Below are 89,400 nucleotides of genomic sequence, written 5' to 3' on the forward strand. Positions count from 1 at the left end.
GAACGCTTCGGCTTTTCCGCTTAAAGCGCCGACAAGCCCAGATCTATCCGCTGGTGCCCTCCGTTGCGGAAGCATTGGCACGCTACGTGGACAGAGTCCGCCCGCCGTCGTCGTGCCGAGAGGTTTTCCTCCGGATGCAGGCGCCTCGACATCCCTTAGGGGCCTCCAGCATTTATAGCGTCGCCAATCGGCGATTTGTTGCGCTCAACTTTATGGACCGCCTCTTAAGGGCGGTGGAGCGTCGTGACCGGAAGAAGTTGACCGACGTGCAAGCCGTCAGCGGTTGCGCAAACGACGATGATATCCGTCTCCAGCGCAGTGTCTTGGCCCAATGCCTGATTTTATACAGCCGAGTTCAATAAGCGAAGTGGCGCACACTGTCATCAGAACTTTCCTGCCAACCGCCCGAGGTCTCCAAACGAACAAAACCGCCTTACAACGGGCCTTGCTTCAAGATATTACCGAAACGTGCTCCCTCATGAAAAGGTCGCGAATAGGTTGCGGCTATCATCGCTCTTGATCATGGCGCACCTCATAAGCGACCCAAGGCAAAGCACGATGTCGCCTTATGTGGGGTGGCAGGATATATTGTGGTGTAAACGAGCTAAGTACAAGAGCTTTGAAGCGATTTTTGAGCACGTTTTTGCTATATTACCAGATGGTGTCCGGGTATGTTTAAAAGTGATTAATACAGCCTATCTAATTACAATTTTTATTTAAGATATTAAAATAATAATAATATCCGCGCCTTTAAATAATAAAGGTGAAAATTTTATCGCCAATCGTCGTCGTGCAACAATACGTGAGCCTGCACTTATTTTCCAAATTATATAAATAGGAAATACAAGCAGATTGGAGCAATTAGAAAGGGCGCCAATAATATTCACTACTAACATTTTATAAAAAGAACAAATACATCTGTCGACTATGCCGTACGAGTTGGTCGGGCAAAGCGGAGACTCGCCACAAGTTGAAGTCGTGAGAGGCGATGGGCACATCGTCAGAGCTGAGTGCGGCATCGAGCTCGGAAAGATTGCGCCTGCCTATCTCTCCGAGAGCAGCGAGCAACGACGTTTCAGTGCATTCCTGTACTCGCTTTCCGAGATTGTACATGCCTCTGTGTTCGATGACTTGAAGAGGCAGAGTCTCTTCAAGACGTTCAAGGAGGTTCGGTACCGAGTGCCGGGCGAGACCTCATCCGCCGTGACACCATTTGGGAGATCCCATTCGAGCTTCCACTCGGGCCAACATGTGCCTTTCACGGGGAACGGTTTGCGCTGGCAAAGGATATCGTTTTCCATCGGTTTCGGAAGGCTGCCAGATAAATATGAGCTTTTCTAAAAAGGATTCTTGTAATAATTAATCCTTATCCGGCGGGAGTCTTAAGTACTTAATGATGTTGAAAGAATTTATATTAAAAATATTCTATTCTGAATTATTGATTAATTAAATAAAGTATATAAAATATAAATAATTTTCGGTGAAAAAGATTCCATAGTTATTTATTCAATAATGCAGTGGCTCATGGAGATATTATATTATTTCTGGCGTTGTGTATTGAAATAGTCGCCGGAGTGGCGGATCATAGACACTAAAATAGAAAAAACTAAGTAACAACTGAAGCAATTATGACTTCTTTCCCTTCCTACGGTGACTATGGATGTAATAGAACAGCGGCAGATCGGAGCGATCACTTGCTCAGATCGGGCAACAACACGCCGAGATCGCCAAGAATTGCAGAGAGAGCATCCTCATTCGGTATGGCGAAGACGTTGGTTCCAGTGGGCTTCGTCTCACGGGTACCGACCCAGAACGCGATACCATTCTCCTTGTTGCCAACAGCGGTCAGCATATCTTTATCGTTTTCGCCGTTGCCGCACGCTATATGTAGGCCGATCTCACGAGGGAGTAGATTGACATAAGCAAAATAGCCTTTGCGCTTGCCTGGCGTTTCCTCGGGCATAACGCAATGACCCTCGGGTACTGCGGTCGCCCGGAAAGTGCGTCCCCAGGAATGATCTACACGCGGAAGAAGCGATGAAAGCAGATCTCCGGCCGATTGGTAACGTGGATGAGAGTCCCACATCTGACAGCCATAGAAATGCTCCATCGGAATGTTGCGGATTTCTGGGTTGCCGCCAAATTCGCTCTCCATAACCGCATGAATGCGGCTCCAGTTGGGCAGGGGAACGGATTCAAAACGTTGACCTTTGAAGATTGTGACCGTTCCGTCATTCCCTTGAAAATCAATACCTGGAATGTCTTTGAAGGGCGAAGCAGCGATTTCGCCGCAGTGGCGAGCGGACGTCAGCAGTAGGTAATGTCCCTTCCGGGCGATCTTGGTCAAATTGTCGATGATATCGATGGCAGGATTAATTTCCCAGCACTGACGGTTTCGATCTTGCTTAAAGGCGGTGCCATCACCATCGAAGGCGAGCAGAACCCGGAGAGAGGGATCCGTAAGACCGCGTGCTACCCGTTCCGCGATATCCGGAATGACCTCAACAAGAGACATATTCAAAGCTGGTGTAAATACGATCTGAATGAAGCCTTAAATGTAACGCAGCGCGGCAAGCATTAGTTGACTTTTTGGTGAGAGAAATAACTCTTAGCAGGGATTAGTTGGCCAGCCATTATCAATGTGGGGCCAGGCTGACAATGTTTGCGTGCAAGGCCGGATTATGTCGATGTAGACCTGCAGACCCGTTGACTTCCTATAAACACCGCCAATCATCCACCTCTCCCTTTCCAAGGTCTTGCCTTTTTTGCCTTGCTACCATGCCAGCCAGCGACGCGATGTGCGCTGCCGCGGTCGCCTTCCCGGAGGGTAACTGGAAGAGAGAACTCGCTGCGCTGCAGATTTTGCATGATCCTGTAGATGTGATTACGGCCGCTGTCGCCAGAGGTCTTAGCGGCATATGTAATGTCGTTGCTGCAATGGATGCCGAAAAAGTGACAGGCCTCGGCGACGTCATTCGGCGGATGCCTGCTCTAAATCACCGAATTGCCGTCGCCGCCGGTGAAACTCCAGTGCGAGACCTCGGAATAGGGTACCAGTGCGCAATCTGCCACCCCGACATAGCAAGTGCTATGTTAGCCACTTCCGACGGGATCAGCCATGCTGTCCGTGAAAAGATCGAGAAAGAAGTTGCTCAGGATATTGGAGAAGGTGCCATCGTATACATCTTCATTCAGCCGAGGATGAGTTCCAGCAACTCTCCGGTTTCTGTCCATTTCACCCTCCAGTTTGCGAGTTCTGGAGCTCTCGTCGAAGCCAGAATGATAGAGAGTTACAATTTTATGAAAGGCGATGGCACAGTGACTGCAGAGAAATTGAAAAGTCATTGGAAGCAGCACGGTATTCGCAGACCAAGTCCACGTCCGCCCAGGTCCAAATTTGAACTTCTTTTCGCTCCGGTCCCCGACAACAGTAAACTTGCCGCCGCCGATTTCACCCATCTCGGCTTGGTCGAGCGGGATAGAGAATTGCTTGGCAGTACGGTCTTCGGAATTGCCGCCAATAAACCTGGGACGGTAGTTTATCAGTGTGACAAGGTTCTGTGTCTGGAAGTGGATGTCGAGTCACACCGCGCGTTGGAGGTGCTTCACCGCCTTGGGGAGCAGGTATATAGGGCTGGTTGGGGCACGAGTTTCGGTCTTCACACAGGCCCTTCATCTTGTCTTAATCTTTCCGCTGCTGCACTCGCCACCTTTTTCAAACGGACTGATCTTTGTTCCGTCCCGCTGAGTGATGTTTTTTGTCTCTTCTGCGACCATGCCAGCCGTTGCTACGCCGCCAAAGAAGACGGACTTCCACTCACCGCCTTCTCCCTCGAAAATGAAAGTCAGTTTGAACTCGTCGACCCCCAGGTTGTCAGAAAATACGTTCTCGGTCTTTTCGACGCCCCGACAATGGTTGAGCCCCGCGATATCAGCAGAGCGAGCTTCTGCAGCCAATATATAACTTTCCGGGAACCACATCCCTGTAAGGAGTTCAATGAAATTGGTGTTCTGATCCTCGATGCTGCTGCTAAAATGCTCGAAAGTTATGCCGAATTCCTGGAAGACGATGGAAGCGATGATAATGAAATTGCGAGCGTTAAAGATGTATTTGGCTTAATTGATAGGACATTATGAGCACGATACAAAACAGAAGCAGTAACGGAAGTTTCCAATGTGTTTGATATTTGTGTTGCCATTGTATGTTGAATTCCTTTTGTCAATCTTATTGCATGTTCGAAATTGCATAAATTTGGGCCGTAATTTTCCGACTTTTTTGAATTTTCGTTCATCTCTTTAATTGTTGATGTTGTCTAGGGAGACAGCTTTATTGAATTTCAATGACATGTCGCCATTTACGTGTACATCAGAATAAAAAGATAATTCCGGCAAATAGTTTCAATTTATATATATTACATCCAGATTTACATTAACAAAGCATGCCTTCTATAAACAAAAGGAAATTCTATATTCTCTCAATACTCCATATCTACATGATGGATCTTCCCTATAACCGCCCCCGTTTCCCCCCGTTTGCTATCACCGGTCTACCTAGTGCGGCCAAACTGAAACGAGCAATTTCTCGGGCCTTTGTCTGCTATGACCAGTTTTGCGATGAACTCCTACAATATCAGCAAAGGTGGACGGATTGGGTGTTCGACCACGGATTTGCAGAAGCCATAGAAGACATGGCTCTGGTGTTCCAGATTGAACCTTGCCTTCATGGTCCCCGAACAGGCACACTGGAAGTGCTGAGATCTTGTCGCACGAAGGTCTTCATTTATACGTCGTACCGCAGGTTGCGCCACTTTGTTGAGAACCAGTGCATTGCTCAACCTGGCGACGCCGTCCTTGCTTGCATGATCCCGCCCTACGTGAGTGACCTCTCACTGCAGGAAATGTCTCGAGCCCACAATAGTTTTTGTCCAGGCAGTCACACGAGCATTGCAGACGTGCAGTGCTTTATTGCCATCCAACTCAGCAGCCTATTTGTTGAGGAGGGTACATGTGATGTGCATGGGCGAAATGGATTAAAAACAACCTGCCGCTTCTTTCGTCGTCCCGCTGAGTGCTTCAGCCGTTACGACATAGTTGCAATAGGGTCTGTGCTCTTTCACAACGCATTGCATCAGCCAGCGAACTACAATGAGGATCTTTCTTGCTTCGATCTGCGGTACGACTATCAGGTTTTCCTCCATGAGCGCGATGCCAATGATGGTGTGGGGCATTATCCGGAAGGCACACCACTACCTAGTGTCGCCATCGTAGGTGGTGGGCTCTCTGGCCTTGTTGCTGCTGCAGAACTACTTGACGCTGGCGTCAGGGAAATAGCCCTTTTTACCCCAGTAGATGAGGTTCGGAGTTTGGGTGTATCGCCGATGTCAAACGGCGACGCTCGCCAGGTCTTGACGTCATTCGGTGTCATGCCCATCTCCGGCAACCAAGTTTGTCTGTCATACTATCTGGATAAGTTTAGAATTCCGTCCAGCCTTCGTTTTCCTTGTGCCGGCAACGATCACACAGCACTCTACTTCCGGAAAAAACGTTACGAATGGCCGGCTGGACAAGCTCCACCAGGTGAATTCCAGCGGATATCTGCAGGGTGGGAGAAACTACTATACCACGGGTGTGAACGGAACGGCAGGAGGCTGATCGCTCCGATGGATATCTTTTCCATGCTGAGAGGTCGGCGTTATGAAGAAGCCTCGGAAGCAAGGCGGGCTTGGCTCAGGGAGTTTGATAATTTCACTTTCCATGCCGCTCTGGTCGAGATCTTCAGCTGCGGTGTCGAGAGTCCTGGTGGGGCGGCATGGCAAACAACTGATTTTGCTGCTTTCGGGATGATGAGATTGGGCGGCGGCCGAGTTTCTTCCTGTTACACCCTACTGTTTTCGACAGTCCTGGACTGGATAATCAATGGGTACGAGGAGGACCAGTATATCTCTGTTGGAGGGGTTCATCTTTTGCAGGCTCTGATGCGCATTGAGATATTCAAGAGAAAAGTAGGATTCCATTTTGACCCCCTGCGTGGACTAGCCAAGGAGGGCGGGAAAGTGAAGGTATGCATGAAAGATGGCCGTTCGCGCGTTTTTGACCAGGTCATCATTGGCGGGCGAGGTGGGCCCGATGCAACTAATATCACTCCGGTTAGCCATGTGACCTGTGTCGGCTATGATATCGAAGCCCCCGCTGGAAACTCGTCTGCTACTGTTAACGCAGCACTTTTCATGATCACAAAGCAAAAATTCTGGCTTGATGACGATATCCCAGCTTTGATCTGGACGGATGGGCTCGTCCGTGAGCTCTGTTGTATTGACATCGAATCGCCATCGGGAGAGGGGCTTGTTATTTTTCATTATGAAATGAACGACTATCTATCCCGCCCGTTCCAGTCCGATGAGAAGAAGAGAAGGTGCTTGGATTTAGTCAGAGAACTTGCTGCTGTCTTTCCTGAATTGGCTTGTCATTTGGTTCCAGTCAACGAAGATTACGAAGAATATGTCTTCGACGGCCACTTGAAGGATGGTTTCAGGGCCTCTTTATGGAGGGAAAATTCTCTTAAAAAATGTCAGTACAGCCAAGATCCGCATATGTATGATTCTCCGTTAATGGAGCATGGGGCAGTTTGCCAGATTGACAGTAAGGACTGCGTAAACGGAGCTTTGTTCGAAGAGCAGGTTAAGACGGGCATCATAACGGCCTGCACCGTCATTCGCAGCACCGGCGGGACACTATCTTCACTCCATCCCCTGGATTGGAATAAAATATATTTTCCTGCTTAAGTATATTAATGTATTAGTGCGTATTAATCCCGTAAGCCTGTAAGCTGCAGTAGCGGCGCTCAACTTAGCTTTCCATGAATAATAATGTTTTTCCTTTATTTTTGATTGAATCCTGCTTAAAAAATATTCTTTGAGTGGGCTTAAAATGACATTAATCAGATTCCAAAAATTTCCATCTGTGACCATTAGCGCCTTGATCGATGACATTAAAGTCTTCACATCTCCAGAGAAATGCCTTCGTGATTGCTTGTCTCCACGTGCTTTCGCATCTTGACAGCTAATAGCGGGCCCCTTGACACACTAGCCGGCCACGCAATTCGAGATATTCCCACTAACCCCAATGAGGTCACTGCATTCGTCATTGGCAGCCGCCCCACTTGCATTCGCCACTGTGCCGTTTGGGGTCCACTAGCCGCTAATTAGGACTGCATATATTTTGGACGAGCTAAGGGGTCACTATCACCTTCGGTTTGAATTTCCTTTTCACAAGACTTTAATGTTGCCAATTGAGCAGGCTGAAAGAAAATCCGCAATCAACGGAGAAAGGTTAACAGCCAAACAAAAAAAGAATGCTTCATCATTGCATAGGGTCTACAACGACCATTACTTTCGGCGGTGGGCCTTCTACTATTTTTTTCTTAGTCTTCGGCCAGCCATTTGTTAACTTCCTATATAAATCGCTTCACCAGAAGAATGAATTATTTAGATCATGCTGTAATGCTTCAATGCTGTAAGTTCTAAATGTTTGTTTCGTTTTGCAAGAAATCTATTTTGCTAACAGCACTTCTTTTATTCTCAGGATGGAACTAGCCGGAATAAACGTTGTCGGAATGGCCCAGACCTTTGGAGAGGCCTCGCTCGTTGTCTCCGACCTATTTCGGCGGGCTAAGGTCAAGAAGAAGAAGGCCAAACGTGTGTCGCCGGGCGATTTCCTCCCTGACCAAATTGCAGAGCTTGATGATCTGAGCGTCACTCCTCTGGCTATAACTTCTCCTGGGCCTCCCGTGATGGTCAATGATCACGGAATTGCCACGAGGGGACGCTTTGTCGCTGGACCGGAATATTCAGACCTACGGGGTTAATACGCAGTTCTAAACAAACCTACGGGATTAATACGCACGTGGCTCTATAATTTCGATTCATCTCGCCGCCGGAGATGATGTCGGCTATTTTCTCGTTGGTACAATAAGTTGCGAGCCACCGTGCGATTGTTTTTAATTTTCTATATAGTACTTTAACGTCTCTCTATGGCGATTTGTAATGTTTGGAATATTATTGTCTGTTAAGGCGCCTTTGTAACAATATCAATGTAAAAGCATTATCAGTATTGTGTGAGATCTCTATAAATATCGAAATGATTTGCCTATTTTCTGAAAATTGGCGGCAGAAATAATGCTGTAATAATTTATTTCAACACAAGTAAAATACATCGTGGCGTACGCTACACAACTCCTAACAGGAGCATAGGGGCTACGCCGGAAAACATAGAAATCCTACCAAACTTATAGTTAAAGGTGGCCTGCAGGGGACCTCAAGTCGCCGAGGTTTCTTTCTTCAGATTTACTATAGCAGGCTTCATATCACCCTCTTCACGTTTCTGGTTGGGTCCCGAGAGCCGCAGGGTGAGGTCTGGCTCCGGTGACGGTACCGCCGGTCGTGGCATCACGCCAGCATTTTTGGTGAACTGTGTGATGCCGCAAGCAATGACGTCATAGGAGCGGTTTCCAGTGCCTTGCCGCACGAAGAAGGTGCAGGCTACCTCCCTGCCGTACACATTTGTCACTTTTAACTCCAGCAGGTGAATGAACAAGGTACTTGCAAAAATGGCGATAAAACCTTCCAGATCAGGTTCTTCCACGCGGCGGTGCGGCCAAGCAATGTTGTGAGCACGGACCATCTCCTGGAGGGCGAGGTCGCTACGATAGGGTTGCATCGTGGTCGCCAGCACGGCCTCTAATCCAAACGTGATGGATTTTTCCTCCAGTACTTTCTGCATCTTCTCGCGAGATAGATAGACAAATACATGTCGGTCGTTTTCTCTGGCCAAATCCGGTTGATCGACAAGCATGGGGGGATGATAACATACTTTGTTTTTTAGAAGATGGGCCAGTTGTTTAAGTATGACCACCGGCGGACGGTTTTCCTCCAAATCAAGCACGCCTTGGGCCCACCTTTTCTGGAAATCCATGAGAGTTTTGCTATAGACTTGGCTATAGATTAAAAATGCAAATTGGATCTCATTGAACAAGTTAAGCTGGTTCCAGGCTTTTGTGAGATCTCGTGGTTGAAAGCGTTGAAGGAATAGTAATCGAGGAGGCATTGTGATGTGAGGTTGGGGATAACTGTGGAATAACGGCAAGTTCAGTGCCATTTAAAGTACGCCGCCGGCAAGTGGCATCAATCAGCCACAGTTTCCGGTCGGGAAAGCCAGAGGCAATCTGGCAATAATCACCATCGCATCAAAATCGATGCTCGGACATGGCGGCCTTAAAACCTGGATCAAGCGAAAAATAATGCCTGCTTGATTGGTCACGAGGTCATAGTAGTGGGCTAGCATTTTTGTCTTTTTTGTTTGGCTTTAGTGAAAGTGTATCTAAAAGATACCTGAAATGGGGAGGGGTGGGGTAGAGCTTAAAGTTTGCCGAATATTGGGTTTCGTGAAAGCTGCACGGGCAACTTGTTGATGGTTGCACTCTCGATGCTATTTATAATTAAGATGTAATTATTGCCGCTACGTGTAGTTATTGCCGATAATATCATAAATTCTATTGATGTATGTGGTATATTTTGAAATTGCATATGTCTGCTCATACAAATAATTTATTTCAATTACGCAATTACTCTTATGCCAATAAAATGTGGATTATATAGCAAGTGTAATCTTAAATACAATTTGGACCTATACGACTTAATATTGCCACGCCAGGCAACCAGTCCATTCGGATCTTGCTATAAGTGCCATACTGATACAAGTTTTAGATTTGAAGCCCATCAATCGTTTTAGAGCCCAAAAATCAAAATGGGCCGAAATAGCATTTATCTAAAAGAAGGAATCGTGGCTAGTTAAGTGCTTTGAATGAGATCCCATGGAAAAGCGACACCTGTGTGGTGCAGACAGGCCTAACGTGGTGCACAGGTTGAAAAAGTAGTGCCTTTTCGCAGCATAAATAAAGGTAGGCGCGTGCGACCATAATTAAAGGAAAAAGAAAGATGCTATTGACGATGTGACACCATTATTGGACAGCAGAACCTATTCCCACTCGTGCTTTTGCAAAGATGCAAAACCCTTAAAGGCCATTTTAAGTACAGACACGTGCCGGTCTATAATTATTTTACAAATGTGAGACGTGGAACATCGATAGTCGTATAATTTATGAATATTGGGTTTTGCAGCTATACCTAACTGATATTCAACTCATATAAGCAAAAGCATCTATAAAGGGAATGGTGCTTCCAGTTCTGGGTGCACGCCACTATTGTTTCCTACTTTGCTAACATGGCGGAATTTGACCTATGTGCTCTCTTTTCCAGTCTTAAGGTAGGCGACGTATCGTCCAGCGATGAGCTAAAGAAACACATCCAGAGCGCCTCAAAGGAGCGGACCCCCCTGACGGAGCCGGGTGAGGGCCAGTCGATGGATGTTGACGAAGAGGGCGGTCGCCAAGACCCTGGGATACTGTACCTCTACGTCGATTGCCCGACGATGATGCGATGCTTTTATGGAGGGTCTTTGCCCTACAATTCCACGCACGGCGCGCTCATCACCAATCTTCCACCATACCAGAAAGATGTAAGTCTCGGTGAGGTGTGCAGGGGGCTTAGGCAGGCATCAGGATTCTTTGGATACGAGGATGTTATCCGGAGCGCCTACTTCGCCGCACTTTCTGTCCCCGGGTACTTCGTCAAGCTGGATGGGCAGATGGAACTAACTTCAACAAAGGGAAAGTCTCTGACCTTCGACCTTTATGCCAGCAACCAGCTCAGGCTCGAACCTGGTGCGTTGGTGAGGCATGGCGAATGCAAATTTGGAATGGAGTGATGGCAGTAGCTGTTCTGACGGTGCCCAGAGGCTGGAGGTGGTACCTGTTTCACGCTAGAAATATAAATGTAATAAACTCATGGATCTGGTTGATGTAACCTGCGCCATGGATGCACTTGTTCTTTTTTGGTTCCGATGGATGGGTTGTTTGCTTGAAATGAAACCTGCCTGTTCGAAATTTGGTTATCACTTTTTCCATTTATGTTTTTAATTATTTGTGTATTAAAGAAAATAGTTCACATAGCCGCAATATATGACCGAAGCTGGCCCGCAATGCCGCAATAGATGATTAATTTGTCAAACTTAGCTATCAATATCTCGATAGAAGTGCCCACATGTTTAAACTAGGCAAACTCGTTCTCCTTGAAAACTGATAATAAAGACAAGAAAATTAGCCCACTCTAAAAAGTCACATAGCAAATTCAACATAAAGAAACCAGAAGTCAGAGGAAAGACTTTTAATCCTTGATTATTTGAACGAAATAGCCGCAATACGCCAAAGTGTCGCCTTCATGATTGTTCAATAATTTCTGTAGCAAATGGAAAACGTTTTACAAACAATGTGGCCTTGGAGTAATAATCGGAAGAAAAGTTCATAAGTCAGATAATTTGCGTTGCTGACACTAGTGACCAAGCACCTTTAAATACCTCTGCTTCCCATGCATTTTTCCAAGTTAACCTAAAGTGGCAGTTGAATGGCTCGTTATTTCGGTGGTAGCTCTCAACGGCTTCATGTCGATGATTTTCGTTTGATCAAGGAGCCCACTCGACTGAAGGCTCAGCTTGTTAATGTGGTGGAAACCTACAAGGCTGCACAAACAGAGACGTTAAAGTACTATATACCATCTGCAACTGAGCGTGTGGCTCATATGGAGGCAGTCCATGTCAACAATGCAGAAATGGGGCTGCATCCGGCCGGGTTCAAGTATCCTCTGTCCTTCGTCTTTACCTCCCTGGCCGTGGCTAAAGCCTGCAAGGAGAACAAGCATCTCGTGTGCGAGGAGCATTTGGAGGGAGATCTGATATCGTGCGTCGTTCCTCCCTATCAGACAAATGTCTCACTCGCTGCTTTAAGGGAGATCCACAATTCCATTTCGGGAGGAGGGTACCGGAATCCAACAGACATGGATTATTTTGTGGCGATCTTGCCAGATGAAAATTTCGACTATCAGAGCTGTGAAATTGTCACCAAAAATGGCGGCGAAGGCCTTTGCAAGATTTATAGCAGACAACTGGAGGGGCCCTTAGCTTATGAGGCCATACTGGCAATTGGCAAGGTCCTGTTGGAATAGGCAGTGCACCGCTGATCCAACGGGAGTTTCGATTATATTTCGTATTATCTTACATGACTTAAGATCATGCATGTTTCGCTTGTTCTCCCGTGTGTCGGTTACGTTATTGTGTTAAAATAACGGGATGATGATATCAAGTGCTATTGTAAAATATGTTATATTTTGAATATCTATAATATAAGCGCTGTGTGCGCTCGATGGGTAGTTAAATGATCATGATATATATTTTTGGGTAATCAATCGCATTGCAGTGCCGTGTGCTTATTGAAGTAATATAGTGTTAAAATTATTTATTTAATATCTGATAACATATCAAAGGGTACAACGTGATAACAAAGACGGTGGATACAGCGTTTATTGGGATATCCGCTGGCCAGTTATACGTAAATAATACAGACAGAGTTTGAGAGAGCACGCAGATTGTAGCCAAGTTGAGTGACTTGCCGGTAGCACCGAAGCTAAGCTCAGGTGTTCCAAATTGACTGGCGTCGAGGTGACGAGCACGACGACCTTGCCGGACAATGCGGTCGCAGGGGGCTCAAGGCGGGTGGCTTGTAACGGACCTTGTGCTTCTTGTTGTAGCTTTCGTTGAGCATAACCATTGGGAAGGTTGCTGAACAACGGTAGCGCACCTTTTTCAAGCGAGGGTGGCAGAAGAACATATTTGCCCGTCGGCAGACGGCGGTGAGCATGACAGCTGCTAAGGGAGTTACTGGAATCGCGTGAGCGGTGAGCATGCCGTCCTGACTATCGGCGCCCAATCAACAGGACATCCTCAACATGTTTTCCAATTCCTTGAAACCTATCTTTATAGCATTGATCTCCAACCGATCTCGATTGAGGCCAAATTTAATATTCAAAAGAGAGTTTAGTGGAAATGGAATATAATCCCGTGGCGGAAGAAGAGCCTTCAAAAATGGCAGTCCACTAGGACAGTCAATAATATCCAAAAAGCATTGAAATTGGGTTGGGCACGAGAGGCTGACGCGGATGCCACTCGATTGCTAATGGAGTGGTTCCTTTTCTAGCATATCGAATCCATCGCTTCACTATATCCTTACCTGATTGGCTGAGCTGCGAGACCACCAATAACTTCCACTAATATCGAAAGTGTGGCTGCTTTGATTATGATGCTTTGTGAGAGGTTCTCTCCCCAATAAAGTCAAGTTGACAGATTCGGATACGCCCGGTTGAGATTTTATTTCATTTTTTATCTATTTCGCATCTCGAAAAGTTCACAGAAATCAACAAGGAGGAGGCCAGGTGTTTAAATAGGTTCCAGCTGCTCTAAAGTGATCAGAAGAGAATTTACAGCTGGAGGCACAAAGCACTAATCCTGCTAAAGCATGAGCATGGCAGATGAGTTGGAGCGTCAATTGGAAGGCATTTCTCTCGTTACAGTCCTGGGTCCGGATGTGAGGGCCGAGCTTGAGGCGGCGCTACGGGACTACCGCGATGATCTCGATGAACTGCCCCCACTTTCGACCGGACACTCAGCATAAGCAGGAAGGCTCAAGCACAGGCTTGAGGATAAGCTTATGTCTAACGAGTTTCGACAGGTTGATCTGATGATCGGTGACGTCCGGCGGCGACGCTGGACAACGGAGCGCAAACTGCAGATCATCGAGGAAAGCTATGCCGCCGGGGAGACCGTTTCCTCCGCGGCGCGGCGACATGGAGTTGCGCCAAATCTTCTGTATCGCTGGCGTAGGCTCCTTAGCGAGGGAGGTGCGGTGGCCGTGGATTCTGACGAGCCAGTGATCGGCAATTCCGAGGTGAAGAAGCTGGAAGATCGAGTGCGCGAGCTTGAGCGCATCCTCGGGCGCAAGACGTTGGAGAACGAGATTCTCCGCGAAGCTCTTTCCAAAGCCCACTCAAAAAAACCGATATCGCGGCCGATCTTGTTGCCGAAGGACGGTTCCCGATGAAGACCGTGGCTGACGTCCTTGGCGTATCGAGGTCCAATCTCGTGGAGCGTCTTAAAGGCAAGTCTAAGCCGCGTGGATCATATCTCAAAGCGGATGATGCCGAGCTGCTGCCTGCCATTCGTAAACTCGTGGATGCTCGGCCGACCTATGGCTATCGGCGGATCGCTGCCCTTCTCAACAGGCAGCGGCGAGCCGCCGATCTGCCCGTCGTCAATCGCAAGCGAGTGCATCGCATCATGGCCAATCACGCCATGATCCTTGAGAAACACACGGCGGTGCGAATTGGTCGTGTCCACGACGGCAAGGTCATGGTGATGCGGTCTAATCTCCGCTGGTGCTCGGACGGGCTTGAGTTCACTTGCTGGAATGGCGAGGTGGTTCGTCTCGCGTTCATTATCGATGCGTTTGACCGGGAAATTATCTCATGGGCAGCCGTCGCCAATGCCGGGATATCCGGCTCCGACATTCGAGACATGATGTTGGAGGCCGTCGAAAAGCGCTTCGGCGCAACCAGCGCCCCGCATGCAATAGAACATCTATCTGATAACGGCAGTGCATATACCGCGAGGGAGACCAGGCTGTTTGCCCAAGCCCTCAACCTGATCCCATGCTTCACGCCCGTGGCCAGCCCACAATCGAACGGCATGTCTGAAGCCTTCGTCAAAACCTTGAAGCGAGACTACATACGCATCTCATCCATTCCGGACGCCGACACAGCTCTCCGGAAGATCGACGGATGGATTGAAGACTATAATGAAATCCATCCACACTCAGCGCTCAAAATGGCCTCCCCAAGGGAGTTCATCAAAGCATTGTCTCAATAGCTGAGCTGTCCGGCGAAATGGGGGGCACTCCACTCGACTTCTGGAAAAGCAACGGTTACGCGGTGGCGGATCTCGATCAATCTGTGACGGTCGACAAGCTTCTTTTTATGTATATGGATGAACCAATAGCAGACTTGTGTGTAAAGAATCGCATCCTCGTTTGCAACAGCAATTCAGTCGCGAAAATTACTTCGCTTCCACCATACCTGCCTGGGGTTACAAGGGCCGAGGCGTTTGAGAAACTTAACTCCATTGTTTGTGGAGGTCCTGCATCTGGATCTCTTCAATCTGCTTGTTGCGACTATTTCGTGGCGTTCCTCCCCAGCAATTGTTTTGAGAAGACCGGTGAGATATCGGTGCGCACAGTGGACGGCGAGTGTGGCCCCTTCGATGTCTTTACCCGGCAGCGTCAGCCAGAGGATCAGAGCGATATGTTTTTTAAGTATGAAGAGATTGTATGTGCTGGAAAGAGTCTATTTTTTTGAAACTAGTGTGTTTTATCTGTGTAACATGTTATGGAGTCTGATCGTATGATGTAATAGCTAAATTTGGTATTAATAATGATTGATCGTTATATAAGAATTGTTATTAACATAATTAAGTTTAGAGTAAAGCAAGAGGGAAATAAATTAAAACACTTTATTCAGTTACAAACAATTATGAAAATACAAACATAATACAAACATAATACAAACGTCGCAGGAGAAAGATGACACCGTAGGATATTTATGAGCCAAGGATAGACTTGCCAGAAGGCGAGATCGTCCTCATAGCTTAGTCGCCTTGGGCGGGCCCTAACTGGTGGGCTCCATCTTGAGAAAAAACAGCTCCTTAGTCAGGAAGGTGGCTTCCAGAACAGCGCGACCAACCTTATAGATATCGTCGGCATACTCCGGCAGGATCTCACCGAGAACCGGTGTCGCAATATCTTCGGTGACTTCACCATACTGGACGATGACCTTGTTGCCGGTGCCCTGGGAATAGCGGATACGGCCGACCGGAGCATCGCACTGCCGTTCCTTGACGTTAACCTTTGCGGTGCTCACGACAGGCGCCCACGCGTACATGGATTCACCGCTGACAACGGCATGGTCCTGAACAACCGTGAAGGGCAGAGCTTGAATAAGGTCGTTGCAGAGTTCGGGGTTTTCCTTCGTCGCGAGATAGGCAATGACGCTGATGCCCAGCGGCTCCCAGGTAAGCCGTACCTTTTGACCGTCGCGGATCTGAACACGCCGAGAGGGATCGGCCAGGGCCGCGATGGAACCTTCCGGGGTCTCGTAAGTGAGATGTTTTCCGATGCTCCAAGGGAAGTAATGGAATGACCAGGCGGCCAAACGGTTGAGGTAACCCAGGAACGCCTTGACGGCCTCAACCGCCTCGTCGCGGCTACCAGCCGTCGGAAGATATTTGGTGATCGCTTCGGCAAAAGCGCCCATTTCCTGCAAGCCGCTGTAGCGCAGATAGTTGCTGTATGCGTAGTCAAAGCGGTGCACGAGTGCGCAGCACTGCTCGAGGGTAAATCGCTCATCCTGGAACGTCAGCAGCAACGGATACCACGTGTACATCGACTGGTCGCGCAGCATGCCGTTCACGAAGTCGAGGTTCGTGAAGTATTGGTTGTTTGTCCCGACCGCGAAGGTGCCGGTCCGGATATCATGAAGCTCCTTCGGCTCGATATGGAGGATTGCCTTTGTTGAAAGCGTGATCTCTGCAACGAGCTGTCGGAGGTCGGGAGCGACTTGCCTGCAGGCCATGTGTTATGAACAAGAAGGTGGAAGCAAATAGATGATGTTAGGAAAGGGTGGGATTGCAGGGTGGGCAGGCACGATACTTATAGTGGAAAAAGGTATGGAGCAATTTCGCCGAAATCTGGGTGGGCCTTCTAAATATTGGGCGGGCCGCCCACGTAACTATAATTGCAGGGGCCCACCAGGTTAATTGCGTGGCCGCGTTGATTGGGTGATATTATTACCTAACATGAGATTGTTATTTGACAGGATATATCCCCTTGTCTAGTTCGTCAGTTCGTCAGTTCGTCAGTTCGTCAGTTCGTCAGTTCGTCAGTTCGTCAGTTCGTCAGTTCATTAACATTGCTCCGCGCTTGCCTGATTTGAGAGGTTGTCTCTGCACGGGTCTGCAGCGACATATGGCTACGAGGACCTACCTTGCCGATGAGCCGTATCCATCCGGCGTAGGCCGCGGGGTTTATGATCTCGGCTCGTCTGCCATGATGCGTTCGATCCTTTCGGGATCACATTGCTCATCGACGCGGAATTGCCGGACACCGCCCTCGCAGGTGCGGATACCGGCGAGGAATTCCTTTAAGCTCTCGATGCCCCGGTCGGTGAAGGTCGTGACGCCCTCTTGGCTGCCGTCATGGGCATGGATCATCTCGCCGTAATCGATATTGTCTGAGTTGCTGGCGATTTCCTGGAGGAGTTCGAGGTTCTCGCCGATCAGCGAAGCAACATAATCGATCGTGTAGACATGCGTCGGGCGCGCTGACCTTGCCCCGTTGTGAGCCGCTAAGCGCATTGTCCTCACCACCAGCTCATGTGCTGTAACGCGCGAAGCTGTCGCAGGCTGTACCCTCTATAAGTTAAGGTACAACTCTGCCGTTGGATGAATTAGCCTCCTGAAACGCTTCCTTTACGTGGCTGATCAAAGCACGTTCAGTCTCGTTAAGCGGCGTGGAGGTGGAGAATATTGCCCATAGTCGCCGCGGCGGGACTAAATGGTCGAGAGAGAACGTGTCCACGATCCCTGCCTCGATCTCCTTGATCATCACCGACGCTGGCAAGATCGTGCCAAGAGGTGAACGACGCAAAACCGAGACGATCAGAGGTACCGAACCCAACCGCATTACCGGCTCGAGCTGCACAGTAGACTTCGCAAGTGCCGTCAGAAGAGTTTGATGCATTGTGAGCTGTGAAGGTGCCAGAAGGAGCGGGATGCTCCTCAGCTCGTCTGCCGAAACTCTCTCGGCCTGAGGCGCAAAATTCAGCTTCCTATTGACGATCAGGACGACGTCTTCGCTGCGGCCAATTAGTAGAGAGCCTACTTGCGGATCGATCCTACCAACGACAGCAATATTGAAACGGCCGGTTAGAACGCCATGATGCAGTACATGTCGAGGGCCCTCCACAACCTCGATTTGGCAGTTCGGAAATTCATTGTGAAATGCGCTAAGCGCCACGGCCATGCATTCGGACGTCAAGGAATCTGCGCTCCAACTCACCGGTAACGCAATCCGAATTGATTGTTCAAAGGCCGCAGCTATGTGGCTTCGTTCGCCCAGAGTGTCGTTGAAAGCCCTCTCAACGCCGACAAACAGCGAATGCAGCCTTTCAGCATCATCGGTCGGTTCAGAACCGGTCTTCTTCCGGTCGATAAGCCTTGTCCCGAGCGCATATTCGATCTGTTCAAGCTGGGCCGGTATCATCGGAGCAGTCCGTCCGGCGACGCGGGCAGCGCTCGCCATGCTGCCGGTCTGCACCACACGATTCACGGTAGAAATCTGCTTCAGGCTAACCTTGGGATGGAAATTCGTGGCTTCGGACCAGCCCGAAGGGGCCTCGACGCCTTTGCGGACATCATTTAGCAGATTTAACAGAAGTTCATGGTCGTTAGAGAGCTCTGCGGTCACGCAGCACGACGGACTGCGAATTACCGGAACCGCAGTGATGCCCTGGATGCGAAGACGCTGGGGTACAGTCAGTTGGGGCAGAAGTAGATCCGACTTGCGGATGTCGTCGATGAGCCCTCGGAGATCCTGCAGACTTCGATCGGTGGTGGAAATCCGTGATGTCGCGATACCGCTGGAGCGGTCGAATTTCGTGTCGCTTTGCAGTGTACCCGGCAGATCGGGAATTTCGGTTTTTGGAGCAATGTCACCACGCTCGGGTCGCTCCCCAACCGTATGGGTCAGCCTCGTCCAATGGTCTGGAGCAACGACAACAGAAGGTCCGGATACCCCAGTACCGATGGTATGTTGGATCTTGAGCTGCCCGAGTGGCACCGCGTCTGACAGAAGATGGCTGGGACCGTTCTGCATTCCGAAGGCGCCAGTACCCGTGAAGATCAAGTCTACATAAGGGTGGTCGGGTTTGGAATGGAAGCGGCGGATCGCCGTGATTACAGCGTAGGAAATTGCTGTCCAGGTATAGTCAACGTCTAATTTGAGGATGACGGGCGCCGAAGGCGCCGCGCTGCCGCCAAGTTTGGCATGACTCAAATATTCCTCGGCAAGGAGGAGACGAACACTGCGATTGTACAGCCAGACCGCCGAGCGTAGCGGAAAGGAGTTACGCCCTTTGCGACCAAAAAGCGTCACTCCAATCTGGGCTTCGAGCGTGCTGAGCTTGGCACTCAATGCCGATGGTGTGAGACCAAGCTTCGCGGCCGCATGCGCCATCGTTGGACTGTCGCAACTGACAACGAAAGCTGCCAGATGCGGAAAGTCGATCTTGGGCATACTAACCTCGGATGAATGTGCGCATCAGAACCTTGCGCGAGCTCTGGAGACCCTATGCTGAAAAGATATCGGACAACCGGGTTGCCTTGTCCAGATCACGGATCGCCCAAACATGCTTTCCGAAATCGGCCACCCTCGACTGCCTTGCGCGGGAAATGCCTCCCGCCAGTTTCCTGGTGATTTCCTCCCATCCGGCTGGATCGTCGGGCGCCCCTCGCGGCACACGCCGCCGCTCGGCCAGTCGCTTTCCGTCCAGGAAGACCACTTCGATGTCGGGGTTGTCCGAATCCTCACTCCGCGCGAACATCGCCACCTTGACCAATAGCTCGGAAACGTCCTCATGTGCGATGGCGTTCGTTTCAAAATCGTTCAGCGTTAACTCGCCTTGGAGCAGGGCGGTCGCCACCGTATAGTTCATGCTGAACTTCGCCTCGATTCCCGTTCTCGGCTTCGGAAAGCGCAGATAGCGGATGCACTCGTCGCGGACGAAACAGTTGATCCGTTCGATCGCTTTGATGTCGAAACCAGACAGCGCTCGGATCGTCAATGCGCCATCAATTGCAAGATGGGTGCAGCTGCAGCAAGGATAAAGCTTTACTGCAAGGCCGGGGGTAACAAGTTCCCAAGGGTTGCCGAGAGCTGGCAACGTTGCTGCTGATCCGCCTGTGAATGCATCCAGGAAACCGGATGGTGCCTCAAGGATGCCAGATCCGGCCGTGAAGTCGCTTTCTGCCAGCTTTGCAGCAAGGAAGCCAGCTTGAGCGGCCCGGCCGCAATGCAAACTCTTCGTCATCGTTCCGGTGTTGCCAAGGATGCCCCCGGCAAAGGAGCACGCGATCGCGAGTGCGTGCTCCGTTTGGCGCGCGTCGAGGCCACGCAAGTTGGCCGCAGCGCCGGCAGCTGCGAGAGTCCCGAGCGTCGACATCGTATGCCACCCTTGGCGCGTATGTGCGCTGCCCACTGCGATGCCAAGCTTGCAGGCGATCTCGATCCCGACTGCATAGGACCGCAGGAATGCCCGGCCGCTCGCTTGCGTTTCGAAGGCCGTCGGCAGCAGCGCACTGACGATCGGGGCACTCGGATGGCCATTCATCGAGAACTCGCTCGTATCATCAAAGTCGTCTGCATGCGCGCAGGTGCCGGTCAGAAGAGCCGCCAGTGCAGGATCGCTCCAGCAACCTAGACCAGGGACGGGAATGCCCTCCCGATCGTTCCCTGGTGCGCATACTGCAACGAGAATTTCTACAGGCCGAGACGCCGTGCCAGCATATATGCAAGCGAGTGTGTCGGCCACATGGATCTTTGCGCGCTCGGACACAGACTGAGGCACTTCCCGCACATGGGCGATGAAGTCGGAAAGCTCGGCTGTTATGGACATGACAATGTTCGGACTTGTGCGCCTTGGAAATGAAGAAAACAGGCCATGTCTTGGGCACCTAGCGGAGACGCCGGCCGTAATTCGCCAACTGTTTAGGAGATTCGCTCCAGGAATTCGGCCGTGCGAGCGTTTTGGGGGCGACCAAAAATCTGCTCTGGTGGCCCCTGTTCAATGATGGAGCCCTTATCCATCACAACGACTCGGTCGGCCACCTCTCGTGCGAAACCCATTTCGTGAGTGACGACGATCATGGTCATGCCCTTGCCGGCGAGTTCTTTCATGACAGAGAGAACTTCGCCGACCATTTCCGGATCAAGTGCGCTGGTCGGCTCGTCAAAAAGAACAATCTCGGGCTTCATCGCGAGAACGCGAGCAATTGCTACACGCTGCTGCTGGCCACCCGAGAGTTGCGCGGGATACTGATCTCGCTTATCGGCCAATCCGACGCGCTCCAGCAGGGCAATTCCTTCCTGGATCGCCTCTTGCCTCGGGCGCTTTAGAACATGAACGGGAGCCTCGATGATGTTCTGCAGAGCGGTCAGATGCGGAAATAGATTGAAGCGCTGGAAAACCATGCCAACATTCCTGCGGATTGCGGCCTTTTCCTTCTCGCTGAGTGGGACCTTTTTACCGCCTGCGAGCTTGTTGCTCACAAGTGCGCCATTCAGGTAGATCTCACCGCTCTGGATTTGCTCCAGATGATTGATACAACGGATAAGCGTCGTTTTGCCGGAGCCGGACGGACCGATGACGACAACGGTCTCCTTAGGTTGGACCGTCATTGAAACATTCTTGAACACGCTCAGGGTACCGAACGACTTGCTTACGCCGCGGAGTTCCACGGCAGGTGCCACGCTGGCTTTGGATTGATCGGCCATTTCAGGTTTCCATCTGTAACAGGTTGGGGGCGTTCGACTCGGGCTCGCGCGCAGCAGTGCGAGGACTCCAGGACAGCCGGTTCTCGATCCATTGTTGAAGGACGGTCCACACCCCGGTCAGCACGAGATAGTAGACGGAGATCGCCGCATAAACTTCGAAGGTCTTGAAGTTTTGCGATCGCAGGCTGTCGGCGACGTGTACGAGTTCTGGAACGGCGATGACGCTCAGGAACGCAGTGGTCTTGAACATCATGTTGCATTGGTTTCCGAGCGAGGGGAGGATGATGCGAAGCGCCTGGGGGAGGATGATCCGGCGCATCGCCAACGACGGCAACATGCCCAATGCCTGTGCGGCCTCGCTTTGTCCTTTCTCGACCGATCGGATGCCGGCCCGCGTGATCTCGCTCATATATGCTGCTTCGTGCAAGCTGAATGCGAATATGCCAGCGACAATCGCTCCGCTGATGGAAAACGCCGGCGTCGTGATTGTCGACGGGAAGATGTCAACACCGATCAGGTAGGGCAGCCCAAAATAGATTAGAAACAACTGCACGAGGATAGGAGTTCCTCGGAAGAACCAGACGTAAAGCCAGTTGAAACCTCTAAGCGCGCCATACAGGCTCAGTCCGAATAGTGCCAGGAACAGTCCCGCAATGATCCCGACCGCCATTGATGTGAGAGTGACGGAGACGGTGAGCCAGACAGCATATATAAGCTGCGGTGGTGGCGAGAAAACCAGCTCGAGGAAATAGTGCAGGTCAAAGTTCATGATTGAGCTCCCGGAGCAACTTCGCCGCCTTCATGAGACCGAGTGGCGTTCGAGCGACTACGCTCGCCGAATTGGGTGCGGACCAGGTCATATCGAAACGAAGCCCTTTGAATAACGCTTCTCCAATGCTTCTTGGAGAAAGCTCCAAGCGGTTGTGAGCGCGAGGTAGTAGATCGATACGCCGAGATAGACCTCGAAGGTTTTGTAGGTCACTGAATTCACTGCGTCGGTGATAAACAGCATCTCTGGAACCGCGATCAGGTACAGCAACGATGTCGCCTTGAACATGCCGTTCATCTGATTGCCAAGTGGAGGCAACATGATGCGAATTGCCTGTGGCAGAATGATCCGCTGCATGAGAAGCCCCGGCGTCATGCCGACGGCCCTGCCGGCATCCCACTGGCCATGGTCGACCGAAGCGATAGCGCCGCGAGAAATTTCGCTGAAGTATGCCGCCTCATGGAGCGCGAAGGCGGTCACCCCCGCGACAATCGCCCCGCTGATCGAAATGAAGCCGAACAGATGCACGTCCTGCGGAAAAAGATCGACATTCGTCAGATAGGGGAGGCCGAAATAGATCAGAATGACCTGCACAAGGAGCGGTGTGCCGCGAAACACGAAGATGTAGGCGCTGTTGAACCAGCGGAGCACGCGCCATCGTGATAGTCCGAACAGGGACAAGACAAGCCCCAACACCACACCGATGACCATGGACGCGAACGCGACCAGAACCGTCGTGAGCAGACCGCGCAGAAGGGCGGGCCGGGGATTGAAGACAAAATCCAGGAAAAAGGCGATATCGAACTGCATGTCGATAATGTCCCCGTTTCTTATTGTGTTCGAGTTCCGTTGCCGAGGACCTTACCTCTTGCGCGGAGGGCTGCCGCCGAAGCGGCAGGCCAGGAGTGTACACCTACTCGAACCTATCGAGCGTTGGGCATCTGCGGAAAATCATGGGCACTGCTTGTCGTTGCGGCAAAGCTCGACATGGCCGTCCATGCCCCAGGTCTTGGCGGCCTGCTCGACATAGCCGCTTTCGTAGAGAGAGACATAAGCCTTGCGTACGGCTTCTTGCAGCGCAGGGTCGTCCTTGCGAAGCACAATACCGATGGTGAGGGGGTCGATCGGTAGACCGCCGATCTCATATTTATCGCCGGTGAGCTTCTTGAAGTAGGAGAGTGTCATCGCGTCGCTCACGAAAGCGTCCACACGTTTCAGATCGAGCTGCCGGAACGTGACCGTATTCTGCGGATAGGACTGGATCTCGATCGGTGGCTTGCCTTCGGCGCTGACCTTGGTGTTGGCTTCCTTCAGTAGGCGTTCGTTGGTGCTCGAGACCAGAACCGCGACGCGGTGTCCTGAAAGATCCTCGTAAGTCTTGATATTGAGGGGGTTTCCTTTCGGGACAAGGAGGCCCATCCGCTCGCGCACGTACTCCACGAAATTGTATTTTGCGACGCGAGCTAGACTTTTCGAATTGTTCGACATGACTGCATCGCATTTACCCGTGTCCAAAGCAGCGAAGATACTGGCGAACGGATAGTGGACGACTTCGGTTTTGATACCCATCGCCGGGCCAATCGCCGACATTACGTCAACATTGAAGCCTTTCGGCGTGACGCCGTCTTCATCCAGGAAGCCGCCGGGGGGATTGCCGAGTTCGGTGCACATGACAATCTTGCCGGCCTTCGCCAGTTTTTCGGTTGGCTCGACGCTCTTCGTGATTCCCGAAGCCGCCTGGCTGTTTTCATATGCTTTGCCTTCGGATGGCTCCGCCGCCTTTGCTGCCGGTGCGATACAGACTCCGGCAAGAAGTAGATTCACGATCAATGCGTAAGAACGAATTCTCATTGTATTCCCCTTTCTTCTTCACGATGTTAGATCGTTTTCACTACGCGGGACGCATCTCCTGTGATCGAGAATTACGTCCAGGTGTTTTGGTTTCGGCAATGGGCGATGGTCGCTGGCTATTCTCCGCTGTTGTTGTCATGGACGCACCGCTAAGCTGTCATTGCTGCAAAAGCCGGTTTTCCTCCGCGAGTGCATTCGGGATTAAATCGAGCGTCGCTCTTTTGCTTTCCTTGATGAAGCGCGAAACCGTATTGCGTACGAGGGTTGCTCTGACCGAAGCGTCATAATCAAAAGAACGGACGGCCAGGGCAGCCCGGACGTCGATGGGCCAGATGGCGTCGAACGCCTGTCGCGTTTCACAATGCGAGAATCGGTTGTTGCCCTTGATCATGGCCGACCTGGCTGCCTCAGTGGCCTTCATATCGATCGTGAAGTCATCGCGAATTACCACCCCGTAGGCCGCGCGAGCTTTTTCAGCTGAGACGACGCCCCGCTTTACGTCCGCGAGCACAAGCTCGGGATCTCTCTCTGACGCTGGCCCAAACCCGCCCCCCGCCGGAGTGATCAGGCGGACGACGTCACCCCGCTTGAAGTGGAGAACGTCAATCTTGCCGATCTCACGTTCATCCTTCGTGTCGGGGTTGACGATGACGCGCGCGAGGGATCCGGCTTCGCCGCCCATGATACCCCATGGAGTGAATTTGAGCCGATCCATGCCGCGCACCGTCATGACGGCCTCAACGTCGGTGTTCTCCAGATCCAGGACCACCGAGGCGCCGCTGCGCCAACGACCCGGTGCCTGGCTGTCGATGACAAGGCCGTATCGTTGAACGCGCATGATAGTTTCGACTTCGATAGTCTCCGCCGGCACGGTCAAAAGTGAGCCCGACCGGTTGTCGACGCCATCGATACCGTCGTGTCCTATTTTACCGCCACCGCCGCCGCAAATTGGATTGATCACGCTCACACGCTTGCCGCCATGAAGACGGTCGCGTCCGGTGACCACGATGATCCCCGACATACCCGGGCCAGCTGCGGCCAGTCCTCCGGGGATTGCGGCGTTCAAGCAACCAAGCACAACGTCGTAGACGCGGGTCGACGCGGTGACGCGTGATCCGCCGGCGGCTGGGAAGTTCGCATTGATGATCGTTCCGCGGGGAGCGATGATCTTGACCGGCCGCAGAAGGCCACGGTTCCGGGGAGCGTCTGGCGCCTTTGTCAGGATATAGTAGATTAGCGATTGCAGGGTATAGGGATGTGTGGTCGAGCCAGTGACATAGTTGAAGGCTGCGAGGACCTGAGGATCCGTTCCGGTAAAATCAAACAGTAAATCGCTGCCGGTGACCGTCATCTTCGCATGGATATTGATGAATTCACCGGCCTTCATACCCTCAATGTAGTCGGCGAACTCGTAAATTCCGTCGGGAATTTCGGCGATAACCTCCCGGGCCCTCGCTTCTGATAGGGCGAGCGTTGCATCCATCCCGTCGATGACTTCCTGCGTCGAATACCGATCACAGAGTTGGCCGAGACGCACATCCATGCTCTTCATAGCAGAGAACATTGCTTGGATATCGCCCCACAGCTCCGATGAGATGCGGCTGTTATCGAGCAAAATGTTTCTGACGGCCTCGTTGAGAACTCCCTCGCGATACAGAAGCACGGGGCGGAGCCTCAGCCCCTCCTGAAATGTTTCCGTAAGTGTCGGCGCTATGCTTCCGGGAACCGCGCCGCCGATGTCTGAGGCATGCACGAAGGCCCATGCCAGCGCTATGAGCCGGCCGTCGCGGAAGATCGGATGCACCAGCGACACATCCATCATATGGGTGACCATGCCGTCGCTTGAGAATGGATCATTGGTTATGATGCAGTCTCCAGGCTTCAGGGAGGAAATTGGGATATCACCGAGACCGCCCTTGACCGACAGTCCGATGAAGGCGCTGACACCGGTATTTACGGGGTAGGCGAATGCTTCACCCTCAGCATTTGCCAATGCGCACTGGAAATCCTGAACGAGCTTCACGAAGGTTGTGTGAGCCGTACGCTGAAGGGTCGAGGATGCTTCTTCGACGATCGCGTTGAACCGGTTCGCCATGATTGCAGTTTGTACGGGATCCATTTTTACTGCCTCCGCGTCAGTGCGAGTGCGCCGGTTGCGAGGGCGCTCGCGTGAAATGCTGCTGGTACGAGGACGGTAGAATCGTCCTCCTCGATGACGCACGGCCCCTTGACCGTGCTGCCGACAGTCAGGTCCTTGCGCCGATAGGTGCTGGCGGAAGGATGGAGCTTTCCGGCAATGCGGATGTCGCGCTGCCCAACGGGCGCAATTTCAGCACGAGGCCCAAGTGGAGCGTGCTCGTCTGGAGGCATAGGCAGACTGCCCCGGACACGCACGCGCAGTTCAACGAACTCCACTGGCGCAGCCGTGTCGCAATGGCTGTAAAGCCGCAGATGCTCATCATGGAAACGATTGGCAATAGACGTAAGATCGGGAAATCTGCCATGACTGACAGGCACTGCGACCGCGACTTGGAATGACTGTCCCCTATATCTCAGCTCGGCCCAGAACTCGTGTTCCACCGAAACCAGTCGGGATCCGTCGATCTGGTTCGATAACCAGACCAGGGTCTCATCCTTGAGCTTTTCGAATTCCGCCGCCACGAGTTCGTCGGTGACGGTCGAACCCTGGATCACCGCAATGACATCGTGTGTAAGTGAAGTCACGACCCCGCCCCGAGCGCAGAAGACCGAGGGAGCGGGCGGCACGATGATCGAATTGATGCCGACCTCATCGGCCAGAAGCGGACCATGTAGCGCACCATTGCCGCCGAATAGCACGAGGGTGACGTTTTGCGGGTCGAGGCCATGGGCGGCAAGATAGGGCAGAATGCGGCTTACCATATTGGAGGTAGTCACCGACAAGCACGCGTCAGCCGCTTCGGCAGTCGAGACGCCGAGCTGCTGCGCCACGGAGGAGTAAGCAGAAGCGGCGCGATCGACATCGAGGCGCATCGCGCCCCCGAGGAAATTCTCGGCGTTCAGATAACCGCACAGGAGGTAGGCATCCGTAACCGTCGGCATGTCGCCGCCGCGGGCAAATGCAGCCGGTCCAGGAAAAGCGCCGGCACTCTCCGGACCGACTCGCAATGCAGGACCATTCAACCGCACCAGAGAACCGCCGCCGGCGCCGATCGCTTCAATTTCGGTAACGGGCAGGGTGATCGGGAAATCGCCGACCGCGCCTTGTGCCGTTACCGTTGGTTGGCCCTGGCGGACCAAAGAGACGTCCGTACTTGTGCCGCCCATGTCGAAGGTCAGCATATATTCATGCTTATTGGTGCTGGCGATGGTTTGGGCGGCGGTGATGCCGGAAGCAGGACCGGACAATAGGGTATGCACCGGAAAGTTCATGGCGTCGGCGAGGCCAAGCGCGCCGCCGTTTGACCGTGTCACGTAGAGGCGCGCCGAAGTCAGGCGCGAGTTCACATACTGCTCAATGTCGTGGAGATAGGACTTTACACGCGGCTTGACGTAGACGTTCAGGGTTGCGTTGACCGCACGCTCGTATTCGCCCATGCGAGGCCAGATGTCGCTCGATATGCAGACATCGATTTCAGGTGCCGCCGCCGTGATGATGTCGCGGACCTTTCGCTCATGTGTAGGATCGCGGAAGCTGTGCAGGAGGACTACTGCTATGGAGGACACACCTTCGGCGCGAACCGCGGCTACGGCCTTCCTGACTGCGCCTTCGTCTACCACGGTCAACACCTCGGCATCCGCGCTCAATCGTTCGGGAACCTCGAAGACCAGGTTTCTGGGCACCAGCGGCAGGGCGCGCGATGAAAAGAGATCGATCGGGTTCTTCAGACGCAGTCGCTGCAGCTCAAGGATGTCCCTGAAGCCTTCCGTTACGAATAGCGCTACCGGTTCAGCCGAGCGTTCGATCACAGTGTTCGTGCTGACCGTCGTTCCGTGCATGACGATGACTTCGTCGCCATCCTCAACCTCAAGCGCCTCCAGTAGCGGCTCGAAACCGTTTTGGAAACCCTGTGCGAAATTCGGTGGAGTAGAGGGCACCTTCAGGCGCTTGATCCCTTTTCCGGAATCCGCTCGCCATCCTACGAAGTCGGTGAAGGTGCCACCAATATCCACGCCAATCCTAACCAGTGCCATCGAATATTTCCCATTTCCTCACTTGTCTGAAGGCAAAACGATACCTGCATGGCCCGTGGGGCCACGTCGGCAAGTCATCTGCATTCAGCGTTTGATGAGCTATCTTGAGACAGAGCATCAGAGTTGCGTAGTGCAGTTTTATTAAATTGGGTGCATAGTTTTTTTGAAGTGGATGCCGCCTCGGATTCTTGGCGGCACTTCTTGTCACAAAAAACAGCGCCACAGGGCGCTGCTTGTTCCTTATCGTTCGAAGTCGCCGCTTATGGACCGACGGGAAGCGTATTCGGTTTGAAGCGGACGACGAACCGGTGACGGTCGCCAGGGTAGATCAGGCGCACGAATGTGATTAAGTCGCCCTCCAGCCAAGTCCGGCGCGCAATCGAAATGCAGGCCGTGCGCTCGACCACCTGTAGCCTCCTCGCCAGGATCGTATCAGCCGACACGGCGCGGATTGAATGCTCGCCTTCAGTAAAAGGGATGTTCTGAAGCAGCCAGCTTCCAGGCGGTTCGTCTTTGAACTGTTGGCGTTCGGCCTGTGGAACGGCGTCAAGATTGATCTGCCGCGTTTCCATTGTGAACGGAAGATTGTCGGCATAGTGCATAACTTCGAGGGTTAGGAGCCGTGTGCCAACCGGGACTCCTACATGCCGCGCATCGAGCGCGTCGGTGGCCTTTCGGATGCTGCGATCGGTAATCTCGAACGTATAGGTCCTGTCGATTGCCAGCACTTCTGCGCGGATATCCTGAATATGCATCAGCGGCTCTTCAATACGCGGCGGCGCGACGAAGGAGCCGGAGCGGCGCTTTCTCGAAATCATGCCCGAGGCTGCAAGGCTCGACAGGGCCTTGTTCACCGTCATGCGGGAACAATTGTAAATATCAACCAACTCGCGCTCAGGCGGGATGCGGAAGCCGGAGCCCCACTCGCCAGTGGCTATCTTGTTTTCGATGTCACGCTGAATCTCCAGATAACGCGACGACGCCTGTTTGTCTGTCGCGACTTCATCCATTGCTGGTCGATTCATTGTTAAGGAAGCGAGCATCAGTCACCAGTCGTACCTCTTTCACCTGTATTACAAACCTTTTATTGGTCTATAACATATGGTGCTTTGGCCGTATACCAACCGTGCTCATCGCAACAGCTCAATAAACTTTCTGAACGTCGGGAAGGGAACGCAGGGAGCCGCCCCTTCCCGGCTTATTCAGTCGAATATTAGAGCAACGGCAAAACATCCTTCGAAACGGGCGTTGCCAGGCGGCCGGTCGCAACGAGCTCCGTCGCGCGCTTGAGGTCTTCGGCCATGTATCGGTCGTCTTCGAGTTTCGGCACGGCGGTGCGAATAACCTTGCGAACTGCATCGAGCTCCGAACTGGAGGTGAGTGGCGTTCTCAAGTCAATACCCTGGGCTGCGCTCAGCGCCTCGATGCCCACAATCGAAAAGAGATTGTCGGTCATCTGCAGGAGACGCCGCGCGCCATGGCAGGCCATCGACACGTGGTCTTCCTGGTTAGCCGAGGTAGGGGTCGAGTCGACAGATGCCGGATGCGACATCTGCTTGTTCTCTGACATCAGCGCGGCCGAGGTTACCTCCGCGATCATGAAACCCGAGTTGAGGCCCGGCTTCGGCGTAAGAAACGCCGGCAGGCCATAGCTCAGGACCGGATCGACAAGCAGCGCAATGCGGCGCTGAGCGATCGCGCCGATCTCGCAGACGGCGATTGCAATCTGGTCCGCCGCAAATGCTACTGGCTCGGCGTGGAAGTTGCCACCGGATACGATCGTGCCGTCGGACAGGACGAGCGGGTTGTCCGTCGCGGCATTGGCTTCGATCATCAACGTGGCGGCGGCTTGACGTAGCAGATCGAGGCAGGCGCCGGCGACCTGAGGCTGGCAGCGAAGGCAATACGGATCTTGTACCCGCTCATCCCCCTCTTCATGGCTAGCGCGGATTTCGGAACCCGCCAACAGCCTGCTCAGCGCGCTGGCCACGTCGATCTGGCCCTGGTGGCCGCGCAGGGTGTGGATTTCTGGATGGAACGGCGCAGTGGAACCCATTGCGGCGTCCGTCGATAGCGCGCCGGAAATGAGGGATGAAATGAGAGCTCGGTGGGCGCGAAAGAGGCCGGCCAATGCCAGCGCCGTCGAGGTTTGGGTGCCATTGATCATGGCAAGACCTTCTTTGGCCTTCAAGACGATAGGGGTGAGGCCCGCCTTTGCCAATGCCTCTTTGGCTGGCATGACCTCACCGTCGAACTTCGCCTGACCTTCGCCGATCAGCGCCGCAGTCATATGGGCGAGCGGAGCAAGGTCACCGGAGGCTCCGACCGAACCTTTCTCCGGAATAATAGGGAGAACATTCTTTTCGAGCATCGCGGAGAGAACGTTTATGACCTGTGGTCGCACACCTGATGCACCCCTGCCGAGCGAGATCAACTTCAGCGTCATGATGAGGCGAACGATACCGTCCGGGAGTGGCGCTCCAACCCCACAGCAATGTGACAGGATCAGATTGCGCTGGAGGGTTTCAACGTCGTCGGCGGGAATGCGCACACTCGCCAGTTTGCCGAAACCGGTATTGATGCCGTAGTGAGCGATATCTCCCCCAGCGATCTCGGCGACCTTGTCGGCGGATATCTGCACTCTCTTCAGCGCCGCGGCATCGATCACGGGTGCGAGCGTGCCATCATAAACGGCAGCCAGGGTTTCCAATGAGACTTTTCCGGGAACGAGCGCGTGGGCCATGTTTAGAACCTTTTAGGGGGACAGGAGATCCAGAGGCATACATAATAGCCATGCGTCCTCTATTTTGTATATACCAATACGAAAATGGACCAAATGTAAAGCGCCGCGCAGCAAAAATACGAACAGCGGCTCTAAAGAGGTGCCGCTCTAATGCCGTCGTGGTGGCAACGGATTGATTATGTTCACTGAACCGGATTGAAACGACCGTGAAACTCTTGCCCGTTGACGGCTCGCCCGTAGAACATTCCTAGATACCACGGGAAGTAATGGTAGGACCACGCGCATAGGCGATTGCCATACATAATGAAGGTGCGGAGCAGTGTTTTGAGTTCTTCCTTGTCGTCCGTCTGCTTCATCGCCATACGAAGTTTGTTCGAGAAATCCAGCAGCGTGTTAAGACCGGAATAGCCGAGATACTCCGAATACGCGGGATCGAATGCTTCAACGGCGGCCACAAAGTCGTCGTGCGAGAGCGTATCGATAAGTTTGAGGAGCGGGTAGGCGGTGTACATGATATAGTCGCGGAGCATGCCGTTGGCGAAGTCCCAGGCAGTGAAAAACTGACCGTAGGTCCCGGTATCGCCGATCTGTCCCGTTCGGATCTTACGCAGATCCTCCGGCTCTACCGTCTGGATGCGCTTGGCTTCGGCGTAGAACTCGGCTGCGACGCCCTTGAGGTTTCCGAAGCGGCCCTGTCCATTGAAGGCTTCCGCGGGATCGTGTGGCCTTACCTCTACGAAGATCCTCTCCTTCGCGAAGAACAGATTGTTCCAGATGGCTTTGCCGACGATGGGAAGCAGATGGTGGTATTCCGGACGTACCTGTCCCAGCACCGGCTGCGCCAGGGGCTCAAGGCCCTTGCCATACTGAATGGAAAACTTATTGCCGGTCGCCTGGGAGTATCTCAGATCCCCAACGGCACAATCGACGATCCGCCGACGCAGCCGCACCGGCGCGGTGCTGATCGTCGGCGTCCAAGCATATAAGGACTCGCCGGAAACGACGGGATGAGCCTGCATCACCTTGAATGGCAGGTCCTGCCAAAATTCCTCGCACAATTCAGGGTTATCATCATCCGCCAATTCAGCCACGACCGTGATCTGAAGTTCCGGCCACGCGATATCGATCAATCTTCCCATTTTCAGCGCGCTCCGAAGAAAAATTCGAGCCAGTGAGACCGCGCCCCGAATAGGTATATACCATAGAGGTTGCTCGGCTGGTCGCAACGACGAAATCGCCTTAATCGGCGCTGAGCGAAAGAAAATTCCCATACAAAAAGGCGTATTTGTCTATTTTTGTGCAATTTTGGAATGATGTTAGAGGAATATTTCAGTTTCCGGATCGAGGCGCGGTCGTTTTCTGGCCCGTCAAGCCGTTAGTTTTTGGGCTAAACGTATATTTTCCTAAGCGGTATGCCGGACGAAAATATTAAATGGTCTATACAAAACGGAGTTTATGGCTATGCTAATCCGAGTGGAGGTCACCTGCCACGCACAAGATCAACCATAGGATTCTGAGAAATGTCGTTTAACAGCTTGAGTGACGTCGTTAAGGCGGTGAAGGAAAAGACGGCTGCTTATGAAAGCACCGAGCCGAAGGAGCTTCATGATATCCGGACCGGCACCTTCGCGGTCGGGACAAACAACCAATACTTCACGAACCTCGACTTCGTGAACGGCATGCTGCGCGACCAGTCGATGTACACGTGGTATCCGTTGCTGCTGACGTTCCAGGATGAGCGATTTACCCTCGAGCAGTGCTGCGCACTCGTGCACCGCTTTGACTACGCATACAGCAACTATCTGCGCTACAGCGGCTTGCAGGAAATGGGCGCTTTTGCCGAAGCGATCACCAAATATCTTCCGACGGCTGGTAGCCGCGACGAGGCGGTTGAGGCCGTCAAGGCGTTCCTGGGTTACCTCAACCGTTTGGCCGCCTGGTCATTCCATTACTTCCCTTGGAGCATCGGAAAACATCTCACTTACGAGACCCCGGAAGGTTCCATCGCGGCCCTGGCCGATCCCTCTCGGCGTGTTCAGATCCGCGACGGTCAAAAGGTACGGCTTACCTGGGAGCCGCTGGGCATCAGCGTCATTGCCTATCTCGCGACGAAGGAAAACCCCGAACTCTGCAACGACCTTATTCAAGCTCTGCCCTTCACGGTTGTTCAGGACCATGCCGTTGTCAGCGGTGAATCCATGTACGCGTGGGCGCCTGTCGTGAGCACCGCAAAGGTTAACGTCAAGGAACGGCAGTGCGATGCTCCGGTCGGCCGTATCCGCTATTCCCAGGGCACCGGCAACAAGGTCATCGTCCAGTATGGTGAAGTCACCGAAGATATTGCGACACCGGTTCTCGGTGAGATCCTGCCGGAGTATGCCGACGATATCTATAAGGTTGGTCGCGCTGTTCTGGAAAGCAACTTTGGCGACAAGAAGCCGATCATGCTCACGATCGAACTCGCATAACAAGCGTTCAGCCGGGGCGGTTTCTAACGCGAGCCGCCTCCCTTTGGCGACAAAAAATTGACTTGATTGGCTAAGCCTTTCTGTTAATATGTATAGACCAAACCGCAGGAAACATGCGGTAACAGGAGAACGGCGAAATGGCATTCTGGTTTGAATTCGACAAAATCAGTGACCTTCCGAACAATGCGGGACACAGCGTCCTGGATGACGGAAGTTCGTTCTGTTTCAGCCATGTAACCGACTTGACGACGCGTTTCTTTAGGGGCGGATTGGCGTGGCTATCTGGCATGCAACTGCCAAACATATCGCCCCGATGACGCTGAGCCTTAGCTCCTCCGAGGACAGATCCCAGCGGAAAAGAAGCGGCATTTGTATATGAGATGATGAGCCTCAAGCAACGGAGGCAAATCTCAAACCTGAAGTCAACTCAATGTTTGCGGTAGGGCACGGTGTCCGACGCAGAACGGTTTGTCTCGCGTTGCTGCGAGCCAAACCCCAACCAAGGGGAACTAACCATGAAATGGCAATTTGGGAAAGCCATCGTCGGTGGCGCAATGTTGGTCGCAGCTTGCGCGCTGAGTTCAGGAGCTCAGGCGCAACAAAAGGAGCTGATCGTCAGCGGTTTTGGCGGTGCCTATGACGAAGCAATGGCTGCGAGCGTGAAATCCTTCGAACAGGAAAACGACGTCAAGGTCACCATTGTTGCCGGGTCCGGCGCGAACAACATAGCCCGTGTCCGCAACAAGGAAGTCGACGTTATCGTTTCTGATCCGGTTTTCGCGCTTCGCATGGAAGCCGAGAAGGCGTTTGCGCCGCTCGATCCGAAGCTGGTTACCAACCTGAAGGACATTCACCCGAATGCGATCTACTCCGACGCGGTCGTCGCAGCGAATTTCGGCGCATATGTGCTCGCTTACAATCCTGCGGAGGTGAAGCCGCCGCAATCGTGGCATGATCTCGCGAAGCCGGAATACAAGGGCCGCATCGCGCTGCGCGGATTCCGGCCTGAAAATATCGATCTAATCACTCTCTTTGCGAAAGAGGCCGGCGGCGACGAGCGTCATCCCGACGCCGGCTTCGCCGAAATGGCCAAGATCGCTCAGAACATCGACGTCTGGGTGGACTCGCACGCCAACCATCTCGAACTGTATCGCAACGACCAGATCTCCATGAGCATGTGGACCGATGGCCGCATCGGCTGGGCGCGTGACACTGAAGGCGTAAAAATCCAGGGCGTCATTCCGAAGGAAGGATTTTTCCCGCTCGCCTCGACGCTTAGCGTCGTTGCCGGACGTCCGAACACCGAGTTGGCCGAGAAGCTGGTCAACCACTTACTGAGCCCCGCCTCGGGACTCAATATGGCCACTCGCCTTGGTTATTTCCCGACGAACCGCGAAGCTAAGCTGCCGCAGGAAGTCCAGGCAAAGATCATGATCACGCCAGACAACGTCAAGGATCTGAAAAGCGCCGACTGGAAGTACATCGTTTCGGTCTATGATCAATGGCAGCAGCGCTGGGAACGGGAAATTCAACGATAATGACCCAAAGTTTCGACATTGAACTGTCGCACTGCCGCAAGACGTACGGCGACATCAACGTTCTGGACGACGTCTCCCTTCAGGTCAAGAACGGTGAGTTCATCACCGTTCTCGGCCCAAGTGGTTGCGGCAAGACAACGACATTGCGTGTGATCGGGGGCTTCATCATTCCCGACAGCGGGCGTGTTTCGATCAGAGGCAGGGAGGTTACCAACCTGCCTCCCTACAAACGCAACATCGGCGTGGTCTTCCAAAACTACGCCCTGTGGCCCCACATGACTGTGGCAGAAATCCTCTCGTTCGGTCTTCGCATACGCAAGCTGCCCCGGGAAGAGATCGCGCGTCGTGTAGACCGTGCCCTCAGCATGGTGCAATTGACCGGCTTGAAGGATCGATATCCTCGTGAACTCAGTGGCGGGCAGCAGCAACGCGTCGCCATGGCACGAGCGCTTGCGATCGATCCTGAGGTGATCATTCTTGATGAGCCGCTGTCCAATCTGGATCGGCGCTTGCGGGAAGAACTCCGTATTGAATTGAAGCGACTGCAGCGGTCTCTTGGGGTGACGATGCTATTCGTCACGCACGATCAGGAGGAGGCGCTCTCCATGTCCGACCAAGTGGTGGTCATGCAATCCGGAAGGATTCAGCAAATCGCCGACCCGAGGACAGTCTATGAGCGCCCGGCGAACCGTTTTGTTGCCGGCTTTCTTGGTAGCGCAAATTTCCTGCCCGGAGAACTGGTGCAGAATTCCAAGGAGAGCAGGGCCGAAATCAAGCTCAGCAATGGCGCCGTCGTGACTGCGCATGCGCCGTCGGCCAGGGCGGTCGGAGAGAAGGTCACCGTTATTGTTCGGCCCGAGTGGCTGGTACTTGAACGGCAGGGCAGCAATCCGCCTGCAAATCAGCTCGAGGGCACGGTCGGCGATGTGATCTATGAAGGCTCTGCAATTCGATATGGGATCAAACTCACTCACGAACCTGAGGCGCCCGTTTTCCTGCAGGAACGGTCTAACGCCGATGTTTTGAAACCCGGAGACAAGGTCAGGATCAATGTCACTAACGCCGTCGTTGCCGCAGAGTGATGAACGCAGAGGACTTTGGGAGCGTGTGGTTGCGTGGTCTACCCAAGCGCCGCTGTTCCTGCCGTTCGCCTTCGTCATCTTGTTCTTTTTCGTTCCCATGTGCTGGCTCGTTGCGACGAGCATGTCCTCCCATGAGGTTGGCAGCGCGCCTGTATTTACAGGCACGCTAGAGCACTACGCGAGGTTCTGGACGGACCCCTTCTATCTCGAAACAGCGCTCTGGACGACCGTTAAGCTGTCGGTTTTGTCCACGGTGCTTGCTCTGATTATCGGGTATGTGCTGGCCTACTACATTGCCGAGCTCCCTGCTGACCGCAGAGGGTTTCTCACCAGCATGGTGGTTGTGTCCCTCTCTGTGAACATCGTTATCCGGATCTTTGGATTGAATGTTCTTCTAATGAGCGGCGGACTTATTGATAGCGCCCTGACCTTCATGGGGATGCCGAAGGTCCGCATCATGTATACCGAGCTTGGGGTTTTGATAGGGTTGGTTCAGATCGCCATCCCGTATGTCGTTTTGCCTCTTATCGGTGTCATAGCCGCGATCGACCCGGCCCTCAAAGAGGCGGCGGCAAGCGTGGGCGCCAACAAGTACAAGACCTTTTGGGCCGTAACCTTCCCGCTGTCGCTGCCCGGAGTCGTGGCGGGCACACTGATTGCGTTCACTTTGAACGCCGCAGCTTTTGCGATTCCGTCCCTCATGGGCGGCGGTCGGGTCAAAATGATGGGCATGATGGCCTACGAACAAGCCACCGTGCAGGGGAACTTCCCCTTCGCAGCGGCGATCGGCATAAGCCTGACGATTCTGAGCATCCTGATTACTGCAATCTATTTGTTTGCCATCAATCAAACATTCCGCACGGCGAGGAGAGCAGCATGAGCGCTACCACAACTGTCTCGACGGGGAAGGGCGTTTCGGCCAGGAAGGTGTGGTTGCCACTCCCCACAGGATTAGGTATTGCCGCTTTCTGCGCGTTCGTCACCGTCGTGGCGCCACTGTTTGTGGTCGCCGGCGCAGCTTTGAACGCGGAAGCCATGTTCTTTCCGCCCAAGCAATTGACGTTGCATTGGATGATTGCGGCTCTCACGGACAGAAGCTTCGTGAATGGCGCCCTCATCAGCTTTGCCGTCGCAGCAGTAGCAGCCACGGTCTCAACGATCTTCGCACTTCCGGTCGCGCTCCAATTGCGGAAAGCACCGCCCACGGTGGCGAAGGTCCTGACTTTGTCGTTCATGGGGCCGTTGCTCGTACCCTCGGTGATCTTTGCTCTGTCGTTGTATTCGGTGATGATCTACGCTTTCGGGGTGACGAACCTATTTGCGCTCGTCATCGGCCACGTGATGATCACCATGCCATACCCGGTACGAACGATCACAGCCGTTACCGAGAACCTCGACCCCGCGCTGGAGGATGCTGCAAGCAGTGTCGGCGCAAATCCGTGGCGTACGTTTGTGTCAGTAACGTTGCCGTTGATCAAACCTGGTGTGATCGCTGGCTTTCTCTTTGCTTTCATAACCTCGTGGAATGACTTCTCCATCTCGGTCTTCCTCACGCCGCGCGAACTGCAGCCACTGCCGATCAAAATCTATGAGTATCTCCTCTACCAATACAGGCCATTGATAGCCGCAGTTGCCACCTGGTCGGTGATTGGTTCGGCCATCGTCGTTCTCATAATCGACCGTCTGGTGGGGCTGAACGTCTTTACCGGTCGTCGCGGCTAGTACAGTAGATATGATCACATCTGAAATTTAATTTTAAGAAGGGGCGCTCGGCGCCCCTTTTTGCATGCCAGTTTATTCCCCGACGCCTCGAAATTACGCCAACGCAAAACAGGCGACCTTGCAAGGACAAGACCGCCAACTCGCCTCCGCGTGTCGATCAGCGGCGAACCAACTTCTGCATTGTGGTGAGGAAGCGTCGATTGATCTTGTCTCGGGCGACGTGGCGACCGGCTACCACTTGTCTGCGGCCTTGAACCCAAACGTTGTCGATCGCAACCCCATCTGCAAAGATCCAATGATCCAGGATCTCGTCATCTTCGAGATAGGGAACTTCTGTGAGATTGAGTGAAAGCATGTCGGCAGAATTGTGTACCTCAATGCCACTCTCCGCGTTCAGCGCCATGGCGCCGCCGCGGACGGCAGAGACGATAAGATTGCGACCCGTTGAGCCGCCCGGCGCTGCCAGGACGTTACGTGCTTGGAGTCGCAGTCGTTGTGAATATTCAAGTTGCCGCAGCTCTCCGTTCAGGGAAATGAGAACGTTCGAGTCGGAACCAATGCCGACACGGCCTCCTTGTTCGCAGAAAATTTGGCCTGGAAAAATACCGTCGCCAAGATTGGCCTCGGTAATCGGGCAAAGCCCAGCGATAGCGCCAGTCCGCGCCATTCTTGCCGTTTCGATTTCGGTCATATGAGTTGCGTGAATTAGGCACCAGCGCTGGTCCACAGGTGCATTGTCCAACAACCATTCAACAGGACGAGCAGAGGACCAGGCAATACAATCCGAAACTTCCTTCATCTGCTCGGCGATATGGATATGGATTGGCCCTCCGCCAGACATTGAGGTGACCGCAAGCAGTTCCTGCGGTATGACGGCTCTCAGGCTGTGTGGTGCGACACCAAGCTCGGCGCCGTCGATTTTCGCGACTAGAGATCGGCACGCAACCATTAGTCGTTCGAAGCTGTCGAGCGAATTGATAAATCGTCGTTGCCCCTCCACCGGTTCGAGTCCGCCGAAATCCGAGTGGGCGTAAAAGACAGGTAGCAGGGTCAAGTTTATTCCGGTGGCACTCGCGGCCGCTGCGACTCGTTCCGCCATTTCCGCAATGTTGGAGTAATGGTTTCCATCCGGGCTATGATGCAGGTAGTGAAACTCGCCGACACGGCTGAAACCTGCTTCAAGCATTTCCATGTAGAGCTGGGACGCAACAGCCTCGACATCGTCGGGGCTCATCGTCAAGGCGAACCGGTACATTACATTTCGCCAGCTCCAGAAGCTGTCATCTGACGGCCCGCGGGTCTCGGCCAGACCTGCCATTGCGCGCTGAAAGGCGTGGCTATGGAGATTGCCCATCGCAGGCAGAATGATTTGATGGTGTTCGTCGGATGGTGCAGGATCAGCATCGGTCGATACCGACGCGATGGTTCCGCTCTCGACCAACACCCTGACATTGTCGTGCCAGCCGCTCGGAAGAAGGGCCTTCCGTGCGAAAAGTGCTGAACTGTTCAATTCCTTCATAGCTTCCCTCTGATTTTTTGCGAAACGCAGGCAACTTTGGTGCTTGCAATTCCGTGTATTGGTATATACAAAATATCAGTAATGAAAGACAAATATAGAGCAACGGGGATCGAGATGTCAGTGGCAACGCCCGCATCCGATGAGGAAATCGTCGTTTGGAGGAACGCGCATCTGGCGACTGTCGCGGGAGATCGAGACGGCCTGGGTGTCGTAGAGGGTGGCGCGATAGTGGTCAGAGGTGACCGCATCGCATACGTCGGAACCGACGCAAATCTCCCGGCGTTGGCGAGAGGCGCGGTTCAAGTCGATTTGGAGGGCCGGTGGGTGACGCCGGCATTGATCGACTGCCATACGCACTTGGTATTCGGTGGCGACCGCGCACACGAATTCGAAATGCGACTCGCCGGTGCGTCGTGTGAGGAGATCGCACTGGCCGGTGGGGGAATTGCTTCTTCTGTAAACGCCACGAACAAATTTTCCGAGGATGAACTCGTTTTGCAAGATCTGCCTCGACTTGACGCCCTCATGGAAGAGAGACTGTCGACGGTCGAGATAAAGTCTGGCTACGGCCTCAACGTCGAAGCTGAATTGAAAATGCTGCGTGTGGCAAGGGGATTGGAGACGCTGAGACCGGTGCGCGTCGTGACCACTTATCTCGCCGCCCATGCGATCCCGTCAAGTTACAGAGGCAGGAATGGCGACTACATCAAGGATGTCGTCATCCCTGGACTCGAGCGGGGCAGGAGGGAAGGTCTCATCGATGCGGTGGATGGTTTTTGTGAAAATATCGCATTTTCGCCAGCGGAGATATCCAAGGTATTCGACAAGGCGACTGCGATAGGCCTTCCGGTAAAGTTGCACGCGGAGCAGCTATCCGATCTTGGAGGAGCAAAGCTAGCCGCGTCCTATCGAGCGCTCTCGGCAGATCATCTTGAGTGCCTCGATGAAGAAGGTGCCCAAGCGCTCGCTATGGCTGGTACGGTGGCTGTTCTTCTGCCAGGAGCATTCTATACACTCCGAGAAAAGCAGCTGCCGCCAGTGCAAGCGCTTCGCAATGCCGGCACGCCTATCGCTATCGCAACAGACTGCAATCCGGGCACTTCACCACGGACCTCGTTGCTGCTGACTATGAATATGGCAGCCACGTTGTTCGGCTTGACGGTCGACGAGTGCGTCGCTGGCGCGACAAGAGAGGCTGCACGTGCCCTTGGTCTCTTGCATGAAACTGGAACCCTCGAGGTCGGAAGGTCCGCTGATTTCGCGATCTGGAATATCGGACGGCCAGCTGAGCTGGTCTAGCGGATGGGCTTCAATCCCCTGCATGCGCGAATATTTAAGGGACGAGGACTGCGGCCGTGACTTTAAGTCATGTCCCTGGCGTTTCGAACCTGGCTGGTTCTTTCACCTCCATTCGCTAGTCGTAGAAGAGAAGAAATCATGAGTGTTTTTGAAGTTCGCCACGGCACCTCTCCGGTTATTCTAGCAATGCCCCATACCGGTACCGATGTTCCGAGCGAGATCTGGGAGCGGTTGAACGACAATGGCCGGCAGCTGATCGATACCGATTGGTATATACATAATCTGTACGATGGTCTTTTAGAGAAAGCCACAGTCGTTCGAGCGATGTTTCATCGCTACGTCATTGATGCCAACCGGGATCCGGAAGGGGCGAGTTTGTACCCTGGGCAGAACACCACTGGCCTTATCCCCAAAACGGACTTTGATGGTGAAGCCATCTGGAAATCCGGTGCGGAACCGACAGACGACGATATCGCTCAACGAGTCGCTACTTTCCACTCACCCTACCATACCGCCCTCCAATCAGAGATCGAGCGGGTGAAGGCAATTCACGGCTTGGCCATTGTCTATGACTGTCACTCAATCCGCTCGCACATTCCCTTCCTGTTCGAGGGAACGTTGCCCGACTTCAATATCGGGACCAATGACGGGCAGTCGTGTCATCCCGCAGTCGCGGCGGCCGTCGTTAACGTCGTTCGCAATGCTGATGGCTACACACGCACGTTGAACGGTCGGTTCAAGGGAGGGTGGACCACAAGGCATTACGGCACGCTCGAAAGCGGCGTCCACGCGATCCAAATGGAACTGGCGCAATCGACTCATCTTTCGGCAGAGGAACCGCCATTTTCCTATGACACCGCAAAAGCCGAGCGCATCCGCGCCCGTCTCAGGGACATTCTGACCAACCTCGAGCGCGCCGCATCCGAACTCAAGAAGTGAATATTGGGAGCCACTGACCATGACCAATCCTCGACACAATATCCGCGAAGTTCGCGCGCCACGCGGCTCGGAGCTCAACACCAAGAGCTGGATGACCGAAGCGCCGCTGCGCATGCTGATGAACAACCTCGATCCTGATGTGGCTGAAAACCCCCACGAGCTGGTGGTTTATGGCGGCATCGGCCGGGCGGCACGCACCTGGAACGACTTCGAAACGATTGCGGCGACGCTGAAGACGCTCAATGCGGATGAGACCCTGCTCGTTCAGTCGGGCAAGCCGGTCGGTGTCTTCCGGACCCACAAGGATGCGCCGCGCGTCCTGATCGCCAACTCGAACCTCGTGCCGCACTGGGCAACCTGGGACCATTTCAACGAGCTGGATAAGAAGGGCCTTGCCATGTACGGCCAGATGACGGCCGGCTCGTGGATCTATATCGGCACGCAGGGCATCGTGCAGGGCACCTACGAAACCTTCGTCGAGGCCGGCCGCCAGCATTACGGCGGCAATCTCAAAGGCAAATGGATCCTGACCGGCGGTCTCGGCGGCATGGGCGGCGCCCAGCCGCTCGCCGCCGTCATGGCAGGTGCCTGCTGCCTGGCCGTCGAAAGCGATGAGACCCGCATCGATTTCCGTCTTCGCACCCGCTATGTCGACGAGAAGGCAAGGACGCTCGACGAGGCCCTCGAGATGATCCAGCGCTGGACCAAAGCCGGCGAGGCAAAATCCGTCGGCCTGCTGGGCAATGCCGCGGAAATTTTCCCCGAGCTCGTGCGGCGTATGGAGGCCGGTGGTCCACGCCCCGACATCGTCACCGATCAGACCTCGGCCCATGATCCGCTCAACGGTTATCTGCCAATCGGCTGGACCGTTGCCCAGCACAAGGCCAAGCGCGAAAGCGACCCGAAGACCGTCGAGGCTGCCGCCCGCGCCTCGATGAAAGTCCATGTCGAAGCCATGGTTGCCTTCTGGGATGCCGGGGTGCCGACGCTCGACTACGGCAACAACATCCGCCAGGTCGCAAAGGAGGAAGGTCTTGAGAACGCCTTCGCCTTCCCGGGTTTCGTTCCGGCCTATATCCGCCCGCTCTTCTGCCGCGGCATCGGTCCGTTCCGCTGGGCCGCCCTTTCCGGCGATCCGGAGGACATCTACAAGACCGACGCCAAGGTCAAGGACCTGCTGCCCGACAACAGGCACCTGCACAACTGGCTTGACATGGCCCGCGAACGCATCGCCTTCCAGGGCCTGCCGGCTCGCATCTGCTGGGTCGGCCTCGCCGACCGTCATCGCCTGGCGCTGGCCTTCAATGAGATGGTCAAGAACGGCGAGCTTTCGGCACCCGTGGTCATCGGTCGCGACCATCTCGACTCCGGATCGGTCGCCTCGCCCAACCGCGAGACCGAAGCGATGAAGGACGGCTCTGACGCCGTCTCCGACTGGCCGCTGCTCAACGCACTGCTCAACACCGCATCGGGGGCTACCTGGGTGTCGCTACACCATGGCGGCGGCGTTGGCATGGGCTTTAGCCAGCATTCGGGCGTTGTCATCTGCGCCGACGGCTCCGACGATGCCGCCAAGCGGCTGGAGCGCGTTCTCTGGAACGACCCGGCGACCGGAGTCATGCGCCACGCCGATGCGGGCTACGAGATCGCCATCGACTGCGCCAAGGACAAAGGCCTGCGTCTGCCGGGCATTCTCGGGAACTGAAGCAAATGCGCGTTCTGCGTTCCGCGCAGTACAAGCGCACGATGTGGAAGAACGGCAAGGGAGAGACGGTGGAGATCGCCGTCTCCCCTCCGGATGCGTCGGTCGACGATTTCGACTGGCGCATCAGCACCGCGACGGTCGCTCTCGATGGGCCTTTCTCGACATTCGATGAAGTCGATCGGACGTTGAGCGTGCTGACGGGGGAGGGGATAGAACTCGCGATTGCCGGGGAGCCCGCCACCGTCTGCTCTCAGAATAGTCCGCCTTTTACCTTTCGAGCGGACGTCCCGACCACCGCTCGACTGGTGGATGGCCCTATCAGCGACCTCAATGTCATGAGCCGGAGGGGACGCTTCGGTCATCGCGTTGCGAGGTGCAGGCTTGATGGCGAATTGGAGGTCGGATCGGATGTCGCGGTGGTGTTCGTCATCGTGATGTCCGGCTGCGCGCTAAAGAATTCCGGGGAGCGACTGGAAAGCCTCGATGCCCTTCACCTGGATCGCGCCGAAAAAGTCGTTCTTCGGGCAAACGGCCCGACGACGGCGTTCGTCGTCGAGTTGCTGCCACTTTGAACGGGAAAATGAACACCCTGAGGATACCAAGTTGAACAGGCAAAATATCGAGAACAGGCAAGCCGAGGCGGTCAACCTGGTTGAGAACTACGGGCCGATTGGCATTCGTTCTGTCGCTGCCGCATGTGCAGCGAGGCCTCCTCAAAAAGAACTGGATGAGTCGTCGTCAATCGAGTTTCCAGCGGTGCGCGCCCGCTGGCTCGGTGACGGGGATGATTGAGTTTGAAGGTCGGCGATGTGGTCATGGAGTTTGTGTTGCCCGGTCCATTAGAACTAGCATGCCTTCGGTGGCTGTCTCGCGGCAAAACGCTCGCCGAAATCGCTCTGCTTCAAGGCAAAACCGTCTCTGAAATTGCGCATCATGTCGAACGCGCGCTTGCCGCGCTTAACGCAAAATCGGCACAGGAAGCACTCGCAAAAGCTCACCTTTCGAACGGCAACTGATCTGAAACAGAGGCTCGTTCGGTTGGCCTGCATCAGGAGTGTTTTCCCCTCGTAGGGCGAAACTACATGTCGACGGATTTCAATGCTGAGCTCCATGCCCGGCCGTCTATCTACTTCACCGGTCCGGCCTTCGTTGAGCATGTTGCGGTCATGCGCTCCGGTCCGATTACGCAGGATGGTGCGCGCGGCATATCCACCGACCCGTGTCACAGTGAGAATTTGCGCACGCAGGTGGAACATCATACGGAATTCGTCACCGTACGCGCGTGTCGAAAATCAGCGAGGAGGCGGCGTCCTGGCCCACTTCCAGTCTCAGCCTTTCCGAAATCGCGGCTTTAGTGGACATAAGCTCGCCGCAGCTTATCTGTCGGATCGGCATCCTGATACTGGGTACTGCCCCAAAGGAACTCGGGCCTGTGCTGTCGAGTCTCGGGTTTCGCGATACCGCAGCGTCGTCGATCGGCGGCGGTGCGGCGCAGGTGTGTTCGGATTTCCGCGTTCAGCCGGACCAAACGAGCCGCGTCCTTCTCTTCAACAAGGACCTGAACGCCTACAGAAAGGTGCGGTGGAAAATGCCAACAAGCGCATTCGCCGCTTCATGCCAGGTGATACCGATCTTGCAGCCGTCTCTCAGCGCGACCTGACCCACCTTGCCCGCCATCTCAAGGATCAACCGCGAAAATGCCTCGGATAAAAAACCCCAGCAGAAGTGTTCATGGCACATTTGCAGGAAGAGGGGTGATCCCCTACCCTAGACGCCGGCATGATGCACTTGGGTTAGCTTTTCCAAAACAATCCGTGATTTTGCATCTGGTTAAACTGGTCCAGGATGTTTAGTGACACCTGGCCCGGCCGTATACGAGCCTTCATCCGTGAGACATATCAACCACGACGTCCAAAGCTGGAAATATTAAAGGTCACCGGTGCTGAACCGCGGTATCGGAAAACGCTTGGGCGATGAGGAAAAGCGAGCGAACTCCGATTGTTTTATCCAGTGACCAAATCGGCGCGCTGGTACGAGGAAAGCATCGTTTGAACGATACGCATGCCATCGGACTTCAGGTCAAACCTCGAATCATCCTCCAGCCAGGTCTGAAACGTTCCTCGCATTGCAAACCAAAAGGTATATGCCGCAGTGTCGGAGGTCCAAGGAGCTAGTAATTCCTTTCTCGTCTCTGCGGATCCGAAAACGCTCCCTAACGTAGCCCGCACTTCCTGCTGAAACTTGCGGTCTTCATTATGGAAGGCCACTGTATCGGAGACTTTCTTATCATAGATCTGGAAAATCCGCCTGCAGTTTTCATTGTCAGCAAAGTGGTTAATGGCTGATGTGGCAAACTCGGCGACTGCCTTTAATGGCTCCTCAACCATCCCTGCGTCGTGAAGGCTGCCGAGCTTTCTTGCCTGCCAGCATAACTCATCGCGCAAGGCCAGTAGAATGTGCATTTTTTGTCCGAAATGCCACTGGATGGCGCCGGTTGTTACGGCCGCTTCGGCGGCAATTTCCTGCAAGGAGGCTTCATCGTATCCTTTTTCGATAAACACAGCCTCGGCAGAGCGTAAAATCCGCCTCCGGGTAGCTGCAGCCTCATCCGACGTCCTTCTCATGCATCGCCCCCCTGTGGCCTATCGCATCAGTCCTCTTGATGAACGTTTTTCAGCCCGACATTCCGCGAGAAACAAGAAATATGAAATCGGCTACGGTTTGCCACAGCAATTTCGTTACAAAATAAACAGAGCCAACACAGGGGGGACCAGCGCTCGTAGTGCCATCTCGCTTTTTGGACAACACGTTTCAGGTAACCTGCAAAGCGCGCAGTTAGCGTCGGAGTAGCCTAAAATCGCTCTCTTCTGAACGTAACTTTCAAGTGGCACTATCTTTTGCCATGGCAGAAATGAGCACCTCGGCGTCCTCTTCGACGAGGAGGATGTTGCGATGACTTGCTGTCAAGAATGCTTCGCCAACAATATGATCAAGAAAGGAATCTAGCCTTTTGTAAAAGCCCGCTACGTCCAGCAGTGCACAGGGCTTATTGTGGTAACCCAACTGAGCCCATGTCCATACTTCGAACAGCTCTTCGAGGGTTCCCAATCCTCCTGGTAAAGCGATAAAACCATCCGGCAGCGTCGTCATCAGCGCTTTGCGCTCGTGCATGGTCTCGACAACGCGTAGATCAGCAAGATCGGTGTGTGCGATCTCCTTCTCGGCCAGCGCGCGGGGAATGACGCCGATAACCTCTCCGCCATCGCTTCGGGCCGCGTCCGCAATAGCACCCATTAAACCAATCGAAGCGCCGCCGTACACCAATCCGATGCCCGATCTCGCCAGAGCTTTGCCAAGTTGGTTTGCTGCGCTCACATAGGCCGGATTTTGGCCGTTGCTTGAACCCGCAAAGACGCAATATCTCAAACGCTCCTCCAATTGAGAAAACGAACTTCTTGAAGGCCAGCTATTTCCCGAATTGAGAAACTCCCTACGAGCTCCACGCCCGGGAGCGGCTTAGCTAAGAAACCTTAAGTTGAACGTCAATCTTCGTTCTGGCAGCTTTTGGTAGCCGCCGCTCCTCCGCTACGGGCCATTGCGATGGGTTCGCACCAAGTGGTGCGAGCAGGTCGACTTGTGCACGACACCATGGTGACACCAACAAGCGCTCAGCCTGTACGCTTTCGAAAAACCATTGCCAATGCACCCATTCCCACGCTGACACCTCATTCAAATCGGGGTTGACGCCGGAGGTTTTGCAATGTGCAGCGAATACGGGGCACAACTCGTTTTCGGTGATCCCATTCGTCATTGAAGCGCGATAGGAAAATTCCGGCAGCACAAGACGAATGTCGTCTGCACGTATCCGCAATTCCTCGTGACCCCGGCGCTCGATAGCCTCGGTCAACGGTTCGCCAGGTTGCGGGTGTCCACAGCAACTGTTGGAAAGAACACCGGGCCAGGTGATCTTATCAGATGCCCGGCGCGTCACTAGCAGCTTGTTGTCACCGTTGAAAATGTAGACCGAAAAGGCCAAATGCAGTGGGGTATCGGAATGATGAATCTCGGATTTTGGAGCAGTGCCGGTGGCCTCCCCGAGTTCGTTGCACAATATGACCATTCAGGCGATTGATTGGCCGGTAGGGTCATCACAAATCTCTTCGTTTCGCGACGTTAACTTCCGACACTCAGTTAGCGTTTGATGCCACCCGAGGAGTGAGGCGAACGTTTCCGCCCTCCTGCCAATCAGGGAAGTCGCGCTCCTGCCACTGCGCATGATCAAAATATTCGTCGGCGATGGCCGAGATCAGCGCCTGCTGTCGCGTCAAATCGAGACGCAACAAATCGCGAATCCCGATATCATGTTCCTTGGCGAACCGGATTGCGCAGCGATACCCGTCGATGTCCTCCAGTATCGGCCGGAGCGCCTCCTGCTTCCAGAGATCCGTCAGTTCCTGCAGCAGAGATCGGCGCTCGTCCTTGACAGCAAACATTTCCGTCACCCGGCGTCTTGCTCGCGGCAGGAAAACATCTGGAGCCGCAAGACGAAGTCGCCTTACATGCCATCTAAAATCGGCTTCCCAATAAGTGTCCGTGGCCATACAGTTCAGAAGGGAAATCGAACCGCCTTCGAGGATGAGACCAGGAGAGGTCCGGCGATTCTCTACTTCTGAGATGAGCTGACGATGAGCCGCCTCTGCATCGATCACACCCTCAGCGAGTGGGCGCGAATCCAGGTAGATTCGCTCGGTGGATTGCAGTTCCGATTCCAAAGGACGTCCACTGCCGGTAGCGATTTGGGGGCAGCATTGTACCCGATCGAGCGCTATTACCGGCCAACCCGTTTCTCGGGCCACTTGTACTGCCAAGTCGGTTTTTCCGCTACAGGTGGGTCCATAGATAAGATAGATAAGCATGTGCATCTCGCTTCTTTCAAAACCAGCGGGGGTGACGCGACACGGTCTCATGATCAAGACGCTTCATTCGGCATTGGCTGCGCCGCGCGCATTGCAAAAAGAACAAACGTCGAAGTAAAAGTGCTAACGCTTTCGACGTATGATAGTATTGGTTCGTAGAATAACTTTATCAAACCGCATTCAGAATTTGCAATATGAGGGAAAACATTAAATTTGTGCTTTAATAATTTATGAGTACTGATATTTATGTCGAAATTCAAATTCCCGCCTTTGACAGTTTGGTTTCATTTGACATCAATTCGCGTGCTACGGCTCCTGGCGGCAGAGCCGCGCTTGATGAATAGGTACACGTGTGCTTTTTCCGGAATGACGGCAGCGCGGTTGTGATTGGCCAGGAGCTGGCGAATGAGCATGGAACCAGCACCGGCCTGAGTTCAGTTTAGCGTCAAGTTCAGGATTGACGGGGAGAGCTAAAAGCACATTGGCGGGCGATAGTCCGCTTTGAGGCGGCGCCAGGCAAACAGATGCAAATCGGCCGTCTGCGCGACGAACGGCCTACTGCTTTCGATGTTGACGGGATCGTTATAGCACTTTCTTTTAGAACTCCTGCTTTGCCGCCTTCGGCATAAGGGAGTTCGGATATTGACGAGTGCTTCGGCGACGACAGCAGCATCCCTGCCTGGTCGCTTTCCGTTTCGTGTCGCCGAGCGTGCGGATCGCGCGATGACATCGCCAGTGACGGCATGACCTCAAAGAACAGGCTGCCAAAGCCTAGTTTAGCCGGGCAACTCAGCAAAATACCGCCATGGTCGAGGAAAACAATGCCCCGAACCCGACGCTTGCCGGGGAAGTAGCTCGGCCTCGCAAGCTGATCAGCCGTTTCCACTTCGGCAGGCCATACGTCGGCCGGTCTCTGATGGAATTGGTCACCGAACCGGCACATCGCATCGCCGTCCGCCGGATCCCAGCAATCCTCGCCAATGCTTTCTCCGGCAACGGAACCTCAAGCAGATCTGGAAAGAGTTCCGAAAAGGTGATCGACGTTCTCGCGACAGAGAACGGATACAGGGACAGCGAGTGGAAGAGGGTGCGCGTTACGCACCCTCTTTTACTTAGAGTCCACGTCCATCCCCGCGGACGCGGATGCGCTCGTCAAAATCCCGTGTCAGCCGATCCACGTCATTTGCCGCCTTCGGCGAAGTCTGTTTTGGTGCTGCATTACTCTCTTGGACACTCTGCCTCAGACTACCTGTAGTTTCGTGCCCTTCTTTCGAGACTACATCAAGTTCTTGGGGCTTCTCGCGATTGGTTTTTATCCGATCGGGCAACCGAATGATCGAGGTCTCGCCAACGATAGTAGCTTGAACCTGGGGTATTTCGGGCGCTTCGGTGCGCTCAATCGGCTTGACCTCGCCACGTGCCGCGACAACTTCCTGGCGTTTTGCAATCCGATCGATGGCGGCTGTGTAGTCCGGCAAGGCTGGGAATTTGTCCTGGTAGAGCTCGCTGCCCGGCTTTCCCAGTTGCCTGGCCAAGATGTCCCTGTCGGCGGTGTCCTTGAGCGAAGTGAAAAGCTGCGTCCGCTCGTCGGCCTTGCTCAGCAAAGCGCTATTGGCGTTGATGCCATGGGCAGCGTCGTTCAAGAGATAGATTTGGTCAACACGTTTGCCGTCATCATGTCGCGTAAGTTCATAGGCGGAGCCGATGACCGTCATCGGGCCTTCGATTTTGTAGCCCTTGACGCCCCTGTCACCCGGCTCGCCGGTGCTGGCCTCGAAGGTCTTGCTCTGACTGCTGCCATCGGGTTTGAAGGTAACGGATTTGCCTTCGATCTTTTCGATCCGGCCGGCTTCACCGGCAATGAGATTCCTGTAGCTGCTGGTGACGCTGAGCCTGTCGCCGACCCTGAAACGGATATCCTTGTTGTTGAACGCCTTGAAGCTGACAGGGTCGCCACTCAGGCGACCGGATGCAAGGCCCTGTTTTTCGATCTCCTTGGCCAGCGCATCTACATCAACGCGCCGATTGGCATAGAGCATGCGGACCTTTTCGGGATCTGCCTTGATATCCCTTTCGTAAGCATCCGCCATTGCTTTCAGCGCCGACCCGGCGTCCGCTTTCTCGACAAGGGAGCCGGTTGCGGCGAGCGTTTCCACGAGCTTCTTGTGATCGCCAGCCTGCAGGGCTTCCACCACAGATTTTTGACTGTCAGGCGTCCAATGTCCCGCCTCGTAGGGCGTTTGGTTCACCGGCTCCATTTGAACAGTAGGACTTTCCTCGCCACGTCCGGCCCTAAGTTCCTCGCGTTTCGCGATCCGGTCGATCGCGGCTGCGTAGTCCGGCGAGACTGGGAATTTGTCCTGATAGAGCTCGCTGCCAGGCTTGCTGAGTTGGCTGGCCAAGATGTGTCTGTCAGCCGTGTCGCTTTGCACGGTGAAAACCTGGGTTCGTTCGTCGGCCTTGCTCAACAGGGCGCTCGCGGCATTTGAGCCGAAAATGGCACTGTGCAAGACATAAACCTGATCGACGCGCCTGCCATCGTCGTGATTTCTGATTTCGTAGGCGGAGCCGATGATTGTCGTGGGCCCCTCAATCTTATAGCCCTTGACACCCCTGTCACCCGGCTCGCCGGTGCTGGCCTCGAAGGTCTTGCTCTGACTGCTGCCATCGGGTTTGAAGGTAACGGATTTGCCTTCGATCTTTTCGATCCGGCCGGCTTCACCGGCAATGAGATTCCTATAGCTGCTAGTGACGCTGAGCCTGTCACCGACCCTGAAACGGATATCCTTGTTGTTAAACGCCTTGAAGCTGACAGGGTCGCCACTCAGGCGACCGGATGCAAGGCCCTGCTTTTCGATCTCTTCGGCAAGCAAATCTACATGATCACGTTTGTTGGCGTAGAGAGCGCGGACTTTCTCGGGGTCCGCACTAATGTCTCTTTCATAAGTCTGCGCTATCGCTTTCAACGTTGATACGAGATTTGTGTTCTCAACAAGGGAGCCGGTTGCGGCTAGCGTTTCCACAAGCTTCTTGTGGTCGCCTGCCTGCAAGGCCTCGACGATTCTTTTCTGGTTATTGACTGCCGCATCGGCAGCGTCGGGCGGCGTTTGGGGCGCCAGGTCTATCGGGGCGGAAGTTTTCTCCTCGCCACGTGCCGCGACAACTTCCTGGCGTTTTGCAATCCGATCGATGGCGGCTGTGTAGTCCGGCAAGGCTGGGAATTTGTCCTGGTAGAGCTCGCTGCCCGGCTTTCCCAGTTGCCTGGCCAAGATGTCCCTGTCGGCGGTGTCCTTGAGCGAAGTGAAAAGCTGCGTCCGCTCGTCGGCCTTGCTCAGCAAAGCGCTATTGGCGTTGATGCCATGGGCAGCGTCGTTCAAGAGATAGATTTGGTCAACACGTTTGCCGTCATCATGTCGCGTAAGTTCATAGGCGGAGCCGATGACCGTCATCGGGCCTTCGATTTTGTAGCCCTTGACGCCCCTGTCACCCGGCTCGCCGGTGCTGGCCTCGAAGGTCTTGCTCTGACTGCTGCCATCGGGTTTGAAGGTAACGGATTTGCCTTCGATCTTTTCGATCCGGCCGGCTTCACCGGCAATGAGATTCCTGTAGCTGCTGGTGACGCTGAGCCTGTCGCCGACCCTGAAACGGATATCCTTGTTGTTGAACGCCTTGAAGCTGACAGGGTCGCCACTCAGGCGACCGGATGCAAGGCCCTGTTTTTCGATCTCCTTGGCCAGCGCATCTACATCAACGCGCCGATTGGCATAGAGCATGCGGACCTTTTCGGGATCTGCCTTGATATCCCTTTCGTAAGCATCCGCCATTGCTTTCAGCGCCGACCCGGCGTCCGCTTTCTCGACAAGGGAGCCGGTTGCGGCGAGCGTTTCCACGAGCTTCTTGTGATCGCCAGCCTGCAGGGCTTCCACAATGGAAGTCTGCGAAAAATGACGCTCGCTGCCTGCAGAGTCAGCGCCTTGCATTTTCTGGTCATTCGAAGCCATATTTTTTTCTCCTGAGTCTTTGGTCGATCGTTTCTCTGAGACGTTTGAGGGGGCGTTCGTTGACGACAATTCCCAATTTGATCCCGGATCATCTTCCCGGTGCGGTATTGGACCCACTCGGCCATCAGTACCGATGATATGATCGACGTCCGCATACGTCGGTTGAACTGTGTTGGTGACCGAGGTTGCCAGTTTCAATCGTTCGAACAGGGAAGTGATATCTTCAACTTCCTCGGCAGAACTAACTGAGTGACGGGCCATTTTTTTGCGAGAATCGATTTCTTCCTTTGCCGCCGCTCGTTTCCGTTTCTCGATCGCTATCCCCAGGTTTGTTACCGTTGCGATCGTGACTTGGTGGCTTTCGTGGGCTGAGGTGTTAGCCGTCGATTCCGACCCGCAGAATTCCGGTTGCATTTGCTCTTCAGTCGTGATGACAGAAGACTGGAAAACTTCGAAGTCAATGGCGCTCGGGTAAAGGTCCGCGCTTTCCGGCATTTCCACATCCGATGTGGATGGTTCGTGCAGCTGGTTCTCCCCGAAGGAGCTTTCTTGTCTGCCTTGGAAGGAAAGCGGCGTCGTTGGAGAGATTTCCATCTGGTCGAGCGGCCTTAGCAAGTGCGCGTTCGAAACCGACGAGCGCTCTTGGAAGGCAGCAGGTTCGAGCGCTGGGAATTGAATGGAATTATTTGGCGCGCTTTGCTGAGTGAGCTTTGCACTGAGAGCCTCAACATTGTTTGCCACGAGGGGAGAAGCAATGACGTCGAGACGACTGCGATGCCTCGTCAGGCCGACATAGGTCAGCTTATCTGAAAGAGCACCATCACAGAGGAGAATGGCGTGATCAACTGTGGCCCCCTGACTCTTATAAATTGTAGCAGCATAGCCGTAGGTAAAACCCTTAAACTCGCTATCGGTCCAAGTGACGGTTCGTCCAGATCCGTCTAACCTTGCAGTAATGCGAACCCCAGCAGATGTGCCATTCTCAGCTCGGGAAGCTTCTGTGCTATTAAGTCCGACTACAGTTGCAAAAGTACCATTGCGGATGTCCGCTTGCAGACGGTTTTCGCTGAATATAATCCTGTCTCCCAAGACGAGATTAATCCTTTGCTGAACGCGTCTCGACGAACCCTCATCTATTCCAGATTCCGAACTTCCACTATCTATTACGCTTGACCACACACTCATTTGCTGGTCTTGCAATCCGGATTTGTCAACAAACCTCTGATGAAGAGCGATATTGGCGCGATTAACGCTCCTGTTGGAGTGTGCCATCACAAGACGATCATACACCGGATATCGGTCGCAAACTCTATTCATCTCCTCCAGCATGCGGTCAGTGATCTGGTCTGACGCCCTGACGTTTGAGCCGCTAGGAGGAGCATATACGAAATGGACGAGGCCCATTTGTTCGAGCGCTGTGAGATAGTGCCCGACGGCGCTCTTGGCATCGCGTCGTATGTCACGTCCGAGCTTTTCTGTTTCTATTCGCGACCGCGCGTCGAGCTGTCGAAGCGGCTGGACGAGTTCATAGCAGCCGGCTTGCTCCATAATAATCGGAAGCAGATCACCAGGTCCAACAGGGGGCAGTTGCCGATCGTCTCCCACACATATCAGTTTCGGCCTTTCGGTTGGGTGATAGGAAGTGGCATTTGCAACTGTCTCGATTAGTTGCGCGATCTCCTGCGTCTTGGCCATCGACATTTCGTCGATCACGACGATGGTATTTTTTCCGATGGTGCGGTCTTTCGCCTTGAAAGTCGTCGCGACGTCGCGAAGACCTTTCTCACGAAGCTCCTGGGCCGCCCGGTTGGTGGGTACGAAGGCAATCAACTTTATTTTCTCGGTCGGGAGCGCTTCCTCGTTGAACCTGTCCACCGCTTCGTTCAGGGCTCCAAGTACACTTGTTTTTGCGGAACCCGCTACGCCCACCATAGTGGAAGCTCGATTTCGCCTAGACAGATAATGTAATGCTCCTCTGAGCTCCGGTGTGAAAATGCCTCTATCGGCGACCATATCAACAATGGTTCCCGGAACGCCGAAGCTTTCTTCTGCGGAAAGATTGGTGACATGACGTACAGTATTCTGTTCCGCAGCTCTCAGCTCTGTAGAGGTGTAGAGAGGTTGGCCATCTGGAGAATCAAGCCGGGTCAGTTTGTCGCTTGCGACGACCTGTTGGAATAGCAGGTCGATTTCTTGTACCGGCCGTTTGTAGTGCGTGAGTGCCCGAGCCGCCGAAATCTTAAGTTGGTCTTGTCCGAAGCACGCATTGCGATTTGCGGCGTGGTTTACGACCCATTCCACAATATTGCTCTCGTCCAGCAGGTTACTGAACTGGCGAAGATCTGTCTGGAAGCGCGTAGGGACAGACGTGTCAACAGCAGCCATTCCGGGATCGGACATTACAATGTCGTCGGTTGGCATGCTTGCCACTCCTATTCCCCTCGCTTTCCAATCGTGTGTGATCAGCCAGCCAGGATGGAAAGTTCGGTAACGGTGCTGATTTCAAAACTCAATGAGCATCCGGTGCGGTCTCAAAGCCATTGAGGGGACATGGTGTTCATCAAAACCTAGAAGTCAGTTAGATGGCCCGCGTGGCTCCAAGTATATCTGAGGAAGAATTGAATTCCTTAAGCTCAGATGAGCAATCTTTCTATGGTGGATCGATTGCGAGGACTATAACTTGATATCAGGAACGCTTCTACACATGAAAAATTCAAAATCGCTACAAATGAAACTTTGGAAATGTTTACCTTTAAGGGTTACGGTTTGCAGTTTGTAATCATTAACGTTGGGTCGCTGGTTCGATCGAGCCTGTTCGTTGAAACGCGACTTTCATGCCTTTAGGCGAAGCGCGACAACAGTCCGCCGACGTCTGCGTGCTGAACCGTATGCTTCGAGATCTTCTCACCGCCACCTACCGACAATGATGTGACCAACCATGTCGCTCGGCTTAACTCAAGGAACACGAATATTGCACCTCTGTGCGGATTTCGGTCTTATTGTCGTAATGACTCTGGGAAGCTTCATGATCGTCTCCTGGAGCTTGATTGCACCCCGTGCGACCACACTCTCGCAGAGCGCTGGGCGCAGTTCACGCCTGCGGAAGTCCAGAGTGGCGTCAAGCTGGCGAGCGAAACCGGTCAGGTGCTGAAGACCATCGAAGGCTATATCGTCACGGTAAATCATGACGCGGACTCGAGCGCGACGTCGGCACGCGAACAGTCGGTCCGCCTTGCCGAGGTCAATACGGCAGTCAACCTGATAGACCAAATCATCAGCAGAATGCAGCGATGGCAAAGCGAGCAACGCGGCGAGCGCCTCGCGCGCGGGGTGAGGCCGCACGGCTTTGCGATCTCGTCGGCCGGTCGGACCTCTCGCCCGGTTTGCCTCCCCAGCACCGCGGATGGCGTCGGGTGTGACCAAGGCCATTGCCGACAAAGCTGCCGTCAAGCAGGTGGCTAGGCAAGAGTTCCGAGTTGCCCTCCCCGATCCGAACGGTGAACCTTTCGCACTCGGGGTGATTCCAAGAGGCTCGCCCACCGAACGAGAGGGGAGCGTCAGGACAGCCCTCGGTGATCGCGCCTCAGGCTTCATTCTTGCCCAGGGTTCGAAGAGATTTTTGCCGAACTCTCGGCACCCTCCTTAAGCGCCACACCGCTCAACTGCAAGCGCAGCGCCTCCCGGACGATCCAGGCGATCTTATCCGCGGCAATCTCGTAGCCGAGCCCGTCGGCGTGAATATTCGAAATGCAGTTACGCTCGCTGTCGCGCCGTCCTGCCTGGGGGCGGAAGGTGATGTAGGCACCCAGACTGTCAGGCACGCTTAACCCCGGTCTCTCGCCGATCAGGACGATTGCAACCTCCGCACCGAACGCCGCCGCCGCCTCGTCGCCGAATGCTACCCGCGCCTGTTCGCCCAAAATCACCGGGGCGACACTGAAGCCGCCAAGACGCTTCATGCATGCCTTGAAAAGCGGAACGGCATGACGCTCGACCGCCGAGGCGGAAAGCCCGTCCGCGATGACGAACGCGATGTCATGGCTATCCCCTGGCATTGGAAGATCGGCTGCAAGCGGCTGGCGACCCAGATCCGGGCGCGACAAGTAGATGGTACGATCCGTGGCGCAGGACCTGATCCGGATCGTTGATACCGGTGCAAGCTGCTTGGCGAGGGCGACAAAATCCACTTGACCGTGCACGGCGTCCCTGGCCTTCGCATGGGCCAGCTGGAAATCCAGAATTGCCGAGGTCGGCAACGCGTCGCCCGCTCTACCGAGTCCAATCCGGGCGCGTGTCGAATGGCGGAAGCGCTCAAACGGGTCTCGACCCCAACTCATGCGGACACCCCGTAGCTCAAGAGATTGCGAGAGAATTGGCCCGAGGCGCTGGCGGGCGCCAGCCGGCCCGAGTGATCAAGCATGCCCATGCGATTGAGCCAAGCCTCAAATTCGGGCGCCGGCGGACGATTGAACTGATGCCTGAGGCCGACAATATCGTGATAAGACAGGCTCTGGTAGTTAAGCATGACGTCATCAGCGCCGGGCACGGCAATCATGAAACTGACGCCCGCGACAGTCAATAGCACCATCAGATTGTCCATGTCGTCCTGGTCTGCCTCGGCATGGTTGGTATAGCAGACATCGACCCCCATCGGCACACCGAGCAGTTTTCCGCAGAAATGATCCTCTAGCCCGGCGCGAATGATCTGTTTGGCGTCGAACAGATATTCCGGTCCGATGAAACCGACCACGGTGTTGACGAGCAGCGGGCGGAGTTCACGTGCGACTGCGTAAGCCCGCACCTCGACCGTCTGTTCATCCACGCCGTGATGTGCATCTGCCGAAAGAGCGCTGCCCTGACCGGTCTCCAGATACATCACGTTGTTTCCGACGCTGCCGCGCTTCATCGACAGCGCGGCGTCATTGCCTTCCCTGAGAACGGCGAGATCGACGCCGAAACCATTGTTGGCAGCCTCAGTGCCGGCAATCGACTGGAACACAAGATCGAGCGGCGCCCCGGCCTCGATCGCCTTGATGGAAGTGGTGACATGAGTCAGCACGCAGGATTGGGTGGGAATCTCGAACCGCTCGCGCAGCCGGTCGAAAAGGACCATCAACCTGGTGCAGGCATCGAGGTTGTCGGTGGCGGGATTTATGCCGATCACCGCATCGCCGATTCCGTAGAGAAGGCCGTCGAGTGTCGAACCGGCGACGCCTTCTGGATCGTCGGTCGGGTGGTTGGGCTGGAGCCGGCTCGACAGCCTGCCCGGCAGGCCGATGGTGGAGCGGAAGGCAGTGACCACGTTACATTTACCGGCAACGGTGATCAGATCGTGATTGCGCATGATCTTGGAGACCGCCGCGACCATTTCCGGCGTGAGGCCCGTCGCAAGTGCTGCCAGCCTTTCGGTTGTCGCGTCGTAGGAGAGAAGCCAATTGCGAAACTCGCCGACCGTCATATGTGAAACTGGCGCGAAGGCAATTGGGTCGTGGCGATCGATGATCAACCGGCTGACCTCGTCGACTTCGTAGGGGATCAACAGATCCTCCAGGAATGTCTTGAGCGGCATGTCGGCAAGCAGGCAGCGGGCAGCGACCCGCCGCTCGTTGCTTGACGCTGCAACCCCCGCAAGCACATCGCCTGACTTGAGTGGCGAGGCACAGGCCATGACCGATTTCAGGTCGGCGAAGACATGGCGCTCGCGTCCAAGTATGATCGAATACATTTTATCTCCGCTCGTGGGTATCAGGCAGCCCATTTCTTGCGCAAGGGCGAAGCTACCTTCAAGATTGTAAGTCCAGCCCGAACTGGGCAGTGCGGGCGCCATGCCTCCTGAAAGCTATGCACGATCCATGCCACTCCTGGCTTGGGCGCGCGCGGTCCATTCATCGAAGGGCTTGTGCTCCTAAGGTGCCTCCGGACGATGCAAGCCGTGACCGAAGCATTTCGGATCCGCCATGGATCATGAGGCGTTCGGAACTCGATTGCCCGAGGCGGCTTCAACTGACCGTTTGCCCGGCCTTCACTGTCGAGGCTGCCTTTCCAATGAGCCTGGAGAGATAGCTGCCAACCGCAGCTTGGTCATCCGCGGCCACCAGGAGGTCATTTCTCACCTCTATCATGACATTTGGAATACCGTTCGCGATGCCGTGCTCGACGAGCGTGTGCGTGACCCCATCGGCTGGACCGTATGGCTGGTTGCGCATGACGACATACTTGCGATCGGCCCCTTCGAATTCCGCGAGAATTGCATCTGCGAGCGTCGTGTCGCTGTCGTGCAATATCCCGATCTCGACCTCGCGCTTCTTGCCGAAATAGACGGGGGTGAAACTATGGACTGTGACGAGCATCGTCCCGCGCCCCTGGGCCTTGCGAGAGGCGAGAATTTCGGACAGTCCATCACGAAAGGGTAGATAAATCTCGTTGATCCGCGTCAGGCGATCTGCTTCCGGCATGCTCTGATTTCCCGGAACGTCATAGATCTCGCTTTTGCCAACAATTGCAGACACTGCCTCCGGCGGGCGATTGCAGTCGTAAACGAGCCGCGAAAAGCGCTGGTAATAGAGGACCGCATCGAGAGATGACGAAAGATATCGTGCGAGTTCCAGGGCGCCCGGATCCCAGGCGATATGACTTGAACGCGCAGACGCATCAAGGCCGAGGTCGCCGAGTGAAGGCGGGATCAGGTGTGAAGCATGCTCGCATACGATTACAAACTTGCCGAGCGCGGCCTTGTTTTCGATCGCGATTGCAGACTCGCCAGGGGCGAGCAACGACAATTTACCCATAACAGTCTCCGTTGATATCCACACAATAACAACGAAAACAATAAAAGCAACATGATATCAACATTGCATAAAGTAGCCCTCTGTCGCGGTGGAGGTTTCGCCACGTCACGGCCCCTCGTTCGCTACGCCGATTTCTAACTGTTGCCGAAAACATGGGCAAAATGCCTGCAAAATATGCCTTTTTGTAAGGCAGATCCTCAGAGCATTTTATCCAATTCCCATCCTGTGCCGACGCTTGTGCTGTCAGCCGCGATCACTCTCATGGCGATTTTCTTAGCTACGGAAATTGAAAAACCCTCATCGGGTGTGTTGACAAACGCAAAATATCCACATAAATCCACATTCCAAGGAGATCGCAATCGTGGATTTTTCAGTTCTTTCGCTCAGCTCAGCAATTGTTTCCGGCAAGCTCACATCCGAAGCGCTCGTTCAGGAATGCCTGGCGCGCATTGCGCGGCTGAACCCCATCGTCAATGCCTTCAGCCAGGTGTTTGAAGAACAGGCCCTCAAAGAAGCGAGGGCCTGCGATCGCGAGGCAGCCGAAGGTCGGTTCCGTGGTCCTCTTCATGGTATCCCGATGGGCGTGAAGGACCTCTTCTTCGTGGAAGGGCAGCTATGCCAGCGCGGATCTCGTGCCTATAAGGATTTCGCTCCCAAGATGACGGCGCCGATCGTCCAGAGGATGATTGACGCCGGATCTATCATCATCGGCAAGACGACAACTACCGAAATGGGGTGGTCCGGTTCCGGCTTTTCCGAATTCTATGGCCCGACGCGCAATCCATGGGACCCCAAGCTCACAAGTGGTGGTTCGAGCTCGGGTTCGGGTGCTGCGCTCGCGGCCCGAATGGTTCCCTTCACATTGGGGTCCGATGGTGGCGGTTCCGTGCGCATCCCGGCAGCTTTCTGCGGTGTGTTTGCCATGAAGGGCTCGCTGGGGCGCGTTCCGGCTTGGCCCTGGAGCGCGACGGAGATGCTGTCCCACGCCGGTCCGATGAGCGTCACGGCAAAGGATAGCGCTTTCTTGTTCAATATTGCCAAGGGGCCCGATCCGCGAGACCATCAGGCGCTGCCGGACGACGGAGCAGATTACACTGAAACGCGATCGACAAAGTCCCTCCGGATTGGTTTTGCACCAAGCCTCTTCGGGTTCAAAGTCGCGCCGGAAATCGACCGGGTCGTGCGCGAAGCGGTCGATGCGCTCACCAAGGCGCTCACTATCGATGTTCGTTCGGTTTCCCCGGACTGGGAAGATCCGATCCGTATCTTCGAGACACTCTGGGTTGCCGGCCGGGGCGTCGCCTATGGGTCCCAGTCGGATCTTTCCGATTTTGGCAGCGGTTTCCGTGCGCTCGTCGAAGCGTCGGCACGCTACGATCTTAAGGATTATCTCTCGGCTGCGAAAGCGCGCGCGGAATTTGCTGGTCGCGTGCACGCACTCTTTGAGGACGTCGACCTGCTCCTCTTGCCAACCATCCCGGTCGAGCCGTTTGCGGCGGATCGGGAGGCGCCCGAAGGGTTCCAATCGCCCTCGGAAGTCCTCGCGTGGACGGGCTGGACGCCCTTTACATATCCCTTCAATCTTTCCGGCAACCCGGCAGCCTCGTTGCCTTGCGGCCTGACCGTCAACGGGTTGCCCGTTGGCCTGCAGGTCGTCGGCCGTCGCCACGCCGATGCGCTTGTCATGGCATTCTGCCAGCAGGCCGAGGACCATCTTTTCAAAAACAACAATCCTCCACTTGTCGTTGCTGGCGACAAGATGGGGTGGGGAACGCCCAGCAAATCAACTGTGGAGATGTCGTCATGGAGTTCAATAGAAGATCGCTCTTAAAGAGTTCGGCGCTTGCGGGCATCGCACTTGGCATGCCTATCCTCAATACTAAGTTCCTGGTCAACCCGGCCAATGCCGCGGAAAACAAGGTCCTTAAATTTCTCTCGGCCGAAACTCTGACCGGCAACTGGGATCCGTCTTCTCACACGACGCTGGCGCAGATCAACCTTGAGAGCTTTGTGTTCGGTTATCTAACCCGCGCACCGATGACGCCGGAAAAGCCTGACGAGCTCGTCATGGAACTGGCGACCGAGATGAAGCTGATCGACGAGCACACGCTCGAATTCAAGCTGCGCGAAGGCGTCACCTTCCACGACGGCAAGCCGTTCAGGGCCGAAGACGTCAAGGCGACATTCGAGTATGCAAGTCGCCCCGACCGACCGGCCGCCTGGTATCCCGGTCCCTGTGAAGTCGAAGTCGTCAGCGATTACGTCGCGCGCGTCAAGACCGACAAGGCCGGCTACCCCGCAAGCCTTTTCTGGTTCCTGTCCTCCTTCCTGCCGATCATGTCGGCAAAGGACGTCGCCGACCCGAAGACGCTCTCTGCCCGGCCGAACGGCACCGGTGGTTTCAAGTTCGTCAAGCAGGACGGCAACACGACCGTTCTCGAGGCCTTCGACAATTTCTACCTCGGCAAGCCGACGATTCCCGGACTGCATTTCAGCTTCGTCGGCGATGCGACGACCCGGACACTGGCGCTTCTGAATGGCGAGGCCGACCTTATCGAACGCCTTGAAGCCGAACAGGTCGAAACGATCGAAAAGACCGGCGGCTTCCAGCTTCACAAGGCGATCTCGGTCGAGAACAAGTATCTTTGGTTCCGTTGCTCGAAGCCGCCCTTCAACGACTGGAGACTGCGTCGCGCCGTGTGCCACGCGATCGACCGGTCGGTGATCGACGATATTCTCGGCGTTTCCGGTCACGCGTCGAACTGCTACGTGTCTCCGGTCAAGTTCGGCTATGTCGATATCCCGAACTATCCGAAGTTCGATCCGGACCAGTGCCAGAAGCTTTTGGCGGAAGCCGGCTTCCCGAAGGGCGAAGGTCTGCCCGAACTCGAATACATCACGTCGGTCGGCTTCTACCCGAAGACCAAGGAATATGCCGAGGCCATCACGGCGATGCTTCAGGAACAGGGCTTCCCCGTCAAGCTCAACGTCATGGAAGTCGCGGCCTGGGGTGACGCGCTCTACGATCGTCCCGGCGGCGGGCCCGGTCATATGATCGACTGCGGCTGGTCGACGGGTTCGCCGGAACCCGATCTGGTGCTGAGGACCCATTTCCACTCGACGACGCACCGCATCTGCGGCATCCAGGATCCGGAAATCGATGCTGCCCTCGACAAAGAGCGCAACGCCTCAAAGCCCGAGGAACGCAAGAAGGTCATTCAGACCGAGCTGATGCCGTTGCTGGCGGAGAAGACGCCATCATTTTCTCTCTTCACGTCCGTTTTCATCCACGGCATGCGTGATGGCCTGAGTGGTCTCTACATCTACCCGAATGGTATGATGGACGCCAACAAGGCGACATTGGCCTGATCCAGCGCTGCGGCCACTGCCTGGCAGTGGCCGCCTTGGCCCCGACAGACTAGGGTAAGTACATGTTCCTTCTATCATTCCTGATGAGACGGCTTCTGCAGGGGGGCCTGATCATCCTTCTCGTCATATTCATCATCTTCACGCTGTTGCGTGTGGTGCCGGGTGACCCCGCGCGCCTTATCGTCGGCGGCATGGCCCCTGATGCGGTCGTGGCGATGAAGGCAAAGGAACTTGGTCTCGATCGGGCCATCCCGCTGCAATTCGTCTCCTATCTTGGCCATTTGGCGACCGGCGATCTTGGCACGTCGTTCGTCAGGCCGAAGAGCGGGGCGAGCCTGGCCGGCTCGGCCTATAACGACCCGACACGCGAAGAGCGGGCGAAGGTCCTAGATCTCATTCTCGATACACTCCCGATGACCCTGCAGCTCGCAGCCGTCGCACTGGTCATCGCGTTGCTCGTTGCTGTTCCGCTCGGCCTTGCCGGCGGGCTCTATCAGGGTCGCTGGCCCGACAAACTCGCGCTCGCATTGGGGTCGATCTTCGTCTCGACCCCGAACTTCTGGCTGGGCATCGTGCTGACGCTCTTTCTGTCGGTGAAGCTCAGGCTTCTGCCCGCGATCGGCTACAACGGCTTCGAATACACCATTCTGCCCGCGATCGTGCTCGCGGTGGAGATTGCGCCGTTCATCCTGCGTACGTTGACCGTTTCTGTCGCTCAGGTGTTGCGCGAAGACTTCATTCAGCTTGCTGCTGTTAGAGGCCTGAGCCGCGGGCGCACGATCTTCTCGCATGTGCTGGGCAATTCCGCGGTCCCGTTGATCAACTTGCTGGGTGTGCAACTCGGCATGCTTCTGGGCGGCGTCCTCGTGGTCGAGTTCATCTTCGACTATCCGGGCCTTGGGCTCCTGACGATCAATGCCGTTCAACAGCGCGACTTTCCGCTCATCCAGGGCGTCGCGATCTTCATTTCCGTGATGTTCGTGGTGATCAACATCCTGGTCGATCTTATCGCGATGACCATCGATCCGAGACTGGAATACTGAGATGACCGATATCGTAGAATTGAGCGCCACCGAGCGCACCGTCGTCAAGCGCGGCACCACACCGACCAGACGCATGTTGCAAATTGCCGTGGGGCGCCTCGACTTTCGCATTGGCCTCATCGGCTTCGGATTGCTGCTTGGACTTGCGATTCTCCTGCCATTTGTCAGTTCGGTTGATCCGCTCAAGATGGCCTACAGCCACAAGTTTATTCCGCCATTCCCTTCCGAGGGCTGGCAATGGCCTTATGTGCTCGGTACCGATCAACTCGGCCGTGACGTTCTGATGCGCTGTCTCGTCGGACTGTGTTATTCGCTGTTCATCGGCGTGACGACCGTGGTTCTGATGTTCATCGTCGGCTGCAGTCTCGGTCTTCTTGCCGGTTTTCGTGGTGGTTGGCTCGATACGGTCATCATGCGGCTGACCGATGCTCAGCTGTCAATTCCGATGATCATTCTTGCCATCACCATTCTCGGCGTGTCACGCCCGACCGTGCCTGCGATCATCCTCGTGCTTGGCCTCTCCGGCTGGCCGCTCTATGCCCGCGTCGCGAGATCCGTGGCGCTCGGCGAACGCAATCGCGGCTATGTTCTCGGTGAGAGGGTTCTCGGTGCCTCGGACCTTCGCATCATGCTGTTGTTTGTGGCGCCTGTCGTTCTGCCTCCGATCGCCTTCGTCGCTGTGCTCGATATCGCCCGCATGATGATCTTCGAGTCGATCCTCGGCTTTCTCGGTCTCGGGGTTCAGCCGCCGACACCGACATTCGGCAACGTGATCGCGGATTCACGAAAGTATCTGCTGAACGCATGGTGGATCGCGACGATGCCCGGTCTGTTCCTGCTGATATCGCTGACCTGCCTCAATCTGATGGGTTCGGCGTTGGAGCGCGCGCGCAATGCGGTTCTGAGAGGGGATGCGTAAATGAGTGATCCAATCCTAGCTGTCTCCAATCTCTCGGTCGATCTCCTGCGGGATGGCGGCAAACGGCGCATCGTCGACAATGTGGACTTTGCGCTCCAGCCAGGCGAAGTTCTCGGCCTCGTCGGCGAAGCCGGATCGGGCAAGTCGGTGCTGGCGCGTGCCATGGTGAACGCCATTCAAGCACCGCTGGAAATCTCTTCCGGTCAGGTGATTTTTGAAGGAAAGGACGTCCTCTCCCTCGATGCGCGGGGTCTTCGGTCGATCAGAGGAAACCGCATTGGCTTCATCGGTGCAAACCCCATGGGTTCGCTTGATCCGAGGCTGCCGATCGGCCATCAGATCGTCGAGAAGCTTCGATCTGTCCGGCCTGATATCGGTAAGGCGGAAGCGAAGGAAAAAGTTCTCGATCTCCTTGGCCGGGTGCATATTCCCTCACCGCGCTCTCGCTTCCACGAGGCGCCCTTCCAATTCTCCGGCGGTATGATGCAGCGCGTGATGATTGTCGATGCGCTCGTTTCCGAGCCATCGCTTGTTATCGCCGACAATATTACGCAGCCGCTCGATGTAACGGTCGCAGCCCAGATTATCCGGCTTATCGACAGCCTCAGGCAAAGCCTCGACACGGCGTTCCTGTTTATCTCTTCGTCGTTACCGGTGGTGTCACAGATTGCCGAGCGAACGCTCGTCATGCAAGGCGGCCGCATCGTCGAACGGGGCAAGACTGCCGATATTGCTGCCAACCCGCAGCAAGCCTATACGCGCGCCCTCCTCTCGCGCATTCCATCGATCTGGAAGAACGTGTCGGCGCCGGAAGCAAAAGACGGTGAGGCTGTCCTGACCGTCGAAAATGCAACCCGAACCTATAGCGTGCGCCGGCGCGATGCGTTCAATGCCTTCAACGAAGTCAAGGCGGTTCGGGACGTGTCCTTTACCGTCAAGGCGGGTGAAAATTTTGGCATCGTCGGGGAAAGCGGTTGCGGCAAATCCACGCTTACGCGCCTGCTTGCCTGGCTCGAACAGCCAAATGCCGGTCGCATTGCGTTCCTCGGGAAGAACCTCTCGAGTCTCTCTGCTCGTTCGTTGACGGAGATGCGCAAATCGTTCCAGCTTCTGCTGCAGGACCCCTATGGATCGCTGCCGGCGGGCATGTCGATCATACGCATGATCGAGGAGCCGCTTCTGATCCACGGCGTCGGCCGGCGTGATGCCGAGCAGCGCGCGCAGGAGGCCATGCGCGAAGTCGGCCTTCATGCGGACCTCGCCGAACGATTGCCTGTGGGGCTTAGCGCCGGGCAGCGCCAGCGCATCAACATTGCTCGAGCCCTGGTGCTGAAGCCGCGCCTCTTGATCCTTGACGAGACCTTGTCGGCGCTCGACCAGGTCGAGCAGGCCGAGCTCCTCGATCTCTTCAAACGGCTCCAGGCGGCACACGGGTTTTCCTACATTTTCATATCTCACGACCTGGCGCTGGTCCGTCGTATCTGTCACCGCGTGGCGGTCATGTATCTAGGGCGCATCGTCGAACTGGCTGACAACACGACGCTTTTTGAACATCCGCACCACCCGTATACGCGGGCGCTGCTGAGCGCCATGCCGACGCTGGAGGAAAACCGTTTCCCGGGCGCGCAATATCTGCTCGATGGCGAGCCCCCGAGCCCCATTCATCTTCCGGTCGGCTGCTCGTTCCGTTCGCGCTGCCCGCGCGCGCAGAGCGACTGCGAAAAGACCGATCCGATGCTTGTGGGTTCTGATGGCGGGAATTACGCAGCCTGCCTGCATCGGCATGAGGACGAGGCGGTCCATGTCCAGTGAGATCCGCAAGGAGATCATCCTGGAGCGTCTCGGCCGTGATCAGCGCGTCAGCGTTGTCGAGCTTTCAGCAGAGTTCGGCGTTTCGGGCGAAACCATTCGCCGCGATCTGAAGAACCTCGAAGCAGAAGGTGCTGTGCGCCGCGTGCATGGCGGCGCAATTCCAGCCGGCCGCACAGCCGACACGCCGATTACCGAGCGCATCAAGCTCAACTCGACTGAGAAGGATGCGGTTGCCGGCGTGGCGCGCAACCTGATCAATGACGACTGTGTGATCTTCCTCGATACCGGCACGACGACGCTTGCGCTCGCGCGCCGGCTGATCGGCTTCAAGAAGCTTCGGCTCTACACGAATTCCCTGATGATTGCACAAGCCGCCTGCCAGCATTTCGGCGTCAGCGTGCACGTGACGCCTGGAAATCTGCGACCGGTCGAGCAGGACCTGGTCGGCTATGACACGCTATCCTACATCCAGCAGTTCCACTTCGACATGGTCTTCATGGGTGCCGCGGCAGTCAATGTCGAATATGGCTTCATGGACTATGAAGAAGACGAGGCGCGAATCCGTCAGATCCTCATAAAGCGGTCCTCGCGAAGCGTCATGCTGGCCGATCATTCGAAGTTTGGAAGGGTCGGCAATGTGATCACCGCTCCCTTCGGGCAAATCGGTGCGCTTGTGACCGACCGGCGTCCGCCGGAAGACATCCTCGGCGCCGTTCGGGCAGAAGAACTGGAGATCATCCATGCTTGACGCGGCGACGACACGGCGGACGGATTTCGATGCGATCTTCGACCGAATTTCTGCCATCGGTGCTCATCCCGGAGCGGGAGTGACGCGCCTCGCGGCGAGCGCCGAGGACGGCATGGCGCGAGGTGTTTTTGCCGTGTGGATGGAACAGGCAGCCGTCCAGATCGCGAATGATGCGATCGGCAATCAGTTTGCCTGCTTCGATTGGGCCGGTCAGGATGCGCCCTGGATTTTTGCGGGCTCGCATCTGGACACCCAACCCCGAGGCGGTCGTTTCGACGGCACCTTGGGTGTCCTGACTGCCGGACAGGCCGCGCTCGCTATTCACGCCGAGGTGCAACGCGGACTGTGCAAACCGCGCTACAACCTCGCGGTGGTCAACTGGACGAATGAGGAAGGCGCCCGCTACCAGCCGAGCCTGACCGGCAGCACGGTCTTCTCCGGCGCATTGGCGCTTGGCGATGCATTGGAACTACGCGACGGAGACGGCGTATCCCTCAAGCGCGCGCTCGAGGCCATAGGCGTCAGCGGCAGTTCGGGAATTGTTCCCCCTCCCCCGAAAGCCTATGTCGAGCTGCATGTCGAGCAGGGACGGAAACTTCTCGAAGCGGGCCGAAAGATCGGCGTCGTCGAAGGAACCTGGGCGGCGCGCAAGAAGACCGTCCGCTGGATCGGCCGGGCAGCGCATACGGGTCCGACGCCGATGGCCGATCGCCGAGATGCGCTTCTCGCCGCAGCAAGAGGAATTGCCGCCTTCGAAGCAGTCGTCGCGGCCAGCCATCCCCTCCTCCACCGCTCCGCTGCGCGCCTCGTGGTCGAGCCCAACTCGCCGAACGTTGTCGTCGACCGGGCGACTGTGTGGTTCGAGCTCAGGGGGCCTGACGTGGCCGAACTCGACATGGCAGGTGAGCTCGCCCTTGCCGCGCTCGAAAAGGCGGCAGCCGAAACCGGCACGCAGCTGGAAATCGTCGCCGATACTTTGCGCGATCCCGCCAGCATGGACAGGCGGTTAATGGCACTCGTCGATCGCACGGCACGTTCTTGCGGTTTCGAGCCATTGACCATGCGTTCGGTTGCAGGCCACGATGCTGTCGCCTTGCAAAACAGTGGTATCCCGTCGGCGCTGATCTTCATTCCGAGCGTCGATGGCATCGCCCATCATCCCGACGAACTGACCGAGCCACAGGACGTGCAGGCGGGGCTGGCGGTGCTGACCGCCACGCTTCGCAACATCATTGAGGGAGAGTTCCATGCAGGATGATGCTGCAGTTCAGGCTGCGCTCGACGCGGTCGGCCTTTCCGGCGCCACCCTCTCAGCTCCGATTGGCGGAGTGGTGTCGCCCATTCACCGCGGCGTCGAAAATCTCTGCTTTTTCGCAAGCAAGGCGGATCAGCCGCGGGTTTTCGTCAAACGTCTCCACGATGACATGTCTCGGTTTGTTGCCCTGAACCATGTGGCGGAGGCCAGCCGCAAGGCAGGCGAACTGGGCATTGCCCCGCGGCTCATCCATGCCGCTCCCGAGGGCGGCGTCCTGGTATTCGAAGCGCTTGGCGAGGAATGGGCGTGGGGGCATGCCGATGTCCTTCGCCGCCCGCGGGTTCTCGAAAATCTTCTGACGGCAAAACGCAGCTTCCATCAGGCTGAGAGGCTTGGCGAAACGCGCAGCGTTTTCGAGCTCGTTGCCGCCTACCGGCAGCTTGCCGAAGGAGCGGATGTGATCTTGCCAGCACCGGTATTCACCGTCTCTGCTGCCGTCGAGCGCATTGCCGGCGCCATCGGCGCCGCAGGTGTCGATACGGTCCCGTGCCACGCGGACGGCATCTCGTCGAACGTCATGGTCGGACCGGACGACGGAGTTCGGCTGGTCGATTTCGAGTGGGCGCGCCAGGCGGACCCCGCGTACGATATCGGAACCGTGCTGGCCGAACTCCTCCCATTCGATGGCGAGGCGCTGCTGGCCATTGAAATCGCAACCGGAAAGCCGGATGCGAGCGTGCTCGCGCGGGCACGCCTTTATGGAGCGGCCGACGATCTCATGTGGGCGCTTTGGGGCTTCATCAATGCCGCACGCTCGCCGCGCAAGCATGTTGAATTCTTCAAATACGCCGAATGGCGGCTTCTGAGAGCCCGCACGGTCATCGAAGGACCACGCTTTGAAACATGGCTGAAACAGGTCTGATGGAGAGAGCGATGAGACTGAGATTGGGTGAAGGCGCATCGCAGGCCGAGCAGGCGATCGAGCAGGCCATCATAGCCGTGGCGGACTGGCGAGGCCTCGAGGTTTCCTACGAACCAGTACCCGGGGGCATCAGCAATCCCAACTGGCGGGTTTACGTCGAAGGTGCGCCGCACAGCTTCTTCGTGAAGATACCCGGCGCTGGGACCGAAATGTTCATCGACCGGAGAACTGCCAACGAAGCCGGCCGCAGGGCGCACGAGGCGGGCGTCGGCGCCCGGATCATCGAGTTCTTCCCCGAAACGGGGGTCGAGGTGAGTGAATTCGTCGAGGGGCTCAGAACATCGACAAACGCCGATTTTCTTGATCCTGTCATCCGCCTCAACGGTCTTCGTGCGCTGAAGGCCTTCAACGACACCGCACCGCTTTCGCAGCGAAAGACCACCTTCGACATGATCGACGAACATTTCCAGCAGGTCCTGGAGCTTGGCGGCGATTTCCCGAGCGACTTCGGCTGGATGAATGCGCGCTATCGCGAGGCGCGAGCTGCGCTCGAGGCATCGGGTCTCGATCTCGCGCCCTGCATGAACGACACACTGGCCGGCAATTTCCTCCTTCATTCCGATCGCCGGGTCATGCTTGTCGATTTCGAATACGCCTCCACCAATGATCGGGCGGCGGAACTCGCGCTTTGGTTCTGCGAGATGTGCTTCTCGCCGGAGACCGAAAAGGAACTGATCGAGGAATATTATGGCCGGGCGGATCCGGGCGTTCTGGCGCGGATCGCTTTGTTCAAGGCTCTCGTCGACCTCAAATGGTCGACCTGGGCGATGGTGCAGAACGAAGTCTCGCGTCTTGACTTCGACTTCTTCAAATATGGGTTCTGGAAACATATGCGCGCGCGTTTCGCAATGAGCAATTCGCTGTGGCCGCAATGGCTGAAGGCGGTCTGACACATGCAAAGCACTGAAGAGGTGATCTCTCCCGATTTTCTTCGCCGCCTCGCGGCAGTTGCCGCCCGCGAGACATTGCCCCGGTTCCGGTTGCCGGGAGCCGTCGTCAACAAGATTGCCGGCGGGTTCGATCCGGTCACCGAAGCCGACCGCGAAACGGAGAAAGCGCTTCGAGCGCTTATCCGTTCGGAATATCCCGATCACGGCATCCTGGGCGAAGAGTTCGGCAATGAAGGCGCGGATGCGGGCCTGGTCTGGGTCATCGATCCGATCGACGGAACCAGGTCGTTCATATCAGGTATCCCGCTCTGGGGCACGCTTGTCGGGCTGACCAGGGATGGTGATGCGGTGGCCGGCATGATGGCGCAGCCTTTTATCGGGGAATTGTTTTATGCGACGGGCAACGGCGCATACTACGAGGGCCAGCACGGACAAACGCGGCTCGCAACCAGCGCGACGAAGAACCTTGCCGACGCGACGCTCTTCACAACGACGCCGGCGATCTTCGAAGCCGACCGGAGAGCAAGCTACGACCGGCTCGAAAAACAAGTGCGGCTCGCGCGTTACGGGACCGATTGCTATGCCTATTGCATGCTTGCGGCAGGGCAGATCGACTGCGTCGTGGAAGCGGGCCTCTATCCCTACGACATCGTTGCCCTCATTCCGATCATCGAGCAGGCCGGCGGCGTCGTGACGGACTGGGACGGGGGACCGGCAGAAAATGGCGGCGGTATCGTGGCGGCGGCAAATTCCTCCCTGCATGCGCAAATCATGGCTTTCCTGCACGGGGATTGACCACGGGGCTTCCTCAGACGGCGGACACCGGTCTGACGCTTTCGGTATGGTCAACCGTGGATGATTTCGAGGTCGCCCCTTTTGGCGGCCGCCAATATATTTGCCGGGGGACGTTGATCGGTGACCAATGTGTTAACGCTGGAAAATGCGGCGGTAATGACATTGCCCGTCTTGCCGCACTTGGAATGATCGGCCAGCATGATGCTTCTGGCCGTCTGCTTCAGCAGAGCCTGGCGAATTCGCGCTTCATCCTCTTCATAGTCCATGAAGCCATACTCCGCCGCGATTGCCGCCGCACCCATAAAGACCATGTCAAAGTGGAATTGCTGGATGTAGGACAGCGTATCATAGCCGACCAGATCCTGCTCAATCGGGCGGAGATTTCCCGGCGTCATTTGGACCCGGACGCCGAAATGCTGGCAGGCGGCTTGCGCGATCATCAGGGAATTGGTGTAGAGCCGCAGCTTCTTGAAGCCAGTCAGGTGGCGCGCAAGGGACAGGGTGGTGGTGCCTGTGTCGAGGAAAATGGCGCAGTCGTCGGTTATGAGGTTGCGCGCCATCTGCGCGACCGCGTCCTTTTCGAGCGCATTGAATCTGATGCGGTCGGTAATCGGCACATCCGCGGTTCGGCCGGCCGGTATAGCGCCTCCGTGAACGCGCCGAACGGCTCCCTCGGCCTCCAGATCCTTCAGGTCGCGCCGAATGGTTTCACCCGAAACACCGAACTCTGTCGAAAGCTCCAGAACGCTGACGCGTTGATCACGATCGAGTCGTTCGAGAATGACTTCTTTGCGAACTTCACTCGACATTGACAGCTTCGTCCTCGGGTCGGTGCGGGGGTCGACAGCAACGCTGATGCTGACAATCCCTTAAAGCGGCAGATCTATCTCGCAAGCCTTCGGAAAAGGTTGCGAGATGCTTGTAAGGATGACGGTGAACCGGGAAGTCGACGACGTTGTCCTTGGATTTGTGTATTTATGTGGTGTTTGCGGATCTTTCAAACAAATTACGCGATCTTCCACCGCGCAATGACCATCCCGCCCGCGCGAGAATCGCTGCCTATGTGATCAGCAACGCGCTTGCCTTCCATACAAAATGAACCCTTCGATCGAAATCCTGGTCCGGAGTGAATGCGATTCTGTCCCTGCTCCATGTGGGAATGTTGGAATATTGAGGGCATATCACCGGAGAATTGAGCTAAAATCCACAAAAGCAACATCTGAAAACCTCAAGGTTCTTGAGGGCGTGCCTAAGCAACATATTGAAAATAGAAAGAAAGTTATGACCCGTAACGGATTTTTCAGAACTGTCGTCGATGATGATTAGCAACTGTTTGACTCGAAATGGATTCAAAATGCAGATTTTCCACAATGCTTTGCAATTGTCCCACCGCATGCGATCCATTAAGGCCAAGTTTGCCGTGGTGATCATAGGGACAGCGATCGTCTCTTGCGCGTCTGTCGGAGCATTGAGCTACCAGATCGGAAAGAACGGTTTGATCGAGGCGAGCAAGATCCGCCTTGAAGCGATTGCAGCCAATCAATCGAAGGCGCTCCGGGCCTATGATGAACGGGTCGAGCAGACGCTGACCGAGATCGCGCAGAGCCAGTCGCTCGGAGAGATGACGGAGCAGGCCGGAAAGGCCATCGCAATGTCTGATGCCAAGATAAGGGAGGCGTTCCAGGACATGTCGAAGAGCCCCGCACAAAGAGCGGCTTTCGACGGATCGACCGTCAAGATGCTCTATGCCGTCAAGCATAGCTCGGTGCATGGGCCACTCTTCAGCGCCTGGAAGAATGCCGATCTCAGCGATATCTTCGTCATCGATAACAATGGCCAGGTGGTCTATACGGTCACCAAGGGACCCGAGTTCATGGCGGCCGTCCAGGATTCGCAGAATGCCGCCCTGAAGTCCCTGTTTGCCTCATCCATCGCCGGACCGGCCGACCAAGTGTATCGGACGGGGTTCGTTTCGTTCAAAAGCGAGGAAAGCGATGTTTCGGCTTTTCTTGCCAAACCCCTTGCCAACGTTGTCTGGGGCTCTGTCGTCAAGCGCGGCACCGTCGTGATCCGTATCGCGCCGGCAAAGCTTTTGGCGCTCATTTCGCCCGAGGGCTTGGGACGGAGCGTCGACGAGGCGTTTCTGATTGCCGCCGACGGCACCTTGAGAGCAGGCAACGTCGCAGCGGAAAATGGAGTGCCGCCGGAGCTGCTCAAGGCCGCGAACGAGCAGAAGAATGGCTCCGTCTTCGCTGATGGGGCCCATGGTTCAAATTTTTACTCCTACGTCCCTGTCACCCTCTTTGGTCAGCCGCACCTTCTCGTCATCGGCCAGAGCAAGGCTAATGTCGTCTCCTCGGCAAACGAGCTTGCAAAGTGGGCCGCGCTGACCGCTCTCGCCGTCCTTTTCGGAATGGGTATCGTCGGGTACATCTTCTCCTCCCGTCTTACGAAGCCGCTCGCGGACATCACAGGCCTGATGAACCGCCTGAACAATGGCGATCAGGCAATCGAGATCCGGTCCGTCTCGCGTTCTGACGAAATCGGCATCATGGCGCGGGCGCTCGAATCCTTCCGCCAGGGGGCAGTCGACAAGGTGCGAATGGAGGAGGAGGCGATCCAGCGTAACCGTCAGATCGAAGAGGAAAGGCAACTCCGCGAGACGGACAGGGAAAAAAGCGCGGCCGAGCTGGAACATGCGGTCTCGGCACTCGCCGCCGGCCTGAAGAACCTGGCCGACGGGCGGCTCGATCATCGCATTGCGACTCCTTTCGCGCCCTCCCTCGACCAACTGCGGAAGGATTTCAACGGCTCGATGATGCGGCTGCAGGCGACGATGCGCCAGATCCGCGACAATGTCGAAATGATCCAGGGCAATGGCAACCAGATGGCCGAGGCGGCCGAGGATCTTGCCAAACGGACTGAGCAGCAGGCTGCTTCGCTCGAAGAAACGGCAGCCGCCGTCGACGAGATCACCGTCACGGTTCGCTCGTCGGCGGAACGTGCCAAGGATGCCGACCAGATCGTCCGCCAGGCCAAGCAGAGCGCCGACGATTCAGCCATCGTCGTCAACAATGCGATCGATGCGATGGGCCGGATCGAAGAAGCCTCCCGCCAGATCGAGCAGATCACCGGCGTCATCGACGAGATCGCCTTCCAGACCAATCTGCTGGCGTTGAATGCCGGCGTCGAGGCGGCACGCGCCGGCGATGCGGGCAAAGGCTTTGCCGTCGTTGCCCAGGAGGTGCGTGAACTGGCGCAGCGCTCCGCCAAGGCGGCCAAGGAGATCAAGGTCCTCATCAACAAGTCGACGGCCGAGGTCAATACCGGCTCGCATCTGGTCCAGGAAACCGGTTCGGTCCTTGCGAAGATCAGCTCGCAGATCGTCACGATCAGTCAGCATGTCGAGACGATCGCCCGCGGCAGCCACGATCAGTCGAGTGCGCTGCAGGGGGTCAACTCGACCGTCAATCAGATGGACCAGATGACACAGCACAATGCGGCGATGGTCGAGGAGACGACGGCCGCGAGCCGCGAACTCGCCTCCCAGGCTGACGGCCTGTTGGCGCTGGTCCAGCACTTTCAAATCGGAGGCGAAGATGAAGCGGCGTTGGCCCACAGTCGGGCGGCGTGATTTGCCGCAGTTGACATCGATTGACGCGGCGTCCCGTTCTTTCAAGGCCTCTTCTACGGCCGGTCCCGCGCATGTCGGGCTGGGATGGTGGCGGTGAACCCAGCCGCCACCACGGTCTTCAACTTTCCACCATGAAACGGGAGATGAATGGCAGGCTTGCAGCACCGACGGCCTTCGGCGTGTTCAATATGCCGCTCGGCATCACGGTCACTTCGGGAACCAGCTTTTGCAGCGAGACGCAGATGTTCCGATAGACGACATTCGGCACGAATGAAGAAACGATCACCGCTTCGAGCTCGACAAATTGCGCGAGCGACTTGACGATGCCCTGCATCTTTTCCGCCAGTTTGCCTTCCCATTCGAGAACCAGACTGTTCTCCGGCCATGGTGCGAGCGGCTGCCACAGGTGATCCGTTGGCGCGCCCACGGCGGTCAATACGGATTCCAAAGATGCCACGCCGACATCGAAACTGACCACCGAATTGCCGTGGTGGATCTGGTGGTTCAAGACCAGGCGGCTGTGGAGGTTCGCGCCGATATAAAAGTAGAGATAATCGGAAAACGGCTTGGCGACACCGAACATGCTTTCGCCGCTGGCCGCAGCCGTAATGTCGTTCTGCACGAACACCGAGTAGCCGGTAAGCTCCTCGACTTCCTTCTGGAGCGAGTCGAAGTAGGCCTTTTCCTCACGCCCCTCCGAAGCGCTCGACGGAAGCGCAAGGCCAATGCCGGCTAGACGCTTTTGAGCATTCTTGGGGACGATGTTCACCGCCTGACGAATGGTCTCGATGAACATTGTCTGGTTGCTGTCGCGTTCGGGCTGCGGATTAGGCAATTGCATATGATAGCGAACGGCGCCGGCAAAATCGATCAGAACGACGTCGGTACGCTTCAGGCCGACACTGATGCCGATCGAAAAGGCCCCTTCCGGATTGAGGGCAACCGGAACGGTCGGAGGCCCGACCCGTCCCTTCTGGGCTTCCCCCTTCGCAACCAGTCCTTCCTGCTCCAGCGACCTGACCAGCACCGAAATAGTCTGGGCTGAAAGGCCCGTCCGTTCGCCGATCTCCAATCGGGTGATCTCGCTGTTCTGAAGCAACAGCGACAGCAGCAGGCGCTCATTGTAACTGCGCACGCTGACCGCATTCAGGCCGGTTGCCCGATCGGCAATACGCAAGGGATTGGGTGGTGCAAAACGCATATCAGGCATCAATGCAATCCTCTTGGAGTAAGGCATAAAGATGTACTGGCATCCATTCGTAACGTCGCTGCGGCAATATCATCATCTCCAACCGATCGCCTCGACTTCCCTGGCGAGCGCCGTTCCCAAGGCTTCATGCGCTTCCCGATTGATGTGAAAGCCATCGCGCGGATCGCAAGCCGCGACGGTGGCGGCGTCAAAAAAATGTACTTCGAGCGAATCGGCAATGATTTCGAATTCGAGGGCGAGACGCCGGGATTTCTCCTGGGCGCCGAAAAATATGGGTTCCCATTCCTTGATATCGTCCAGCATCGGCGGTGGAGCAACCACCATGATTTCGGGGGGCTTGCCGGCCGGACCGGGCGCCAGCTCCCGGATATCGTAGACCAGGCAGCCAATCCCCATCGCCACTTCGGAGGGAGGCTGGTGGAAACGGGCTTTCAGGTCGTTCGTCCCGAGCATGATGATGACGAGATCGAGGATTGCGTGGCTCATGAGGCATGGCCGGAGGTAGGTTCGGCCATTCTTCATCGGGCCTTCGATCGGATCGTCTCGAACCGTCGTACGGCCGCTCAAGCCCTCCTCGACCACATACCACTTGCTTCCAAGCTCCCGTCTCAAAACGCCTGGCCAGCGCTCGTCCGGCCCATATCGATCGAGCGGCGAGCCGCCCGGAATCTGGCCATGCGTATTCGAGTCGCCGTAACATAAGACTGACCGCATTTCCTCCCCACCTTTATGGCAAATCATAAAGACGCATGAACATTCAACGGCGATTATGGCCTTTGTCGATCCATGGTGCAAGTTTATTGATATTCATTCAGTCTGAATAATTATTGACAGCCGTTTATCCGTGTGGCATTTCTATGAATGGGAGAGCAAGATTTTCCAGGAACTGAACATAGCCAGCCCAGTCATCCAATGGCTTTGGCCCGCGATTAAAGCCGCTTCAGCGGCCTGGATAAATGTGTCTCCGTGGCAATGGAGATCCGACGTCGAGAGGACGACGGTGTTTGAGCAAGGGAGGAAATCTCGTGAACGGCTATGTGAAATCTATCCTCGGGGCTACGCTTTTGATGGCGTCGACCGCGGGCCCGCTATGGGCGGATGAAGTCAAGTTTATGGACGGCATCACGCCGAAGGCTGGCGACAATCCGCAGACGGAAGCCGGGAAGTACAAGAAGGACTGCGGCTGGGTTATCGGCATGAGCGATTTTGGCGTCAACGCCAACACTTGGACCGTTCAGGTTGCTCACGAATCGGAAGCGGCGGCCGCAGCCAACAAGTGCATCAAGAAGTTCATCCTGCTCGACGCCGGCTTTGACCAGAAGAAGCAGGTTGCCGACATCGAAGACCTGATCGCCCAGAAGGTCGACGCGATCATCGTGCAGCCGGTCACCTCCACCTCCGCAAACGCCTCCATGAAGAAGGCGATTGCCGCCGGCATCCCGGTCATCGTTCATACCGGTCGCGTCGAAACAGAAGACTACACGACCGAGATCCAGGGCGGCGCCGAGCACTTCGGCAAGGTCATGGGCGACTGGCTCGTCAAGACCGTCGGCGATAACGGCAAGATCTGGGTTCTGCGCGGTCTCGCCGGTCATCCGGAAGACACCAACCGCTATAATGGCCTTCTGGAATCCCTCAAGGGCACGAACGTGAAGATCGTCGCCGAAGAGCACGGTGACTGGCAGTACGACAAGGGCAAGAGCGTTTGCGAAACGCTTTACCTGAACAGCCCCGATGTCGATGGCATCTGGTCGTCGGGTGCCGACATGACGCGCGCCTGCGTCGACGTCTTCAAGCAGTTCGGCGCCAAGATCCCGCCGATCTCCGGAGAAGGCAACAACGGCTTCTTCGGCCAGTGGATCCATGACGGCTTCCAGTCGATCTCGGCTGAATATTCGCCGGCCCAGGGCGCCGAAGGCGTGCATGCCGCTGTCGCACTGCTGGAGGGCAAGCAGCTCTACAAGCACTACGACTACAATCCTCCGGGCTGGGACCTGGAGAAGGTCAAGAAGTATTACCGCGACGATCTCTCGGCGAACGTCTGGTGGCCTTCCCAGCTCTCCGAGGACGACCTGAAGAAGTATTATACCAAGAACTAAAATAGCCTCCCAAGGCGCATCCGCCGGTTTCATTCCGGAACCGGCGGATGGTGACCGAGCGGAGCTGCATGGATTGGGAGGAACGAATGGCCAACCTTATAGAAATGTCGAACATTTCAAAGTCGTTTGGCGGAAGTCTGGCACTGGATAGAGTGTCGCTGGAGCTCTTGCCGGGTTCCGTCCATGCCCTGATGGGCGAGAATGGCGCTGGCAAATCGACGCTCATGAAGATCCTCGCGGGCGTTCACCAGCCTGATAGCGGCGAGATCTTCAAGAACGGACACAAGATCGCCTTCCTCAATCCGAAAGAGGCGCTCGACTTCGGCATATCGACGGTCTTCCAGGAGATGACGCTTCTGGCGAACCTGACGATCGCCGAAAACATGTTTCTCGGGCGCGAGCCCGTAACGCGCTTCGGCACCGTCGACTACAAACGGATGAATGCCGAAACCGGAAAGGCGCTGAAAGAGCTGTCGCTCGATCTTGATCCGCGGACGCTGGTTTCGAACCTCACGATTGCCGAACGGCAATTCGTCGAAATCGCCCATGGCATCAAAGCCGATGCCTCGATCTTCATTCTCGACGAGCCGACCGCCGCACTCAACGCCGCTGACGTCGAGATCCTCAACAAGCATATCCGCCGACTGCGCGATGCGGGCAAGGCCCTCGTCTACATCTCGCACCGCATGGATGAAATTTTCCAGATATGCGACACGGTCACGGTTCTGAAAGACGGCAAGCTGATCGGCACGCGCCCGCTTTCGGAAATGACGCCGACATCGCTGATCGCAATGATGGTCGGCCGGGAATTGAAGGACCTTTTCCCGGCAAGGAACGCCTCGGCAGCCTGCGAACCGATGCTCGACATCAAGCACTTCAAGATCGGCGCTTCGTCAAAGCCGTTCTCACTGCATGTTTGCAAGGGTGAGATCGTCGCACTTGCCGGGCTCGAAGGACAGGGTCAGCAAAAACTCCTCCGCTCGCTGGTCGGCAAATTCCAGCCGTTTTCCGGCACGATCACACTGAACGGAAAATCGCTGGCCTTGCCCGTGCCGAACGAGAACGGTGTGCGCAAGCTGCAGCAGATGGGCGTGGGCTTCATTCCTGAGGACCGCAAGGAGGAAGGCTTGTTCCTCAACCTCCCGATCGCGCACAATATCGAGATCGCGCTCCATTCGGCACGAGCAGGATTTTCCCCCGCGAAGAACTATCGCAAGCTCGTTGCCGACACGATCAAGCGGCTCAACGTTCGCACGATCAATGCGTCCGCGCCCGTCGGCGCGCTCTCCGGCGGCAATCAGCAGAAGGTCCTGCTTGGCCGCTATATCGCCGCCAATCTCGACATCCTCCTGATCGAGGAGCCGACGCGCGGTGTCGATATCGGCGCCAAGTCTGAAATCTACAAGCTGCTTCGCGACTTCACGCAGAACGGTGGGGCCGTGCTGGTCCTGTCGAGAGAAACTGTCGAGCTCATCGGCCTTTGCGATCGCATCTATGTCGTCCATGGCGACACGGTCGTTGCCGACATGCCCGCCGCCAAGGCGACCGAGCACGACATCCTCGACGCCGCCTTGAGCGCGTGAACGCCAACAGAGAACCAATCCGATGACCAAGACCCTCACAAGACTATTCAAGGGAAATCAGAGCCGCCAAGGTCTCTGGATCGTTCCCCTGCTGATCACGATCGTTCTCAGCATCGCTCTGATCATTCAGACGGACCAGTTCCTGAACCGGGAAAATCTGTTCAACCTGGTCGCGCAGGCAATGCCGCTCGTCATCACCGCGGTCGGTCAGCTGTTCGTCATCCTCGTCGGCGGCCTCGACCTGTCCGTCGGCTCGCTGATCAGCTTCACGACGGCCATCCTCGCGCTGGACGCTCCGGGCTACATCACGATCCCGGCAGTCTTCCTGCTGGCGGCCCTGCTCGGCCTGACCAACGGCATCGTGATCACTCGTCTCAACGTCCATCCGATCATCGCGACACTGGCGATGCAGTACATCGTCCTCGGCGCTGCGCGCATCTTGCGTCCGGTCTCCGGCGGGACCATTCCGGATGTCGTCATCAGCTCGGTCTCGGGGTCGTTCCTCGGCATCCCCATGCCGATATTCTGGGGCATTTGTGTCGCCCTGGTCGCCTGGAAACTGCTCTACGGCTCGCGGTTCGGCCTGCATCTCTTCGCGATCGGCGGCGGTATTGCCAGCGGCGTCGAAGACGCGACGCGCAACTTCGGTGTTGCCGACAAGCGCAACGTCATCCTCGCCTATGTTGCCTGCTCGTGCTTCGCAGCCCTTGCTGGCGTGTTCCTGGCCGGCCGCATCGTTTCCGGCGATCCAAATGTCGGGCTTCTCTTCGAACTCGACGCGATCACCGCCGTCGCCATTGGCGGCACGCAACTCTCCGGCGGCGTCGGCAGCCTGCAGGGAACGATTATCGGAGCCCTGGTACTGGCGCTCCTCTCCAACGGCATGAACCTGGTCAACGTTTCGCCGTTCATTCAGACGGCGATCAAGGGCGGCATCCTGCTCCTTGTCGTCGGTTTCCAGACACGCAAGAAGATGGGGCTCTAAGATGTCAGCCTTCGCAAAAAATCCCGCAATTCAGCGAATGCTTAAGATTGCGCCCGCCTATTATGTCTTTGCATTGCTGCTGATCGTCCTGTGGGTCTCGCGCCCGCAGATGCTGAACGCAAATGTCATGGGCATCTTCATTCGCCAGGTCGCCCCGCTCGGCGTCCTCGTTCTCGGGCAGTTGCTCGTCATGCGGGTCAAAAGTATCGACCTCGCCGGCGGCGGCGTCATCCTGCTCGTCAACTACTTCATCTCGTCCGGCCAGTTTCCCGGAATGTCGGCGACCGGTTTCGTGCTGCTCGCGCTCTTCACGGGCACCGCGATCGGGCTGTTCAACGGTTTCATGGTGGGCAAGCGCCGCGTCTCGGCTGTTATCGTGACGCTTGCGGTCAGCATCATCCTCGTTGGTGCCGTGCAGTTCCTGTCGAGCGGCAAGCCGCCGGGTAACGTGCCGAGCTACTTCAACGATATCTATAACGTCAAACTCGGCCCGCTGCCCCTCCCGGTCCTGTTCTGGGTGGTGCTGACCACGCTGCTGTCCCTGCTTCTGTCGAGAACGGTGTTCGGCCGTTACGTGACCTCGGTCGGCGCAAACGCGGAAGCAGCGCATTTCTCAGGCGTACCCGTCGAACGCACCGTCGTCGTGGCGCATACGCTGGCAGGCCTGATCGCCGGCATCGCGGCTCTCGTTCAAACGGCTTCGATCGCAGTCGGAAGCGTTCGCGTCGGCCTGGATCTGCCGATCCTTTCTGTTGCCGCAACCATTCTCGGCGGCGTGGTCTTCGGCCGCGGCGAAGGCGGCGTCTGGGGACCGTTCTTTGGTGTCCTTTCGTTCGCGCTCCTCTTTGTCGTGATGACGTCGTTCGGCGTCAGCGACTCCGGGAAGCTCATCGCGCAAGGCCTCATCATTCTCCTTGCGGCCATTTTCTACGGCCTCAAGGCGCGTACCAACTAGTCGTCATCGGAGGAGTAATGACATGGCAGAAAGCCGCTCGATATTGTGTTTTGGGGACTCACTGACATGGGGATGGATTCCGGTACCCGAGTCGTCGCCGACACTCAGATACCCCTTTGAACAACGCTGGACCGGCGCAATGGCCGCAGCACTCGGTGACGGCTATACGATCATCGAGGAAGGCTTAAGCGCCCGCACCACGAGCGTCGAGGATCCGAACGATCCCAGGCTGAACGGCAGCGCCTATCTGCCGATGGCGCTCGCCAGCCACCTGCCGCTCGATCTCGTCATCATCCTGCTCGGCACCAACGACACCAAGTCGTATTTCCGCCGCACGCCTTACGAGATCGCCAACGGCATGGGCAAGCTTGCGGGACAGGTTCTGACTTCGGCCGGCGGCATCGGCACGCCCTATCCTGCCCCGAAGCTTCTGATCGTCTCGCCGCCGCCGCTCGCTCCCATGCCTGACCCATGGTTCGAAGGCATGTTCGGCGGTGGCTACGAAAAGTCCGTCGAACTTTCAAAGCAGTACAAGGCGCTCGCCAACTTCCTGAAGGTCGACTTTCTCGACGCCGGCGAGTTCGTCAAGACCGATGGCTGCGATGGCATCCATTTCTCGGCTGACACGAATATCACGCTCGGCCAGGCAATCGCAGAAAAGGTCAAGGCGATTTTCTCTCAAGAGGCGAAGAAAGCTGTGGCCTAGCAGCGTTCCGTCGCCGGCCGCCAGGCGCCATCCTCCCAGGCGGCTGGCGGTCCTTTTCCGCAAACAAGATTTGAGGCTCCCATGACCGGCTATGTTCTGGCGATCGACCAGGGGACGACGTCCTCCCGAGCCATCGTTTACGGCCCCGATGCCCAGCCGATCGCGATCGATCAAAAAGAGATATCACAGTCGTTTCCGAAGTCGGGTTGGGTCGAGCACGACGCCACCGAAATCTGGGATTCTGTTGTTGAGACCTCCCGTACCGCTCTCGCGCGAGCCGGCATCGAGGCGCGCGACGTTGCGGCGATCGGCATCACCAATCAGCGCGAAACCTGCCTCATCTGGGAGCGGTCGACGGGCAAGCCGATCCATCCGGCGATCGTCTGGCAGGATCGCCGCACCTTCGGCGCATGCGAGGTCCTTCGCGCAGACGGGTTTGGCCCGCTGATACAGGAAAAGACCGGCCTTCTGCTCGATCCCTATTTCTCCGCCACCAAGATCGCCTGGATCCTCGACAATGTCGACGGCGCGCGGCGTGCGGCCGAGAATGGCCAGCTGCTGTGCGGCACGATCGACACTTATCTCACCTGGATGCTCACCGGCGGCGCCGTGCACGCGACGGACGCCACCAACGCGTCGCGCACCTCGCTGTTCGATATTCGTCAGAATCGCTGGGACGACGAATTGCTGGGCGCCTTCAGAGTCCCGCGGGCTCTCTTGCCCGAGGTCAAGGATTGTGCCGACGATTTCGGCCAGACGGTTGCCGCCCATTTCGGCGCTCAAATTCCAATCCGGGCGCTCGCGGGCGACCAGCAGGCGGCTCTGCTTGGTCAGGCCTGCCTGAAGCCCGGAATGCTCAAATCGACCTATGGCACGGGCTGCTTCGTGGTCCTGAACACCGGCGATCAGATCGTCAGATCGTCCAATCGTCTGCTGTCGACCATTGGCTATCGCCTCAATGGCAAAACGACTTATGCACTTGAGGGTTCGATCTTCATGGCGGGTGCCGCGGTTCAATGGCTGCGCGACTCCCTGAAGCTCATCAAGGCGGCCGACGAGACGGGCCGTCTCGCGCATCTGGCCGACGAACAGGAAGACGTTTACCTGGTGCCGGCATTCACCGGGCTCGGCGCGCCGCACTGGAATTCGCAAGCCCGTGGCGCGATTTTCGGCCTAACGAGAGGCACGGGGATCGCCGAGCTTTCGCGGGCGACGCTGGAATCCGTCTGCTACCAGACGCGCGATCTCCTCGAGGCGATGGCCTCCGATTACCCGATGGACGTCAGGGGTGCGACCCTGCGCGTCGATGGCGGCCTGTCGGGCAGCGATTGGGCCATGCAGGCGCTGGCCGATTGCCTCGGAAGCGTCATCGAGCGGTCGCAAAGCCAGGAAGCGACAGCTTACGGAGTTGCGGCACTCGCCGGCGCGCAAGCGGGCGTCTGGCCCGATCTTCAGACCTTTGCCGCGAACTGGAAGGCAAAGCGCAGCTTCACCCCCAACCTCAACACTGACGAGCGGGCGCGACGCTATCGGAAATGGCGCGCCGCCGTTGCAAGCACGCTTTCCTATGCGGCAACGGCGTGACGTTACGGGAGACCGACATGGCAGATAAGATCCACGACCTGTTCGTAATCGGCGGCGGCATCAACGGTTGCGGGATCGCGCGCGACGCGGTCGGTCGCGGCTATTCGGTCGCGTTGGCGGAGATGAACGACTTTGCATCCGGCACATCATCGGGTGCCACCAAGCTCATCCATGGGGGCCTGCGTTATCTCGAACATTACGAGTTCCGGCTGGTGCGTGAATCGCTGATGGAGCGCGAAGTGCTCTGGGCGATGGCGCCGCACATCATCTGGCCGATGCGCTTCGTGCTGCCCTACCAGAAAGGCGGCATCCGCCCCGCGTGGCTGATCCGGCTCGGGCTCTTCCTTTACGACCATCTCGGCGGCCGCAAGCTGCTGCCGCCGACGGCGGTACTCGACATGCGCCGCGACGAGGCGGCCAAACCGCTGAAGGCGCTCTTCTCCAAGGCGTTTGAATATTCCGACGGCTGGGTCGACGATGCCCGCCTCGTGGTGCTCAATGCCCGCGACGCCAGCGACAAGGGCGCGCTGATCATGCCGCGCACCAAGGTTGTCTCGGCGCGGCGCGAGAACGGGCTCTGGACGATCGAGACGGTGGATACGGTCTCCGGGATCGCGGCGGTTCACCGCGCACGCATGCTCGTCAATGCGGCCGGTCCCTGGGTCGACCATGTGATCCGCGGCGCCTTCGGCAAGAATGAGGCGCGCAACGTCCGTCTCGTCCAAGGCAGCCATATCGTGGTCAAGAAGAAGTTCGAGGGGCCGCGGGCCTATTTCTTCCAGAACCCCGACAATCGCATCATCTTTGCCATTCCCTATGAGGACGAGTTCACGCTGATCGGCACCACCGATCGCGACTTCAGCGGCGATCCGAAGGACGTCAGGATCTCGCAGGAGGAGACGGAATACCTCTGCAAGGCGGCGAGCGAATATTTCAAGGAGCCGGTCAGGCAGGACGATATCGTCTGGACCTATGCAGGGATCCGCCCGCTTTTCGACGACGGCGCCACCAAGGCGCAGGAGGCAACCCGCGACTATGTGCTGAAGCTTGACGGCTTCGTCGGCAGCGAGGTCAACAGGGCTCCGCTCCTCAACGTCTTCGGCGGCAAGCTCACCACCTACCGGCGTCTGGCAGAGCACGCGTTGGAGAAGATCGGTGAGGCGATCGGCACCAAGGGGGCTCCCTGGACGGCCAAGAGCCATCTGCCGGGCGGCGACTTTCCGGTTCAAGGCTACGAGGCGGAGGTCACCAAGCTTCACAAGGCCTATCCATTCCTCGCCGCTTCGCATGCGCGCCGGCTTGTCCGCCGCTATGGCACAAGAGCATCCGTCCTTCTCGGCACTGCCGGGAAAATCGAGGATCTCGGCCGGTTGTTCGGGTCCGATCTCTACGAAGCCGAAGTGCTCTACCTGATGGCGCACGAATGGGCGCGCACGACGAATGACATTCTCTGGAGACGCTCGAAGAAGGGACTGCATCTCAGCCACAGCGAAGTGGCCCTTCTCGACCAATTCATTTCTGAGATCATCCAGCGGCAGGTTGCCGCGCAGTGAGATTTTTCGGCGGGCCGTAGCGCATCGATCATGCCGGCCGGCCGCCTGACATTTGAGGAGTTTTGATGTCGGACAAGATTTATCCGGTCACCAAACCGGTGGAGAGCCATGCGCTGATCAATAAGGCCGAGTACCAGGAATGGTACGAGGAGAGTGTCGCTAGCCCCGAGCAGTTCTGGGGCAAACACGGCAAGCGCATCGACTGGTTCAAGCCTTACACCCGCGTAAAGGACACCTCTTTTACCGGGGATGTCTCGATCAAATGGTTCGAGGACGGTGAGACCAATGTCTCCTACAACTGCATCGACCGGCACCTCGCAACAAACGGTGATCAGGTCGCCATCATATGGGAAGGTGACGATCCATCGCTCGACAGGAAGGTCACCTACCGCGAGCTTTACGAGCACGTCTGTCGTATGGCGAACGTCTTGAAGAAGCACGGGGTCAAGAAGGGCGATCGTGTCACTATCTACATGCCGATGGTGCCGGAAGCGGCCTATGCGATGCTCGCCTGCGCCCGCATCGGCGCAATCCATTCCGTGGTGTTTGGCGGCTTCAGTCCCGAGGCGCTGGGTGGCCGCATCGTCGATTGTGAATCGACCTTCGTCATCACCTGCGATGAGGGCCTGCGCGGCGGCAAGCCGGTTCCGTTGAAAGCCAATGTCGACAAGGCGATCGACATCGCCGCGCGCGGTCATGTCATGGTCAAGAACGTGCTCGTCATCCGCCGCACCGGCAGCCCGCTCAGTTGGGCGCCGGGCCGCGACCTCTGGCATCACGAGGAAGCAGCCACTGTTTCGGCCGACTGCCCGCCCGAGCCAATGAACGCCGAGGATCCACTGTTCATCCTCTATACTTCAGGCTCGACCGGCAAACCGAAGGGCGTTCTCCACACCACCGGCGGCTATCTCGTCTACGCCTCGATGACCCACGAATATGTCTTCGATTACCAGCACGGCGATATCTACTGGTGCACTGCCGACGTCGGCTGGGTCACGGGACACTCCTATATCGTCTACGGACCGCTCGCCAACTGCGCAACGACGCTGATGTTCGAGGGGATCCCGACATTCCCCGATGCCGGCCGGTTCTGGGATGTGATCGATAAGCACAAGGTCAACATCTTCTATACCGCCCCGACCGCAATCCGTTCGCTGATGGGCGCCGGCGATGATTTCGTCAAACGATCCAGCCGATCCAGCCTGTGGTTGCTTGGCTCGGTCGGCGAGCCGATCAACCCCGAAGCCTGGGAATGGTACTATCACACGGTCGGCGACGGGCGCTGCCCTGTTGTCGATACCTGGTGGCAGACGGAAACCGGCGGCATCATGATCACGCCGCTGCCGGGTGCGACCGACCTGAAGCCAGGCTCGGCCACTCGGCCCTTCTTCGGCATCAGGCCGGAGCTCGTCGATGCCGAAGGCAAGCTCATCGAAGGGGCCGCCGACGGCAATCTCTGCATCGCCGACAGCTGGCCAGGTCAGGCGCGTTCCGTCTATGGCGATCACAAGCGCTTCATCCAGACCTACTTCTCCACCTACGAGGGCAAGTATTTCACCGGCGACGGCTGTCGCCGTGATGCCGACGGCTATTATTGGATCACAGGTCGCGTCGACGACGTCCTCAATGTCTCCGGCCACCGGCTGGGGACGGCGGAAGTCGAGTCCGCCCTGGTTTCGCATCACCTCGTGTCCGAAGCCGCTGTCGTCGGCTATCCACACAACATCAAGGGCCAGGGCATCTATTGCTATGTCACGCTGATGGCGGGCAGCGAAGGGTCCGAGGAGTTGCGCCAGCAGCTGGTCAAGCATGTCCGCGCGGAAATCGGCCCGATCGCGTCGCCTGATAAGATCCAGTTCGCGCCGGGCCTGCCGAAGACCCGCTCGGGAAAGATCATGCGCCGCATTCTGCGCAAGATCGCCGAGGACGATTTCGGGTCGCTCGGCGACACCTCGACGCTTGCCGATCCCGCTGTCGTCGACGATCTGATCGTCAACCGCCAGAACAGGGCCGAGGCGGCCTAGACCGAAGGAAAGGACTATCCCATGAGACTGATCCTGATGGGCCCGCCCGGGTCCGGCAAGGGGACCCAAGCCAAGCGCATCTGCGAAAAGCTCGGCATCCCGCATCTATCGACCGGCGATATCCTCCGGGCCGAGGTCAAGGCGGGAACGCCCCTCGGTTTGGCGGTCGCGGCCACCATGGCAGCCGGCGGGCTCGTTTCCGACGATACCGTCTCGGCGATCGTCGCCAACCGGATTGCCAGTCCGGAAGCTCAGCGCGGATTCGTACTCGACGGGTTTCCGCGCACGATTTCGCAGGCGGCGTCGTTGGATCAATCGCTCGGGGAGCATTCCCTGACTGCTGTCATCGAGCTCGTCGTCCCGGAGGAAGAACTTTACGACCGCATCTGCCGAAGGGCGGCAGAGTCTGCCGGCGCACAACGCGCCGATGACAATGCGGCGACATTGGAACTGCGCCTCAAGGCGTATCGGGCCGAGACCCTTTCGGTGAGCGAGTTCTACAAGGGTCGGTCGCCCTACTTTCAGGTCGACGGCCTCGCCGTTCCCGAGGAAGTGACCGCCCGGATTCTGGAGATCCTGGAGTCGGCCGCGGCCGAATATTCCTGAGACATTACTAATTCGAGATCAATTTTACCGGATATTCATTCACTCAGAATAATTATTATGGGACCTCGTTATCTTGGGTGGAGAATCATGAGCATTCATTTTGACTTCCTGCTGTTGCGCGGACCGATCCGGACTAAAATCTTTTGTCTGCTGACGCCGATACTGATCGGCATCGCAGGCTTGAGCCTCGTCAACTATCTCTCAGGCAACATGCTGAATACCCAGCTCGCGAGCAGTTCGAGCGGGATGGTCACGCTGTCTGCGATCAAACAAGCCCAGGACGGGATGAACTCCTTCCTGCTCGAGGCGACCGAGGCCAAGCGCGATGCGCTGAAGGCGCTGCTCGCAGACCAGAGCGCTAAGATATCGACGAGCCTGTCCTTCGCTCAAGAGCAGGATGAACGGCAGAGCCTGGTTGCCGCCGGGACGATTGCCGAAGAGGTCTCCAGGACGATCGACGGCCTCTGGGACATGCACAGCGACGAGAGGAAACTGCGGGAAGGGATTTCCAGCGATCTCGCAACCCTGTCGGATGTGCAGTCCAAACTGCAGACCTATCTGAACATTCCCGCCGATCAGGCGGCAGCACAAGCGGCGACCGCCGAAACGCTGAACAAGATCAATTCCATGAACTACGAACTTCGGATCGCCGCTTCCGACTTTCTGGGTGGAATGAACGACGATACCCTCAAGAAGGTGAAGGGCCGTCTCAAGGGCCTGGGCTTCTATCTGGGCAAGGTCAAGGAACAGCATGCCGCCAACGGTCCTATCCAGGAACTGGCCAGCAAAGCCATCGACGTGATCGGCGGGACCTCGGAGAGGTTCGACCAGCTCCTCGTCAAGGTCGGAGAACGTGACGCCGCCTTCAAGGCTGCGAGCGCCAGCATGAATGACGCCTGGAACAAGATCCTTCTATTCGCCGACATCCAGCGCGGCCATGCCTCCGCGGCCCAAGACCAGGCGCAAACCATATCCTTAGTGACGACCGTGATCGCCCTGCTCTTCGGCTGCGTCGCCGGCTATCTGCTGCTCAGAACCATCAAGTCTCCGATCGAAGCGCTCACGGCCTCCATGAAGGCGGTTGCATCAGGCAAGCTCGATGAAAAGATCGGCAGCGTCGAAACGCGCGACGAGATCGGCGAGATGGCAAGGGCGCTTGATGTCTTTCGCCACAACGCGCTCGAAAAGATCCGCGTGGAAAATGAGGCGGAACAGTCGAGGTCACTCGCGCGCCAACAGCGCCAGGAAGACGACCTCCGCAAGACCCGCGATGCGGCTGCCATCAGTAACGCTGTCGAGGCGGTTGCATCCGGCCTGCACAAGCTGGCGAGCGGCGATCTGACCGTGACCATCGGCCGTCCCCTCGATGGTGAGCTCGATCAGCTTCGGCAGGACTTCAATGCCTCGATGCTGCACCTGCAGGCGACGATGCGCCAGATCCGCGACAATGTCGAAATGATCCAGGGCAACGGCAACCAGATGGCCGAGGCGGCCGAGGATCTTGCCAAACGGACTGAGCAGCAGGCTGCTTCGCTCG

General features: G+C 56.1%; 65 protein-coding genes and 3 pseudogenes (1 of these 68 running past the window's edge). 39 read left to right on the forward strand and 29 right to left on the reverse strand.

All coding sequences use genetic code 11. The annotated features are described in order from the left end of the window. Positions 1 to 362, forward strand: partial view of a tyrosine-type recombinase/integrase gene (locus tag O9X91_RS20520; protein WP_077768104.1) — the 3' portion only. It extends 820 nt beyond the left edge of the window; only the last 362 of its 1,182 coding nucleotides appear in the window; its start codon lies off the left edge, out of view; it ends in the stop codon at positions 360 to 362. 1,328 nt (positions 363 to 1,690) lie between these two features. Here the strand turns inward: O9X91_RS20520 and O9X91_RS20525 are convergent. Then, positions 1,691 to 2,515 carry a hypothetical protein gene (locus O9X91_RS20525; RefSeq protein WP_010900201.1) on the reverse strand — a complete coding sequence of 275 codons (825 nt, stop codon included), beginning with the start codon at positions 2,513 to 2,515 and terminating at the stop codon, positions 1,691 to 1,693. Between the two features lie 263 nt (positions 2,516 to 2,778). Between O9X91_RS20525 and O9X91_RS20530 the strand changes: the two genes are divergently transcribed. Both O9X91_RS20530 and O9X91_RS20535 read left to right on the forward strand, forming a co-directional pair. Beyond that, the gene (locus O9X91_RS20530) at positions 2,779 to 4,137 is read left to right on the forward strand and encodes a hypothetical protein (RefSeq protein ID WP_077768103.1); all 1,359 of its coding nucleotides are present in this window, start codon (positions 2,779 to 2,781) and stop codon (positions 4,135 to 4,137) included. A gap of 356 nt (positions 4,138 to 4,493) precedes the next feature. Then, on the forward strand, positions 4,494 to 6,782 hold the full coding sequence (locus O9X91_RS20535) for an FAD-dependent oxidoreductase (RefSeq protein ID WP_161991480.1): 2,289 nt from the start codon (positions 4,494 to 4,496) through the stop codon (positions 6,780 to 6,782). A 1,531-nt stretch (positions 6,783 to 8,313) separates the two neighbouring features. On the opposite strand, the gene O9X91_RS20540 is transcribed toward O9X91_RS20535, so the two are convergent. Then, complete coding sequence (locus tag O9X91_RS20540; protein WP_077768174.1) at positions 8,314 to 9,153, reverse strand: RolB family protein; 840 nt, start codon at positions 9,151 to 9,153, stop codon at positions 8,314 to 8,316. A 1,263-nt stretch (positions 9,154 to 10,416) separates the two neighbouring features. Between O9X91_RS20540 and O9X91_RS20545 the strand changes: the two genes are divergently transcribed. The 4 genes from O9X91_RS20545 to O9X91_RS20560 all read left to right on the forward strand — a co-directional run bounded on the left by O9X91_RS20545 (position 10,417) and on the right by O9X91_RS20560 (position 15,350). Continuing rightward, positions 10,417 to 10,821: a RolB family protein gene (locus O9X91_RS20545; RefSeq protein WP_161596388.1), complete on the forward strand. Its 405-nt coding sequence runs from the start codon at positions 10,417 to 10,419 to the stop codon at positions 10,819 to 10,821. Positions 10,822 to 11,516: 695 nt separating this feature from the next. Further along, positions 11,517 to 12,113, forward strand: a complete 597-nt coding sequence (locus O9X91_RS20550) for a RolB family protein (protein WP_077768172.1) — start codon at positions 11,517 to 11,519, stop codon at positions 12,111 to 12,113. 1,538 nt (positions 12,114 to 13,651) lie between these two features. Beyond that, a protein-coding gene (locus tag O9X91_RS20555) for an IS3 family transposase (RefSeq protein WP_269834369.1) occupies positions 13,652 to 14,865 on the forward strand; the annotation gives its coding sequence in 2 pieces (ribosomal slippage) (positions 13,652 to 13,988 and positions 13,988 to 14,865; 1,215 coding nt in all). A 62-nt stretch (positions 14,866 to 14,927) separates the two neighbouring features. Next, positions 14,928 to 15,350, forward strand: a complete 423-nt coding sequence (locus tag O9X91_RS20560; protein ID WP_269834370.1) for a RolB family protein — start codon at positions 14,928 to 14,930, stop codon at positions 15,348 to 15,350. A gap of 309 nt (positions 15,351 to 15,659) precedes the next feature. On the opposite strand, the gene O9X91_RS20565 is transcribed toward O9X91_RS20560, so the two are convergent. The 13 genes from O9X91_RS20565 to O9X91_RS20625 form a co-directional block, all read right to left on the reverse strand. Then, a complete protein-coding gene (locus O9X91_RS20565) occupies positions 15,660 to 16,622 on the reverse strand; it encodes a cucumopine synthase-related protein (RefSeq protein WP_032489816.1) in 963 nt (320 codons plus the stop codon). A gap of 451 nt (positions 16,623 to 17,073) precedes the next feature. Further along, entirely contained in the window at positions 17,074 to 17,403 is a 330-nt protein-coding gene (locus tag O9X91_RS20570) for a hypothetical protein (protein WP_077768168.1), read from the reverse strand. Positions 17,404 to 17,467: 64 nt separating this feature from the next. Next, a complete protein-coding gene (locus O9X91_RS20575) occupies positions 17,468 to 19,342 on the reverse strand; it encodes a LysR family transcriptional regulator (protein ID WP_077768167.1) in 1,875 nt (624 codons plus the stop codon). Positions 19,343 to 19,394: 52 nt separating this feature from the next. After that, positions 19,395 to 20,720: an MmgE/PrpD family protein gene (locus tag O9X91_RS20580; RefSeq protein ID WP_077768166.1), complete on the reverse strand. Its 1,326-nt coding sequence runs from the start codon at positions 20,718 to 20,720 to the stop codon at positions 19,395 to 19,397. Between the two features lie 92 nt (positions 20,721 to 20,812). Beyond that, positions 20,813 to 21,598: an amino acid ABC transporter ATP-binding protein gene (locus O9X91_RS20585; RefSeq protein WP_077768165.1), complete on the reverse strand. Its 786-nt coding sequence runs from the start codon at positions 21,596 to 21,598 to the stop codon at positions 20,813 to 20,815. 1 nt (position 21,599) lies between these two features. Next, complete coding sequence (locus tag O9X91_RS20590; RefSeq protein WP_012475919.1) at positions 21,600 to 22,367, reverse strand: amino acid ABC transporter permease; 768 nt, start codon at positions 22,365 to 22,367, stop codon at positions 21,600 to 21,602. Between the two features lie 87 nt (positions 22,368 to 22,454). Beyond that, positions 22,455 to 23,177, reverse strand: a complete 723-nt coding sequence (locus tag O9X91_RS20595) for an amino acid ABC transporter permease (protein ID WP_012475920.1) — start codon at positions 23,175 to 23,177, stop codon at positions 22,455 to 22,457. A gap of 141 nt (positions 23,178 to 23,318) precedes the next feature. Then, the gene (locus O9X91_RS20600; protein WP_012475921.1) at positions 23,319 to 24,218 is read right to left on the reverse strand and encodes an ABC transporter substrate-binding protein; all 900 of its coding nucleotides are present in this window, start codon (positions 24,216 to 24,218) and stop codon (positions 23,319 to 23,321) included. Between the two features lie 157 nt (positions 24,219 to 24,375). Next, a complete protein-coding gene (locus O9X91_RS20605; RefSeq protein WP_077768164.1) occupies positions 24,376 to 26,337 on the reverse strand; it encodes a hydantoinase B/oxoprolinase family protein in 1,962 nt (653 codons plus the stop codon). A 2-nt stretch (positions 26,338 to 26,339) separates the two neighbouring features. Continuing rightward, a complete protein-coding gene (locus O9X91_RS20610) occupies positions 26,340 to 28,391 on the reverse strand; it encodes a hydantoinase/oxoprolinase family protein (RefSeq protein WP_012475923.1) in 2,052 nt (683 codons plus the stop codon). Positions 28,392 to 28,651: 260 nt separating this feature from the next. Next, the gene (gene hutC / locus O9X91_RS20615) at positions 28,652 to 29,401 is read right to left on the reverse strand and encodes a histidine utilization repressor (protein WP_161596396.1); all 750 of its coding nucleotides are present in this window, start codon (positions 29,399 to 29,401) and stop codon (positions 28,652 to 28,654) included. 203 nt (positions 29,402 to 29,604) lie between these two features. Next, positions 29,605 to 31,134 (reverse strand): histidine ammonia-lyase, encoded by a 1,530-nt coding sequence (gene hutH / locus O9X91_RS20620; RefSeq protein WP_012475925.1) that lies wholly within the window; start codon positions 31,132 to 31,134, stop codon positions 29,605 to 29,607. Positions 31,135 to 31,316: 182 nt separating this feature from the next. Further along, a complete protein-coding gene (locus tag O9X91_RS20625) occupies positions 31,317 to 32,264 on the reverse strand; it encodes a cucumopine synthase-related protein (RefSeq protein WP_204814888.1) in 948 nt (315 codons plus the stop codon). A gap of 390 nt (positions 32,265 to 32,654) precedes the next feature. Between O9X91_RS20625 and O9X91_RS20630 the strand changes: the two genes are divergently transcribed. The 5 genes from O9X91_RS20630 (at position 32,655) to O9X91_RS20650 (ending at position 37,944) form a co-directional block, all read left to right on the forward strand. Further along, positions 32,655 to 33,602 carry a cucumopine synthase-related protein gene (locus O9X91_RS20630; RefSeq protein WP_012475927.1) on the forward strand — a complete coding sequence of 316 codons (948 nt, stop codon included), beginning with the start codon at positions 32,655 to 32,657 and terminating at the stop codon, positions 33,600 to 33,602. A 449-nt stretch (positions 33,603 to 34,051) separates the two neighbouring features. Then, the gene (locus tag O9X91_RS20635) at positions 34,052 to 35,140 is read left to right on the forward strand and encodes an ABC transporter substrate-binding protein (protein WP_012475928.1); all 1,089 of its coding nucleotides are present in this window, start codon (positions 34,052 to 34,054) and stop codon (positions 35,138 to 35,140) included. Further along, on the forward strand, positions 35,140 to 36,222 hold the full coding sequence (locus tag O9X91_RS20640; protein WP_077768160.1) for an ABC transporter ATP-binding protein: 1,083 nt from the start codon (positions 35,140 to 35,142) through the stop codon (positions 36,220 to 36,222). The genes O9X91_RS20635 and O9X91_RS20640 overlap by 1 nt, the downstream gene beginning before the upstream one ends. Then, positions 36,191 to 37,102: an ABC transporter permease gene (locus O9X91_RS20645; RefSeq protein WP_012475930.1), complete on the forward strand. Its 912-nt coding sequence runs from the start codon at positions 36,191 to 36,193 to the stop codon at positions 37,100 to 37,102. Before O9X91_RS20640 ends, O9X91_RS20645 begins: the two co-directional genes overlap by 32 nt. Next, on the forward strand, positions 37,099 to 37,944 hold the full coding sequence (locus O9X91_RS20650) for an ABC transporter permease (protein WP_012475931.1): 846 nt from the start codon (positions 37,099 to 37,101) through the stop codon (positions 37,942 to 37,944). The genes O9X91_RS20645 and O9X91_RS20650 overlap by 4 nt, the downstream gene beginning before the upstream one ends. Before the next feature lie 157 nt (positions 37,945 to 38,101). On the opposite strand, the gene O9X91_RS20655 is transcribed toward O9X91_RS20650, so the two are convergent. Further along, the gene (locus tag O9X91_RS20655) at positions 38,102 to 39,463 is read right to left on the reverse strand and encodes a formimidoylglutamate deiminase (protein ID WP_012475932.1); all 1,362 of its coding nucleotides are present in this window, start codon (positions 39,461 to 39,463) and stop codon (positions 38,102 to 38,104) included. Between the two features lie 114 nt (positions 39,464 to 39,577). Here O9X91_RS20655 and hutI point away from each other — a divergent pair, with 114 nt between their 5' ends. The 5 genes from hutI to O9X91_RS20680 all read left to right on the forward strand — a co-directional run bounded on the left by hutI (position 39,578) and on the right by O9X91_RS20680 (position 44,198). Then, a complete protein-coding gene (hutI, locus tag O9X91_RS20660) occupies positions 39,578 to 40,762 on the forward strand; it encodes an imidazolonepropionase (protein ID WP_234888143.1) in 1,185 nt (394 codons plus the stop codon). 138 nt (positions 40,763 to 40,900) lie between these two features. Continuing rightward, positions 40,901 to 41,701, forward strand: coding sequence for an N-formylglutamate deformylase (gene hutG / locus O9X91_RS20665; protein WP_077768158.1), 801 nt, complete (start codon positions 40,901 to 40,903; stop codon positions 41,699 to 41,701). Between the two features lie 19 nt (positions 41,702 to 41,720). After that, on the forward strand, positions 41,721 to 43,406 hold the full coding sequence (gene hutU, locus O9X91_RS20670; protein WP_012475935.1) for a urocanate hydratase: 1,686 nt from the start codon (positions 41,721 to 41,723) through the stop codon (positions 43,404 to 43,406). Between the two features lie 5 nt (positions 43,407 to 43,411). Continuing rightward, positions 43,412 to 43,978 carry a HutD/Ves family protein gene (locus O9X91_RS20675; protein WP_012475936.1) on the forward strand — a complete coding sequence of 189 codons (567 nt, stop codon included), beginning with the start codon at positions 43,412 to 43,414 and terminating at the stop codon, positions 43,976 to 43,978. Between the two features lie 31 nt (positions 43,979 to 44,009). After that, positions 44,010 to 44,198, forward strand: coding sequence for a hypothetical protein (locus O9X91_RS20680; RefSeq protein WP_077768157.1), 189 nt, complete (start codon positions 44,010 to 44,012; stop codon positions 44,196 to 44,198). A gap of 53 nt (positions 44,199 to 44,251) precedes the next feature. Here the strand turns inward: O9X91_RS20680 and O9X91_RS20685 are convergent, their stop codons facing one another. Then, complete coding sequence (locus O9X91_RS20685) at positions 44,252 to 44,665, reverse strand: hypothetical protein (RefSeq protein WP_161596397.1); 414 nt, start codon at positions 44,663 to 44,665, stop codon at positions 44,252 to 44,254. A 310-nt stretch (positions 44,666 to 44,975) separates the two neighbouring features. Between O9X91_RS20685 and O9X91_RS20690 the strand changes: the two are divergent. Further along, positions 44,976 to 45,116, forward strand: a pseudogene (locus tag O9X91_RS20690) (IS30 family transposase); the annotation flags it as partial. Between the two features lie 293 nt (positions 45,117 to 45,409). On the opposite strand, the gene O9X91_RS20695 reads toward O9X91_RS20690, so the two are convergent. The 9 genes and pseudogenes from O9X91_RS20695 to O9X91_RS20735 all read right to left on the reverse strand — a co-directional run bounded on the left by O9X91_RS20695 (position 45,410) and on the right by O9X91_RS20735 (position 59,111). Continuing rightward, positions 45,410 to 46,030 carry a TetR/AcrR family transcriptional regulator gene (locus O9X91_RS20695; protein ID WP_077768155.1) on the reverse strand — a complete coding sequence of 207 codons (621 nt, stop codon included), beginning with the start codon at positions 46,028 to 46,030 and terminating at the stop codon, positions 45,410 to 45,412. 256 nt (positions 46,031 to 46,286) lie between these two features. Next, complete coding sequence (locus O9X91_RS20700; protein ID WP_077768185.1) at positions 46,287 to 46,832, reverse strand: LOG family protein; 546 nt, start codon at positions 46,830 to 46,832, stop codon at positions 46,287 to 46,289. Between the two features lie 94 nt (positions 46,833 to 46,926). Continuing rightward, positions 46,927 to 47,517 (reverse strand): isopentenyl-diphosphate Delta-isomerase, encoded by a 591-nt coding sequence (gene idi / locus O9X91_RS20705; RefSeq protein WP_309546945.1) that lies wholly within the window; start codon positions 47,515 to 47,517, stop codon positions 46,927 to 46,929. 76 nt (positions 47,518 to 47,593) lie between these two features. Then, the gene (locus O9X91_RS20710; protein WP_077768184.1) at positions 47,594 to 48,322 is read right to left on the reverse strand and encodes an isopentenyl transferase family protein; all 729 of its coding nucleotides are present in this window, start codon (positions 48,320 to 48,322) and stop codon (positions 47,594 to 47,596) included. A gap of 1,112 nt (positions 48,323 to 49,434) precedes the next feature. Beyond that, the gene (locus O9X91_RS20715) at positions 49,435 to 54,744 is read right to left on the reverse strand and encodes an ATP-dependent DNA helicase (protein WP_116979322.1); all 5,310 of its coding nucleotides are present in this window, start codon (positions 54,742 to 54,744) and stop codon (positions 49,435 to 49,437) included. A gap of 422 nt (positions 54,745 to 55,166) precedes the next feature. After that, positions 55,167 to 55,295, reverse strand: a pseudogene (locus O9X91_RS20720) (IS110 family transposase); the annotation flags it as partial. Positions 55,296 to 55,913: 618 nt separating this feature from the next. Further along, entirely contained in the window at positions 55,914 to 56,660 is a 747-nt protein-coding gene (gene eutC / locus O9X91_RS20725) for an ethanolamine ammonia-lyase subunit EutC (RefSeq protein WP_012475942.1), read from the reverse strand. Next, entirely contained in the window at positions 56,657 to 58,081 is a 1,425-nt protein-coding gene (locus O9X91_RS20730) for an ethanolamine ammonia-lyase subunit EutB (protein WP_077768183.1), read from the reverse strand. Before O9X91_RS20730 ends, eutC begins: the two co-directional genes overlap by 4 nt. 241 nt (positions 58,082 to 58,322) lie before the next feature. Next, complete coding sequence (locus O9X91_RS20735) at positions 58,323 to 59,111, reverse strand: N-formylglutamate amidohydrolase (RefSeq protein WP_012475944.1); 789 nt, start codon at positions 59,109 to 59,111, stop codon at positions 58,323 to 58,325. A gap of 361 nt (positions 59,112 to 59,472) precedes the next feature. Between O9X91_RS20735 and O9X91_RS20740 the strand changes: the two genes are divergently transcribed. The 10 genes from O9X91_RS20740 to hisN all read left to right on the forward strand — a co-directional run bounded on the left by O9X91_RS20740 (position 59,473) and on the right by hisN (position 70,924). Beyond that, entirely contained in the window at positions 59,473 to 60,942 is a 1,470-nt protein-coding gene (locus O9X91_RS20740) for an amidase (RefSeq protein ID WP_202048391.1), read from the forward strand. Beyond that, entirely contained in the window at positions 60,915 to 62,480 is a 1,566-nt protein-coding gene (locus tag O9X91_RS20745) for an ABC transporter substrate-binding protein (protein ID WP_012475946.1), read from the forward strand. Before O9X91_RS20740 ends, O9X91_RS20745 begins: the two co-directional genes overlap by 28 nt. A gap of 62 nt (positions 62,481 to 62,542) precedes the next feature. After that, positions 62,543 to 63,523 (forward strand): ABC transporter permease, encoded by a 981-nt coding sequence (locus O9X91_RS20750; protein WP_077768150.1) that lies wholly within the window; start codon positions 62,543 to 62,545, stop codon positions 63,521 to 63,523. Between the two features lies 1 nt (position 63,524). Further along, entirely contained in the window at positions 63,525 to 64,442 is a 918-nt protein-coding gene (locus O9X91_RS20755; RefSeq protein ID WP_012475948.1) for an ABC transporter permease, read from the forward strand. Next, positions 64,443 to 66,254: a dipeptide ABC transporter ATP-binding protein gene (locus O9X91_RS20760; RefSeq protein WP_077768149.1), complete on the forward strand. Its 1,812-nt coding sequence runs from the start codon at positions 64,443 to 64,445 to the stop codon at positions 66,252 to 66,254. It begins immediately after the preceding gene. Further along, positions 66,244 to 67,002, forward strand: a complete 759-nt coding sequence (locus O9X91_RS20765; RefSeq protein ID WP_161596387.1) for a DeoR/GlpR family DNA-binding transcription regulator — start codon at positions 66,244 to 66,246, stop codon at positions 67,000 to 67,002. The genes O9X91_RS20760 and O9X91_RS20765 overlap by 11 nt, the downstream gene beginning before the upstream one ends. Then, complete coding sequence (locus O9X91_RS20770; protein WP_012475950.1) at positions 66,995 to 68,260, forward strand: Zn-dependent hydrolase; 1,266 nt, start codon at positions 66,995 to 66,997, stop codon at positions 68,258 to 68,260. The genes O9X91_RS20765 and O9X91_RS20770 overlap by 8 nt, the downstream gene beginning before the upstream one ends. After that, on the forward strand, positions 68,250 to 69,179 hold the full coding sequence (locus tag O9X91_RS20775) for a phosphotransferase (RefSeq protein ID WP_012475951.1): 930 nt from the start codon (positions 68,250 to 68,252) through the stop codon (positions 69,177 to 69,179). Before O9X91_RS20770 ends, O9X91_RS20775 begins: the two co-directional genes overlap by 11 nt. 11 nt (positions 69,180 to 69,190) lie before the next feature. Then, positions 69,191 to 70,129, forward strand: coding sequence for a choline/ethanolamine kinase family protein (locus O9X91_RS20780; RefSeq protein WP_077768147.1), 939 nt, complete (start codon positions 69,191 to 69,193; stop codon positions 70,127 to 70,129). 3 nt (positions 70,130 to 70,132) lie between these two features. Further along, positions 70,133 to 70,924 (forward strand): histidinol-phosphatase, encoded by a 792-nt coding sequence (gene hisN / locus O9X91_RS20785; RefSeq protein ID WP_012475953.1) that lies wholly within the window; start codon positions 70,133 to 70,135, stop codon positions 70,922 to 70,924. 50 nt (positions 70,925 to 70,974) lie between these two features. Here hisN and O9X91_RS20790 read toward each other — a convergent pair whose 3' ends face one another. Next, positions 70,975 to 71,733: a DeoR/GlpR family DNA-binding transcription regulator gene (locus O9X91_RS20790; protein WP_077768146.1), complete on the reverse strand. Its 759-nt coding sequence runs from the start codon at positions 71,731 to 71,733 to the stop codon at positions 70,975 to 70,977. Between the two features lie 1,586 nt (positions 71,734 to 73,319). Between O9X91_RS20790 and O9X91_RS20795 the strand changes: the two are divergent. Next, positions 73,320 to 74,558 (forward strand): annotated as a pseudogene (locus O9X91_RS20795) (methyl-accepting chemotaxis protein); the annotation flags it as partial. Between the two features lie 118 nt (positions 74,559 to 74,676). On the opposite strand, the gene O9X91_RS20800 reads toward O9X91_RS20795, so the two are convergent. Both O9X91_RS20800 and O9X91_RS20805 read right to left on the reverse strand, forming a co-directional pair. Further along, complete coding sequence (locus O9X91_RS20800) at positions 74,677 to 75,768, reverse strand: ROK family transcriptional regulator (RefSeq protein ID WP_234888140.1); 1,092 nt, start codon at positions 75,766 to 75,768, stop codon at positions 74,677 to 74,679. Positions 75,769 to 75,840: 72 nt separating this feature from the next. After that, entirely contained in the window at positions 75,841 to 76,482 is a 642-nt protein-coding gene (locus O9X91_RS20805) for an SGNH/GDSL hydrolase family protein (RefSeq protein WP_077768143.1), read from the reverse strand. A 353-nt stretch (positions 76,483 to 76,835) separates the two neighbouring features. Between O9X91_RS20805 and O9X91_RS20810 the strand changes: the two genes are divergently transcribed. From O9X91_RS20810 to O9X91_RS20855, 10 genes are all read left to right on the forward strand, one after another. Continuing rightward, positions 76,836 to 77,867 carry an ABC transporter substrate-binding protein gene (locus O9X91_RS20810; protein WP_161991478.1) on the forward strand — a complete coding sequence of 344 codons (1,032 nt, stop codon included), beginning with the start codon at positions 76,836 to 76,838 and terminating at the stop codon, positions 77,865 to 77,867. Between the two features lie 86 nt (positions 77,868 to 77,953). Beyond that, positions 77,954 to 79,450, forward strand: coding sequence for a sugar ABC transporter ATP-binding protein (locus O9X91_RS20815; protein WP_077768141.1), 1,497 nt, complete (start codon positions 77,954 to 77,956; stop codon positions 79,448 to 79,450). A 22-nt stretch (positions 79,451 to 79,472) separates the two neighbouring features. Beyond that, positions 79,473 to 80,435 (forward strand): ABC transporter permease, encoded by a 963-nt coding sequence (locus O9X91_RS20820; RefSeq protein WP_012475959.1) that lies wholly within the window; start codon positions 79,473 to 79,475, stop codon positions 80,433 to 80,435. Position 80,436: 1 nt separating this feature from the next. After that, positions 80,437 to 81,390, forward strand: coding sequence for an ABC transporter permease (locus O9X91_RS20825; protein WP_012475960.1), 954 nt, complete (start codon positions 80,437 to 80,439; stop codon positions 81,388 to 81,390). A gap of 22 nt (positions 81,391 to 81,412) precedes the next feature. Continuing rightward, complete coding sequence (locus tag O9X91_RS20830; protein WP_012475961.1) at positions 81,413 to 82,096, forward strand: SGNH/GDSL hydrolase family protein; 684 nt, start codon at positions 81,413 to 81,415, stop codon at positions 82,094 to 82,096. Between the two features lie 81 nt (positions 82,097 to 82,177). After that, positions 82,178 to 83,680, forward strand: coding sequence for a glycerol kinase GlpK (glpK, locus tag O9X91_RS20835; protein ID WP_012475962.1), 1,503 nt, complete (start codon positions 82,178 to 82,180; stop codon positions 83,678 to 83,680). Positions 83,681 to 83,697: 17 nt separating this feature from the next. Next, on the forward strand, positions 83,698 to 85,233 hold the full coding sequence (gene glpD / locus O9X91_RS20840) for a glycerol-3-phosphate dehydrogenase (RefSeq protein ID WP_077768140.1): 1,536 nt from the start codon (positions 83,698 to 83,700) through the stop codon (positions 85,231 to 85,233). Between the two features lie 65 nt (positions 85,234 to 85,298). Continuing rightward, a complete protein-coding gene (acs, locus tag O9X91_RS20845; protein ID WP_077768139.1) occupies positions 85,299 to 87,257 on the forward strand; it encodes an acetate--CoA ligase in 1,959 nt (652 codons plus the stop codon). Positions 87,258 to 87,278: 21 nt separating this feature from the next. Next, positions 87,279 to 87,863 carry an adenylate kinase gene (locus tag O9X91_RS20850; RefSeq protein ID WP_012475965.1) on the forward strand — a complete coding sequence of 195 codons (585 nt, stop codon included), beginning with the start codon at positions 87,279 to 87,281 and terminating at the stop codon, positions 87,861 to 87,863. Positions 87,864 to 87,950: 87 nt separating this feature from the next. Continuing rightward, positions 87,951 to 89,400, forward strand: a 1,450-nt coding sequence (locus O9X91_RS20855) for a HAMP domain-containing protein (RefSeq protein WP_269834371.1), incomplete at its 3' end; no start/stop codon positions are given.

This window comes from Agrobacterium salinitolerans (genome assembly GCF_027498475.1).
GTDB classification, from domain to species: domain Bacteria; phylum Pseudomonadota; class Alphaproteobacteria; order Rhizobiales; family Rhizobiaceae; genus Agrobacterium; species Agrobacterium salinitolerans.

What these genes read in the sequence shown, in the direction of transcription:
- O9X91_RS20590 (WP_012475919.1), bottom strand. Translation starts at nt 22,367, where the DNA reads ATGAACTTTGACCTGCACTATTTCCTCGAGCTGGTTTTCTCGCCACCA.
- glpD (WP_077768140.1), top strand. Translation starts at nt 83,698, where the DNA reads ATGGCAGATAAGATCCACGACCTGTTCGTAATCGGCGGCGGCATCAAC.
- O9X91_RS20540 (WP_077768174.1), bottom strand. Translation starts at nt 9,153, where the DNA reads ATGGCACTGAACTTGCCGTTATTCCACAGTTATCCCCAACCTCACATC.
- O9X91_RS20820 (WP_012475959.1), top strand. Translation starts at nt 79,473, where the DNA reads ATGACCAAGACCCTCACAAGACTATTCAAGGGAAATCAGAGCCGCCAA.
- O9X91_RS20800 (WP_234888140.1), bottom strand. Translation starts at nt 75,768, where the DNA reads ATGCCTGATATGCGTTTTGCACCACCCAATCCCTTGCGTATTGCCGAT.
- O9X91_RS20770 (WP_012475950.1), top strand. Translation starts at nt 66,995, where the DNA reads ATGCTTGACGCGGCGACGACACGGCGGACGGATTTCGATGCGATCTTC.
- O9X91_RS20695 (WP_077768155.1), bottom strand. Translation starts at nt 46,030, where the DNA reads ATGAGAAGGACGTCGGATGAGGCTGCAGCTACCCGGAGGCGGATTTTA.
- hutH (WP_012475925.1), bottom strand. Translation starts at nt 31,134, where the DNA reads ATGGCCCACGCGCTCGTTCCCGGAAAAGTCTCATTGGAAACCCTGGCT.
- O9X91_RS20755 (WP_012475948.1), top strand. Translation starts at nt 63,525, where the DNA reads ATGACCGATATCGTAGAATTGAGCGCCACCGAGCGCACCGTCGTCAAG.
- O9X91_RS20745 (WP_012475946.1), top strand. Translation starts at nt 60,915, where the DNA reads ATGGAGTTCAATAGAAGATCGCTCTTAAAGAGTTCGGCGCTTGCGGGC.
- hutG (WP_077768158.1), top strand. Translation starts at nt 40,901, where the DNA reads ATGAGTGTTTTTGAAGTTCGCCACGGCACCTCTCCGGTTATTCTAGCA.
- O9X91_RS20650 (WP_012475931.1), top strand. Translation starts at nt 37,099, where the DNA reads ATGAGCGCTACCACAACTGTCTCGACGGGGAAGGGCGTTTCGGCCAGG.
- O9X91_RS20685 (WP_161596397.1), bottom strand. Translation starts at nt 44,665, where the DNA reads ATGATGTTCCACCTGCGTGCGCAAATTCTCACTGTGACACGGGTCGGT.
- O9X91_RS20790 (WP_077768146.1), bottom strand. Translation starts at nt 71,733, where the DNA reads ATGTCGAGTGAAGTTCGCAAAGAAGTCATTCTCGAACGACTCGATCGT.
- O9X91_RS20730 (WP_077768183.1), bottom strand. Translation starts at nt 58,081, where the DNA reads ATGGGCTGCCTGATACCCACGAGCGGAGATAAAATGTATTCGATCATA.
- O9X91_RS20585 (WP_077768165.1), bottom strand. Translation starts at nt 21,598, where the DNA reads ATGGCCGATCAATCCAAAGCCAGCGTGGCACCTGCCGTGGAACTCCGC.
- O9X91_RS20550 (WP_077768172.1), top strand. Translation starts at nt 11,517, where the DNA reads ATGGCTCGTTATTTCGGTGGTAGCTCTCAACGGCTTCATGTCGATGAT.
- hisN (WP_012475953.1), top strand. Translation starts at nt 70,133, where the DNA reads ATGCAAAGCACTGAAGAGGTGATCTCTCCCGATTTTCTTCGCCGCCTC.
- O9X91_RS20530 (WP_077768103.1), top strand. Translation starts at nt 2,779, where the DNA reads ATGCCAGCCAGCGACGCGATGTGCGCTGCCGCGGTCGCCTTCCCGGAG.
- O9X91_RS20710 (WP_077768184.1), bottom strand. Translation starts at nt 48,322, where the DNA reads ATGCTTATCTATCTTATCTATGGACCCACCTGTAGCGGAAAAACCGAC.
- O9X91_RS20565 (WP_032489816.1), bottom strand. Translation starts at nt 16,622, where the DNA reads ATGGCCTGCAGGCAAGTCGCTCCCGACCTCCGACAGCTCGTTGCAGAG.
- O9X91_RS20570 (WP_077768168.1), bottom strand. Translation starts at nt 17,403, where the DNA reads ATGCGCTTAGCGGCTCACAACGGGGCAAGGTCAGCGCGCCCGACGCAT.
- O9X91_RS20630 (WP_012475927.1), top strand. Translation starts at nt 32,655, where the DNA reads ATGTCGTTTAACAGCTTGAGTGACGTCGTTAAGGCGGTGAAGGAAAAG.
- O9X91_RS20525 (WP_010900201.1), bottom strand. Translation starts at nt 2,515, where the DNA reads ATGTCTCTTGTTGAGGTCATTCCGGATATCGCGGAACGGGTAGCACGC.
- O9X91_RS20775 (WP_012475951.1), top strand. Translation starts at nt 68,250, where the DNA reads ATGCAGGATGATGCTGCAGTTCAGGCTGCGCTCGACGCGGTCGGCCTT.
- O9X91_RS20765 (WP_161596387.1), top strand. Translation starts at nt 66,244, where the DNA reads ATGTCCAGTGAGATCCGCAAGGAGATCATCCTGGAGCGTCTCGGCCGT.
- O9X91_RS20640 (WP_077768160.1), top strand. Translation starts at nt 35,140, where the DNA reads ATGACCCAAAGTTTCGACATTGAACTGTCGCACTGCCGCAAGACGTAC.
- O9X91_RS20850 (WP_012475965.1), top strand. Translation starts at nt 87,279, where the DNA reads ATGAGACTGATCCTGATGGGCCCGCCCGGGTCCGGCAAGGGGACCCAA.
- O9X91_RS20805 (WP_077768143.1), bottom strand. Translation starts at nt 76,482, where the DNA reads ATGCGGTCAGTCTTATGTTACGGCGACTCGAATACGCATGGCCAGATT.
- O9X91_RS20815 (WP_077768141.1), top strand. Translation starts at nt 77,954, where the DNA reads ATGGCCAACCTTATAGAAATGTCGAACATTTCAAAGTCGTTTGGCGGA.
- glpK (WP_012475962.1), top strand. Translation starts at nt 82,178, where the DNA reads ATGACCGGCTATGTTCTGGCGATCGACCAGGGGACGACGTCCTCCCGA.
- O9X91_RS20735 (WP_012475944.1), bottom strand. Translation starts at nt 59,111, where the DNA reads ATGGGTAAATTGTCGTTGCTCGCCCCTGGCGAGTCTGCAATCGCGATC.
- O9X91_RS20535 (WP_161991480.1), top strand. Translation starts at nt 4,494, where the DNA reads ATGATGGATCTTCCCTATAACCGCCCCCGTTTCCCCCCGTTTGCTATC.
- O9X91_RS20600 (WP_012475921.1), bottom strand. Translation starts at nt 24,218, where the DNA reads ATGAGAATTCGTTCTTACGCATTGATCGTGAATCTACTTCTTGCCGGA.
- hutI (WP_234888143.1), top strand. Translation starts at nt 39,578, where the DNA reads ATGTCAGTGGCAACGCCCGCATCCGATGAGGAAATCGTCGTTTGGAGG.
- O9X91_RS20645 (WP_012475930.1), top strand. Translation starts at nt 36,191, where the DNA reads ATGTCACTAACGCCGTCGTTGCCGCAGAGTGATGAACGCAGAGGACTT.
- O9X91_RS20595 (WP_012475920.1), bottom strand. Translation starts at nt 23,177, where the DNA reads ATGCAGTTCGATATCGCCTTTTTCCTGGATTTTGTCTTCAATCCCCGG.
- O9X91_RS20750 (WP_077768150.1), top strand. Translation starts at nt 62,543, where the DNA reads ATGTTCCTTCTATCATTCCTGATGAGACGGCTTCTGCAGGGGGGCCTG.
- eutC (WP_012475942.1), bottom strand. Translation starts at nt 56,660, where the DNA reads ATGAGTTGGGGTCGAGACCCGTTTGAGCGCTTCCGCCATTCGACACGC.
- hutU (WP_012475935.1), top strand. Translation starts at nt 41,721, where the DNA reads ATGACCAATCCTCGACACAATATCCGCGAAGTTCGCGCGCCACGCGGC.
- O9X91_RS20580 (WP_077768166.1), bottom strand. Translation starts at nt 20,720, where the DNA reads ATGTCCATAACAGCCGAGCTTTCCGACTTCATCGCCCATGTGCGGGAA.
- O9X91_RS20760 (WP_077768149.1), top strand. Translation starts at nt 64,443, where the DNA reads ATGAGTGATCCAATCCTAGCTGTCTCCAATCTCTCGGTCGATCTCCTG.
- O9X91_RS20605 (WP_077768164.1), bottom strand. Translation starts at nt 26,337, where the DNA reads ATGGATCCCGTACAAACTGCAATCATGGCGAACCGGTTCAACGCGATC.
- O9X91_RS20675 (WP_012475936.1), top strand. Translation starts at nt 43,412, where the DNA reads ATGCGCGTTCTGCGTTCCGCGCAGTACAAGCGCACGATGTGGAAGAAC.
- acs (WP_077768139.1), top strand. Translation starts at nt 85,299, where the DNA reads ATGTCGGACAAGATTTATCCGGTCACCAAACCGGTGGAGAGCCATGCG.
- O9X91_RS20780 (WP_077768147.1), top strand. Translation starts at nt 69,191, where the DNA reads ATGAGACTGAGATTGGGTGAAGGCGCATCGCAGGCCGAGCAGGCGATC.
- O9X91_RS20545 (WP_161596388.1), top strand. Translation starts at nt 10,417, where the DNA reads ATGGATGTTGACGAAGAGGGCGGTCGCCAAGACCCTGGGATACTGTAC.
- O9X91_RS20825 (WP_012475960.1), top strand. Translation starts at nt 80,437, where the DNA reads ATGTCAGCCTTCGCAAAAAATCCCGCAATTCAGCGAATGCTTAAGATT.
- hutC (WP_161596396.1), bottom strand. Translation starts at nt 29,401, where the DNA reads ATGGATGAAGTCGCGACAGACAAACAGGCGTCGTCGCGTTATCTGGAG.
- O9X91_RS20610 (WP_012475923.1), bottom strand. Translation starts at nt 28,391, where the DNA reads ATGGCACTGGTTAGGATTGGCGTGGATATTGGTGGCACCTTCACCGAC.
- O9X91_RS20830 (WP_012475961.1), top strand. Translation starts at nt 81,413, where the DNA reads ATGGCAGAAAGCCGCTCGATATTGTGTTTTGGGGACTCACTGACATGG.
- O9X91_RS20715 (WP_116979322.1), bottom strand. Translation starts at nt 54,744, where the DNA reads ATGCCAACCGACGACATTGTAATGTCCGATCCCGGAATGGCTGCTGTT.
- O9X91_RS20575 (WP_077768167.1), bottom strand. Translation starts at nt 19,342, where the DNA reads ATGCCCAAGATCGACTTTCCGCATCTGGCAGCTTTCGTTGTCAGTTGC.
- O9X91_RS20810 (WP_161991478.1), top strand. Translation starts at nt 76,836, where the DNA reads ATGGCGTCGACCGCGGGCCCGCTATGGGCGGATGAAGTCAAGTTTATG.
- O9X91_RS20655 (WP_012475932.1), bottom strand. Translation starts at nt 39,463, where the DNA reads ATGAAGGAATTGAACAGTTCAGCACTTTTCGCACGGAAGGCCCTTCTT.